General features: G+C 59.8%; 88 protein-coding genes and 3 pseudogenes (1 of these 91 running past the window's edge). 45 read left to right on the top strand and 46 right to left on the bottom strand.

The genetic code is table 11. The features are described 5' to 3' along the window. A protein-coding gene (locus PFEN_RS21980) for a lactate dehydrogenase (protein ID WP_191488819.1) crosses the window boundary here: on the top strand, positions 1-976 show its 3' portion. Its footprint begins 608 nt before the window's first position; only the last 976 of its 1584 coding nucleotides appear in the window; its start codon lies off the left edge, out of view; it ends in the stop codon at positions 974-976. Between the two features lie 151 nt (positions 977-1127). Here PFEN_RS21980 and PFEN_RS21975 read toward each other — a convergent pair whose 3' ends face one another. Next, positions 1128-1280 (bottom strand): hypothetical protein, encoded by a 153-nt coding sequence (locus PFEN_RS21975; RefSeq protein WP_191488818.1) that lies wholly within the window; start codon positions 1278-1280, stop codon positions 1128-1130. A gap of 385 nt (positions 1281-1665) precedes the next feature. On the opposite strand from PFEN_RS21975, the gene PFEN_RS21970 reads away from it, so the two are divergent. The 4 genes from PFEN_RS21970 (at position 1666) to PFEN_RS21955 (ending at position 3570) form a co-directional block, all read left to right on the top strand. Then, the gene (locus PFEN_RS21970) at positions 1666-1827 is read left to right on the top strand and encodes a hypothetical protein (RefSeq protein WP_191488817.1); all 162 of its coding nucleotides are present in this window, start codon (positions 1666-1668) and stop codon (positions 1825-1827) included. 191 nt (positions 1828-2018) lie between these two features. Beyond that, complete coding sequence (locus PFEN_RS21965; RefSeq protein WP_191488816.1) at positions 2019-2504, top strand: Spy/CpxP family protein refolding chaperone; 486 nt, start codon at positions 2019-2021, stop codon at positions 2502-2504. Between the two features lie 167 nt (positions 2505-2671). After that, complete coding sequence (locus tag PFEN_RS21960; RefSeq protein ID WP_191488815.1) at positions 2672-3232, top strand: YSC84-related protein; 561 nt, start codon at positions 2672-2674, stop codon at positions 3230-3232. Positions 3233-3411: 179 nt separating this feature from the next. Next, positions 3412-3570, top strand: coding sequence for a DUF3309 family protein (locus PFEN_RS21955; RefSeq protein ID WP_191488814.1), 159 nt, complete (start codon positions 3412-3414; stop codon positions 3568-3570). Between the two features lie 77 nt (positions 3571-3647). On the opposite strand, the gene PFEN_RS21950 is transcribed toward PFEN_RS21955, so the two are convergent. After that, positions 3648-4373 carry a Crp/Fnr family transcriptional regulator gene (locus PFEN_RS21950; protein ID WP_191488813.1) on the bottom strand — a complete coding sequence of 242 codons (726 nt, stop codon included), beginning with the start codon at positions 4371-4373 and terminating at the stop codon, positions 3648-3650. 231 nt (positions 4374-4604) lie between these two features. On the opposite strand from PFEN_RS21950, the gene PFEN_RS21945 reads away from it, so the two are divergent. From PFEN_RS21945 to PFEN_RS21935, 3 genes are all read left to right on the top strand, one after another. After that, positions 4605-6137: an efflux transporter outer membrane subunit gene (locus tag PFEN_RS21945; protein ID WP_191488812.1), complete on the top strand. Its 1533-nt coding sequence runs from the start codon at positions 4605-4607 to the stop codon at positions 6135-6137. Between the two features lie 101 nt (positions 6138-6238). After that, on the top strand, positions 6239-7348 hold the full coding sequence (locus PFEN_RS21940; RefSeq protein WP_224771044.1) for an efflux RND transporter periplasmic adaptor subunit: 1110 nt from the start codon (positions 6239-6241) through the stop codon (positions 7346-7348). 12 nt (positions 7349-7360) lie between these two features. Then, complete coding sequence (locus PFEN_RS21935; RefSeq protein ID WP_191488810.1) at positions 7361-10438, top strand: efflux RND transporter permease subunit; 3078 nt, start codon at positions 7361-7363, stop codon at positions 10436-10438. A 3-nt stretch (positions 10439-10441) separates the two neighbouring features. On the opposite strand, the gene PFEN_RS21930 is transcribed toward PFEN_RS21935, so the two are convergent. From PFEN_RS21930 to PFEN_RS21920, 3 genes are all read right to left on the bottom strand, one after another. Beyond that, complete coding sequence (locus tag PFEN_RS21930) at positions 10442-11317, bottom strand: DNA/RNA non-specific endonuclease (RefSeq protein ID WP_191488809.1); 876 nt, start codon at positions 11315-11317, stop codon at positions 10442-10444. Between the two features lie 79 nt (positions 11318-11396). Continuing rightward, entirely contained in the window at positions 11397-11954 is a 558-nt protein-coding gene (locus tag PFEN_RS21925) for a DUF4123 domain-containing protein (RefSeq protein WP_191488808.1), read from the bottom strand. Beyond that, entirely contained in the window at positions 11951-12514 is a 564-nt protein-coding gene (locus PFEN_RS21920) for a hypothetical protein (protein WP_191488807.1), read from the bottom strand. The genes PFEN_RS21925 and PFEN_RS21920 overlap by 4 nt, the downstream gene beginning before the upstream one ends. A 174-nt stretch (positions 12515-12688) precedes the next feature. Here PFEN_RS21920 and PFEN_RS21915 point away from each other — a divergent pair, with 174 nt between their 5' ends. Further along, positions 12689-13990, top strand: coding sequence for an NRAMP family divalent metal transporter (locus PFEN_RS21915; protein ID WP_191488806.1), 1302 nt, complete (start codon positions 12689-12691; stop codon positions 13988-13990). A 9-nt stretch (positions 13991-13999) separates the two neighbouring features. On the opposite strand, the gene PFEN_RS21910 is transcribed toward PFEN_RS21915, so the two are convergent. After that, positions 14000-15568, bottom strand: a complete 1569-nt coding sequence (locus tag PFEN_RS21910; RefSeq protein ID WP_191488805.1) for a sensor domain-containing diguanylate cyclase — start codon at positions 15566-15568, stop codon at positions 14000-14002. A 153-nt stretch (positions 15569-15721) separates the two neighbouring features. Between PFEN_RS21910 and PFEN_RS21905 the strand changes: the two genes are divergently transcribed. Both PFEN_RS21905 and PFEN_RS21900 read left to right on the top strand, forming a co-directional pair. Next, on the top strand, positions 15722-16678 hold the full coding sequence (locus PFEN_RS21905; protein ID WP_191488804.1) for a helix-turn-helix domain-containing GNAT family N-acetyltransferase: 957 nt from the start codon (positions 15722-15724) through the stop codon (positions 16676-16678). A gap of 78 nt (positions 16679-16756) precedes the next feature. Then, positions 16757-18472 carry an amidase gene (locus PFEN_RS21900; protein WP_191488803.1) on the top strand — a complete coding sequence of 572 codons (1716 nt, stop codon included), beginning with the start codon at positions 16757-16759 and terminating at the stop codon, positions 18470-18472. Between the two features lie 61 nt (positions 18473-18533). Here PFEN_RS21900 and PFEN_RS21895 read toward each other — a convergent pair whose 3' ends face one another. From PFEN_RS21895 to PFEN_RS21870, 6 genes and pseudogenes are all read right to left on the bottom strand, one after another. Continuing rightward, on the bottom strand, positions 18534-19439 hold the full coding sequence (locus tag PFEN_RS21895; protein WP_191488802.1) for an HlyD family secretion protein: 906 nt from the start codon (positions 19437-19439) through the stop codon (positions 18534-18536). Continuing rightward, entirely contained in the window at positions 19436-20188 is a 753-nt protein-coding gene (locus PFEN_RS21890) for an ABC transporter ATP-binding protein (protein ID WP_224771041.1), read from the bottom strand. Before PFEN_RS21890 ends, PFEN_RS21895 begins: the two co-directional genes overlap by 4 nt. 9 nt (positions 20189-20197) lie before the next feature. Further along, a complete protein-coding gene (locus PFEN_RS21885) occupies positions 20198-21331 on the bottom strand; it encodes an ABC transporter permease (protein WP_191488801.1) in 1134 nt (377 codons plus the stop codon). Then, on the bottom strand, positions 21331-22842 hold the full coding sequence (locus tag PFEN_RS21880; RefSeq protein WP_224771040.1) for a TolC family protein: 1512 nt from the start codon (positions 22840-22842) through the stop codon (positions 21331-21333). The genes PFEN_RS21885 and PFEN_RS21880 overlap by 1 nt, the downstream gene beginning before the upstream one ends. Before the next feature lie 392 nt (positions 22843-23234). Further along, positions 23235-23493: pseudogene (locus PFEN_RS21875) on the bottom strand (IS630 family transposase); the annotation flags it as partial. 63 nt (positions 23494-23556) lie between these two features. Beyond that, entirely contained in the window at positions 23557-25077 is a 1521-nt protein-coding gene (locus PFEN_RS21870) for an aldehyde dehydrogenase family protein (RefSeq protein ID WP_191488800.1), read from the bottom strand. A 343-nt stretch (positions 25078-25420) separates the two neighbouring features. On the opposite strand from PFEN_RS21870, the gene PFEN_RS21865 reads away from it, so the two are divergent. Continuing rightward, the gene (locus tag PFEN_RS21865) at positions 25421-26086 is read left to right on the top strand and encodes a response regulator transcription factor (protein ID WP_191488799.1); all 666 of its coding nucleotides are present in this window, start codon (positions 25421-25423) and stop codon (positions 26084-26086) included. 17 nt (positions 26087-26103) lie between these two features. Here the strand turns inward: PFEN_RS21865 and nahK are convergent, their stop codons facing one another. Then, the gene (gene nahK, locus PFEN_RS21860) at positions 26104-28734 is read right to left on the bottom strand and encodes a hybrid sensor histidine kinase/response regulator NahK/ErcS' (protein WP_191488798.1); all 2631 of its coding nucleotides are present in this window, start codon (positions 28732-28734) and stop codon (positions 26104-26106) included. Then, positions 28664-29827, bottom strand: coding sequence for a nitric oxide-sensing protein NosP (gene nosP / locus PFEN_RS21855; protein ID WP_191488797.1), 1164 nt, complete (start codon positions 29825-29827; stop codon positions 28664-28666). The genes nahK and nosP overlap by 71 nt, the downstream gene beginning before the upstream one ends. A gap of 247 nt (positions 29828-30074) precedes the next feature. Here nosP and yiaY point away from each other — a divergent pair, with 247 nt between their 5' ends. Then, positions 30075-31223 (top strand): L-threonine dehydrogenase, encoded by a 1149-nt coding sequence (yiaY, locus tag PFEN_RS21850; RefSeq protein ID WP_191488796.1) that lies wholly within the window; start codon positions 30075-30077, stop codon positions 31221-31223. A gap of 51 nt (positions 31224-31274) precedes the next feature. On the opposite strand, the gene PFEN_RS21845 is transcribed toward yiaY, so the two are convergent. Further along, on the bottom strand, positions 31275-32159 hold the full coding sequence (locus PFEN_RS21845; protein ID WP_191488795.1) for a homocysteine S-methyltransferase family protein: 885 nt from the start codon (positions 32157-32159) through the stop codon (positions 31275-31277). 118 nt (positions 32160-32277) lie between these two features. Here PFEN_RS21845 and PFEN_RS21840 point away from each other — a divergent pair, with 118 nt between their 5' ends. The 3 genes from PFEN_RS21840 (at position 32278) to PFEN_RS21830 (ending at position 34783) form a co-directional block, all read left to right on the top strand. Further along, on the top strand, positions 32278-33099 hold the full coding sequence (locus PFEN_RS21840; protein ID WP_191488794.1) for an ABC transporter substrate-binding protein: 822 nt from the start codon (positions 32278-32280) through the stop codon (positions 33097-33099). Next, the gene (locus PFEN_RS21835) at positions 33096-33917 is read left to right on the top strand and encodes an amino acid ABC transporter permease (protein WP_191488793.1); all 822 of its coding nucleotides are present in this window, start codon (positions 33096-33098) and stop codon (positions 33915-33917) included. Before PFEN_RS21840 ends, PFEN_RS21835 begins: the two co-directional genes overlap by 4 nt. Positions 33918-34126: 209 nt before the next feature. Next, complete coding sequence (locus PFEN_RS21830) at positions 34127-34783, top strand: VOC family protein (protein WP_191488792.1); 657 nt, start codon at positions 34127-34129, stop codon at positions 34781-34783. Between the two features lie 48 nt (positions 34784-34831). On the opposite strand, the gene PFEN_RS21825 is transcribed toward PFEN_RS21830, so the two are convergent. Next, positions 34832-35500, bottom strand: coding sequence for a TIGR02466 family protein (locus PFEN_RS21825; protein ID WP_224771039.1), 669 nt, complete (start codon positions 35498-35500; stop codon positions 34832-34834). Between the two features lie 465 nt (positions 35501-35965). Between PFEN_RS21825 and PFEN_RS21820 the strand changes: the two genes are divergently transcribed. After that, a complete protein-coding gene (locus PFEN_RS21820; RefSeq protein ID WP_191488791.1) occupies positions 35966-37387 on the top strand; it encodes an amino acid permease in 1422 nt (473 codons plus the stop codon). Between the two features lie 87 nt (positions 37388-37474). Here PFEN_RS21820 and PFEN_RS21815 read toward each other — a convergent pair. Then, a pseudogene (locus PFEN_RS21815) lies at positions 37475-37891 on the bottom strand (MFS transporter); the annotation flags it as partial. Between the two features lie 108 nt (positions 37892-37999). Here PFEN_RS21815 and PFEN_RS21810 point away from each other — a divergent pair. Continuing rightward, positions 38000-38491 carry a GNAT family N-acetyltransferase gene (locus tag PFEN_RS21810; protein WP_191488790.1) on the top strand — a complete coding sequence of 164 codons (492 nt, stop codon included), beginning with the start codon at positions 38000-38002 and terminating at the stop codon, positions 38489-38491. Between the two features lie 38 nt (positions 38492-38529). Here the strand turns inward: PFEN_RS21810 and PFEN_RS21805 are convergent, their stop codons facing one another. Both PFEN_RS21805 and PFEN_RS21800 read right to left on the bottom strand, forming a co-directional pair. Then, positions 38530-39804: a glucarate dehydratase family protein gene (locus PFEN_RS21805; protein ID WP_191488789.1), complete on the bottom strand. Its 1275-nt coding sequence runs from the start codon at positions 39802-39804 to the stop codon at positions 38530-38532. Further along, positions 39801-41198 (bottom strand): MFS transporter, encoded by a 1398-nt coding sequence (locus PFEN_RS21800; protein ID WP_191488788.1) that lies wholly within the window; start codon positions 41196-41198, stop codon positions 39801-39803. Before PFEN_RS21800 ends, PFEN_RS21805 begins: the two co-directional genes overlap by 4 nt. A 105-nt stretch (positions 41199-41303) precedes the next feature. Between PFEN_RS21800 and PFEN_RS21795 the strand changes: the two genes are divergently transcribed. Continuing rightward, positions 41304-42206: a LysR substrate-binding domain-containing protein gene (locus tag PFEN_RS21795; protein WP_191488787.1), complete on the top strand. Its 903-nt coding sequence runs from the start codon at positions 41304-41306 to the stop codon at positions 42204-42206. An 84-nt stretch (positions 42207-42290) separates the two neighbouring features. Here PFEN_RS21795 and PFEN_RS21790 read toward each other — a convergent pair whose 3' ends face one another. Then, the gene (locus PFEN_RS21790; RefSeq protein WP_191488786.1) at positions 42291-42839 is read right to left on the bottom strand and encodes a cupin domain-containing protein; all 549 of its coding nucleotides are present in this window, start codon (positions 42837-42839) and stop codon (positions 42291-42293) included. Between the two features lie 388 nt (positions 42840-43227). Between PFEN_RS21790 and PFEN_RS21785 the strand changes: the two genes are divergently transcribed. From PFEN_RS21785 to PFEN_RS21775, 3 genes are all read left to right on the top strand, one after another. After that, positions 43228-44472 (top strand): glycosyltransferase, encoded by a 1245-nt coding sequence (locus PFEN_RS21785; RefSeq protein ID WP_191488785.1) that lies wholly within the window; start codon positions 43228-43230, stop codon positions 44470-44472. 94 nt (positions 44473-44566) lie between these two features. Beyond that, on the top strand, positions 44567-51889 hold the full coding sequence (locus tag PFEN_RS21780) for an amino acid adenylation domain-containing protein (protein WP_191488784.1): 7323 nt from the start codon (positions 44567-44569) through the stop codon (positions 51887-51889). A 94-nt stretch (positions 51890-51983) separates the two neighbouring features. Next, positions 51984-53144: an FAD-dependent monooxygenase gene (locus PFEN_RS21775; protein WP_191488783.1), complete on the top strand. Its 1161-nt coding sequence runs from the start codon at positions 51984-51986 to the stop codon at positions 53142-53144. Between the two features lie 28 nt (positions 53145-53172). On the opposite strand, the gene PFEN_RS21770 is transcribed toward PFEN_RS21775, so the two are convergent. The 5 genes from PFEN_RS21770 to PFEN_RS21750 form a co-directional block, all read right to left on the bottom strand. After that, positions 53173-56268, bottom strand: coding sequence for an efflux RND transporter permease subunit (locus PFEN_RS21770; RefSeq protein ID WP_191488782.1), 3096 nt, complete (start codon positions 56266-56268; stop codon positions 53173-53175). Next, on the bottom strand, positions 56265-57281 hold the full coding sequence (locus PFEN_RS21765) for an efflux RND transporter periplasmic adaptor subunit (protein ID WP_224771038.1): 1017 nt from the start codon (positions 57279-57281) through the stop codon (positions 56265-56267). The genes PFEN_RS21770 and PFEN_RS21765 overlap by 4 nt, the downstream gene beginning before the upstream one ends. Before the next feature lie 124 nt (positions 57282-57405). Beyond that, entirely contained in the window at positions 57406-58911 is a 1506-nt protein-coding gene (locus PFEN_RS21760; RefSeq protein WP_191488780.1) for an efflux transporter outer membrane subunit, read from the bottom strand. A 115-nt stretch (positions 58912-59026) separates the two neighbouring features. Beyond that, positions 59027-59242 carry a hypothetical protein gene (locus PFEN_RS21755; protein WP_191488779.1) on the bottom strand — a complete coding sequence of 72 codons (216 nt, stop codon included), beginning with the start codon at positions 59240-59242 and terminating at the stop codon, positions 59027-59029. Between the two features lie 141 nt (positions 59243-59383). Next, the gene (locus tag PFEN_RS21750; RefSeq protein ID WP_191488778.1) at positions 59384-62278 is read right to left on the bottom strand and encodes an AAA family ATPase; all 2895 of its coding nucleotides are present in this window, start codon (positions 62276-62278) and stop codon (positions 59384-59386) included. 180 nt (positions 62279-62458) lie between these two features. Here PFEN_RS21750 and PFEN_RS21745 point away from each other — a divergent pair, with 180 nt between their 5' ends. From PFEN_RS21745 to PFEN_RS21715, 7 genes are all read left to right on the top strand, one after another. After that, positions 62459-64114, top strand: coding sequence for a bifunctional 3-(3-hydroxy-phenyl)propionate/3-hydroxycinnamic acid hydroxylase (locus tag PFEN_RS21745; protein ID WP_191488777.1), 1656 nt, complete (start codon positions 62459-62461; stop codon positions 64112-64114). Between the two features lie 2 nt (positions 64115-64116). Next, on the top strand, positions 64117-64803 hold the full coding sequence (locus tag PFEN_RS21740; protein WP_191488776.1) for a TetR/AcrR family transcriptional regulator: 687 nt from the start codon (positions 64117-64119) through the stop codon (positions 64801-64803). A gap of 194 nt (positions 64804-64997) precedes the next feature. Next, positions 64998-65612, top strand: coding sequence for a TetR/AcrR family transcriptional regulator (locus PFEN_RS21735; protein ID WP_191488775.1), 615 nt, complete (start codon positions 64998-65000; stop codon positions 65610-65612). An 87-nt stretch (positions 65613-65699) separates the two neighbouring features. Beyond that, positions 65700-66791 carry a VOC family protein gene (locus PFEN_RS21730; RefSeq protein ID WP_191488774.1) on the top strand — a complete coding sequence of 364 codons (1092 nt, stop codon included), beginning with the start codon at positions 65700-65702 and terminating at the stop codon, positions 66789-66791. Positions 66792-66946: 155 nt separating this feature from the next. After that, positions 66947-67903 (top strand): fumarylacetoacetate hydrolase family protein, encoded by a 957-nt coding sequence (locus PFEN_RS21725; RefSeq protein ID WP_191488773.1) that lies wholly within the window; start codon positions 66947-66949, stop codon positions 67901-67903. Beyond that, positions 67903-69804 carry an acyl-CoA synthetase gene (locus PFEN_RS21720; RefSeq protein ID WP_191488772.1) on the top strand — a complete coding sequence of 634 codons (1902 nt, stop codon included), beginning with the start codon at positions 67903-67905 and terminating at the stop codon, positions 69802-69804. The genes PFEN_RS21725 and PFEN_RS21720 overlap by 1 nt, the downstream gene beginning before the upstream one ends. A gap of 170 nt (positions 69805-69974) precedes the next feature. Next, entirely contained in the window at positions 69975-71294 is a 1320-nt protein-coding gene (locus PFEN_RS21715; protein WP_191488771.1) for an OmpP1/FadL family transporter, read from the top strand. Here PFEN_RS21715 and PFEN_RS21710 read toward each other — a convergent pair. From PFEN_RS21710 to PFEN_RS21685, 6 genes are all read right to left on the bottom strand, one after another. Then, positions 71288-72199, bottom strand: coding sequence for a DUF808 domain-containing protein (locus tag PFEN_RS21710; protein ID WP_191488770.1), 912 nt, complete (start codon positions 72197-72199; stop codon positions 71288-71290). The two genes, PFEN_RS21715 and PFEN_RS21710, sit on opposite strands and share 7 nt — an antisense overlap. A 100-nt stretch (positions 72200-72299) precedes the next feature. Next, positions 72300-73646, bottom strand: a complete 1347-nt coding sequence (locus tag PFEN_RS21705) for an MFS transporter (protein ID WP_191488769.1) — start codon at positions 73644-73646, stop codon at positions 72300-72302. Between the two features lie 60 nt (positions 73647-73706). Continuing rightward, on the bottom strand, positions 73707-74648 hold the full coding sequence (locus PFEN_RS21700; protein WP_191488768.1) for a hydroxymethylglutaryl-CoA lyase: 942 nt from the start codon (positions 74646-74648) through the stop codon (positions 73707-73709). After that, complete coding sequence (locus PFEN_RS21695) at positions 74645-75838, bottom strand: CaiB/BaiF CoA transferase family protein (RefSeq protein WP_191488767.1); 1194 nt, start codon at positions 75836-75838, stop codon at positions 74645-74647. The genes PFEN_RS21700 and PFEN_RS21695 overlap by 4 nt, the downstream gene beginning before the upstream one ends. 123 nt (positions 75839-75961) lie before the next feature. Continuing rightward, positions 75962-76870, bottom strand: coding sequence for a LysR family transcriptional regulator (locus PFEN_RS21690; protein ID WP_191488766.1), 909 nt, complete (start codon positions 76868-76870; stop codon positions 75962-75964). 72 nt (positions 76871-76942) lie between these two features. After that, positions 76943-78130, bottom strand: a complete 1188-nt coding sequence (locus PFEN_RS21685) for a XylR family transcriptional regulator (protein ID WP_191488765.1) — start codon at positions 78128-78130, stop codon at positions 76943-76945. Between the two features lie 154 nt (positions 78131-78284). Between PFEN_RS21685 and xylA the strand changes: the two genes are divergently transcribed. The 4 genes from xylA (at position 78285) to PFEN_RS21665 (ending at position 83560) form a co-directional block, all read left to right on the top strand. After that, positions 78285-79601 carry a xylose isomerase gene (gene xylA, locus PFEN_RS21680; RefSeq protein WP_191488764.1) on the top strand — a complete coding sequence of 439 codons (1317 nt, stop codon included), beginning with the start codon at positions 78285-78287 and terminating at the stop codon, positions 79599-79601. A gap of 141 nt (positions 79602-79742) precedes the next feature. Then, positions 79743-80744 carry a D-xylose ABC transporter substrate-binding protein gene (gene xylF, locus PFEN_RS21675; RefSeq protein WP_191488763.1) on the top strand — a complete coding sequence of 334 codons (1002 nt, stop codon included), beginning with the start codon at positions 79743-79745 and terminating at the stop codon, positions 80742-80744. A gap of 128 nt (positions 80745-80872) precedes the next feature. Next, positions 80873-82423, top strand: coding sequence for a D-xylose ABC transporter ATP-binding protein (gene xylG, locus PFEN_RS21670; RefSeq protein WP_191488762.1), 1551 nt, complete (start codon positions 80873-80875; stop codon positions 82421-82423). Continuing rightward, positions 82424-83560 (top strand): sugar ABC transporter permease, encoded by a 1137-nt coding sequence (locus PFEN_RS21665; RefSeq protein ID WP_191488761.1) that lies wholly within the window; start codon positions 82424-82426, stop codon positions 83558-83560. It abuts the gene before it with no gap. Between the two features lie 134 nt (positions 83561-83694). On the opposite strand, the gene PFEN_RS21660 is transcribed toward PFEN_RS21665, so the two are convergent. Next, complete coding sequence (locus PFEN_RS21660; RefSeq protein WP_191488760.1) at positions 83695-85080, bottom strand: MFS transporter; 1386 nt, start codon at positions 85078-85080, stop codon at positions 83695-83697. A gap of 307 nt (positions 85081-85387) precedes the next feature. Continuing rightward, positions 85388-86338 carry a LysR family transcriptional regulator gene (locus tag PFEN_RS21655; protein WP_191488759.1) on the bottom strand — a complete coding sequence of 317 codons (951 nt, stop codon included), beginning with the start codon at positions 86336-86338 and terminating at the stop codon, positions 85388-85390. Positions 86339-86452: 114 nt separating this feature from the next. On the opposite strand from PFEN_RS21655, the gene PFEN_RS21650 reads away from it, so the two are divergent. Next, entirely contained in the window at positions 86453-87634 is a 1182-nt protein-coding gene (locus tag PFEN_RS21650) for a fumarylacetoacetate hydrolase family protein (protein WP_191488758.1), read from the top strand. Positions 87635-87682: 48 nt separating this feature from the next. Further along, the gene (locus tag PFEN_RS21645; protein ID WP_191488757.1) at positions 87683-89467 is read left to right on the top strand and encodes an IlvD/Edd family dehydratase; all 1785 of its coding nucleotides are present in this window, start codon (positions 87683-87685) and stop codon (positions 89465-89467) included. Positions 89468-89538: 71 nt separating this feature from the next. Here the strand turns inward: PFEN_RS21645 and PFEN_RS21640 are convergent, their stop codons facing one another. The 7 genes from PFEN_RS21640 to PFEN_RS21610 all read right to left on the bottom strand — a co-directional run bounded on the left by PFEN_RS21640 (position 89539) and on the right by PFEN_RS21610 (position 95494). Continuing rightward, a complete protein-coding gene (locus tag PFEN_RS21640; protein WP_191488756.1) occupies positions 89539-90840 on the bottom strand; it encodes an MSMEG_0569 family flavin-dependent oxidoreductase in 1302 nt (433 codons plus the stop codon). Between the two features lie 52 nt (positions 90841-90892). After that, a complete protein-coding gene (locus PFEN_RS21635; protein ID WP_191488755.1) occupies positions 90893-91228 on the bottom strand; it encodes an MSMEG_0570 family nitrogen starvation response protein in 336 nt (111 codons plus the stop codon). Position 91229: 1 nt separating this feature from the next. Further along, on the bottom strand, positions 91230-92261 hold the full coding sequence (locus PFEN_RS21630; protein WP_191488754.1) for a sll0787 family AIR synthase-like protein: 1032 nt from the start codon (positions 92259-92261) through the stop codon (positions 91230-91232). Then, complete coding sequence (locus PFEN_RS21625; RefSeq protein WP_191488753.1) at positions 92254-92814, bottom strand: MSMEG_0567/Sll0786 family nitrogen starvation N-acetyltransferase; 561 nt, start codon at positions 92812-92814, stop codon at positions 92254-92256. The genes PFEN_RS21630 and PFEN_RS21625 overlap by 8 nt, the downstream gene beginning before the upstream one ends. A gap of 14 nt (positions 92815-92828) precedes the next feature. Next, complete coding sequence (locus PFEN_RS21620; protein WP_191488752.1) at positions 92829-93911, bottom strand: MSMEG_0568 family radical SAM protein; 1083 nt, start codon at positions 93909-93911, stop codon at positions 92829-92831. Beyond that, complete coding sequence (locus PFEN_RS21615; protein ID WP_191488751.1) at positions 93898-94875, bottom strand: Nit6803 family nitrilase; 978 nt, start codon at positions 94873-94875, stop codon at positions 93898-93900. Before PFEN_RS21615 ends, PFEN_RS21620 begins: the two co-directional genes overlap by 14 nt. Before the next feature lie 136 nt (positions 94876-95011). Beyond that, the gene (locus PFEN_RS21610) at positions 95012-95494 is read right to left on the bottom strand and encodes an MSMEG_0572/Sll0783 family nitrogen starvation response protein (protein WP_191488750.1); all 483 of its coding nucleotides are present in this window, start codon (positions 95492-95494) and stop codon (positions 95012-95014) included. Between the two features lie 242 nt (positions 95495-95736). Here PFEN_RS21610 and PFEN_RS21605 point away from each other — a divergent pair, with 242 nt between their 5' ends. From PFEN_RS21605 to PFEN_RS21575, 7 genes are all read left to right on the top strand, one after another. Beyond that, complete coding sequence (locus tag PFEN_RS21605; RefSeq protein WP_191488749.1) at positions 95737-97674, top strand: sigma 54-interacting transcriptional regulator; 1938 nt, start codon at positions 95737-95739, stop codon at positions 97672-97674. A gap of 182 nt (positions 97675-97856) precedes the next feature. Beyond that, positions 97857-98492: a 4Fe-4S dicluster domain-containing protein gene (locus PFEN_RS21600; RefSeq protein ID WP_191488748.1), complete on the top strand. Its 636-nt coding sequence runs from the start codon at positions 97857-97859 to the stop codon at positions 98490-98492. A 10-nt stretch (positions 98493-98502) separates the two neighbouring features. After that, positions 98503-100161 (top strand): FAD-binding protein, encoded by a 1659-nt coding sequence (locus PFEN_RS21595; protein ID WP_191488747.1) that lies wholly within the window; start codon positions 98503-98505, stop codon positions 100159-100161. Positions 100162-100171: 10 nt separating this feature from the next. Then, on the top strand, positions 100172-101422 hold the full coding sequence (locus PFEN_RS21590) for an NADH-quinone oxidoreductase subunit F (RefSeq protein ID WP_191488746.1): 1251 nt from the start codon (positions 100172-100174) through the stop codon (positions 101420-101422). A gap of 57 nt (positions 101423-101479) precedes the next feature. Then, the gene (locus tag PFEN_RS21585) at positions 101480-102931 is read left to right on the top strand and encodes an anion permease (protein ID WP_191488745.1); all 1452 of its coding nucleotides are present in this window, start codon (positions 101480-101482) and stop codon (positions 102929-102931) included. A gap of 194 nt (positions 102932-103125) precedes the next feature. After that, a complete protein-coding gene (locus tag PFEN_RS21580; RefSeq protein ID WP_191488744.1) occupies positions 103126-106092 on the top strand; it encodes an MHYT domain-containing protein in 2967 nt (988 codons plus the stop codon). A gap of 7 nt (positions 106093-106099) precedes the next feature. Further along, complete coding sequence (locus PFEN_RS21575; protein ID WP_191488743.1) at positions 106100-107101, top strand: HD domain-containing phosphohydrolase; 1002 nt, start codon at positions 106100-106102, stop codon at positions 107099-107101. 170 nt (positions 107102-107271) lie between these two features. Here the strand turns inward: PFEN_RS21575 and PFEN_RS21570 are convergent, their stop codons facing one another. The 3 genes from PFEN_RS21570 to PFEN_RS21560 form a co-directional block, all read right to left on the bottom strand. After that, positions 107272-107601, bottom strand: coding sequence for a DUF6388 family protein (locus PFEN_RS21570; protein ID WP_191488742.1), 330 nt, complete (start codon positions 107599-107601; stop codon positions 107272-107274). A gap of 49 nt (positions 107602-107650) precedes the next feature. Further along, positions 107651-108874, bottom strand: a complete 1224-nt coding sequence (locus PFEN_RS21565) for an HD-GYP domain-containing protein (RefSeq protein WP_191488741.1) — start codon at positions 108872-108874, stop codon at positions 107651-107653. A 224-nt stretch (positions 108875-109098) separates the two neighbouring features. Then, positions 109099-110031 (bottom strand): chemotaxis protein CheV, encoded by a 933-nt coding sequence (locus PFEN_RS21560; RefSeq protein WP_191488740.1) that lies wholly within the window; start codon positions 110029-110031, stop codon positions 109099-109101. Positions 110032-110632: 601 nt separating this feature from the next. Between PFEN_RS21560 and PFEN_RS21555 the strand changes: the two genes are divergently transcribed. Beyond that, on the top strand, positions 110633-111175 hold the full coding sequence (locus PFEN_RS21555; protein WP_191488739.1) for a flavin reductase family protein: 543 nt from the start codon (positions 110633-110635) through the stop codon (positions 111173-111175). A 49-nt stretch (positions 111176-111224) separates the two neighbouring features. On the opposite strand, the gene PFEN_RS21550 is transcribed toward PFEN_RS21555, so the two are convergent. Then, positions 111225-112235: an MBL fold metallo-hydrolase gene (locus PFEN_RS21550; protein WP_191488738.1), complete on the bottom strand. Its 1011-nt coding sequence runs from the start codon at positions 112233-112235 to the stop codon at positions 111225-111227. Positions 112236-112355: 120 nt separating this feature from the next. Between PFEN_RS21550 and PFEN_RS21545 the strand changes: the two genes are divergently transcribed. Continuing rightward, a complete protein-coding gene (locus tag PFEN_RS21545; protein ID WP_224771037.1) occupies positions 112356-113300 on the top strand; it encodes a LysR family transcriptional regulator in 945 nt (314 codons plus the stop codon). 205 nt (positions 113301-113505) lie between these two features. Here the strand turns inward: PFEN_RS21545 and PFEN_RS21540 are convergent, their stop codons facing one another. Continuing rightward, positions 113506-113889 carry a c-type cytochrome gene (locus tag PFEN_RS21540; protein ID WP_191488737.1) on the bottom strand — a complete coding sequence of 128 codons (384 nt, stop codon included), beginning with the start codon at positions 113887-113889 and terminating at the stop codon, positions 113506-113508. Between the two features lie 218 nt (positions 113890-114107). Further along, positions 114108-114419: pseudogene (locus tag PFEN_RS21535) on the bottom strand (integrase core domain-containing protein); the annotation flags it as partial. Between the two features lie 131 nt (positions 114420-114550). Between PFEN_RS21535 and PFEN_RS21530 the strand changes: the two are divergent. Further along, positions 114551-115343: alkene reductase (locus PFEN_RS21530; protein WP_191488736.1), on the top strand; the 793-nt coding region annotated here is incomplete at its 3' end.

Here is a 115343-nt window from a genome sequence, read left to right as displayed (position 1 = left end):
CGCCGAGCCGCCGCAACTGAAGCTGGATGCCCTGACCCAGTACGACTCGAAGGTATTTTCGGCGGTCGACCTGAGTGCCAAGCTCAAGCTGGATGAAAAGAACACCCAGACCCTGAGTTTCCATGCCGACAGCCAGCAACGCTCGGTGCAAATGAGCGGACCTTCAGGTGATCTGCAACTGTCCGTGGACCTGAAAAACCAGGCCATTCTCGGCAACGCCAAGCAACAGCTCAAGGCGCTCCAGAGCTACCTGAAGCAGATCGATGCCGCCACCGCCCGGGGGCACGCCGACAAGCCGCTGATGTCGATGTTCAGGGATGCGTTTTCCGCCCTTAACAGCAACTATCCCGCTACCCGCACGGCCACCACGGCACAAACCGTCGACGCCCTTGCGCCAACCGATACCGACCGGCACCTGCTGACCGGTCTGGCCGACTTCTCCGCGTCGGTGAAACAAACCGCCCAGGCGAGCAATCCGATGCGTCCCCTCGAGCAGGATACCTTTGCCTATGACGTGTCCCAGTCCACTCGACTCAAGGGCCGCGATTCGCTCAATCGCTCCATCGAGCAGGACCAGCAATCAAGCCTGGCCGCCAGCTATCATCAGGCCCTGTACCCGGGCCAGAAGCTGAAGCTGACCAGCGATGCGGAGTCGCAGAACTACCTGTTCTACCGGATCGACGACAAAGCCAGCAGCCAGACCCATATCGGTTATGAAAAGGGTGAGCTGATCACGGCCTCGGTGAGCCAGTCGGCCAGCCAGTCCACGCGCGTTGCCAAATACGTGATGGGGCATCTGATGGAGCAGACAACAGTGCCCGTCAGCTCATCGAAAACCCAGAGTTTTCTGGACGTGCTGGAACAGGCGTTGCACCCGGACAAGACGCCATCGGGCGCCGCGCGCTTGAAAAAAATCCTGGACAGTCTCCAGGACAAGGTGCTGCTGGAGGCGTACCCGGCAAAACTCAACGGCTGACCCTGGCGGTCAGCTATACCCTACTGCCCCGCCCGTTCGGTTCGAGTCGAAGATTTTTCGCCAACCGTCAGCCACTACCTGAATCAACACAGACACGAGTGGCTTGAAATAGGCTCAAGGGCGGTGGCTGTACCGCCCTTGAGCCGTGGACTCAGCGGTGATATTCCTGGCTTCCTCCTCGATCTTCACCGAAGTAGCGGCCATGCTCACGCCCGCCACGCCCCTCATCGTGCCAATAAGGCCAACAGCCCGCCAGCAGCAGGGCACCAGAAAAAACCAGGATCCATAGGGTCGTGCGTTTCATTTGATCGTTCTCCAATGCAATGGATTAGCGGCTGCTCTCATTGCCATGGGCAAGTTTCGTTGGCACAGCAAAATCCCTGAATGCCGGAAAGAGAACGATGACAGGCCATCCACAATTTGTCGGTTCGCTGCCGCGCATAGCGGCCTCAAGCGCTTACGGTTCGGGCACGGGCCCCAGAGTGCGCCACCGAACAGACTCGCTCCGATGACTGAGTCAACCTGACGTCAGGCAGATCACTGCCAACTGATGATTGAAGAGGTATGACTCATGACTTACCTATCGCAAATGTCTGTATGCCGTCGGCTGGCAGTCATGGTCGGCGCTATTGCAGTGGCCGTCTCCGCGCTTGCGGCACAGGCGCAGAATGACCATTACCGTGGAGACCATGGGCGGCCGGTCTACCAGCGGGACTATCGCGGGGGTCATGGCGACTATCGCCGAGGTGGTGGTGACTATCGCGGTGGTGGTGACGATCTGGGCGGGATCATCGCTGGCGCGCTGCTCGGCGCCGCGGTTGCCGGTGCCCTGCGGCCGCCGCCAGCCGTGATTTACCGGGAGGCGCCACCTCCACCACCGCCCGGGGTCAGGTACTACTATCCTCGCAGGTACGACTCCTCTGGCTATCCGCCACCCGGCTATTGAGCGCCATGCGCACATGCTCCCGGGCGACCAACCGAATTCACCGAGATATCCCATGCCATTGCTATCAATTCGCCCCCTTGATCAGGATATAAAGACATGAACAGTTTCGTATTCAAAGCGGCCATGCCAGCGGTGTTGATGCTGGCCTTCCTCGGCACTTCCTTCTCGGCCCAAACGATAGCGGCGAACAGCTCCGACGCCGTCGCGCAGACGGCCGCCCGTCACGCCAAGAAACACGCGGACTTTGTCGAAAAGAGAATCAACGAACTGCACGCCAAATTGAAAATCACCGACAAACAGTCCCCGCAATGGGAGGCCTATGCGAAAACCATGCGGGATAATGCCGATGGCACCGATAAAGCCTTTCTGGATCGCGCACAGAAACTCTCGTCGTTAAATGCCGATGACGCGATGCAGTCCTATGCCAAATTGGCTCAAATGCATGCCGAAAACATGCAGAGGCTTGCCACTTCGTTTAGCGCACTCTATGGCGTACTTTCCGCGGATCAGAAAAAAACCGCGGATAAACTGTTCCGTAATGAACGCGAGGAACGCAGCGAAACAGCGAATAAAGCTCATTGATGTACCGTTTGTTGTGCGCTACCGAACAGACATCAATTGGTAGCGATGCCTAATCTGATCAACAGTCGGCCGCGACGGAATAATGATCGGATGATCGTAGATACGGCCATGAGCAGGGCCATCGCAATGGCCTTGTTCATCTCTATCACTGGCATTGGAGTACAACCATGACTACATCACTACGTTCACTTGTCTTTATCGCTGCAGCCACCCTGTCACTGATGTCAACAGGCCTGCTCAATAGTGCAAGTGCCGCCACGGCCGAGGATCTGGACAGAGACTCCCGGCAGTCCTTGCAAACACTCTACAAGGCTCATCCATTTGCCGAGACCATGTCGCACAAGGCCAAGGCCATACTGGTCTTTCCAAAAGTCGTCAAAGCCGGCCTGGTATTTGGTGGCAGTTATGGTGAAGGGGTCATGTTCAGTGGTTCGAAAGTCGACGGTTACTATAACTCCGTGACCGGTTCATGGGGACTGCAAGCCGGTGCCCAGTCCTATGCCTACACGGTGTTCCTGATGACTGACAAAGCGGTTAACTACGTCCGTGAAACCAAGGGCTGGGAAGTCGGTGTAGGCCCTACCGTAGTCCTGGTTGACCAAGGTCTGGCGAAAAATCTGTCGACCTCGACCTTGAAGGACGACGCCTATGCGTTTGTCTTCGACCAGCAGGGCCTGATGGCGGGCGTCAGTATCGAAGGCACGAAGATCTCGCTGATCAAACGTTGACCGCCGCCGATTCTCAGTTCCGTGTCTATTTGAGCGCACGCGACCAGCGCGGACAGCTTCATTTGGTCGGACATCGCGAGAGTGACGGCAGCCTGGTCTATAGCAATGCCGTGATGATCGACCAACTGGGTTAGCTTGCCGGCGCCCTCCACTCACTTGCAGACTCAAGGAGAAATATCATGGGCTTGGGAACCATACTGTTGATCGTACTTATTCTGTTGCTCTTTGGCGCAATTCCGACTTGGCCACACAGCCGAAGCTGGGGTTATGGACCGAGCGGTGTGCTGGGTGTAGTCGTCGTGGTGCTGCTCGTGTTGCTGCTGCTGGGAAGAATATGACGCACGTCATTGAACAACCTGGTACTCAAGCGATCAGGGTAATCGGCATGAACACTTGATCCGCCCAGAGGTTATCCTCAGGTCGGCCGCAAGGGCACATAGGGCAACAGGCGGTCGGTTTCCTTCTTGACCACGGCATAGCACTCGCAACTCAGTTGCTCGAGCTTGGCCCTGTCCAGCACCTTGATATGGCCGCGACTGTACTCGATGACGCCCTGGCGTTGCAGCTTTCCGGCGGCATCGGTCACGCCTTCTCGACGGACGCCGAGCATATTGGCGATCAACTCCTGGGTCATGGTCAGTTGATTGTCCTGCAGGCGGTCGAGAGACAGCAGCAACCAGCGGCACAGTTGCTGATCGATGGAGTGGTGTCGATTGCATACCGCGGTCTGGGCCATCTGCGTCATCAGTGCCTGGGTGTAGCGCAGCATCAGTTGAAGCATTTCGCCATGACGATTGAACTCGTCCTTGAGCCGCTGGCCAGGCAATCGGAAAGCGTGCCCGGCACTCTGGACAATCGCTCGACTGGGCGTGCTTTCGCCCCCCATGAAAACAGCGATGCCGATCAAGCCTTCATTACCCACCACGGAAATTTCCGCCGAAGCACCGCTTTCCATCACATACAGCAGGGAAATGATGGCGTCCGTGGGGAAATAGACATGGCGCAGGGCATCGCCGGACTCGTAAAGTACCTTGCCCAACGGCAGGGGGATCAGTTGAAGACAGGGCAGCAGGCGTTCCAGCGCGTCCACCGGCAAAGCGGCCAGGAGATGGTTCTGCTGTGGCCTGGGAACATCGAGCATATCCGCCACCGTTCAAGAAAGAGCGCCCCGAATACTATAGGTTAGGTCAAGGGATGATCAATTCCACTCAATACGCCGGGCAAAGTCTGACTACACTGGTCCTGCGGCCGATGTCTCATAACGGCCGGTTCAGGTGCGACGCCTGCCAAATGACGTTGTTGATTGTCGACAAGGTAAAGGGCATAGACTTGATCTATTCATAAACGAACTAATTGATCAATTAGAGAGCCCATGAAAGAACAAGAGCGACCCCAGCCGCAGGCAATCCCCCGCCTCCGGCAGACGCTCGTTCCCGCGACTGTGCTTTGCATTGCACTGCTCACGGGCTGCGCCGTAGGCCCGGACTTTGTTCGGCCCAGTGTCGCGAAAAATGCCGGCTATTGGCCAGAAAAGCTCGCGACAACGACGGCCTCGGCAGACGTGAGCACAGGGGGTTCCGCGCAAAAACTGGTCGAGGGTCTGGATATCCCTGGCCAATGGTGGACGCTGTTCCGCTCGCCGGCACTGAACGTACTGGTGGAAGAGGCGCTGAAGGCCAATTCGGATGTAGCCGCCGCTCAAGCAGCCCTCCGTCAGGCCAATGAACTGGCTTACGCCGAGCAGTCCTCGCTGTTTCCCTCCCTGAGTGCCGGCGCGTCTCATACGCGACAGTTGCCATCGACAAGCAGCACCTTTGGCCAGCCCGCGCGGATTCTCAGCGTCAATTCAGCATCGCTGAGCGTTTCTTACGACCCGGACGTTTTCGGCGGCGGCCGACGCCAGATTGAATCGTCGACGGCGCAGGCCGAGTATGAGCGCTACCAATTGGAGGCGACTTACCTGACGTTGACCGCGAATGTCGTCAATACCGCCGTGACCCTGGCCTCGCTGCGCGACCAGGTGACGGCCAGCCAGGAGATCATTCGACTCCAGAGCGACCAGCTCGAGCTTCTGCAGTCGCGGCGGCGGCTTGGGGCGATCGCCAATACCGACGTGCTCACACAGCAGGCGGCACTGGCGCAAACCCGCGCGACGTTGCCGCCCCTGCAAAAGCAGCTCGCGCAAACCCGCAACCAACTGATGGCCTATCTGGGCCGCTTCCCCAATCAGGACCAGGGTGAACATTTCGAGCTCGCCTCCCTCCATCTGCCGGAGCAGTTGCCGGTCAGCCTGCCCTCGGCCATCGTCGAGCAGCGCCCGGATGTGCGTTCCGCCGAGGCGCAACTGCATCAAGCCAGCGCCAATATCGGCGTGGCCGTCGCCAATCAACTGCCCCAATTCAGCATCACCGGCTCGCTGGGCTCCAGTGCGCTGGGGGGCACCCGGTTGTTTTCCTCGGGCACGGGGTTCTGGAGCCTGGCCGGATCGGTGAGCCAAACGATCTTTGACGCCGGCACGCTCAAGCATCGCAAGCAGGCTGCGGTGGCCGCGTATGACGAATCGGCGGCACGTTATCGCGGCACCGTGATCGCGGCCTTCGAGGATGTCGCCAACGCACTCAGAGCGCTGGAAGCGGATGCCGATACGCTCAACCAGCAAGTGGAAGCCGAACGCGCCGCCCACGAAAGCCTGACGCTGGCAGAGGCGCAGTTCCGACTTGGCGCCGTGGCCTATCTGAGTCTATTGACCGCGCAACAGACCTATCAGAACGCGGTACTCACCCGTGTCAAGGCGCAGAGCGCCCGTTATAGCGACACCACCGCCCTCTTCCAGGCACTGGGCGGTGGCTGGTGGAACCGAACCGATGTGGCCCCTGCTTCCATGGGCAGCCCCGACCGTTATTGAAACAGCGAGAAAAAACCATGGCCGATGCCAAGACCGCCGCTTCTACCTCTATCCCGCCGACTGGGCCTGGCGGTGCACGTAAACGCCGGTTGCTCAAGCCCATGCTCATCATGCTCGGGGTGGTCCTGGTCATCGTCGCGATCAGCGCCGGCGTGAAGTTCAGCCAGATCTCGAAGCTGATCGCACAATCCAAGCAGCCGCTGCCGCCCGCCGTGGTGACGGTCATGCGCGCCGAATTTGCCGATTGGCAGCCGAACGTTTCCGCCGTGGGCTCGATAAAGGCGGTACGCGGTGTCGATGTCACCACCGAGGTCGGCGGTATCGTGCGCACCCTCGGTTTCAAACCAGGCCAGCAGGTAGCCGCCGCCGACCTGCTGGTGCAGTTGAATGCGGACTCGGATATCGCCCAGTTGCACTCGCTCGAAGCCACCGCCAACCTGGCGGCCACGGTCCTCAAGCGCGACAAGGCCCAGCTCGCGGTGAACGCCGTGTCCCAAGCGCAAGTCGAGGCGGACGATGCCGACCTGAAAGCGAAAGTGGCGGCGGCGGAGCAGCAACGGGCGTTGCTGGCGAAGAAAAGCATTCGTGCGCCGTTTGCCGGCAAAATCGGCATCACCAGTGTCAATCCCGGCCAATTTCTCAACCCCGGCGACAAGATCGCGACCCTGCAAACGTTCAACCCCATCTACATCGACTTCAACGTACCGCAAGCACAGCTGGGGGCGATCGCCCTCGGTCAAGCCGTCTCGGTCACGGCAAGCGGCCTGCCCAAGCAAACCTTCAGCGGCAAGGTCACGGCCATCGACACGCGGTTCGATCCGACCACGCGTAATGTCACGGTTGAAGCCACCATCGACAATCCGCAGCAAAGCCTGGTGCCCGGCATGTTCGCCCAGGCCGTCGTGGAGTCCGGCGCCAAGCAACGCTACCTCACCGTTCCACAAACCGCCGTCACCTATAACCCTTACGGAGCGACGGTGTTTATCGCGCTACACAAAAGCGACCAGGGCAACGATGTGCTCACGGCACAGCAGACCTTCATCGAGACCGGAGCGACCCGCGGTGACCAGGTGGCCATCCTGTCCGGCGTCAAGGAAGGCGACCAGGTGATCACCAGCGGCCAGATGAAGCTCAAGAACGGTTCACCGGTGAAAATCGACAACCAGGGCGCGCCCTTGAACGACGCCTCCCCCAGGCCACAAGAACAGTAGGTCTCCTCGCCCATGAAACTCACCGATATCTTCATCAAGCGACCGGTCTGGGCGGTTGTCGTCTCGATGTTTATCCTGATACTGGGGCTGCGATCGATCTTCGGGCTGCCGGTCAACCAGTGGCCGCACACCGAGAACACGGTGGTCACCATCACCACCAGCTACTACGGGGCGGACGCGGCCACGGTGGCCGGCTTCACCACACAACCGCTGGAAGCGGCCATTGCCCAGGCACAGGGCATCGATTACCTGTCCTCCTCAAGTATCACCGGGCTCTCGACCATTACCGCGACCCTGCGGCTCAACTACGACTCCAGCAAGGCACTGACGGAGATCAACACCCAGATCAACTCGGTCAAGAACCAGCTGCCGCCGCAGGTGCAGGAGCCGGTGCTCTCGGTGGCGGTCGGACAGACCACGGACGCCATGTACCTGGGTTTCTACAGCGATGTACTGCCGACGAACAACATCACCGATTACCTGCTGCGGGTGGTCAAGCCGAAGCTCGACTCGATCGAAGGCGTACAGACGGCCGAGATCCTCGGTGGGCGCCAATTCGCCATGCGCGCCTGGCTGGACCCGAGCAAGCTGGCCGCCCACAACGTTTCGGCCCAGGACGTGTCCGTTGCCTTGTCGAACAACAACTACCTGTCCGCCCTCGGTTCGACAAAAGGCCAGATGGTCACGGTCGACCTGACCGCCGGCACCGACCTGCACACGGTGAATGAATTCAAACAGCTGGTGGTCAAACAGAATGGCGATGCCCTCGTGCACCTGGAAGATGTGGCCACGCTCACCCTGGGAGCGGAGAGCTATGACACCAGCGTCGCCTTCTCCGGCAAGCGCTCGGTGTTCATCGGTATCAAAGTGGCCCCGAATGCCAACATCCTGAGCGTCGCCGCCAACGTCAGAAAGGCCTTCCCCGACCTGCAATCGCAACTGCCGAACGGCGTCAGGGGCGAGATCGTCTATGACTCCACGGCGTTCATCAATACCTCGATCTACGAGGTGGTGAAGACGCTCGTCGAGGCCATGATCATCGTCGCGGTCGTCATCTACTTGTTCCTCGGCTCCTTTCGCGCGGTGATTGTGCCCCTGGTGGCGATACCACTGTCGCTGATCGGGACCTTCTTCATCATGTTGCTGCTGGGCTATTCGATCAATCTGCTGACCCTGTTGGCGCTGGTCCTGGCCATCGGCCTGGTGGTCGATGACGCGATTATCGTGGTCGAGAACGTCGACCGGCATATCAAGGAAGAAGGCAAAGGGGTACTGGAGGCCGCCATGGTCGCGGCCAGGGAACTCGGCGGCCCGATTGTCGCCATGACCGTGGTGTTGATTGCCGCGTATGTCCCCATCGGACTGCGCAGTGGCCTGACCGGGGCTCTGTTCAAGGAGTTCTGTTTCTCGTTGGCGGGCGCCGTGAGCGTGTCGGCCGTGGTGGCGCTGAGTCTCTCGCCGATGATGACCTCGCGATTATTCAAATCAGGGCAGGAAGAAGGTCGATTCGCGCGCCTGCTGGATCGCTATTTCGACCGCTTGCGCAAGCGCTATCACCGGGTGCTTTCAGCCGGGCTCGACAGTTGGCCGGTGCTGGTCACCTTCGGTTTTATCCTGTTCCTGCTGGTGGCCGCCAGCGGCATGACCGCCAAGAGCGAGCTCTCTCCCACCGAGGACCAGGGGCTGGTGTTCATGCAGATCAAGGGCGCCCCGACGGCCTCCCCGCAGCAAATGGAGCGGCTGGCCGACCAGGCCTTCCAGATCGCCAAAGCCGAGCCTGAATACGCGCAGATGTTCCAGCTCACCGGGGTGCCCTCGCTCAATTCGGGGCTCGGTGGCGTGCTGCTCAAGCCCTGGGAGCAGCGCGGTCGCTCGCAGGCGGAATTGGTACTGGAGCTGCAACGGAAGTGGAGCCAGGTGGCCGGCGCCAACATCGCGGCTTTTCCGCTACCGTCGCTGCCAGGCGCCCAAGGCTTGCCGGTGCAATTTGTGATTACCACCACGGAGTCTGTCGAGAACTTGAATGAAGTCGCTCAGGCGGTCATGGCCGAGGCGCAAAAACAGCAGTTGTTCTGGTTCTCGGATCTGGACCTGAAGATCGACAAGCCACAAGCCAAGCTGGTCGTCGAGCGTGACAAGATCGCCGCCCTCGGGATGACTCAGGCCGACGTCGGCGCGGCACTTTCGGCGGCGTTAGGGGGGAACTACGTGAACTATTTCTCCACCGCCGGGCGCTCGTACAAAGTCATTCCCCAGGTGCTGCAGGTCGATCGCCTCAACCCCGAGCAGATTCTCGGTTACTACATTCGCACACCGTCCGGCGCAATGATCCAGGCACGCACGGTGGCCCATATCGAGACATCGACGGAGCCGGAGTCGATCAACCATTTCCAGCAGCTCAACTCGGCTACCCTGTCAGGCGTGAGCGGATTGTCCCAAGGCGAATTGCTGACGAAACTGAACACGATCCTCAACAACGTCGCGCCTTCGGGCTACACCTCCGATGCGGCGGGCGAGTCGCGTCAGTTCATCCAGGAATCGGGCGGATTCGTCGGTCTCCTGCTGTTCTCCATTCTAATCGTCTACCTGGCGCTGGCCTTCCAGTTCGAGAGCTACCGCGATCCCGTGGTGATCCTGTTTTCGGTACCTCCGGCGCTCTTTGGCGCGCTGGCGTTCATCACGCTGGGGTTCGCCTCGATCAACGTCTACACCCAGGTGGGGCTGGTGACCCTGCTCGGACTCATCACCAAGCATGGGATTCTGATCGTGCAGTTTGCCAACGAACTGCAGCGCGCCGGGCGCGGCAAGCGCGAGGCCATCGAAGAAGCCGCGGCGGTACGTCTGCGGCCGATCCTGATGACCACCGCGGCCATGGTGTTGGGCGTGGTGCCGCTGGTCTGGGCGTCCGGGGCCGGCGCGGCCGGGCGCCACGACATGGGCCTGGTGATTTTTGCCGGCCTCTCGATCGGCACCCTGCTGACACTGTTCATGGTGCCCGCCATGTACCTGTTCATTGGCACCACACACCAGCAGGAGACGCCAGAACAGCCCAACGCGCTCACACCCACCGCACCCGAAGGCGCTCAATGAAACTCAGGAACGCGCCACCGAACCCGAGACCGGCAGCTTGTCCAGCAGGTTGAACCCGGTGGTTTTCACGAAGGTCTCATAATCCATCGGTTTTTCGATACGCGTCTCGGCGTTGGGGAGCACATAGGCCCAGGCCCGTTTCGACGATACGTCGTAGACCAGCTTGAACAGGCGTGTCGGTACCCAGACCTGATCGTCACCGATGGTCCCATGGCCCTGGTCAAAGATCGGGCCGGTAAAGACAAACACATCACCCTCGGCGCGCATCGCGAACTTGCGCACATCGGCCTCGACCTTGCTCCAGATCTTGCGGTTATTGGTGGGGTCCTGCGGCACCATGTTCGACAACGCGAAGGACTGCGCCATGGCATTCGAATTCGGCGCATCGGCCGCCGGGGCCTGATGGCCACGATCCATGGCCGGATGTTGAGCCCGGTAGTCGCTCAGCTCCGCGCGCGCGCCCTTGGGAATACGCGGATCGGGGTAGAACTGATTGGTGCGCTCCTCGCCCTTGGCATCCCGTAGCTGCGCCGCGCTCAGGCGTTCCACGACCACCAACGGCGTCTTGCTGGTTTGCGAGTACAGCACCGCAAAGCTGTCGGAACACAGGGCCAGCGGTTTCATCGTGGCCGGCACACTGGCCGTGCTGATCGGCCTGGCGCCGGGGAACAGGTCGGCGCAACCGTCAAATGAGGCCTGCTGCTGTTTGCTCGAATAGAGGTCAATCGCCGCGCTCTGGCTGATCGAGCCCGAACGGTGCCCTTGTTTCTCATGCTGGCTGGGTGGGTCGACGAGGTCCAGCAGGCTGCGCGCTTGTGCCGCGCCGGTTGAGAGCAACACAAGGGCTGACAGCCCCACTGCGATATTGCGTAGGTTCATGCTTGGATTCTTCGGATTGGAGTGCGGGATACGGATGACAAAGCCCTCCAGGCGAGGGCTCGGAGAGGCGTTTTACGCGCTATGTGGGAAAATTGCCAGGACGACACTCCCTATCGAATATTTTCCAGCGCGTACCTTCGTCCAACTCGACGAGCACGCGGTCCAGTGGCCCAAGGAATGTCATGAACTCCTCATCCGTGCAGGTGGGCAGGAAGACCGACAAGACCCGTGGATCGTAATAACGAAACATGAGCCGTCTCTTATCTTCGGTTCGGACGCGCAGAAACTTCTTCAGATGTAAACGCACGGCGAGCATCGGCAATGCCGCCGGTGCCAGGATGAAAATCCCCCAGGCGCGCCCCCAGCCACGCTCAAGCAACGCCCTGGTGGACCGCGCCTTGGGCATAAGCCGTACCAGGTAAGGCGCTGCCGCCTCAAGACCGGGTGTCAGCGGCCCCGAATACAGGCACGAGAAACTGAGCCCACTGAGTCGAATCGACTCAGTGATCTCGGGATCACGCGCCCCATCGAGCAGCCAATAGACACACTCGCCGGATGAATCATCCGTGCTCGGCCAGAGCTGCGTCATCAGTGCCTCGAGCGAAGTCGACTTCGTCTTGTCGCCGTCAATGTTCAAGTCTTGGCCTTATTGAGTTCACATATTTCACAGAAAGGTGTCGCGCTCCTGGCGGCTTCCACCAGTGTGGCCGCCTGAATATCTTGCGTGGCCTTGATGTTTTTCTGCCGCTCGGATTCGGCTTGAACGGGTGGTGGCGGGCTGGGCGCGGGAGTCTCCGCTTCGACAACGCGCTTGGTCGGCGGACGCCGAGTCGCGGGCTTTACCCTTGGAGTATCAACCCGGGCCAGCGCACCCGACGCCGGCACTCTTGTACGGGCCATCGGCATGTATGGATAAACGTAGGCACACAGCTGCCCATTCTGGAGGCGGCTGGACAATTGCCTCAGGACCTCCTCATCGGGCAAGCGGTAGTTATGGGAAAGCTGGCTGGAGAGCAAAGCGCGCAAACGATGCATCTCACCCGCGCCCTGAAAATACCGGCGAACGAAACGTTCCACCTGCCACGCCTCGCACAGGTCCATTTTGACCGCTCGCTGATCGTAGGTATTGCTGTCCGTCCGCGTAGCTGACAGGTTGAGAGCAAAGCCGGATTTGTCACCGATTTCAATGCGGTCCAACCCATCAAAAAAACATAACCGCATAGGCAGCAGCCCCTCGAACGGGATGATACGAGCATCAGTTGTAGCATACTCAATGGAGAGTGACAGATCGCCTTGACGCCTGGACTCATCATCGGTAGAAGGCGCTCTCGAACCGCACTCCTCCCGTCACCGCACTATCGAGGTCTATCAATGGGCGTCAAAAGCACTCCCCGCGCGCATGTTTTCCGGGTTCTGTGGGGACGCCTGAAAGAGCATCCACTGTCGAAACTGGGGCCTGGGCTCATCACCGGCGTGGCCGACGACGATCCCAGCGGCATTGCCACCTACTCACAGGCGGGGGCTCAATTCGGCCTGAACATGCTGTGGACGATGCCTCTGACCTTCCCGTTGATGGCCGCCGTTCAATTGATGTGCGCCAACCTCGGCAGAGTGACCGGCAAGGGACTGGCCGCCAACATCAAAACGGCATTTTCGCCAAACGTGCTGCGGGGTGTCGTCCTGCTGCTGCTTATCGCCAACACCCTGAATATTGCCGCCGACGTGGCCGCCATGGGCGAAGTGGCGGAGCTGGTCAGTGGCGTCAACCGACACTTCATGACCGCCGTCTTCGTGTTCGGGACGCTGGCGCTACAGATGTTCGTCCCTTACCACCGCTATGTCTTCTTCCTGAAGTGGCTGACGCTTTCACTGCTGGCCTACGCCGCCGTGCTGTTTACCGTGCATATCCCGTGGGAGCAGGTCGCCTTGCATACGGTCTGGCCGCAATTCACCGTGAATGCCAGCGCCGCGGCGGTCGTCGTGGCGCTTTTCGGCACGACCATCAGCCCTTATCTGTTTTTCTGGCAGACCTCCGAAGAGGTCGAGGACATGCAGAGCCCCCCCCACAGCGCCCCGCTCAATCAAGACTCAGGTAGTGCACTCAAGGAACTGCGACGCATCCGCTGGGACACCTGGAGCGGCATGCTCTACTCCAACCTCACCGCCTACTTCATCATTCTCGCCACGGCCGTGACCCTCAATGTCGCGGGCGTAACCGACATCAACACCGCGGCGCAAGCGGCCAGCGCATTGCGGCCACTGGCTGGCGACTTCGCCTACCTGCTCTTCGCCCTCGGCATACTCGGCGTGGGTATGATCGGCGTACCGGTGCTGGCGGGTTCTGGTGCCTATGCCCTGTCCGAAGCGTTGGGCTGGAACGAAGGCCTCGAGCGCAAAGTGCGCGACGCCCGAGGCTTTTACGGCATCATCGCCATCAGCGTGCTCGCCGCGCTCGCCATCCAGTACTCACCCATCAGCCCGATGAAAGCCTTGTTCTGGAGCGCTGTGATCAACGGGGTCGTTGCAGTACCGTTGATGGCCGTGATCATCATCCTGGTGTCAAAGAAATCGGTGATGGGTGATTTCACGGTGAGCCGGCCGTTGAGGGTCCTGGGCTGGATTGCCACGGCGGTGATGAGCGCGGCGGCAGTGGCGATGTTTGTACCGGGGTAGCCTATCCGTTCAAGCCGGCGCACCAGAGAAATGATTGGAAATAACCGTCCGATTTCTGCCGCTGTTTTTTGCGACATACAGTGCCTTGTCAGCGATATCGATCAAATCTTCAGGCGTGTCCATTTTCGAGCCTGACAAAGCACTGATACCGGCGCTGACAGTCACGATGTTGATCGGCGACTCGCTATGTTGAATTGAACGTCTCTCCACCTCGGTGCGAATTTTCTCGGCGATGATAAAGGCACCGACATAGTCCGTATCCAAGAGCACGATGGCAAATTCCTCGCCTCCGTACCTGGCGGCCAGGTCGCCCTCCCGAGTAATATATTTCCTGATGATTGCGCTGACCGTCCGTAAACACTCATCGCCCTGTACATGACCGTAACAATCGTTGTAGCTTTTAAAAAAATCCACGTCGATCATGATAAGGGCAACATCGCTGGACGTGCACTTTGCCTTGCTTATTTCTGTGCTCATGAACAGATCAAACTTGCGCCGATTAGGCAAACCGGTCATTCCATCTTCCAAAGCCAGTTGCCCGAGCGCTCTGTTTGCCTCGATATAATTTTCTTCAGAGCGTTGCAGGTCTTTTTGCGCTTGAATCTGCTGACTCATCAGCCTTATCAGTCGATAGCCAAGAAAACTGAGGATCAGCAGCAACACCGAGGCTATAAGAAAACCGGCAAAAGATTCGCTGCGCCAGTCCGCCAGTATTTCATTTTTATCAAAAGCGGCGATGACGACAAGTGGGTAACCATTCACCCGTTGGAAGCTGATGACTCGCTCGACCTTGTCAATAAATGACCTTATTGTCGCGATGCCCGAACTGGCGCCAGGAGTCAACAGGGCGAAGACTTCTCCTGTTGAAATGTCGGTACCGATGTCAGCCTCGCGAAAGGGCTTGCGAACCACGATATGGCCGGTCGCGGAGGTCAGATTGATAAGACCATTCTCCCCCATGTCAATGCCGTCATAGAGGCTGAGAAAATAGTCAAGATAGAGGGTGGCTACCACCACTCCAGCAAAACTGCCGTCCGGATGGTTGAGCCTGCGCGAGAGGGTCATGACCCAGTCGGAGGTTGAGCGGCTGCGTATGGAGGGGCCAATAAACAACGCGTTACTGGCATGCTCGCGGTGGTAGATAAAATAGTCGCGATCCGCGTTATTGGCATCCAGCGGAATCGCACCGTTTGAGTTGAACAACCAGCGCCCCTGTTCATCATAAATAAAAAATCCATGGACTTGCGGCAGGCTTTTTTGTTGGTTTCTCAGCATCCCCCCCAGTCTCTTCAAGGTTTCCGACCCGGCGCCTTCAATTTCCACTTGCCCCTGAATGCCCAATATCACGGTGTCGACTTGAGTGAGGGTCGCCGCGATACTGGATGACAAGGTCTTGGAAAGGTTTGACATCTCGATTTCCTTGTCATGCAGGTGATACTCCAACGAGTTGAAGACCCCCCAGATGCTGATCGCTATCAATGAGATACAAACCGCTGCAACAAAGAGCACCACATGACCAATCCTGAGCCTGGCATTCGCCCACTCGGCTTTGAGAAACAAGGTTGCTCTTGTGATCATGGAGTCCTTCCATGTGGTTGAAATGCTAGCGTGTAGCTTATGCGATTTTCACTGATGCCTCATTTTTTTGACGATGCGGGGCACTCCACGAGGCTGGACACGCCCTGAACGAATATGGTTGTATTATACAACCATATCTCAGGAGGCATCCACGTGACCGTCGATCCACCCCTAGTTGAAGAGATCCGCCGCGCATCACGCACGATGGTCCGTGAATTGGGCTTTATGCGCACCACCCTGGCCGCTACCGACTACTCGGCATCGGCGGTACACGCGTTGCTTGAGATCGCGTCTGCCGGAACGCTGACGGCGGCTCAACTGGTTCAACTGCTGGGCCTGGAAAAATCCAGCGTCAGTCGCATGATGGGCAAGTTGATCGACGCGGGTGAACTGGAGGAAGCCGCCCGTGACGAGGATGCGCGCGTCAAGCAATTGCGCCTGACCGACAAAGGCAAAGAGACCGTTGCGCACATCCATCGTTATGGCCAGGCGCAAGTCACCTCGGCGCTGGAGCACTTGAGCCGGTCAGAGCAGCAAGCCGTCGCCCAGGGCCTTGCGGCGTATGCCCGGGCACTAAGCGCGGTACGCACCAGCGTCAAGGCTGCAGGCAGCCCCATCACCGTCAGTTCGGGTTACAGACCGGGGCTGGTCGGACGGGTGACCGAAATGCACGCCGCGTTCTACTCCCGGCACGCCAACTTTGGGCAGTTCTTCGAAAGCCAGGTCGCCATGGGTCTTGCCGACTTTGCCGGGCGCCTGGAGCCCCCCTGCAACCGCGTGTGGGTTGCCACTCATGACGAGCGCATCGTCGGCTCGATCGTCATTGACGGGGAGGATCTTGGGAACAACCAGGCCCACTTGCGCTGGTTCATCCTGGACGACGGCTGCAGGGGCCGTGGGGTCGGCCGTCAGTTGCTCAGCGAAGCGCTGTGCTTTTGTGATCAATTCGGCTTCGCCGCCATCCAGCTTTGGACATTCAAAGGCCTGGATGCGGCACGACGGCTCTACGAAGCCTTCGGCTTTGAATTGACGAGCGAGGCCACAGGCCAGCAATGGGGAACCAGTGTCACTGAACAGCAGTTCACTCGTATACGGAACACGCCCATCTGATTCCAAAAGGCAGAGCGCCTGTATAAAATTATTGGATGCAAACACCCCGCGCATCCTCCACCAGCCGTCGGCGGTAACATGATCGAAGTCACCGAAATTTCCATTGCCCAACTGCGCGCCGCGCTCGAGTCCGGCCAGACCACGGCGGTTGAGCTGGTCCAGGCCTATCTCGCCAGGATCGAGGCCTACGACGGCGCCGACACGCCCACCGCCCTCAACGCGGTGGTGGTGCGCAACCCCGCGGCACTCGAGGAGGCGCGGGCCTCCGACGCACGGCGGGCCAAGGGCGAAACGCTGGGACCACTCGATGGCATTCCCTATACGGCCAAGGACAGTTATCTGGTCAAGGGGCTCACCGCCGCCTCCGGCAGCCCGGCCTTCGCCAACCTCATCGCCTATCGCGATGCCTTCACCATCGAACGGCTGCGCGCCGCGGGCGCGATCTGCCTGGGCAAGACCAATATGCCGCCCATGGCCAACGGTGGCATGCAGCGTGGGGTCTATGGTCGGGCGCAAAGCCCGTACAACGCCGACTACCTCACCGCGCCTTTTGCCTCGGGCTCATCGAATGGTGCCGGGACGGCAACCGCCGCCAGCTTCGCCGCCTTCGGCCTCGCGGAAGAAACCTGGTCGAGCGGACGCGGACCGGCCTCGAACAACGGCCTGTGTGCTTATACCCCGTCGCGTGGCGTGATCTCGGTACGCGGGAACTGGCCGCTGACCCCGACGATGGACGTGGTCGTGCCGTATGCCAGGACCATGGCCGACCTGCTTGAGGTGCTCGAGGTGGTGGTGGCCGAGGATCCCGATACCCGTGGCGATCTGTGGCGGATGCAACCCTGGGTAGCGATTCCGAGTGTGGCTTCGGTACGCCCCGCCTCCTATGGCGCGCTTGCCGTCGGTGCGGATGCGCTCGCTGGCAAGCGCTTCGGCGTGCCACGCATGTACATCAACGCGGATCCCGAGGCGGGCACCAGCGAGGCTCCCGGGATCGGCGGCCCGACCGGCCAGCGCATCAATACCCGTGCTTGCGTGATCGAGCTCTGGGAAGCCGCGCGCAAGGCGCTCGAAGCCGCGGGCGCCGAGGTGATCGAGGTCGATTTCCCACTGGTCTCGAACTGCGAAGGCGATCGTCCCGGGACGCCGACGGTGTTCACCCGCGGCCTGGTTTCCAAGGAGTTCCTGCACCATGAGTTGTGGGATCTGTCAGCCTGGGCCTTCGATGACTTCCTGCGGGCCAACGGCGATCCGGCGTTGAATCGCCTGGTGGATGTCGACGGAGCGAAGATTTTCCCGCACGACCCCGGCACCCTGCCCAACCGCGAAGGCGACCTGGCCGCCGGCATGGACGAGTACGTGCGGATGGCCGAGCGCGGCATCACCCCGTGGAACGAGATCAGCACGCTGCCCGACGGACTGCGCGGGCTCGAGCAGACACGACGCATCGACCTTGAAGAGTGGATGGATCGCCTGGGGCTCGATGCGGTAATTTTCCCGACGGTAGCCGACGTCGGGCCGGCGAATGCCGATGTCGATCCCAAGTCCGCGGATATCGCCTGGAGCAATGGTGTCTGGGTCGCCAACGGCAACCTTGCCATCCGTCACCTGGGCGTGCCCACGGTCACGGTGCCGATGGGCGTTATGGCGGATATCGGCATGCCCGTCGGCCTGACTTTCGCCGGCCGAGCCTATGATGATTCAACACTGCTGCGCCTGGCGGCGGCATTCGAGGCGACCGGGGCGAAACGCCTGATCCCACCGCGCACCCCGCCATTAGCGGGCGGTGATGCATAGCCGGGGTGGAACGGGGACCGCACGGACGCAACCAGAATGAGCGCGCGGCCTCATTCGACGGCTACTTGGGGCCGAAGCGCACAAGCATCCGCTGCCCCACACGCAATGAAGACGGTGGCGGCTCGTCGAATGCCAATACACATTCAACCGTGCGCGAATTGGCACGTACCAACGGATCCTCCTCAAGCATGCTGTTACCAAATACGGTACTTATGCGCAGCACATGGGCCGACAGAGGCGGTAGACCGCTGCCGCTGTCATCCGTGACTTCGGCCTTCATCCCTGGAACTACCGCGCTGGTAAAAGACTCGTTCAATTCGGCCCGGACGATGCGCGCCTCGTCCGGCAGCAACACAAAGGCTGGTCCCGATTGTGCTGAAACGGTGGCTCCAGGTTGGACCAGACGACGGACCACCTCGGCATCGACAGGCGCATGAAGGCTATGTTGCGCCAGTTCATAGCGCGCGACGGCGAGCTTTCGCGCCGCTACCGCGGCGTCTGTATGATTATTCTCAATTTCGCCGCGCAACTGTTGCGCGGCTTCGCGAGCTTCATCGGCACTCTGCCCGTCGCCAGCACCCAACGCCGAGGCATCGGCCAGTCGATTCGCCTTCAGTTCGGCAAATTTGATCCGTCTTTCCAACTGCTTCGCTTGAACCTGAACCTGTTGTTGCTCGGTCTGCGCCGCGCTCACTCCCAGGCGTGCCAGCTCACTGTCCAGTGAGGCGAGCAACTGACCTTTGCGGACGTGCTCGCCTTCACGCACTTTAATATCGGCAATCACGCCCTCGCGAGCCAGGCCAAGCTTGAGCAGGCCCCCTTCAACATCGATACGACCGCGCGCAACGGCCACATAGGCCGGGGTGGCAGAAATGCTCTTCGAAGGGGTATTGTCCTGCGGGCAACCCGTCAGCAAAAAAGTAGCGGCAAGCACAACGAACCATGAGCCAAACGAACGCGAGTTCATGCAAGATGTTCCTTGATACCGGCGACATCGGCCGGTCGGGATGACGGGATGTAATCATTCAATATGCGGCCGTCCTCTATGCTCAAAACCCGATCGACATGGCTAACCAGGCGCGGATCGTGGCTGACACACAGCACGGTGGTGCCGTGTTTACGCGCGATTCTGTGCAAGATATCGATGACGATCTGACCGTTGGCGGCGTCCAGGGCGCTGGTCGGCTCATCGGCGAACAGCAACTGAGGCTCTTTTGCCACCGCGCGAGCAATGGCCACGCGCTGCTTCTCACCACCGGACAACTCCGCCGGGCGCAGGTGCATGCGCGGACCCAGACCGACCTCCTCCAGCGCCTGTGCGGCACGCCTTTGCGCATCCTTTGCCGTCAGTCCGAGATAGCTCAGAGGCAGTTCGACCTGCTGCAGGGCGCTCAAGGCTGGAAACAGATTGAATCCTTGGAATACGAATCCCGTGTGTTGCAAGCGAAAACGTTCCAGCGCGTGCGTATCGAGCCCCTCCAGACTTTGCCCCAATGCGGTGACGCAGCCTTGGTCGGGTGCTTGCAAACCGCTGAGGATGGCAAGCAGCGTGCTTTTCCCACAACCGGAAGGCCCCGAGATCAGTGTCAGCTCGCCGGGCCGTATGTCCAGTGTGATGTCATGCAGCACGGTGCTGACGACGCGACCCGAGGTAAACGATTTACTTATGCCCCTGGCCTGAAGTGAGATCGGTGTGGTCATTGGTAGATTTGACATGTTCTATCTTTATCTCAACAGACTCGCCGGATCGGCGTGACGTAATGTGCGGATTGCGGCGAGACCGGATACCACCACCAGCCCCATGCTCAAGGCCAGGCAAGCAATGGCCACGGCAGGAGAGAGCGCCACTGGCACGTTGTAGTGCCCGGCAATGACAAAAAGAACACACGTCACCATTGTGCTGCCCAGCAAACCCAGAGCCCCGACCCAGCACGCCTGCTCCATCACGATTTTGCGCAAGGCCCCTACACCTACACCAAGCGCGTTCAATGTCGCGTATTCGCGGATTGAGCCAATGACGGCGGCAACCAGCGTTTGGCTGGTGATCACCGCCCCGACCAGGAACACGATCGCGGCCAGGAACAATACTCCGGCACCGGCACCGGTATCGAACATCCAATACATCTGCGAACGATGAGCGAAATCTTCCGCGGTCCACACGTCGTAGCGGCCGAACGCGGTGGCGCCGCGCAGACGGGCAGCAACCGCCGCCGCCTGACTCGGCTCGCGCACCTTGGCCACCAGATAGGTAATACGATCACCATTGGTTGCAGAGGCATCGAGTTGTCGAGCGGTCGACAACGAGGTCAGCACATTCACACCACCCAACGCCCGCAACCCGCTAGTGACGCCGACCACGCGCACGCGACGACCGTTGATAGCCGCTGTATCGCCTATGCTGACGCCCAGGTTGTCCAGGTCGGCCCGATCGACGATGACCGTATCCGCCTCGTTCAAACGTGCGCGTAACTCGGCAGGCAATACATGCTCAAACATCAGGCCCTGGGCCCCGGTATCGATACCGGAGACAAATACCGACACGCCACCGGTGTCGCCCGCACCACGCCAGTCGGCATCGACCCAGCGGAAAGGTTCCACCCGAACCACATCTGGATCCATGCGTAGGCGCATCTCCACCCCGGTATCGATCAACCGGCCGAGATTGACGCTTTGCGTGCCGGGATAACCGACCCAAAGATCGGCCGAGGAGCCGGTGATATAGACACTGGCACTGCTGAAGATGCCGAGTACCAGCGCGGCCTGGAGCAGTTGCAGCAAGCCGGCAAAGCCGACGGCAATAATCGCGGGCAGAAAGCGCCGCCACTCGTAGATCAGCGTTTGGCGGGCGAGCGCGACCATCAGTTGCTGTCCTTCATGGTTTCGCTCGGCAACGGCGCGCCCCCGAGTGCTTTGTACAGTGCGATGTAGGCAATGCTTCGATCGACACTCGCTTGGGTGACCTGCACCATGACCCGGTGCTTTTCAATCTGGCCACTCTCGAGGTCCAGCTTGCTCAGCAGCCCAAGTCGGGCTCGCTGCTGCAAGGCATCCAGGCGGGCTTGAACGGCAGCGCAAGCCTCCAGGGAGGATTGCTCGCGCAGGCGCGATTGCTCCAGGTCGCCCAAGGCGGTTTCAGCCTCGGCCACCCCCTGCAATACGGCCTGCCGATAAGCCAGGACAGCCGCTTGCAACTGGTGACTCTTGGCCTTTGCATTGGCCACGCGTTCGCCCCAATCGAACAAGGGAATACTGATCCCCGGGCCATACGAGAAGATGCTGTCACCGCTGCGAGCCCGTTTGCGATTGCTGGCAATGTTCAGCGACCACTGCAGTGAAGTTCCCAGGCTGATGTGCGGGTAAATATCGGCCTGGCTCATGCCAAGATCTCCTGCCGCGCGTATCACCTCTGCTTCGGCGCTGGCAATTTCCGGGCGCGTGCGCAACAGGTCCGTCGGTACGCTACTCAGTTGCCATTGGCCAAGGTTCAGTTGTGGCCTTGGGCGCAACCATCGCGGGTCCGGCTCATTCTGGCCCAACAGTACAGCCAACTGTTGCGCGTTACTGTTTATCGCCTGTCGCGGCTCAGCCAGAGCCATCTGCGCCTGAGCCAGTTCCGCTCGAGCGCCTGCAACGTCGGAGGCCGTCGCCAGCTTTAGTCGCTCGCGAACGAGCATCAACCTCAGTTTTTCACGCTGAGCCTCCTGGATGTCACCCAGAAAAACTTCCATTTGCTGCGCCGAGCGCAGCTCGATCCAACGCCGACTGACTTCCGCGACCAACGATACCTGCGCCAAGCGCAGGTCGGCCTTCACCCGCTCCTCGTCTCCCTGGGCGAGACGATCGGCACTTTGTTTCGCACCAAACAATGGAAGTTCCCATAGCGCATCGAAACCGATCAGAAAGTAGGAAGTACTGGTATCCGGGCTTACGGCGTCCCTGGTCTGGATACCCAGCGAGGGCAAATACGGGTCTTGGGCATGTTGACTCAGTAGCCTTGTCGCACGTAAGCGCTCCACCGCCTGAGCGACTTCCAGATTGTTTTGCAGTGCGCGATCAACCAGCGCATCCAACTCCGGGTCGCCAAAGGCGTGCCACCATTTATTCAGGTCTGGACGCAGAGGCAAAACACGGGCTGGCGCATTTCGCCAAATGTCGGGGGTCGGAGGTTTCAGCGGAGGTAACGGGGCCACCGAACAACCGGCAAGCACCATTAGCACGAGTGAGAGCGCACACAGAGTCGGACCAGAATCCAGCCGGCTAAAAAATTTAATAATTATCACCAAAAGTGCAGGTTTTACTACGTGAAATTTCTTCGAAACAGCCATCAAGATGTCGACCGAACACCTGCAGCGCTGAAGTTTCTGGAGCAATTTCTAGCCAGGCATGGCGAACCGCCTAAAATACCATGGAAAGTACTTGATTAAAAATCTTGTCCGTACATCCGATAATACCCCCGGCAAAAATACTGCCAGCAATGCTGTAAACGTGAGCCACAGCCACTCATCGCCCTGAAAATACTGACTGGCTTTACAAAAAAAATCAAACCACGCCCAGACACCGCGCCTGAAAGGTTTCTCCAGAGAGCGGAGCTTACCTGAGCAGGTTAAAGCCTCCCAATCATTAAATTGAAAGCTTGAGCCAGCAGCTACCTGGACTATGATAGAAGCCACGCCTCCATGACTGCGATGACATCTTCACACACGTCATTGCATGGCGCCGTATGAAAACTGTTCGTATTTTGTATAAAACTGTATTTGTTTGTAATGGCGTTACACGGTGGGTTCAGATAGAGCCCAACCACATCGACCAGTTGGTCGGCGAAATGGGCTCGTTGCTGATTTTAGAGGTCTTCAGGCGAGGAGGTTTGAGGTCGACGGCAGCCCAGATCCGAACCGGCCAGGCGCGGCCCCCGCGCGTACCTGGCCATCAAGTGAAGGCCCCAGTGAATGGCCTTTTTGCGGCACGCGCGGAGTGCTCGGCGTGAGGATTACATTGATTTTCTCGGGGCCAGGTTTGAGCGGCAGAGCTACGCCGCCCACGCTAACCTTCTTCGCCCTGAAGGGTGAGGTTTGCCACACTCCGGCTCAGAAAAAACCCAGCGGATTGATGTCATAGCTGACCAACAGGTTTTTGGTCTGCTGGTAGTGGTCGAGCATCATTTTGTGGTTTTCACGACCGACACCGGATTTTTTGTAGCCACCGAACGCGGCATGCGCCGGGTACAGGTGATAGCAGTTGGTCCACACGCGACCAGCCTTGATCGCCCGCCCCACGCGGTAAGCACGGTTGATGTCACGGGTCCAGAGACCAGCGCCCAGGCCAAACTCGCTGTCGTTGGCAATCGCCAGGGCTTCGGCTTCGTCTTTGAAGGTGGTCACGCCCACGACTGGGCCAAAGATCTCCTCCTGGAACACGCGCATTTTGTTGTGACCTTTGAGCAGCGTCGGCTGAATGTAGTAACCCGTGGACAGTTCGCCTTCCAGACGTTCCGCCGCGCCGCCGGTCAACAGTACCGCGCCCTCCTCCTGAGCAATCTTCAGGTACGAAAGGATCTTGTCGTATTGCTGCTCCGACGCCTGAGCGCCGACCATGGTCTCGGTGTCCAGCGGATCGCCACGTTTGATCTTGACGATCTTCTTCATCACTACGGCCATGAACTCGTCGTAGATCGATTCCTGGATCAAGGCACGCGATGGGCAGGTGCAGACTTCACCCTGGTTGAAAAACGCCAACACCAGGCCTTCAGCCGCCTTTTCAATAAACTGTGGTTCGGCCTGCATGATGTCTTCGAAGAAGATGTTCGGCGATTTGCCGCCCAGCTCCACGGTGGACGGGATGATGTTCTCAGCGGCACATTTCATGATGTGCGAACCGATCGGGGTGGAACCGGTAAAAGCGATCTTGGCGATACGCTTGCTGGTGGCCAGGGCCTCACCGGCTTCACGGCCAAAGCCCTGAACGATATTCAAGACACCCGGCGGCAGCAGGTCGTTGATCAGCTCAGCGAAGATCATGATCGACAGCGGGGTTTGTTCCGCCGGTTTGAGCACTACGCAGTTGCCTGCGGCCAGCGCCGGCGCCAGTTTCCAGGCGGCCATCAGCAGCGGGAAGTTCCACGGAATGATTTGCCCGACCACCCCCAGCGGCTCATGAAAATGGTAAGCCGCGGTCAGTTCGTTGATCTCCGCGGCGCCACCTTCCTGAGCACGAATGCAACCGGCGAAATAACGGAAGTGGTCGGCGGCCAGCGGAACGTCGGCATTCAGGGTTTCGCGCACGGCCTTGCCGTTATCCCACGTTTCGGCAACGGCCAGTACTTCAAGATTCTGTTCAATGCGGTCGGCAATGTTCAGCAGGACCCGCGAGCGATCCTGTGCCGAGGTCTTGCCCCAGGCATCGGCGGCGGCATGAGCGGCGTCCAGCGCGAGTTCGATATCCGCGGCGCTGGAGCGCGGGAACTCGGCAATCACTTCACCGTTGACTGGCGAGGTATTGGTGAAGTATTCGCCACTGACCGGCGCGATAAACTCACCGCCGATGTAATTGCCGTAGCGTGGTTTGAAAGAAACTACAGCGCCTGGGGTTCCGGGTTGTGCGTAAATCATGATTGAGGCCTCTTTGCGGGTCGTTGCCTGTTGATCGAGCACGCGATGAACAGATGTTAGACAACCTCCGCCGCCAAACGAATGCGCCGTTGGCAGGGGTAACCTTGTCATTTAGTCGTAATTTGGCTACACCCGAGAAACCGCAAACGCGCAACACCCAGTACTTTGGTACGGGTTTACCTGACTATCGTCGCATTCACAAAGCATGGGTAGTGGCATGTAATGCCTCTATGACCAGAAAAGCATTGCCCCTTACCCTGCACCGCGTACCCTGAGCCCTTTCCCTGCACAACAGATACGCCCCGCCGCCACACCGCAATCAACAATAAAGAGGTGAAAGGCCATGTACAAAATTCTAATTGCCGATGATCACCCGCTGTTTCGGGAAGCCATCGCCAATGTGATCAGCGATGGTTTTCCGGGCAGCGAGGTGATGGAAACCGCCGACCTGGAGAGCGCCCTGGCACTGACTCGGAGCCATGACGACCTCGACCTGATCCTGCTCGATCTGAACATGCCTGGCATGCACGGCCTCAATGGCCTGATCAATCTGCGCAACGAGGCGCCCACCATTCCGGTGGTGATTGTGTCCGCCGAGCAAGACAAACAGGTTGTGCTGCAAGCCATTATGTATGGTGCGGTGGGCTTCATCACCAAGTCTTCGCCACGCGCGCAGATGACTGAAGCCATTGAGCAGATCCTTAATGGCAATGTCTATCTGCCTTCGGACATCATCCACTCACAAAAGAACGACACCCGGCGCAGCATGAACAGCACACCAGGCTTTGCGCCTGAGTTACTGCAGTCCCTGACCCGCAAGCAATTGCTGGTCCTGGAACGGATGACCAAGGGCGAATCGAACAAGCAGATCGCCTACACCCTGGAAATCGCCGAGACCACCGTCAAGGCTCATGTCTCGGCAATCCTGCGCAAACTCAACGTGCATAACCGGGTCCAGGCGATTCTCAGCGCTGGGGATATCGATTTCAGCGCCTACCTGCGACGCTGAGTTGAGCCACCTGTCGACTATTGGCCTAACAGATGGCTGATCGCGGTTTTGAGTTTCATCGGCCGCACTGGCTTGTGCATCAAGGTGTGGCCCAGCTCACGCATTTGCAGCTTCAGCTCATTGCTGTAGTTGGCGGTGATCATCAGCGCCGGCAAGGGTGAGCCGCGTCGGGCGTTGATCGTTGCCACCGCATCGACACCGTTCTGCTCATTGTCCAGGTGATAATCGGCAATCAACAGGTCGGCGTCGCAACGATAGTTCTCCACCTGCCGCGCCAGGTCCTGCTCGGATAACGCGGTGACAACCTGACAGCCCCAGCTTTCCAGCAGCGTGCGCATCCCCGCGCAAATCGCCGCGTCATTGTCCAGCACCCAGATCCGTGCCCCACGCAACCTGTCGAGCATTGGCCCGGTCATGGATAACTGGATCTGTGGTTTGGGCGCGCTGAGAGTCAGCGGCACTTCGACAGCGAACATCGAACCCTTGCCGGGGGTCGAACGGACACTGATCTTATGCCCGAGTATTCCGGCGATTTTTTCGACAATGGCCAACCCGAGCCCCAACCCGCGATCCTGATGGGGCCGTTGCACGTCGCCACGTTTGAACTCCTGAAAAATCTCCTCCAGCTTGTTCTCGGCAATCCCGATCCCCGTATCCCAGACCTCGATGGACAGGCGATGGCGATGGCGACGACAACCGAGCAGCACACGGCCGCTGGTGGTGTATCGGATGGCATTGCTCAGCAGGTTGCGCAGAATCCGCGCGAGTAACTGGATATCGCTACGTACCAGCGCCGAGCATGGCACGAACTCCAGGCGCAAACCCTCGCTGGTGGCCACTTGCGCGAACTCGACCGCCAGGTTTTCCAGCAGTTCGCTCAAGGCGAACGGCGCGATATCGGCCTTGATCACCCCGGCATCCAGCTTGGAGATGTCGACCAGTGTCCCGAGCAAATTCTCCACGTCTTCCAGCGAATTACTGACATTACGCACCAGGATTGCGTTGGCCTGTGGCTCGCGTCGCTCCAACAAGGCGCTGGTGAACAGGCGTGCGGCGTTGAGTGGCTGAAGCAGATCATGGCTGACGGCGGCCAGAAACTTGGTTTTCGACAGGTTGGCCTGCTCGGCTTCGAGCTTGGCTTCACGCAGGCGCGACTCTACCCGACTGCGCTCGTCGATCTCGCGCAGCAGTTGGCTGTTCAGGGTGGTCAGCTCGGCCGTGCGTTCGCGGACGCGCAGTTCAAGGTTCTGATACGCCTGGTGCAACGCTTCGGCGGTACGGCGCCGTTCGGTGATATCGCGGATCAACACAAAAATGCCGATCACTTCACCATTGGCCAACCGATTGGGCACATAGGAGCGCAGCATGTAGCGCTCCTGATTGTTGATGTTGATTTCGGGACATTCGAAGGTCACGCTTTCCCCCGCAAGGGCGCGTTCGACATAGGTTTCCAGACGCTGGTAGTGCTCTTCGCTATGGACCTCGCGCAAGCTCTGGCCGAGCATCACGCCACGCGGCCAGCAGTACCACTCCTCATAGACCTTGTTGGTGAACTCATAGACCAGATCGGCGTTCAGGTAAGCAATGAGCGCAGGGACATGGTCGGTGATCAAGCGAATCCAGCGTTCGCTCTCGCTGAGGGCCTCAGCATGCTGGTAGCGTTCGGTGATGTCGGTGAAGGTGTTGACGAAACCGCCGGTAGGTAATGGATGCGTGCGAATTTCCAGCACCCGACCATCGTCCAGTCGCTGCTCGCGCTCATGGATCACTCGGCCGTTGGTGTCGCGACTGGCCGGCGTCAACAGCCCCAGTTCGCTGTCGGCGATCACCTCTGAAAAAAGCCTGTGCGCGGCAATCGGAGCCAGTCCGCTCAGCTCCAGAAAGCGACGATTCCACAGTTCCAGGATCCCCTCGGCGTTGACCATCGCGACCCCCTGGGACAGGTTGTCGACGGCCCGTTGCAGCAGGTGCGATTTCTGCGCAACTGCTTGCTCGCGGCGCATGGTTTCGCTGAGCTTGACCTCGGTGATGTCGGTAAACAGGATCACCCGACCACCCTCGCGAGTCGGCCGCTCGCTGACCTGCAACCAGCGGCCATCATTCAGACGATACAGCAGGTGTTCGTCGGCGTTGTGACGTGGCTCTTCAATAAACAGCCCGGTACTGACCATCAACCGCTTGACCTCAGTCAAGCGCATGCCGCTGATGATCCGGACCCGGCTGTTGACCCAGAACGCCTTGAAGCGGCTGTTGAACAGCACGATGCGCTGGTTCTCATCGAACAGCACGAATGCATCGGAAATACTTTCAATGGCGTCGACCAAATGTTGATGGGCCGTTTCCGCCCGTAGGCGCGCATCACTGAGCAGATTATTGCTGGCCTTGAGCTCGGCCATGGCATGGTTCAACGCATCGGTACGCTCCCTGACCTGCTCGGCCAGTACCACCGAGTACTGAAAGGCCGCATAGGAATCATTGCCACCCGCGGTACCGGACTCGACCCGTTCAATCAGCGCCGCGTTGATCCGCCGCAGCTTTTGATTATCCCGCTGCAGTTGTTCGATCTGCTCAAGCAACTCAGTTGGAGATGACTGCACGGTTCCGTCCAATGGCAACGCCGGTGAAAGTCTGGTTGATGTGCATGCCATTGAACTGTTCTCCGTAGGTGTTGAAACCTATCACCCGATGCTCACGCAGGAAGTCGCCGATCTGCTGGACACTGCCATCGTCTTCCAGCTCCAGGCGCCGCAGGAAACAGTCGCAACCGATGGTCAGCAACAACGAGCCCAGGCGCTCCTGCAAACCGTCGAACAGTGCTTGCAGGTTGGGCAGCAAGGGGCCAGGCGTCATGGCCGTGAGGACGATGCCGTTCTCGACCGCACAGTAAAAGCTCAAGCTCAAGTCATGATTGACCTGTTGAATGGCCCTGACGTAGTACTGATCGTTGATACGCACAGCCAACGGGTGAGCGGCAAAAATCTGGTGATTGAGCTCCGCCACCGGCACTCCGATAATCTGTGCGTATTCCTCGGCCGCCGGCTCCGCATTGAGTTCGTAAACCCGGCGCATGCCGCTGTCGGCGCGCGTGACCACCAGCTTTTCCGCACGCGGCAAAATGTGGTGCGTCGTGAACACTTCGAAGTCCAGCCAGGTATTGACCAACAGCACCACCGCCGCGCCGCTGTGGAATTCGCCGCCGAAGTACACATGGGTATGGGTCAGGTAGTTATCGTCTCCGGCAGAACCGCCAAAGTGAGGGATATCGCCCAAGGCCGCGCTCAGCGCGGCAAGGACCATTTCCTCGCGGCTGGACAGGCCGTCGAGTAGCGTCAGGGCAAAACTGTTGCCCTTGATCGGCGCCAAGGTGTTGCTGCGACAGTCGCCGACCAGCCTCTCGACCATTTGCTGGGCGTCGATCAGGCTGAAACGCTCCATTTCGTCGATCAACTCCGCGGCAATCGAGAAATGCCGATGATCAAAACCCACCGCGGTCACGCCACCACGACTATAGCCTTCAGGGGTGATTTCCCCGGCGCTGGTACAGCCCACCACGCGGATGCCGCCAAAGCTCTGCTGCAATGCGGTGCCCAAGGCCCGCAAATCGTATTCGACCGAACAAAAGAACAGCACGAAGCCCAAATGCGGGTGCAATAGCTTCCGCGCCAGTTCCTGTGCCACCTCTTGCGCCTCGGTTGCCATCGACATCGCGCTGACTACGCCATCGGTTTGGGCCTGTTGCATCGTCGCCTCCCGCAAAGTGCGCTGTCTGATTATCCAGTCTACGAAGACTGGACCTGGGTCCGTATCCTACTTGGGTAGGGGGTAACCACTCCAATAGGATGATAGCGCGAGCCACTACGACCAAAGACCCCCATTGCGCGGACTAAAGGACCATTTAACCGCTGCTCCATCGCTCCTAGGATGAGCCCATCTTGATGAGTGCACCACTGGCCGTTCGGGCCAATAATCACAATAATGAGGGCTAGTCATGAGCAGCACGTTCTTCATTCCATCCGTAAACATGATGGGCATCGGCAGTCTCGATGAGGCTATGGATGCCATTCGCAAATATGGCTTCCGTCACGCACTTATCGTCACCGACGCCGGGCTGGCCAAAGCCGGGGTCGCGGACAAGGTCGCCAAGCTGCTGGCGGCACAGGACATCCAGGCAACCGTATTTGATGGGGCCAAGCCGAATCCGACCGTGAGCAACGTCGAAAAGGGCCTGGAGCAACTCAAGCTCAGCGGCGCCGACTTCATCATCTCCCTGGGCGGCGGCTCTCCCCATGACTGCGCCAAGGGCATCGCCTTGTGCGCCGCCAATGGTGGGCATATCAGTGACTACGAGGGCGTCGATCAGTCTGCCAAGCCACAAATGGCACTGATTGCCATCAATACCACGGCGGGCACCGCCAGTGAGATGACCCGCTTCTGCATCATCACCGACGAAACCCGCCACGTAAAAATGGCCATCGTCGACCGTAACGTGACGCCACTGCTGTCGGTTAACGATCCCTCATTGATGGCCGCCATGCCCAAAGGCCTGACCGCCGCCACCGGCATGGACGCTTTGACCCACGCCATCGAAGCTTACGTTTCAACCGCGGCCACGCCGATCACCGATGCCTGCGCGCTCAAGGCCGTGGAATTGATCTCCGCCAACCTGCGCAACGCGGTCGCCAACGGCGGCGACATGCAGGCACGGGAAAATATGGCCTACGCGCAGTTTCTCGCCGGGATGGCGTTCAACAACGCCTCCCTTGGCCACGTGCACGCCATGGCACACCAGTTGGGGGGCTTCTATGACCTGCCGCACGGTGTCTGCAACGCGATATTGCTGCCTCACGTCGAGAGCTTCAATGCCAGCGTTTGCCCGGCTCGCCTGAAGGACGTCGCCAGCGCGATGGGCTTCGATACCCAACATCTTGACCACGAGCAAGGCGCGGCAGCGGCCATTGCCGGCATCCGTAAATTGTCTTCGGACGTAGGCATTCCGAGCGGTTTGGCTGAACTGGGCGTCAAGGTGGAGGATATTCCAACGCTGGCGGCCAATGCCATGAAAGACGCCTGCGGCTTCACCAACCCCCGGACTGCCGTACAGACACAAATCGAAGAGATTTTCCACGCAGCGATGTGATGACAACGCGATGAGCGGGAAGCGAGACTTCCCGTTCATAACGCTAGCGTTTCATCCCAGGTCACGCTTGAGCTCAGCAATATGTCCAGGGCCGATTCCACAGCAACCGCCGAGCAGGCTCGCGCCCCTCTGGCGCCAGTCCCTGGCCCATGCCAGATAGCCTGAAGGACCGAGGTCCTCGCGTAACTCATCCAGACCATCGTTGGCAGTGGCTTCTTTCGGCTGGGGCGGGAACGCATTGGCGTAGGCCCCGATAGCGATGTCCGCGCCCAGACGCTCGATGGTCGATCGGGCCACATCAATGGCGGCCCCCATGACCTCTGGCTGGCTGCAGTTGAACAACAACGCTTGAACACCCGTCTTCACCACCGCCGCGGTGGCGTCGGCCACTGTTTCTCCCGAGCGCAGACGCGGTACGTCGTCGAGCTCTTCGTCCTGCAGGGTGAAAGACACCCAAAACGGCTTACCGTCGGAAGGCAGGTGCGAATGTATGGCCTGCACCTCGGCGATCGCGCTCTGGGTTTCAGCCAGCCAGAGATCCACGTGGGGGGCAAGCCCCTGGAGCAGCGGCGTGAGCACCTCCGTGACCCGCTGCGGCTGGAACAGGTCGGGCCGATAGGAGCCGAACAACGGTGGCAGTGAGCCGGCTACCTGAACCGGTCGCGCACTGGCATCCGCTGCGGTACGTGCCAGTCTGCCGGCGGTCATCGCCAGCTCGAGCCCTTCACTGGCAAAGCGCTGCTCGCCAATATGGAAAGGGACAACGGCATAGCTGTTGCTGGTGATAACCTGGGCACCGGCCTCGATAAAGGCGCTGTGAACGGCAATGACCGCCTCCGGCGCTTCGGTCAACGCCAACGCCGACCACTCCGGCTGCCGGAACGGGGCGCCACGCCGTTGCAGCTCCCGCCCCATGCCACCATCAAGAATTACCATGGATCGCTCCTTCATATAACTTTCCTATATATGCTTATGAAAAAAATTCACTATGTGCTTTTCTTTTATAACTATTAAATATCATAAATCCATTATCGCTAACTTTTTAGGTACTTTCATGCGTTTTCCTTCCCTGCTGGGTCTGGGCCTCCTGGCACTCGGTGCCACCTCTCAAGCCTTCGCGGGCGCCACTCTGGAGCGCGTGGAGTCGCGCAAGGAACTGGTCAATGTGTTGATGGAGAGCTATCCGCCGTTCTCCTTCCTCAATGAACAAAACCAGCTCGACGGCTTCGATGTGGACGTCGCCAAAGCGGTGGCGGCAAAGCTCGGCGTGAAACTGCGCCTGGAGACACCGTCCTGGGATGTCATCGCCGCTGGCCGCTGGAGCGGTCGCTACGACATCTGCATCTGTTCGATGACCCCGAGCAAGGCCCGCGCCGAGGTATTTGACTTCCCCGTGGAGTACTACGCCTCCCCTGCGGTGATCGTGGTCAATGCCAAGGATGACCGCATCCACTCGGCCAAGGACCTCGAAGGGCGTAAGGTCGGTCTTACCAGCGCCTCCAGCTACGAGAGCTACTTGAACAAGAGTCTGGTGATCGAGGGCGCCGAGGACAAGAAGATCGAATACCCCTTCGACGTCGTCCAGGCCGCCCCCTATGACACCGACAACGTTGCCTTCCAGGATTTGGGCCTGGGCGCCGGCGTGCGTCTGGATGCGATCCTGACCAACCTGGTAACCGCGCAACCGCGTCTGGAACAGGACAAACGCTTCAAGTTGGCGGGAGCACCGCTGTATGAAGAACCCAACTCGGTGGCCATCGAGAAAGGCGATCCACAGTGGGACGCCAAGGTGCGCCAAGTGTTTACCGAGCTGAAGGCCGACGGTACGCTGGCCAGGCTATCGCAGAAGTGGATCGGCGCCGACATCAGTAAATGAGTGCCCATCAACCTGCTCCCAAACCCGTCGTCGCCGCGACGGGTTCGCGCCTGTTCGGCTTTCGCACCCGCCTGTACCTGACATGGCTCGTGTTGTTCCTGCTGTTCGTGGGCTTCTTTCTCAGCTTTGACCTGAAGTTTTCGATCATCATCGAGAAATTTCCCAACCTGGCAGGCTTCAAGCTCGGCCCCAACGGTTTCCTGCAAGGCGCCGCGCTGACCTTGTTCCTGTGTCTGTGCTCAATGCTGGCCTCAGTGTTGCTGGGCTTTGCCGCAGCGTTGGCGCGGCTGTCCAACAGCGCGGTGCTGTTTGGCGTAGCCAGTTTCTACACCTCGTTCTTCCGCGGCACTCCCCTGTTGATCCAGATCCTGCTGATCTACCTGGGCTTGCCACAGTTGGGCCTGGTGCCTGGCGCGATTGTGGCGGGGATCATCGCCCTGTCGCTCAACTACGGCGCCTACCTGAGCGAAATTTTCCGCGCCGGAATCATTGGCGTGGCCGCAGGCCAGCGCCAGGCGGCACTCGCGCTGGGCATGCGCGCGGGGACAATCTTCTGGCACATCAGCCTGCCCCAGGCCATGCGTACCATCATCCCGCCCTGCGCCAATCAGTTCATCTCAATGCTCAAGGACTCCTCGCTGATCTCGGTAATGGGCGTCTGGGAAGTCATGTTCCTGGCTCAGTCCTACGGCCGCTCCAGCTATCGATACCTGGAGATGCTGACCACCGCGGCTGTCATCTACTGGGTGCTGTCGATTTCTCTGGAGCTCGTGCAAGCGCGCCTGGAAAAGCATTTCGGCAAAGGTTATCAACGCTGATGTAGACACAGCCCTGACGTCTGCGGCGGAGACAGTGGCAATGATTAGCAAACGATTATTATCCGAGGAGTAGCGCCCGCTGAAAACGCAAGGTAGCGAGGGCCGATCAGCAGATCGTTTACCCTCTGCCGACGCAGCGGGCGAGTGAAGTTACTGAGCGCTTGCGGAATAATCGAGCAATCGAATATCGGGATTAAAGGGAATTAACGATGGAAATGGATCACCTTTTTATTTGTGTGCACGATGCAGGTCGAGGCGCTGACGCTCTGCAAACCCTCGGGCTTGTTGAAGGGACGCCAAACGCACACACCGGCCAAGGCACTGCCAATAGAAGGTTCTTCTTCCAGAACGCTTTCATTGAGCTTTTATATCTTACCGATGAGTTAGCAGCTCAAAGCCAGTTAACAGCGCCGACACAACTCTTTGACCGCCTCCAATGCGCGGATGGAGTCGCCGCGCCCTTTGGAGTTTGCTTCAGACCCTCCAGCGAAGGGGAAAAGCCGCCATTTCCGGCCTGGGAGTATCGACCTGTTTACTTACCCGCCGCCCTGAAAGTCGACGTGGGACATGCGCCTGTATCCGAACCGATGTGGTTTTTTCTTTCGTTTGCCAAGCGCCCCGATGAAGCTCCGATTGAGCGGGCACAGCCGTTTGAACATCCCAACGGCTTTCGCGAGATTACATCTGTGCGAGTGACCACGCCCAACAGTCACGCTTTTTCTACCCCTGCCAACTGTGCAAACCAGCTGAACGAATTTGAAATTGTTCATAGTCACGAGCATTTGGTCGTGTTGGAAATCGATCATGGCGCAAGCGGCCAGGCACACGATTTCCGTCCTGGGCTGCCGTTGATTATGAACTGGTGATTTTTATCCGAGGGATGCCCGGCTGCCAAGGGGGCAGGCCCCCGGTCATCAACCGCACAAATTGAACGCGATGGAGATCCGCGCGCGCGCGCCTTCATAGCGCCGTACCGCATGCATCAACCAGGAGGGGAACATCAGGAAGGTACCGGTGCGGGGAACAAAGCAGCTGCTATAGCCAGCATCCAGACAGCCGCCGATACGCATGCGCAGTGCCGGGGCGAGCATCGACGGGAGCATGCCCCTGGGGTCAATGAACTCCAGTTCGCCGCCAACTGGCGAACAGGTTTCGTCAGTGCCGTCATCGACCCAATAGACCCCAGACCAAAACGCACCGGGATGGCCGTGCAGTGCATTGGAGTGACCGTGGTGATTGACGTTCGCCCAAGCGCTCAGGGTCCACTGCAGATTAGGCTCTATCAACCCATGCTCAAGGCTGTTCACCGCGGATAGTTGGTTGGCCAATGTATTGGCGAAGGCAATCAGTCGAGCCCCCGCGTCACCGGACCATGCGGCGAAATCATCATCGGACTGCCAGCCACCTTCGTTGCTGTGAACCACACTGGGGGTTTCTGCGGCGCGCTGCAGTATTGTCGTCCGTAACTCATCGTTCAGCGCCGGAAAGTCCGGGTACTCCAGGCTGGCTAACGGCGTGCTGAACAGTCGAGTGATCTTGATCGACTGTTCAAGCTGTTCCGGGGTCATGGGGGAGATCGACATGGTGCAGTGCCTTTTAAAAAAATCGTGCGTGCCAGCAGTGCAATACGCAGCGCATCATAATTAGAAAAGGGCGATGAAAGATGTCGAAACTGTTTGTAAGTTGTAACGTATAGCCTACGTGGTAGATCGACCGAACCTTGTCCTCGCCAGGGCATACCACCTCATCCCGTACCCTTGCCGCGTAACATCCGGCATTATTTTTCGCTTGATAAAGCAGACAGCACCAGCTAAAGCACCTCCACTCAAGCGGTTTTTTCCGATATTTATCGCTTAAATTCGCAATTTATATAGTGAAATCCCCTACAACCAGCTTTTTATACTGCGCGTCCCGCTGATCTCGCAGGTTTTTGCCCTGCCAGACGGGCCGGCCCATAAGGTCGACCCGGTTGAGTAAGTACAGGCCATCCGCCGGTACCTGCCCTGCTCGGTGGTTCATATCCAATAACAAGATGAGGTTGTATCTCTATGCGCGCAGACAACCATCTGCCTCACGGCGAGACCGCTCAAGGCGGTCCACTCAAACGCGAACTGGGCGAACGGCATATTCGTTTGATGGCCCTCGGCGCCTGTATCGGTGTCGGGCTATTCCTCGGCTCGGCCAAGGCCATTCAAATGGCCGGTCCGGCCATCATGCTGTCCTATATCATCGGCGGCCTGGCGGTTCTGGTGATCATGCGCGCCCTTGGTGAAATGGCTGTTCATAACCCTGTCGCCGGCTCTTTCAGCCGCTATGCACAAGATTACCTGGGCCCATTGGCGGGCTTTCTGACCGGCTGGAACTACTGGTTCCTGTGGCTGGTGACCTGCGTGGCGGAAATCACCGCGGTGGCGGTGTACATGGGCGTCTGGTTCCCCGATGTACCGCGCTGGATCTGGGCCCTGGCCGCCCTGATAAGCATGGGCACGGTCAACCTGATCGCGGTGAAAGCCTTCGGCGAGTTCGAGTTCTGGTTCGCCCTGATCAAGATCGTCACCATCATCGCGATGGTGCTCGGTGGGATCGGTGTGATCGCTTTTGGTTTCGGCAACGATGGCGTGGCACTGGGGATCTCCAACCTGTGGAGCAATGGCGGCTTTATGCCGCACGGCGTCACTGGCGTGCTGATGTCGCTGCAAATGGTGATGTTCGCCTACCTCGGCGTGGAAATGATCGGCCTGACCGCCGGGGAAGCGCGCAACCCGGAGAAGACCATTCCCCATGCTATCGGCTCGGTGTTCTGGCGCATCCTGCTGTTCTATGTGGGGGCCTTGTTCGTCATCCTGTCGATCTATCCGTGGGGCGATATCGGTACCCAGGGCAGCCCGTTCGTCATGACCTTCGAGCGTCTTGGCATCAAGACCGCCGCCGGCATCATCAACTTCGTGGTGATCACCGCGGCCTTGTCGTCCTGCAACGGCGGCATCTTCAGCACCGGGCGCATGCTCTACAGCCTGGCACAGAACGGCCAGGCGCCGAAAACCTTCGCCAAGACCGCCAGCAACGGCGTGCCACGCAACGCCCTGCTGTTGTCCATCGCGGCTTTGCTGCTCGGCGTGCTGTTGAACTACCTGGTACCGGAAAAAGTGTTCGTCTGGGTCACCTCGATTGCCACCTTTGGCGCGATCTGGACCTGGGTCATGATCCTGCTGGCCCAGCTCAGGTTTCGCAAAGGCCTGAGCGCATCGGAACGAGCCGGCCTGAAATACCGCATGTGGCTGTACCCGATCAGCTCCTACCTGGCGTTGGCGTTCCTGGTGCTGGTGGCGGGCCTGATGGCCTACTTCCCGGAAACCCGCGTGGCGCTGTATATCGGGCCCGCGTTCCTGGTGTTGCTGACGGTGCTGTTCCATGTGTTCAAGCTACAACCGGTCAATGCCGCGCAAGGTGCGCACTCAATCTTGAACTGATCGTCTGAAATACGCGCCCCAGAGCCCGGCAGCACTGACCCTGGGGTGCCAATTCTGCTGAACGTCGTCGCACGTTAATACCTCTGACTAAGTGCCGCATGTCGTCGCTGGAACACGATATTCCCTTGGCATCAGCGCCAGCAGCAATCCCAGCACACCGCATGCCAGCAAGGTCAAGCCCAACGCCTGGGACCACGCAGCCAACAGCATCCCCACGCCCATCAGCAGGTAATACAACAAGCCGAACAGTGCGCCGGCGGTGCCCAATCGATCGCCATAGTTCGACAGGGCCGAGCCAAGGATATTCGGGATCGCCATGCCAAAAGCCAGCACCACCAGCAGCATCGCCAACACAAACAGCACACTGTCCTGCATCAGCCATACACCAATGCCTCCCAGCAAGCCTGACAGCGCGGCCACGCGAATTAACCGGGCGCAGGTAAATCCCCGGCGCAACAGGCGCTTGTTGAACCAGGTGCCAAGGCCCGCCCCCAGGGCCAGAATGGCGTTGAGCTGCGCACGGCAATCAAAGATCAGGAAAGCGCATTGAACAAAATGGGGGAGAAACCTGACAATGCTATCCAGCTATTCACCCTACAACCAGGAACTGCAATGTCCACACTCCGTTTTCGTCATGCCACTTTGTCAGACGCTTCGCGCTGCTATCAAATCGAGTCTTGCGCATACGAAGGTGACGAAGCCGCGACTCAGGAGAAGATTTCCACGCGCATCGCCCAGTACCCACAGGGTTTTCTGATTCTGGAGGACGATGCTGAAGTCATCGGGTTCATCAACAGTGGCTGCGCCCACCAGGTTGTGATGTCTGATGAAGCGTTCAAGGAACTGCTGGGGCATTCAGCCGAGGCGCCCAATGTCGTGATCATGTCCGTGGTGCTTGATCCGGCACAGCAGGGTAAAGGCTACTCCACGCAGATGATGCGCGAGTTCGTCCAGCGCATGAAGGCGCTGGACAAAAAAACCATTCACCTGATGTGCAAGGAGCGGCACGTGGCGCTGTATCAGCGAATGGGCTACCGATACGTGCAACCCTCGCCCTCCGAGCACGGTGGAATGGCCTGGCACGAGATGGTCATGGAGCTCTAACGCCTGTTTACCGAGCTCTGCGCTCGCCTCGGATGAAATCAGAACCGCGGCTTGAGCGCTTTCCAGTCCGGCTTGTAACGCCGCATCTGTTTCACGTCATCGCGCTGGCGGATACCGCAGCTCAAGTACTGCTCATGCAGCTTGCCCAGTTGCTCGTGATCCAACTCAAGCCCCAAGCCGGGGGCCCGGGTAATTTTCACGCAACCGTCGACAATCGGCAGCTTGCCACCCTTGATCACCTCTTCATCCGGCTCCTGCCAGGGGTAATGCGTGTCGCAGGCGTAATCGAGGTTGGGTACCGAGGCCGCGACATGAGCCATGGCCATCAGGCTGATCCCCAGGTGCGAGTTGGAATGCATCGACACCCCCAGGCCAAAGGTCTGGCACATCTTGGCCAGCGCCTGTGTGTCACGCAGGCCGCCCCAGTAATGGTGGTCGGCGAGCACGATCTGCACGCTGTCCAAGGCCACGCTGCGCCGGAACTCAGCAAAGTCGGTGACCACCATGTTGGTCGCCAGCGGCAACCCCGTGCGCTTGTGCAGTTCGGACATGCCCTCCAGGCCCGGGGTGGGATCCTCGTAATATTGCAGATCATCGCCCAGCAGCTCGGCCATGCGAATCGAGGTTTCCAGGGACCAGTTGCCGTTCGGGTCGATTCGCAGCGGATAACCCGGGAACGCTCTTTTCAACGCCTTGATACACGCGACCTCATGTTCCGGGTCCAGCGTGCCGGCCTTGAGCTTGATGCTCTTGAAACCATAGGCTTCGATCATGCGCCGCGCCTGGGCCACGATCTGTTCTTCGTTCAGCGCCTCTCCCCAACTGTCCGGCGGGTAGGGCGAGTCGACGTGCTCGGCGTACTTGAAAAACAGATAAGCACTGAACGGAATCTCGTCGCGGATCGCGCCGCCCAGTAAATCCACCAGCGGCACATTCAATGAGTGCGCCTGCAAGTCCAGGCAGGCCACTTCAAACGCCGAATAGGCATTGCTCACCGCCTTGCTGGCATGAGAACCCGGCGCCAGCTCCGCACCGGCGAGGCTGCTGGTCTTGTTCGCCGCCACCGTGGCCTGCACCAGGCTGCGCAACTGATTGAGATTGAACGGGTCGAGGCCAATCAACTGATCTTGCAGTTGCTGCTGGATCGCCAGCGCCGGGGCATCGCCATAGCTTTCGCCCAGGCCGATGTAACCATTGTCGCTCTCGATCTCGATGATCGAACGCAGCGCAAAGGGCTCGTGAATACCGCTGGCGTTAAGTAGTGGCGGATCGCGAAAAGCGATGGGAGTGACGGTGACGCGTTTGATTTTCAAGAGCAGGCTCCCTGTGGGCCGGAGTTCAAGGCTTGATGACTGATGGAGGTTTTCGACGCCAGCTTCTCGGCGGGTTTACCGCCCTCGGGACGGAAGGTGTCGCCACGCGGTGCCGTACGGGCGAAGAAAATCACCACGGCGGCCAGCAGTGAGGTGGCGGCCAAGCCATACAGCCCACCCTCGATGGAGCCGGTGGTCTGTTCCAGGAAGCCGAATGCGGTCGGCGCCACGAAACCGCCGAGGTTGCCGATGGAGTTGATCAGGGCGATCACCGCGGCCGCGATACGAGCGTCCAGATAGCCTTGCGGAATCGGCCAGAACAACGCCGAGGCGGCCTTGAAACCGATCGCGGCAAAACAGATGGCGACGAAAGCGAAGATCGGCCCCCCGGTAGTGGACATGAACATACCGAATGCGGCGATCACCAACGTCAAGGCCACCCAGGCCTGCTGATGCTTCCATTTACTGGCCAGGGCGGCAAAGCCGTACATCGCGATAATCGAAATGATCCACGGAATCGAGTTGAAGAGACCGACCTGGAAGTCACCGATATTGCCCATTTTCTTGATCATGCTCGGCAACCAGAACGTCGCACCGTAAATGGTCAAGGCAATGGAGAAGTAGATGAAGCAGAACAAGGCGATCTGCCGATCGGCAAGCAATTTGAACATCGACGGCTTGACCGTCAGCGCGGCTTCGCGAGCCTGCTGTTCGAGTGCGATAGCGCTGATCAGCGTGGCCTTTTCCTCTGCGCTCAACCATTTTGCTTCGCGCGGATGGGACTGCAGCCAGAACCAGACAAAGCCGCAGAGCACAATGGAGGCAAAACCTTCAATCAGGAACATCCACTGCCAACCATGCAGGCTGAATCCATTGACGTTCAACAACGCTCCGGACACCGGACCGGAAATCACCGAAGCAATGGCCGAGCCGCTGAGGAAGATCGCCATGGCCTTGCCCCGCTCGCTCGACGGTAGCCATTGGGTGAAGTAGTAAATGATCCCCGGGAAAAACCCCGCTTCGGCGGCACCCAGGATGAAACGCAACACGTAGAAGCTGGTTTCGCCGCGCACAAAGGCCATGGCCATGGCCGCCGCGCCCCAGGTGAACATGATCCGCGTCAGCCAGGCGCGAGCACCGTAGCGTTGCAGCAAGATATTGGAGGGGACTTCGAATATCGCGTAACCGATGAAAAACAGCCCGGCACCCAAGCCATAGGCCGCGGCGCCAATGCCCAGGTCGGTTTCCATGTGACTACGGACGAAACCGATGTTGACCCGGTCGATGTAGTTGACGATGAACATCACCACGAACAGCGGCAGCACATGGCGTTTCACCTTGGCCGCGGCCCGGCCCAGCACATTCGGATCCGGTGGACTCTGGAGGGTATTCAAGGGCGACTCCCGATCATTGTTTTTTTAGGGACCCACCGATCATGGACGCAACGATTGATCCCGTCTAATCTAACCTGGCATTCGATTGATACCTGGATTAGATCAATGTTCGAGCTGACACAACTGCGTTGCTTTACCACCGTGGCAACCGAGCTCAATTTCCGTCGGGCCGCCGAACGGCTGAACATGACGCAACCGCCCCTCAGTCGACAGATTCAACTGCTGGAGCACCACCTGGGCGTCGAGTTGTTTACCCGCACGACCCGCAGCGTCGCCCTGACCGCTGCCGGCCGCGCATTTTTCATCGAGGCCCAGAACCTGCTGGAGCGTGCCCAGCAAGCCGCGGTAAGCGCCCGGCGCTTCGCCGAAGGGGACATCGGTTCGGTCAACATCAGCTTCGTCGGCAGTGCGGTGTACGAGTTCCTGCCCAAGGTCATTGCTGAAGCGCGGCTCAAACAGCCGCAGGTCAAAATCGAGCTGTCGGAGATGAACACCTACCAACAGCACGAAGCCCTGCGCGCTCGCCGCATTGACCTGGGCATCGTCCGCGCGCCTTTACTGGAACCGGGCTATGCCACCGAATGCCTGGTGCGTGAGCCGTTCGTGCTGGCCATCCCCAACAGTCACCCGCTGGCCAGCGCTGAAACCGTGTCCGTCCAGGACCTCGATGCGCAACCCTTTCTCATGTACTCCCACTCGGCCTACCCGCCGTTCAATGAACTGCTGACCGGCATGCTCCGCTCGGCCCGCGTCGCCCCGCAATACGTGCAATGGCTCGGTTCTTCGTTGACCATCCTGGCTCTGGTCAACGCCGGAATGGGATTGGCCCTGGTCCCTCGCTGCGCTACCAGTGTCGTGTTCAAGAACGTAGTGTTTCGCACTATCGATTTGGGCGAAGGCGTACAAAGCGAGCTGCATTTGATCTGGCGCGAAAATAACGACAACCCGGCATTTGCGATGCTGTTGGAAGGGATTAGAAAAGCAGTACGCGGTGGTTGGGGAATCTGAAATCCGAGTCAAGTCGCGCCCACCGATGACGATAACAGACAACTGTACCGTCAACGCCACCGCCCAGGATGCCTCGGTCGGCGATCAGAAGTTCGCCGGCGTGTTGGCGCTGATGATCTCGGCTTCATCCTGGCCGATATTGCGAAAGCTATGTGGCAACGTCGTCGGGAAGTAATACCCGTCCCCCGCTGTCAGCACGCTGATCTGTCCGCCAACGGTCAGTTCAATGGTGCCACGCGTCACCAAACCGCATTCTTCTCCTTCTGTATGCACGATCGGTTCCGCCCCCGAGCCTGCCCCGGGAGCGTACTGCTCGCGCAACATTCGCATTTGCCGGCCAGATAACGGAGCGCCGACCAGCAGCAGCCTTAATCCATCACGCCCCAAATCAGGTTGCTCATTGGCGCGGAAGATATAGCGCTGCTCCCTCGGAGGCTGATCGAAAGAGAAGAAGTCCGCCAAGGTCATGGGAAACCCTTCGAGGAGTTTTTTCAACGAGCTGACAGATGGGCTGACACGATTCAATTCGATCAACGAAATTGTTCCGTTGGCGACACCGCTGCGCCTTGCCAGCTCCCGCTGAGAGATCTTGTAGCTTTCTCGTACAAGCTTGAGTCGTGAACCCGTATCCATGACAGCCCTATTTCAAGAATCTGAGGGTTGTGAGGGATGGCCTGCAGATGCCTTACGAAAATATTTTCGCGCCCTCAAATGTGTCGCCTGATTAGATCATGTTTGAAGGTGCCAAACCTAGCCAACCGCATGGCTCAATCAAGCAACCGCTATCGATCGCAGGCGATTGACCGGTGCTCGTTTTTCCACCTCGCACGTCCCTGTTTTCCCCTACAGACACCTATAAACCTGTGGGTTTAAATCATCCGCCAAAGTCAAATCGATCGAATGATGCGCTGAACAACAAGCTGTTCGGCAGGGAGACCAACAGCCTCGGAGGAAAACGGGCAGCCACGGTAAAGGATATATCGTAGCCCTGAAACCGCACGATCACTCAAGAAGGAGTCTTATGCACGTGATCATTACCGCCATCGGCTCAGCCGGTGACGTTCATCCCTTTGTCGGGATCGGCCGCACGCTCGCCGCACGCGGGCATCGGATAACATTTTGCGCCAGCGCGGCATTCGCCCCGCTGATCGAACGGTGTGGCTTCAAGTTCTTGCCATTGGGTACCCGTGAGGAATATGACACGGTCATGGCCGACCCGGCGTTATGGCACCCACGGACGGCGCTTCCCACCCTGTGGAAAACCGTCGCCAGCACGTTACGCGAACAGTATCGGCTGCTGGAACAGGCGTGTGACGATCAGACCGTGATGCTGGGCTCCTTGTGGGCCTTTGCCGCGCGCCTGCTACAGGAAAAACACGGTATTCCACTCATTACCGCGCAAGTCTCGCCGTTCGGTTTCTGGTCGGCGGCCGCGCCCTCCACCCATCCACCCGGCACGAATTTGCCGGCCTTTTTGCCTTATCCCGTAAAGCGCACGTTGCTGAGATTCATTGAGCGCGCCTTTCTTGATCGGATCATGGCGCCGGAACTCAACAGTTTTCGCAATGAATTGGGACTGCCACCGACCAAACGCATTATCAGCCAGTGGATCGCCTCTCCGGATCGAGTATTGGGCTTGTTTCCAGACTGGCTCGCCCCTGTGCAACATGACTGGCCCGCCCAGACAGTACTGACAGGATTCCCCCTCTTCGATGAATCCAGTTTCCAGGAGACGGATGCCGAACTCGCGGACTTCTTGAACGAGGCCTCACCGGTAGTGTTTACCCCGGGTTCGACCATGGTCGACAGTGAGCGGTATTTCGCCAACGCGGTGCAAGCACTCAAGTTGATCAACCGCCGTGGAGTGTTTTTGACCAGCCAACCGGTAGACCCGACGGTGGTCACCAAAGGAAAGGTTCTGGTACGGCGCTACGTGCCGATGAGCCGCATCCTGCCGCAGAGTTCGGCACTGGTGCATCACGGTGGCGTCGGGACAACCGCACTGGCGATGGCGGCCGGGGTGCCGCAAGTCGCCACGCCTTTTGCTCACGATCAGTTCGACAACGCCGCGCGAATGGAGCGGTTGGGCTGCGGCTTGCGGGTATTCCCTCCAGCCTCCGCCGAGTCGCTGGCGACAGCGCTGGACAAAGTGTTGAACAGCCAGGAGGTACGCACCCACTGCGACCGCTATCGCACGCTGATGCCCAGCGGTGAATCGGCGCGTGAAGCCGCAGCGCTGCAAGTTGAAGCACTCGCCTCGCGCTGACACATAGCGCAAAACCTCATCAGGGATGATCAGTGACAGAAAGTGAACGGCCAGCCCGTCCCCTTTCTGTCAACTTTCGAAAAGGACGACGAACATGCGCAACAACACAATGACTCTGGTCACGCCCTCTTCGAGTGGAGAGCCGCTGCCTTACCCGCTTACCGCGCCACAATTGGATATCTGGCTGGACCAGACGCTGCATGGCGACAGCCCTTTGTACAACATCGGTGGCTATGCCCGAATCAACGGCGCGGTCGATGCCGCACGGTTGCAACAGGCTATCGATCAGGTCGTCAGGCGCCACGACGCCCTACGTATCCAGTTGCAGCCCGGATCGCCCGAACATCCCCTACCGCGTCAACGCTTCCTGGAGTCGGTCAGCGTGCCGCTGGCCTTGCACGATGTGTCAGGGCATGAGGATCCAGAGGCCGCCGCGCTGGCCTTGATGCAAGAAAACTTGCAAACCCCGTTTTCCCTTGACGGCGGCGTGCTGTTTCGCATGGGCCTGCTCAAGGTTCGGGAAGGGCTTTATTACCACTTTGCCAATTGTCATCACCTGATTGCCGACGGCTGGGCCTTCGCCATGATCGGCCGGGCGGTCAGCGAGGCCTATACCGCGCTACAACACCCAGCGAAAAGCACGGCCGGCGCACCGACTTATCAGGCCTATGTCGAGCAGCAAAAGACCGACAAAGACTCGCCGTCCTTTCAGCGCCAACGTCAATACTGGCTGGATAAATATCGCACGCTGCCCGAGCCGCTGCTCGCGCCCCGCTATGAAAGCCGCTTCGGGCAGCGCCTGGCCCCCAGCCAGAACCATGCCTGGCGCCTGCCACGCGCGCTTTACAATCGCCTCGGCGAACTGGCGAAAGCCTCCAGTCAGGCGACGGTCTTCCATGTGATGCTAGGGGCGCTGTACAGCTATTTTACCCGCGTGAGCCAACGTGATGAGCTGGTGATCGGCCTGCCCATCCTCAATCGCGCCAACGCCGCGCACAAGGCCACGCTGGGTTTGTTCGTCGGCATGAGCCCGGCGCGTTTCAGCCTGGGGACCGACCTGGGCTTCAGCGAGCTGGTCAGAAAAATCGCCCTGACGCTCAAGCAGGACTACCGTTATCAGCGCTTTCCGTTGAGCGAGCTCAATCGTGAACTCGGCTTGCAGAACCTGGGTCGACGGCAGTTGTTCGACCTGGTGCTGTCCTACGAACTCGACCATGACACCCGGTACGGTCCGGCGCCCGCGCAGCCGGTCAAACTCAGCAATGGATACGAACAACAGCCACTGGCGCTACATGTGCGTGAGGCCGCGCCGGACGACGATGTGTGGATGCACTTCATCTACAACGAGGCCTATTTCGAAGCCGAGCAGATCGAGGCGCTGCAACAGCGCTTCATGAGCATCCTGCAGAGTGTCGTCGCTGATTTTGACGTATCGGTCAAAACCCTTGACCTTATGCCGGCCATTGAGCGCCAGCAAATGCTCGATGAGTGGAATCGCACCGAGGTCGACTACCCCAAGGAGCCGCTGCTTCATCAGTTGATCGAGCACCAGGCCGCCGCTCGCCCCGAAGCGATAGCCGTGCGCTTCGAGGAGCAAACGCTGAGCTATGGCGAACTGAACCGCCAGGCCAATCAGTTGGCCCACACCCTGATCGAAGCGGGTATCCGCCCGGACGCTCGAGTCGCCCTCTGCGTGGAGCGCAGCCTGGAAATGGTCGTGGCGCTGTTGGGCATTCTTAAAGCAGGCGCCGCCTACGTGCCAATGGACCCTGGTTATCCAGCCGAGCGGCTGCGCCACATGTTGAGCGACAGCGCGCCAGGCGTCCTGATCACCACCCATGCGTTACTGACGAAACTGCCCACGGTGACGGCGCCCGTGTTGTGCCTGGATACCGACCATGAGCGCCTGTCCCGGCAACCGCAACACAATCCAGATGCCACCGCGCTCGGACTGACGCCCCAGCACCTCGCTTATGTGATTTACACTTCCGGCTCCACCGGCTTGCCCAAAGGCGTCATGAACCAGCATGACGGCGTCGTCAACCGATTGCTCTGGGCCCGTGATACTTATGCGGTCGATGAACACAGCCGCATCCTGCAGAAAACCCCGTTCAGTTTCGATGTGTCCGTCTGGGAGTTTTTCCTGCCGCTGCTCAGCGGCGCGCAACTGGTGGTCGCCGCCCCGGGCGGGCATCAGGATCCGCGCTATTTGATGGATATCATGGCGAGCGCCGGCATTACGCTGTTGCATTTCGTCCCGTCGATGTTGCAGCTGTTTCTCGACCAGGCAGAGCCGCAACGCTTGCCCGATTTGACGCAGGTACTGTGCAGTGGCGAAGCCTTGCCTTACGCCTTGCAGCAACGGTTTTTCGAGCGCTTGCCGAAGGTGCGGCTGCACAACCTCTATGGTCCCACCGAAGCGGCTATCGACGTCACGTCCTGGCAGTGCCGCCCGGACCTGCACCAAGGCATCGTGCCAATCGGCAAGCCGATCGCCAATACTCAACTGCATATCCTCGACGCGAACCTGCAACTGCTTCCGCCAGGGCTCGCCGGGGAGCTGCACATCGGTGGCATCGGTGTCGCGCGCGGTTACTTGAATCGCCCGGAGCTGACAGCCGAGCGCTTTATCCGCGATCCCTTCCAGGCGGCCCCCCAGGCGCGGCTGTACAAGACCGGCGATCTGGGGCGCTGGTTGCCCGATGGCAGCATCGAGTACCTGGGTCGCAACGATTTCCAAGTAAAGATTCGTGGCCTGCGCATCGAACTCGGCGAGATCGAAGCGCGGCTGATCGCTTGCCCAGGCGTCAAGGACGCGGTGGTGATCGCTCGCCAGGCATCGACGGACGATACGTACCTCTGCGCCTATCTGGTGGGTGAACCGGGATGGGTACTCTCAGCACAGACGCTGCACGAAGCCTTGCGCCAGCAGGTACCCGACTACATGGTGCCCAGGCATCTGGTTCAGCTTGAGCAGTTGCCCTTGAACGTCAACGGCAAGCTGGATCGCAAGGCCCTGCCCGAGCCCGACGCGGCCCTCGCCAGTCGCGATGGAACAGCGCCGCGCACAGCCTTGGAACAGTCGCTGGCCGACCTCTGGCGGGATAACCTCAAGTGCGCCGCACTCGGCATCCACGACAACTATTTCATGCTCGGCGGCGACTCCCTCAAGGTCATTCACTTGCAGGTCAAGGCCCGTGAACAGGGGATCGCGCTGACGCTGGCACAGATTTACCAGCATCCGAGCATCGCTCAACTGGCCCAAAGCATACAGGCGCAAGAAGGTCCGTCGACGGGTCTGGCGCCCCTGGCACGCATGGCGCCTTTTGCGCAGGTGCCGGAAGCGATCCGTCTGGCCAGCGCGGGCGTGTTCGATGACGTGTTCGCGGCCTCGCAGCTGCAAGTCGGGATGATCTACCACGCGATGATGCACCCGGACTCGGCGATCTATCATGACATTTTCCGCTATCGCCTGCGCCTGCGTTGGGATGCCGCGGCCTGGGAGCGGGCTTGCCGCGCACTGATCCGGCGCCACCCGGCCTTGCGCATGTCGTTCGATGTCGGCCATGCCGAAGCTCCCATGGCCCGGGTGCACACGACGGTCGAGGCGCCCGTGCAGGTCATCGACGTCGTATCGCTCAGCCGCCACGAGCGCTCGAACGCTGTGGCCGCCTACGTGGATGAACGCAAGCGTTACCGCCAAGACTGGCAGCAGGCACCGCTGTATCAGTTCGGTGTGTTCGTCGCGGCGGATGAAATCGACCTGGTGTTCAGTTTCCAGCATGCGCTACTCGACGGTTGGAGCGTTGCCACGCTGATGCGTGACCTGATCACGCTGTACACCTCGGCACAGGGGGCCGACGCGTTGCCGGCCCTGACCACGACACCTGCCGACTTCATCAGCCTGGAACGGGAGGCCACGGCAAACGAAGCGCATGGTCGATTCTGGCGCGAATACCTGCACGAGGCCCCCGTCGCGTCCATGACCAGTTGGGTCCATGCGCTGGCCCCGGACCCAACGCCGCATCGCTCGGCCTATCGAGAAATGCCCGCGGCGGATGTGGCCCGGCTCGAGGCGTTCTGCCGTGAGCAGGACCTGCCGTTGCGCGCCGTATTACTGGCAGCTCATGGTTTCGCGCAAGCCATTCTGTCCAATCGGGAAGAGGTGCTGTGCGGCGTCATCAGTCATGGTCGGCCAGAGTTCGAGGATGCCGCCTCGGTCCTGGGCTTGTTCCTCAATACCCTGCCCGTGCGCTTCAGCACCCTGGGCCAGGATTGGCTCGAGCTGATCCGCGGGGCGATGGGCCAGGAGCAACAGCTGTTTCCCCATCGGCGCTATCCGTTCGCGCTGATTCACCGCGAAACCGCCGTCACCTTGAACGTGGTGTTCAACTATGTCGATTTTTATGTACTCAACGACATGGTCGCGCAAGGCAAGGAAATCCTCATCGACTGGGAAACCACGGAAGCCAGTAACTATGACTTGCTGACCACGATGGGCCGCCACCCCGCCAACGGTTCGCTGATGTTGAAAATGGACTACCGAACCGCACGCGTCGCGACCAGCCAGGTCGAGGCCTATGCCGATTACGTGCTACGCACGCTGCAATTGATGATCGCCGCGCCCCACGCCACGCCACGGATACCGGCCTGGCTGCCGAGCCTTGGGCGAAACACGCCAACGTCGACCAGCATGGCGCCCCGGCACAATCTTTCGACCTTGTTACTGGAGAGCTTCGCCCGCCATGGCGAGCAGATCGCGATCAGTTTCGAGCAGACCCGGCTGTCCTACCGCCAACTGGCCAACGCCAGCGCGCAACTGGTGAGTTGGCTGCGCCAGCACGGTATCGGTCAGGGCGATCGGGTCGCCATCATGATGCCGCGCTCGCCCGACCTGATCGTCGCGCTGCTTGGCGTGATCCAGGCCGGTGCCGCGTATGTACCGATTGACCTGAGCTACCCGGAGGACCGCATCCGGCTGATTCTCGAGGATTCGCAGCCGCGCCTGGTGCTGTTCGCCGATGCGTCCGCGAGCCTGGTGACGGCACTGGCCGACACGACGGACAAGCGTCACTGGGATAGCGTGGTCGCCGAGTTCGGCGACAACCTGCCGCGCAGTCATGATCTGGTCGCCGCGATTGCCGCCGAAGTGGTCGGCGAAGATAACGCGTACCTGCTCTATACCTCGGGTTCGTCCGGACGTCCTAAAGGCGTGGCAATGCCGCACCAGGCATTGACCAATATGATCCGTTGGCAGAACCGCCGGCAGGAAGCAGACGCCCGCCCGGCGGCGGCACTGAAGACGCTGCAGTACTCACCCATTTCATTCGACGTATCGTTCCAGGAAATTCTCTCTACCCTGACCTGCGGCGCGCAGTTGGTGATGATCGATGAAGGGCTGCGCTATGACTTCATTCGGCTATTGAAATTTATCTGCGCACAGGACATCAATCGCCTGTTCCTGCCCTACGTTGCCTTCCAGGGGTTGGCCGAAGTCGCCCAGCAGTTGGGTATCCGGCCGGTCTCGCTGCACCAGGTCAATGTGGCCGGCGAACAGCTGAAAATCACCGCCGAAATCCGCAAGCTGATTGATGGCCTCGACGACTGTCAGGTCGAGAACCACTATGGTCCGACCGAAGCCCACGTGGTCACCAGCCTGAGACTTGACGGTGCCACGGCGAGCTGGCCGAGCATGCCACCGATCGGCACGCCGATCGACGGGGTCCGCATGCATGTCCTGGATGCGACGGGTAACGCATGCCCGGTCGGGGTCATGGGTGACCTGTTCATTGAGGGCAAGTGCCTGGCGAACGGCTACTGGAATCAGCCCGAACTGAGCGCGGAACGATTCGTCCATCGTCAGTTGGAGGGCAGTACCCGGCGCGTGTACAAGACCGGAGACATCGGGTTTTACCTGCCCTCGGGCGACCTCGTCTATCAAGGCCGCAGCGATGCACAGGTCAAAATTCGCGGTTATCGCGTCGAACTGGGCGAGATCGAAGTGGCCATGCTCGGCTCCGCTCAGTTCGGTGCCGATATTCAGCAAGTGGCGGTTATCGACAAGCTCGCAGCCGATGGCAGTCGCTATCTGGTGGGCTTCGTCCAGGTCATGCCGGACCGTCAGCTGGACCTGGATCGACTCAAGGCCGAGATGCGTCTGACACTACCCGATTACATGCTACCGAACATGCTTGTCGACATCGCGCAAATACCACTGGGTCCCACCGGCAAGATCGATCGCCAGCGTTTGCAACAGGTCGAGGTGCAAAACACCTTGCTGCGCCCCTTTACCGCGCCCAGGAATACCGTGGAAACCTTGTTACAGGCCTATTGGCAAGAAACCCTGGACCTGGAAGAGATCAGCATTCATGACAACTTCTTCGAGCTCGGCGGCAACTCGCTCAAAGCGGTCCGGCTGATTGCCATGCTGGCCAGGAACCAGGACTTCGAAGCGTCCTTGTCCGACTTCATCCAGGCCCCGACGATTGCCGAGTTCGCCAACGTCTTGCAACGCAGCGCAACTGCTCCCGCTGAAACCGGCGCGCTGGTGGACTTCAACAATGCCACGCGGGCACCAACGCTGTTCCTGGTGCACCCCATTGGTGGGCATGTGCTGTGCTACGCCGCCCTGGCCCGCGTGCTCAAGAACCAGGTTCACCTGTACGCACTGCAAGCACCGGGCACCTGGGATAGCCGTGAACCGTTGCAATCGGTGCGGGCCCAGGCGGTGCATTACGCCGATGCCATTGAACAGGTCGCGCCTCAGGGCTCGCTGAATATTGGCGGCTGGTCGTATGGCGGTGTCGTGGCATATGAGCTGGCGAGTGAGTTGAAGCGCCGCGGACGGCGTCTGAGCAATGTGTTCTTGCTGGACACCATCGTGCGCGTCAAGCAGGGCGAGGTCTCAATAGAACGCAGCGAGTTCATGAACTGGTTCATGTGGGAGTTGCTCAGCGGCGATGGCCAGGAAGAGTACGACTATCACGCCCTGGACTTCTCTTCGCTGAGCGACACCGAGGCCTTCGAGGCGATCAAACAACATGGCATCGACCAGGGCATTTTCAACGCGAGCATCACCTTGGTGGCACTCGATCAACTGTACCGGGTCTTTCGGGCCAACTGGCAATCATTGCTGGACTACCGATTCCCGCCAGAGGATTTGCCGCTCACGCTGTTCGCCGCCGATGTCGAGTTACCCGATGTGCTGCGAGCCCCCCATGAACAGGTCGGTACCGCCTTTCGCGATCCGTACCGTGGCTGGCGCTCGATTGCGCCAGAGGTGGAACGAATCGCCGTGGAGGGCGACCATTTGAGCATGATGCGCGAGCCGCATATCGAACGGGTGGGCGCCTGCATCAAGTCACGTATTGATGCGGCGCGGGTTAGAAACGTTGAAGCCATGACAACGCCCGCGTAACCGTCACGGACGGTCGCAGTGACGCAGCAGGAGTAACGGCCCTGCTTGACCCAACGCCCGGTCGTTCCGGGCCCGATGATATAGGTGACGCAGCATGACAGAATCCAGGAAAGCCATCGTGGCAGGTGCCGGCATCGGCGGACTGACCGCCGCCCTGGCGCTGCAGCGGGCCGGCTGGCAGGTCAAGGTTTTCGAAGCGGCCCAGACGCTACGGACCAGTGGCACCGGCTTGTCGGTCATGGCCAATGCCATGGCGGCGCTGCACTCGATCAATGCCCATGTGCCAGTGGAACAGGCAGGCCAGGTGATCCGAGATTTTTTCTTCAAGAAGCAAAATGGCGCCCCCATCACCAGCATGCCCATCCACGCGATCGGCGAACAATTGGGGCACCCGAATATCAATATCCAACGCCCATTGCTGCTACGTGCCCTGGCACAACAGCTCGCTCCAGATACCCTGAGCACCGGACTGCGCTGCGTGGGTTATGCCCATGGCCCGGATGGGGTGAAGGTGTCGTTCGAAGATGGCAGCACGCACGAGGCTGATCTGCTGATTGGCGCGGACGGCTTGAACTCGGTGATTCGCCAACAGATGCTCGGCGAAACACCAACGCGCCCCTCCGGCTATGTCGCCTGGCTGGCGGTAACACCGCTCAGCCACCCGGTGATGAGCGAAGGCTATGTGGCGCATTATTGGGGACGCGGCAAGCGCTTTGGTCTCTGCGATGTCGGGAATGGCCAGGCGTACTGGTGGGGAACCTGCAACCACGACAGTGCCGCGGATGCGGCCTTGAGCATCAGTAAACAGGAAGTGCTCGACGCCTACGCCGGCTGGGCGCCGGAAGTCATCGCGGCCATCGAGGCCACGCCCGAGAATGCCATATTGAAAATGCATGCCCGGGATCGCGAGCCGGTGGAGCAATTCTGTGATGGCCATGTTGTGCTGTTGGGCGATGCGGCGCATCCGATGCTGCCCAGCCTGGGGCAAGGCGCCGCGCAGGCGATCGAGGATGCCGTGGTGCTGGCCGATCACCTGACGCGAACACCAGACCTTCGCAGCGCGCTGGCGCAGTACCAGGCGCGTCGACACCCGCGAGTCAATGGGATCGTCAATGCCGCGCGGTTCATGAGCGGCATCGAACAGGCCGAGTCGAGATTCGTCTGCTGGCTGCGCGAATGGTATTTCCGCCTGACCCCTCAGCGCAGTTTTCGCAAAAAGAACATCGACATATTGTCGTTCAAGCCCAGCGCATAAGCAGGCGAAGGTTCGCAGTCCTCGTCACTCAGTCCGCGCGCACGGCGTCGGTTGTCGGCTGCTGAACATTGGCAGCGGGCTGGCGGCGAATCCTGAACCATGCCGCATAGAGCGCCGGAACAAAGAAGATGGTCAGCAGCGTCGCCACGCTGAGGCCGCCCATGATTGCAATCGCCATGGGCCCCCAGAACACGCTGCGCGTCAGCGGGATCATCGCCAGCACCGTGGCCAGCGCCGTCAGTAGCACCGGACGGGTCCGGTGGATGGCGGCGTCCAGCACCGCATTCCACGGGTCGCGCCCTTCCTCGATCTCGATCCGCACCTGGTCAATCAGGATCACCGAGTTGCGCATGATCATGCCGCCCAGGGCGATGATACCCAGGATCGCGACGAAGCCCAGTGGCGCGTTGAACAATAGCAGCGCCGGCACTACGCCGATCAGACCCAGCGGTGCGGTCAATACCACCATCAACATGCGTGAAAAGTCCTGTAATTGCAGCATCAGCAGCAGCAGGATAGTGACCAGCATCAGTGGAGCCACCGCCAACAGCGCCTGGTTGGCCTTGTCGCTCTCCTCCACCGCGCCGCCCACATCGATACGATAGCCCGGGGGCAGCTTCGCCTCGATGTCCTTGAGCAGCGGCTGGATCTCCTGCGTCACCGACACCCCCTGCTCGCCATCCTTCACATCGGCGCGAACGGTAATCGCCATGTCGCGGTTACGCCGCCACAGCACCGGTTCTTCAAGCGTGTAGCGTACATGAGCGACCTCCGACAGCGGCACCACGGTCCCATTACGGGTGTACAGGTTGATATTCTTCAGCGTGTCAAGGTTCAGGCGCTCCTCGGGCACGGCGCGGGCGACGATGTCGATCAAGTCCTCGTGCTCGCGCAACTGCGACAGAGTTGCGCCATTCATCACGGTTTGGGTTGCCAGTGATACGTCAGCCGGTGTGAGACCTAACGCACGCGTCTTGTCCTGGTCCAACTCCACCTTCAGCGCCCGCACCGGATCGTTCCAGTCAAGCTGAACGTCACGCACCTTCGCATTCGAGGTCACTGCGTGCTCCACCTCGCGGGCGATCTTGCGCACCACCTGCGTATCAGGGCCCACGACGCGAAACTGCACCGGGAAGCCTACTGGCGGCCCCAACTCCAGGCGGGTGACGCGGACCCAGACCTGAGGGAACTGCTGATCGACCGAAGCCATCAAGCGTGAGCGCACTCGCTCCCGTGCGCCCAGGTCCTTGGTCATCACGACGAGCTGGGCAAAGCCCGGATTGGGCAGCTCGGGGTTGAGCGCCAGATAGAAACGAGGGGCGCCGGCACCGGTGTAGGCCGTGTAGAAACTGACGTCCTCATCCTTGGCAAGCAGCATTTCCATCTGTTTGACCTGCTCGATCGTCGCCGCGAAAGAGGAGCCCTCCTTCATCCGCAGGTCGACGACCAGTTCAGGCCGCGAGCTGCTGGGGAAGAACTGCTGCGGTACAAGCTTCAGCCCACCCAGCGCGAGCACCAGGGCAGCCAGCGTCACGCCGATGACCAGCCAGCGACGCTCAATGGCTTGGTCGATCATAACGCGCAGCTTGCGGAACAATCGAGTGTCATACGGGTCACCCGCATGTTGGTGCTTACCGAAGTCTTTGGGCAGCATCTTGACCGCAAGGTAGGGCGTGAAAATGCCCGAGCAGATCCACGAGAACACCACCGCCGCACCGACAATCCAGAAGATGCCACCGGCATACTCGCCCGTGGTCGATTTCGAGAGGCCGATCGGCATGAACCCGGCAACGGTGATCAGCGCACCGGTCAGGCGCGGCATGGCGGTGGACTGGTAGGAGAACGAGGCCGCTTTCACGCGGTCCCAGCCCGCCTCCATCTTCACCAGCATCATCTCGATCGCGATGATCGCATCATCGACCAGCAGACCCAGCGCGATAATCAGCGAACCCAGCGAGATACGCTCCAGGTTCCAGCCCATCGCCAGCATCAACATCGCCACAGCGCCCAACACCAGCGGCACCGAGGTCGCGACCACAAGGCCGGTACGCCAGCCCAGGCTTGCCAGGCTGACCGCAATTACGATGACCAGCGCCTCGACCAGCGAACGCCCGAAGTCCCAGACCGCCTCCTTCACAGTGGTGGGCTGGTCGGCAACCCGCTCCAGCTCCACGCCATGGGGCAGTTCGGACTGGATCTTCGCTACCGCCGCGTCCATCGCCTTGCCAAGCTCGACGATATTGCCGTCGTCGGTCATCGAGATGCCGAGCATCAGTACCGGTTGGCCGTTGTGGCGGACGGTGTAGGTCGGCGGATCCTCATAACCGCGCTTGATGGTGGTAAAGTCGCCCAGCTTGATCATCCGACCGCCGGCCGCAATCGGCACATTGCGAATGTCGTCCGCATTGGCAAACTGACCGCTTACACGCACGACAATGCGGTCCCCTTGCGTATCAATCTGTCCAGCAGGTTGCAAAGCGTTCTGCGCCCGCAAGCTTTCGGCGATTACCAGTGGCGTGATACCCAGTGCACCAAGACGCTCGTGCGAGAATTCGACGTAGACGCGCTTGGCCTGCTCGCCGATCAGATCCACCTTTTTGACCATCGGCACCTTCAGCAGGCCGCGCTTGATGTCCTCGGCGGCATTCGACAGGTCGGCGTGGTCGACGCCGTCGCCCTTGACGGCATACATCAGGCCGTACACGTCGCCATATTCGTCGTTGACGACCGGACCGGTCACACCTTCGGGCAGTTCCAGGCGCAAGTCATTGAGTTTCTTGCGTGCCTGATACCAGGCTTCGCGCTGGTCGGCCTTCGAGGTACCGCCGCGCACAGTCAGCGTCATGCCGCCATAGCCCTGTCGGGCAAAGGTCACGACCTTTTCAAAGTGGTCGATCTGCTCGAACTTCTTCTCCATGCGGTTCAGGACCTGATCCTGTATCTGCTGGGCGGTCGCGCCCGGCCAGACGATACCAGCGGTCATCGAGGGCACAGAGAAGTTCGGATCTTCGAGCTGGCCAAGCTTCGTGAAGCTGAACAGGCCGGCTACCGCGACAATGAGAATCAGAAAGAGCACGATAGCGCGGTGACGCAGCGCCCAATCGGTGAGGTTGAAGTTGTTCATCGCGCAGCCACTGCTTTGGATTCAGGTGGGGTAGCGCCTGGCAGCGCCACTTTCAGGCCCGGCGCCATCTTCTGTACACCGGCGGTGACGATAAGCGCGCCGGCCGGAGGACCGGAGACGAGCACCTCGTCATTGCGATAGCCCCACACCGCCACCTGCACCAGCTCAACGGTGCCGACCAGCGCCTTGTCCATCGGCGTGGCCACCCAAAGTGCCGGCTGACCGGCACTTTGGGTCAGCGCCGTGGCCGGCACCGCCGCCATCGTAAGCCCGGTCATCTTGCGCTCGACCTGCAACGTGGCGGTCGCGCCGAGCGGCAATGGCTGAGTGCTCAGGGGTTTCATACGCGCGCGGTAGGTACGCGTCTGCGGCGACGCTTGTGGCGCGAGTTCGCGCAATCCGACTTCAAAGGTCCGGCCCGGCGCGCTGGCCAGTGAAGCCTTGAAGCCTGACTGCTTGAAGGAGGCCAGGTCATCCTCCGGGACATCAACGACGATCTCGGCCAAACCAGGGTCAGCGATCGAAACCACCGTGGCTCCCGGCGTCACGACCTGCCCAACCTCGAACTGCACGGCCGTAACCACCCCGCTCCACGAGGCGCGCAGCACGGAGTAGTTGAGCCGGTTGCGCGCCAGCTCAAGCTTGCGGGCTTCGCCCTCGGCGTTCGCCCGGCTGGTCTCGACGCTGGTACGCGCACGCTCATCGTCAGCCGCACTGACCGAGCCATCGGTCTTCAGTGCCCCCAGGCGCTGGTGGTCCGAATCGGCCTGGCGGGCTTGCGCGACGGCGGCGGCCCACGACTGCCGCGCCGCTTCCACGGCCAACCGGTAGTCGCTGTCATCAAGGGTGGCGAGCACATCGCCCTCGTGCACGAATTGGCCGACCTCGACCTTGCGTTGGACGACCTTGCCGTCCACCCGGAAAGCCTGGTTCACCTCATGACGCGACTGCACGGTGCCGGCGTAGCGACTGGCTTCGCGAGCGCCTTCATAACGCAATTCGACGGTACGCACGGGCCGAGGCACCTGCACGGAGGGCTGTTGTGGACTGCACGCGCAGAGTAGCGCGGCGGCGGCAATGGCGCCGACTGCAGCAATTGGGTTGTTCAAGACAGTTCCTCGTTGTAGGCGACGGGATTCAGGAAAGTGGGCGGACGGCGCCGGCTGTTACGGTGACGGAGGTGGGCTCGAAGACCTGCCAGCCGCCGCCTAGCGCCTTGTAAAGCTGGACGCTGTCGAGCAGCAGGCGGGTATTGCTGTCGTTGGCATCCAGACGCTTCGTCAGGCGCACACGGTGTGCATCCAGTAACGGCAACAGGTCGATCTGCCCGCGCTCGTAGAGCGATTGAGCACGGCCCAGCGCGGAATCCGCAGCCACGACGGCCGACTGCAACAATGCCGATCGACTTCGCTCATGGGAAAGGCTGACCAGTGAGGTCTCCACGTCTTCGAGCGCATGCGCTATGCCATCCTCGGTACGCAACAGCGCTTCGCGCTGGCCGCTCTCGGCGACCTCGTTGATGGCCCGGGTGCGTCCGGCGTTGAAGAGCGGCATCGTCAACAGGCCCGCCACATTGGTATAGCGGGCAGCACCAAGCCCCACCCCATTCAGCTCCAACCCCTGGTTGCCGTAAGAGGCGCCGAGGAACAGGCGCGGGAACCATTCGGCGGCGGCCTGCTGGCGGCGAGCGTTGGCCGCATCCAGTTGCGCCATCAACTCCAGCACGTCGGGCCGACGCTGCAGCAGCGTGGCCGGCTGCCCGGGCTGCGGCTGAGGGACATGGATATCATCGCGCGAGGGCACGATGGCAGCGGCATTGAAGGCCTGGTCGCCGATCAACACGGCGATGCGATAACGTGACACCGCCGCCAGCGTTTCCAGCGGCGGAATCTGCGCGCGTGCGGATTCCGCGTCGGCCCGCGCACGTTCTACGTCGAAGACGGTTGCCAGCCCCACGCGCTGGCGCGCGGTGACCAGGCGCAACGTCTCATCCTGCATCGCCGACATGGCCCGCAGCGTATCGATCTGGCGCAACGCACCGACCAGAGTGAAGTAATGGCTGGCAACGTCGCTCATCACCAACAGGCGCACACCGCGCACGCCATACTCCGCGGCCAGTGCCTGCGCCTGGGTGGCGCTCGCGCCAGCCCGCAAGCGACCGCTCAGATCAAGCTCCCACGAAACATCCAGGCCCGCACCGCTACTCTTGGCGTCGGGGTAGCCAGCCTTCGTGGCCGCATCGTATCCGCTACTGTGATCGGCGGCGGAAGCGGAGCCGCTGACGCTCGGAAACAGCCATGAACGACTGATCGTCTCGCCAGCACGCGCGGCACACAGGCGCTCGGAGGCGATTTTAATGTCGCGGTTCTCGCGCATTGCACGGTGTACCAGATCAGTTAAAAGCGGATCGTTGAAAGCCTCCCACCATCTTGCCTCGGGCTCTATCTCAGAGGCTGCGGTCGCGGCGAACTTGGTCGGCAGGTCTATCGACGGCTTAACCACGGGTGTGGAGCAACCCGCCAAGGCCAGAGTGATCGACACCGCAAGCGCCGCCAAGGCGGAGCCGGCCAGGCAATCGGCAGAGCGGTGGGTCGCCTGCCCACCATGGCGGGTCAGCGAAAGAAAGGGGTGAAGTCGCGACATCGGATTGGACTCGTGTGAATTCGAGATGACGCCAGCATAGGGACCGCCGCGGGCAAAGTTGTCAGCCCGGCGTCGCGATTCGGTCGCCCTATCGAGCGCCTTCGCGGATGAGGCGTCACTCGCCGACAGCGTCCACCGCATGCTCGACGGCTATCGACGCAAGATCGTCAGCGATCGACGCCGACAGTTCTTCGATGCACGAAAACTCACACTGGCGTCCGCTCACCAGATTTTCGAGACGCCCCGCAAGGGCCCCCGGTGTGGCGTCGCCACGCAGCTTGAGCACATACGTGCGGCGGTTCGAGTACTTGGATTCAGGATTCAGGACCATTGCAGAGCACCGGATCAAAAAAGTTCGACGACAGCCTAATCCGGGCTACGGGGCGAGTGGTAAGCGAAGGGTCAAAGTCCGGTCGCGACAGGCCTCGCTGAAAATACCGTCACCGTCCGGGCCCGCCCCACGCCAGCGGAGTCAAGCCGGAATAGCAACCTGAAGCAGCGAGCACGCACGCGCCATCGGCTCGCTATCTTCGATTTCGGGCAATTGCTCGACCAGCGTCGCCATGGCCTGACGCTCCCTGTCCGTGGCATCGCATTGGGCGCATAGCTCGACGAGCGCGAGCAACTCCAGCCACGGCGCGCCCTGGGCACGCGCCTCGTGCACCGCACGGCGCACGGCGGCAGCGCTGGCCTCAGGACAACCCTGGGCCCGCGCTATCGCCGCTTCCAACAGCAACAGTTGCGGCAGATACACACGCTCCCCCAGTTCCCCCGACACCCGCAGCGCCTCCTCCAGCTCGGCTTTCGCGGCGGTACTGTCACCCGCTAACAGCAGCGCCTCGGCCGCGTAGCCAAGCACTTCGCTGGTACCGGAACGCATACCGAGCCCGGCATGTTCGTCGAGAGCCGAACGGATACGCTGGTAACCTTCATCCGGCGCACCGTTGCGAGCGTCGGCCCAACCACGCCACCAACGGCAGGCAGCGTGCCCTAGCGCGAGCGAGTGCTCATCGACCAGCGCGCGCATATCGTCGGCCAATGCCGCCACGCGCAGCGTGTTGCCCATCCGCACTTCGAACAGCACCTCCTGCCAACCAATAACCAGCCGGGTCATCGGTTGGCGCAGCATCTGCGCACGCAGACGTGCCCGCAGCAAGCAGGACCGACCCTGTACCAGCGAACCGGAACGCAGCAATTCAATGGCCAGCATGCCAAGCAGCGTAACCTGGGCATCCGCCGCGAAGATCTCGCTCGCCCGGATGTCTTCCTGCTCGGCGATCACCAGCGCGCGTTCGATCCACCGGCGGGCGACCTGTGTGCGCCCTTGAAGATGAAACACTTCGCCATAGACGACACAGGCGGCCAACATCAACAGCGAATCATTCGATCTGCACGACAGCGCTTCGGCGCGCTCGGCCACCGCCAACGCGTGCGCATAATCGCCACGCAGGCTCAGCAAATAACCGAACCCGTGCAACAGCCGCCCGCGCATTGGATGTTCAGGAACCGCAACCAGCAATGTATAAGCGCGCTCGAAGGCATCGGCGGCTTGGTGGCCGACACCGAGGGTTTGAAACGCCGCCACGCCTTGCAGCGTGCTCAAGGTGATTTCCAGCGCATCACGCTCCGGCCCGCCAGGCACGTACTGCATCAGGATCAACGCCTGCTGGGTCAGACCAATAGTCGAGGCCGGGCTGAAATGCGACAGCGCAGTTTCCGCCGCTTCAGCGTAATAGCGCAGTGCAATCATCGGCTGTCGGGCCCGCTCGAAGTGCATCGCCAGCTCAGACGCCGCGACCGGCATACCAAGCGACCGCTCGCGTTCGAGGGCGACGGCGACTTGATGATGGAGGCGGACGCGCAGTGAAAGTGGCGTACGGTCATACAGTACCTGGCGCAAGAGCGCATGCCGGAACGAATAAGGCAGTACCGACGCGTCTTCCCCGTCGGCGCCACGCGACCGCGTCAACCACATTCGCCCACGGACCAGTTCCTCGCAGTCGTGGGCCAACGAAACGAGGTCGCGCTCGAGGGCCAGCGCAAGGGTTTCCACCCGAAAATCACCTCGACATATCGCCGCAGCCGAGAGCAGCTCACGCGCTTGCCGACCGAGCTTGGCAATATAGTGGTCGATAATGGCCGCCAGATTCTCGGGAACCGCCTGGTTCGCCAACCGGGCCTCGACGGTGGCGTCATCATCCGAACCATCCATCACCTCGCTGAGCAGCGACGACACGAACAGTGGCACACCGTCGGTGCGATCATGCAGCGCGCGCACGAACGCTTCGTCGCGCGCCAGTGAGACTGAATGCGCCGCGACATAATCAGCGATCTCGCTCTCCGAAAACGGGTCGAGCAGCACCTCCTCGCATAATCGCTGCAAGCGAAGTTCATGACGCAACGAACTGAGCGGGTGCTCGAGTGCCACCACCTCGGCGACACGAAAGCTTGCCAGCCACATCAACCGGATGCGACCGCGTCGCCGGGCGATGTAGTCGATGAGTTGGAGGGTCGCCCTGTCGCTCCAATGCAGATCTTCGGTGACCAGCAACAAGGGGCGCTGCTCCGTGTAGCGCTCCAGCAACTCGCCCATTTCCCGCAGCATGCGCTCCGGGCCGACGCCCACGAGCTCGTGCCGCAACGCGTCGCGTTCCTGCGCGGTACTCAGCCACGGCAGCTGAAACAGCCAGGTCGGAGCCACGGTCCGCAACAGCGCCGGCAGCGCCGGGTCGACACGGCACAAACCGGCAATGGCCTCCAACACCGGCAGGTACGGCTCGCCCGTGCCGAAGTGTTCCACGCAATGACCGCGCGCGCAGGCGATGCCATCGAGCCCGGCAATGAAATGTTCGATCAACGTGGTCTTACCGATCCCCGGCTCACCGGCGAGCCAGAGCACCGCACGCTGCCCGCCTTGCGCCTGGACCCAAGTCCGTTGCAAACGCGCCAGCGAAGCGACACGACCGACGAACGATGAGGATGGCGTATCAATCTCCGGCACTATCGATGACAACATAGGCGTCAAAGGCATCGGGGACGACGTGGCAATGAAGCGATAGCCGCGCCGAGACACGGTCTCGATAAATCGCGGCTGTCGGGGCACGTCACCCAACGCCGCGCGCAGGTCGCTGATAGCCGTCTTCAGGACTGACTCGCTGACGAAGCGATGCCCCCAGACCGCATCGAGCAATGCATCCTTGCCAAGAAGCGCTCCCGGCTGGCGGGCAAGCTCGCACAACAACGAGAAAGGCGTGGGCGCCAGCGCCACGGCCTCGCCATCGCGCGACAAGCGGGCATTGGCTTCATCGAGCTCAAAACCGACAAAGCGGATCCGGAGTGGATTCGGATGACACTGCGCACGCACCACAGGCGACTCCTACAGTCTCGGATGAAGACAGTTATGCGTTCCATGCTGGCAAAAAAGCGACCTAACAATAATGACATATTATTCAATATTGAAACAAATGTCATTTTTGTATAACCTCTTGCTGCCTGAGGATGAAACTCCGCGTTTCACGGCCACCAACAACCACAACAAGGGCTCGGTATGAATAACAAGAACGCAGGCGAACTACCGCCAAGCGCGGTCGATGTACTGGTAGTGGGCTACGGCCCGGTAGGCGCGACGCTCGCGGCACTGCTGGGGCGCTACGGCATAACGACACTGGTTCTGGACAAGAGCCATGAAATCCTGCTGATGCCCCGCGCCATCGCCCTGGATAACGAGGCGCTGCGCATCCTGCAACTCGCCGGATTGAGCGAGGACGCCTTCGAGAAGATCGTGATCCCCGAAGTGCGGATGCGCTCCCCGGTCCTCGGCAATTTCGGTCGCGCCAATACCGCCGGGTGCATTGACGGCCACCCCAAGCTGGTGACCTTCTATCAGCCCGATCTTGAGCAGGCGATGCGAGAGCAGGTCTCGTGCTTCGAGTCAGTGACCAGCCTGGGTGGTTTCGAGCTCGAACGCCTGATTGAGGAGCCGGGCTATGTCCTCGCCTCCGTACGGGACCAGGAAGGTCGTGTCCACTCCATTCGCGCTCGATACCTGGTGGGTGCCGATGGTGCAAGCTCCAGGGTCAGAACCCTGATTGGCCAGGATTTCGGAGGAGAGACCTATGCCGAGGACTGGTTGATTGTCGATGCCGGTAATCGACACCAGTCAGCGATCGACCATATCGAATTCCTTTGCAATCCAAAACGCCCCACCCCACACATGCCCGCGCCAGGTGGAAGGGAGCGTTGGGAGTTCATGCTGCAACCGGGTGAAACGCGGGAGGAAATGGAAAATCCGGAAAACATCGCCAGACTGATCGCTCCGTGGGTGGATCTGCAAAAGCTGCAGATCGAGCGCAAGGCGGTGTATCGATTCCATGCCCGCTGCTGCAACCGCTTCAGCAAGGGCCGCGTCTTTCTGGCAGGCGATGCCGCTCACATCACTCCCCCTTTCGTCGGACAGGGCCTGGTCGCCGGACTTCGCGATGTCGCCAACCTTGCCTGGAAACTCGCCTGGGTCCTGCGCGGCCAGGCCTCGCCATCGGTGTTGAACTCTTATGACGAAGAGCGCCGGCCGCATGCAAAGGCAATGATCGACATGGCCAAGCTCATGGGACGCCTGGTCATGCCCAGGAACAAGCTGGCTGCGTTCTTCACCCATGGCCTGATGCGTATGCTCGCATTGACGCCGGCTACCCGGAAATACTTCGAGGAACTGGACATCAAACCGAAGAACATCTTCAGGAATGGTCTTTTCGCCCCCCATCGCCGTGGCGACAAACTGGTTCGTGGAGGACTCTTTCCCCAGGTCTGGGTGCGCAACGCCGAACAACGGGTTCACCTGAGTGACGATGCGCTCGGGGACCACCTCACCTTGATCGGATTCGGCGTTGACCCGTTGTCGCTGCTATCCCCTGATCAGGTCGGCGTCTGGAAAAAAGCCGGCGGCAACTTCTTGCACATCGGGCCATGCGGTCAACGCCCGGTGGGTGCTTGTGCCTTCATCGAGGATCTGAATCACAGCCTCCTGCCGCTGGCGGCCTGGGGCAGCCTGGTGACGGTACGTCCCGACCGCCTCATCATGCACCACGCTCCCGGCGCTGAAGCCAGCCAACTGGTTCAAGCTTGTATTGACTTGATGGCGAGCCATGACTCCACTGTCGATAACGTTTCCGTTACCATCAGCGAGCCCCCTCGATTACGAGCCTGAGAATGCCCGCCCCCACTCCTGCACCCGCATCAGTCGCGCCCCAACCTCTCACGCGCGGCCACAAAAAGCGTGAGCGTACCCGTCTCGGCCTGGTGGATGCGGCGCGACGCCTGATCGCGCGCAAGGAACTGGGGGAGATCGCCCTGCTCGAGGTCGCCGCGGAGGCGCAAGTCTCCAACGGCACCATCTACAACTATTTCCGCACTCGCGACGAAGTACTCGAGGCGGTGGGCATCGCCATGGCAACCGAGTTCTCCGATGCCATCTCGACCCTGAGCGCGGGGGTGCACAGCGGCGCCCAGCGGCTTTGCATCGGCGTACGCATGTTCATCGGCCGGGCGATCGACGACCCCACCTGGGCCAGCGCGCTTCTGCGCATCCTCCATTTCGGCCAAGCCATGCGCTCGCGCCTGGCCGCCCACGTGCTGGACGACCTGCGCGAAGGTCGTCGCGAGGGCACTTTCGCCTTCGAAGATGAAAGCATCGCCCTGGACCTGGTGTTGTCATGCACGACCGGGGCAATGCGTGCCGTTGTCGAGGGACGCAGGGTGGCTGGGCATGACGTCCTGGTCGCGGAAATGATCCTCAAGGCACTGGGCGTTGCGCCTGCGAAAGCCAGGAAAATAGCCAGTCTGCCGCTACCCGTCATAGCAGTGGTCGATCAGGGTCCTGGCACCCCTAGAGACTGAACATAGATGTTCAATTTCTATCTAAAAATAGGCCGTAAAAAATCCTAAAAAACTAAAAATATCGAAAATTTACTCTTTTTCTCGGCCAAAAACAAAGAAAACTCGACTTTAACCGTTCTCTAGCTCAAAAAAATCGTTGACCACAACTGAACACGAGTGTTCAATACAGTCTCAGACGAGCCTGGAGATAACGCGTGGAATCCCTGAATCCGGTACAGCGGCGCATTCATCAAGCCGCCCTTCGCCTTTTTGCCGAGCGCGGTGCCATTGACGTGAGTATCAGTGATCTTGCAGTCGAGGCCGGCGTGGCTCGCGGGACGATCTACAGCAACGTGAAAAGCATGGAGCAGCTGTTCGAAGCGGTGGCGGCCCATCTCAGCGCGGAAATGCACGAACGGGTCAATAAAAGTTTCGAAACCCTCGCCCATCCTGCCCACCGTCTTGCCAATGGCATCCGTTTCTTCATCCGGCGCACGCATGAAGAGCCGCAGTGGGGCACCTTCATTCATCGATTCGCGATGAGTAACGCCTCGCTACGCGAAATGTTCTCCAGCCAGGCCGCGAAGGACCTGCTGGAAGGTTCTGCCAGTGGCTGTTACAGCTTCCGACAAGATCAACTGCTCTCAGTCATCACGCTGATCTCCAGCACGACGCTGGGTGCGATGTTCCTGGTGCTCGAAGGCCATAGAACCTGGCGCGATGCCGGGACCGACGCAGCAGAGTTCGTACTCCGGGCACTGGGAGTGCCGGCACAGGAGGCTGGAAGATTGGCGACCGAGGAACTGCCTGCGCTCCCCGCGCTCGAGTAGTCCCGTCACTGCCGAGGTGGTTATCAACCCCGCTGTTCATGGGGCGAGGGGCGGCTTTGCCCGAAAAAAGTTCGGAGAATAAAAACAATGAATCAGAGTACCGCGGCACTTCGACTGAATACACCGCACCCCACTCGGCACCCGAGCCCGAGGGTCAAGGCCCAACGCCTGACCCACCTGATCTTCGAACGACCAGACCTGGATGAGGCGGCACGCTTTCTGAGCGACTTCGGCCTGAGTGTCAGCCACCAGGATGCCGATACACTTTATCTCCGGGCGGCCGACCCCACCCCCTACTGCTACCGTATTCATCGGGCTGCCCAGGCACGTTTCCTCGGCTTCGGACTGGAAGTGTGCAGCGAAGCCGATCTGGATCGCCTGGCCGAGGCCGAGGGAGCTTCCTCCGTCGAGCGAATCACGCATCCAGGCACAGGGAAGCAGGTCCGGCTACTTGATCCCTCTGGGTTCATTGTCGAAGCCATCCATGGACAGCTCGCCAGCAATCCCCTGCCGCACCGGTCCGCCCTGGCGCTCAATCTGGCGGACAAGCAGCCTCGCATCAACAGGACTCAGCGCCCCCCCGTCGCACCGCCAGAAGTGCTGCGCCTTGGCCACGTCGTCATCGAAGTCGCCGATTACCAAGCCACCTGCGCCTGGTATACGCAGTATTTCGGGCTGATTCCCAGCGATATACAGGTACTCCCGGACGGCACCCCCATCGTCACGTTCATGCGCCTGGACCGCGGCGAGATTCCGACGGATCACCATACCCTCGCCATTGCCCAGGGATTCGCCGCAACCTACAGCCACAGCGCCTACGAGCTGGTCGACGCCGATGCCCTGGGCATGGGACAGCGCGTCCTGCAGGAGCGTGGCTGGAAGCACTCATGGGGAATCGGCCGGCACATCCTGGGCAGCCAGATCTTCGATTACTGGCAGGACCCCTGGGGTGACAAGCACGAGCACTACTGTGACGGCGACATCTTCACCGCCACGCAGCCCACCGGCATTCATCCGGTCAGCCGCGCGGCCATGGCGCAATGGGGACAACGCATGCCCAAGAGCTTCACGCAGCCCAGGTTGACGCTGAGCAGTCTGCGCACGCTGATGCGCAATCTGCGACACAGCCCGGACTTGACCCTGAGCAAGCTCATGGCGCTTATCCGCCTGTTCGGATAAGCCCACCTGCTCAGTACAACCCGGTAAGTGTGCCGCGCATGACGCAGGCGCGCCGACGCCAGCTGCTTGCAGGGCGGTGACCTGCCCCACATAGGTCCAGAACAACAACCACGCCCGGCGAAAGCGGGGCGAACGATGCTTCAGGAGTGCCCTCGATGCCCGCTGTCCATATTGTCCGCTTCGAATATCAAAATACCGTCCACTGGGGTGTCATACGCCAGAACCTGATCACGCCGGTTCCCGGCACCTTTGCCACGACCGGCGAGTTCATCGTCCAGAACAGCATCGCCGATCTGCTTCAACTGCAGGGTGGCGAACTGGCCGAGAGCGAAGTCAAATTGCTGTCGCCAGTGACACGCAATCAGCAGTTCGTTTGCCAAGGTGCCAACTACCGCCAGCACATGATCGAGTCGGGCATGGACCCTGACGCGAAGAACTTCAACATGATCTTCACCAAAGCGACGAGCTGCCTGGTAGCGGCGGACAGCGACTTGATCAAGCCACGCAATGTGCGCTTCCTGGACTATGAGATCGAGCTGGGCCTGATAATGAAGGGCGCGATCAACGGCCCCGTGGCGGTCACCGACGACAACCTGCATGAGTTCATCGCCGGCGTCGTCATCGTCAACGACTACTCGGCCCGTGACATCCAGATTCCGCAGATGCAGTTCTACAAAGGCAAGAGCTTCCGCACCTTCGGCCCGGTCGGCCCGTACCTCTGTCTGTTGGCGCCCCAGGACATGCATTACCTGAAGACACTGCACTTGCGCCTGACGGTCAACGGCCAGGTACGCCAAAGCGACAGCACGGCCAACCTGGTCTACGGTCCCGCGGAAACCCTGACCGAGCTTTCGTCAGTCCAGGATCTTGCCCCAGGCGACCTGATTGCCACCGGCACGCCGGCTGGCTGCGCCTTGAGCATCCCGTCCCCGGGCAAGCAACGCATCGCCGCCCTGCTGCCGGAAGCCAGCAAGTGGAAACTGTTCCTCAAGGCCCAGGAGAAACGCACGCAGTATCTCAAGCCCGGCGACCAGGTCGAGGCACATATTCGTAGCGCCGACGGCCTGATCGATCTCGGCGTGCAGCGCAACCGGGTAGTGGGAGAAGCCTGATGACCGTGCAGAGCCTGGCAGACATCAGCAGCCTCGAACAAGTCCCGCTTTCGCAGCGAGGTTTACCGCCGAGCACCTATGACGCCTTGCGCCGCGTCGCCGAAGCTAATCCCTGGGCGCCAGCGCTGAGCTTCGTTCCTGATGCGATCGACTTCAAACGCACCTTCGAATGGAGCTACGCCCAGCTCTTCGCGCAGATCACCCGCGCGGCGAATGCCTTCCACGATCTGGGTATCATGCCAGGAGAAGTGCTCGCCTTTATCCTGCCCAATCTGCCAGAGACCCACTTCACGATCTGGGGCGGCGAAGCGGCGGGTATCGTCATGGCAATCAACCCGTTACTGGAAGCGAAGCAGATTGCCAACTTGCTGCACTCAGCCAAAGCCTCCGTGGTGGTGACGCTGGCGCCAACCCTGGATCACAACCTATGGGCCAAGTTGGCGGGGCCGTTGAACGATCTGCCCGGAATCAGGCACATCGTCTGGGTCAGCATGGCGCCCTATGTCAGCGAAGCCGAGCGCGACACACTCGCCAGCCTGGCGCGCAAGGCACGTGCGTTTCCCAGCAATGCCTTGATCCACGATCTGCATACGCTGCTGGAGGCCCAACCAGAAACCCACCTCAAGAGTGGTCGGCAAATCCGCCCTGAAGAACGCTCCTCGTACTTCTGTACCGGCGGTACCACCGGGCTCCCCAAGATTGCCGCGCGCACTCACGGCTCGGAAGTGTTCAATGCCTGGGCCATGGCCGCACATCTACAGCCGCGCAGCAGCGGCCAGGTCATTTTTTGTGGTCTGCCGCTGTTCCATGTCAACGGACAGCTGGTAACAGGACTGATGCCCTGGACCCAGGGCGATCATGTCATCCTTGGCACGGCACAAGGCTATCGCGACCCCGGCGTTATCCCGCACTTCTGGGCAATGGTCGAGCACTTCGGTATCAACTTCTTTTCCGGCGTGCCCACGGTCTACGCGGCCTTGCTCAGAAACGATTCGAGCCAGCATGACCTGTCCAGCCTTCGCTATGCATTGTGTGGCGCCGCGCCCATGCCGGTAGAACTGTTTCGCGAGTTCGAACGCCAGACCGGGGTCCACATCCTCGAAGGTTACGGACTGACGGAGGGCGCCTGCGTTTCCTGCGTCAATCCGCCCCACGGTGAGCGACGTATTGGCTCCATCGGGATCCGCCTCGCCTACCAGGACATGCGCGTGGTGGTGCTGAATGATTCCGGGGAATACGTGCGCGATGCCGACATCGATGAAGTCGGCCTGGTCACGATTGCCGGCCCCAACCTGTTCGACGGCTATCTGGAGGAGCACCACAACCAGGGCCTGTGGATCGATATCGGTGATCGACGTTGGCTGAATACCGGCGATCTGGGTCGCCAGGACGCACAAGGCTACCTGTGGCTGACCGGGCGCAAAAAAGAACTGATCATCCGTGGCGGTCACAATATCGACCCCAAACAAATCGAGGAAACGTTGCAGGCGCATCCCGCGATTGCACTGGCTGCCGCAATCGGTAGTCCTGATGCCCACGCCGGGGAGGTTCCCGTCGCCTATGTCCAGTTGAAGCCGGGACAATTGTGCACCAGCGAAGAATTGCTGGCGTTCGCCAATCTCAACATCAGCGAACGCGCCGCCATTCCCAGACGAATCGAAATACTCAAGGCGCTACCCCTGACAGCGATAGGCAAGATATTCAAACCGGCCCTGCAACAACGAGAAGTCGCCAACGTCGTGCAGCAGGAGATCGGACAGCTTGGGCTCTCCGGCATTGAAGTCGACGTCGTGCAAGATAATAACCGAGGACTTTTAGTTAGAATCCGAGCAGGCGCTTACCAGAAAACCCTGGCCCCTCTCCTGGGGTGTTACAGCTTTCAAGTTGACTGGATTGACTGATAACAAGTTTATCTCGGTAAACCTGAACAATACCCCCCTGACACTGACCTGCCAGGGATTATCAAGTAATAGCTATTAAACCCGTTGTTACCCAAAAGTGCACTGGAAGGCAAAGCCTTGCCTGCGATTTACCTGATGCAATCAACAAAAACAATAAAGAGGTAAACACCATGAATCAGAAGTGTCGCGTAACACCTTGTCTGGCCATTCAGCAAACTCCAACTCGTTGGATCAAGCTGATTTACACGGTTGCCCTGATAGGTGCTTCAACCACGGCGCTGGCCAATGGCATTGCACTCAATGAAGAAAGCACCAGCAGTGCCGGAACCGCCTATGCGGGACGCTCGTCATCCGCACTGGACGCCAGCACGATATACGGGAACCCCGCCGGATTGACCAAGTTGCCGCGCAGCGAAGTGACCGGCGGAATCGCGCTGCTCTCGATCAAGGACAATATCAGCGACGTCCAGAGCAATGCCACGGGAACGAGCAAAGGCAACTCCGTCCCCTTGGCCGCCATCCCCTTCGCCTATTTCTCAACCCCCCTTGACGAGCGTTTCTCGGCGGGCCTGGGGCTCTATGTTCCATTCGGGCTGATCAATAATTACGAGAGCACCTTCCAGGGCCGCTATTATGGCGCCTATAGCAAGACCCAGGCGATCACCCTGCAACCTACCCTCGCCTACCGAATCAATGATGACTTCTCTATTGGCGGCGGTCCGACCCTGAACCGCTTCGATGCCGAGATGCAGAACAATCTGGCCACCGGCAATTTGAACAACGGCAGAGAGACATTGGTCACCATCAAGGGCAATGACACGGCCATTGGTTATAATATTGGCGTCTTGTTCGACTTGAGCGATGCCACCCGCTGGGGAGTGACCTATCATTCAAAGGTCAGCTATCAGCTCAAGGGACATACCGAGGTTGCCGATGCTCCGGGCGTTCTGGCCTTGAACGGGAAATATGACGCCAGGATAGGTCTTGATACGCCCGAGTCACTGGATACCTCCATCACCCATCATTTCAATGATCGCTGGACCGGCTACCTGGGCACCGTCTGGACACGCTGGAGCCGCCTGGACAAATTCGAGGCCATCAACAGTGGTGTTTCCGCTGCCGGCCAAAGTCTCGGCCTGGACCGTGTCGGCGAGCCCCTGAACTGGCATGACACCTGGTCTACCGCGCTCGGGGCATCCTATCAACTTGACCGGCAGTGGTTGCTGCGCGCGGGTTACGCCTACGACCCCACGCCAGTGCGAAATGCCGATCGCAGCGTCCGAATCCCGGTCGGCAACCGCAACTCCATAGCCCTGGGCGCGGCCTTTTCGCCGAATGCCGAGATGACCATAGACCTTGCATACGGTTATATCTGGGACTCCAATACCTCGGTGAGGCAAACGAATAACTCCGGTCTGCAACCGGGCTATAGTGCCAAATACAATAACAGTGCCAATGAACTGTCGATGCAGTTGACCTATCGTTACTGATCGATAGCACGTCTGTTTCTTACTTGCCGGCAAAGAGGCTGGACAACTCCGACTGCAATCACCCCCGCGATCATGCCAACGGCTGCTTGCATAAAATAGCTCTCCAGCCAATGCTTGATCGCTGGTTTGACAATCCATTCAGGACCATCGTGTATCGCTTCCGCAATAAACGCTCCGCCGACAAAAAACATAGCGATGGTTCCTACCCACGACAATAGTTTCATCAACTTGGGCGCTGCCAATATCAGCCATCCGCCAATCCGGCGAAGCGCCGTCGCGAAATGGCCAGGCTTTGTCATTTTGCGCAGCCGCAGTCCGAGGTCATCAAGCCGGACGATTCCAGCCACCAGACCGTACACGCCAAACGTAACCAGCAGTGAAATCAGCACAAGCGTCGTCAGTTGCTGCACGAAGGGCGCCTCGGCCACCACGTTGAGCGTAATCACCACGATCTCGGCGCTCAGGATAAAGTCGGTGACTATGGCGCCTTTCACCTTCTTCGCCTCGTAGACCTTCGCCTCGACCTCAGTGAATGTCTTCAACTTTCGTGCGTCATCCTGGCGACCATGGGCTGTCAGCTTCTCAATGAGCGACTCGATGCCTTCATAGCAGAGGTAGATCCCTCCAATCACCAGCAGCCAATGTACCAGCGCAGGGGCCAGGTAATTGAGTCCCAGCGCCAATGGGATAAGAATGGCCTTGTTCACCAAGGAGCCTTTGCACACGGCCCACACAACCGGCAGCTCACGATCCGCCTTGAGTTCAACCACCTTCTCGGCGTTCACCGCGAGGTCATCCGTGAGCACACTGGCGGTTTTCTTCACGGCGACTTTGCTCATCACCGATATGTCGTCCAACAACGTTGCGATGTCATCGAACAACGCGAAAAAACTGCTACCTGCCATGGTTTCAACTCCTAGACTTGGCCTACCCGAACGGCGGGCCAAGTATAAGGTTCAGGTGCGTCATCATTCGCTTTTTCTTCAATGCCGCTTTGGGGGGTATTCACTCCACCTGATTTTTATCCAGCGTGCGCAGCTTCTGCGGCAACCCCCACAACAGCAGTGCGACAGCGATCAGCGCGGCGACGCCGATGACGTACAAGGCCGGGGTGGTGCTGCCGGTCAGGTCCTTGATCCGCCCGACCATGACCGGGCTGACGATTCCACCGAACTGGCCGAGGGTGTTGATCACCGCGATCCCGCCAGCCGCACCGGCGCCAGCACCGGCCAACAGTTTTGGCGGCAGGGTCCAGAAGCTGGGGATGGAAGCGATGACCCCGGCACCGAGCAAGCCCAGGGCGACAATCAGGAAGGTCGTGTGGTTGACAAAAATCCCGGCGCAGAAGAACCCCAGCGCCCCCATCGCAACCAGGCCCGCGACAAATTTGCGGCGTTCACCGGTGGCATCGGACAACCGCCCGATCACCACCATGCTGATGGCGCCGCAGATATAGGGAATGGCGGTCAGCAAGCCGATCATCACCGGACTCTCGGTACCAGCGCTACGGATCAGTTGCGGTGCCCAGAAATTCAAGCCGTAGGACGCCACCTGGATCAGGAAATAGATCAGCCCCAGGGTCAGAAACCCCGGAGTACGCAACGCCGCCAGTAGTGCACTGCCGCCTTTGTGGGGCTCGTGCTGGGCGATGCGGCTGGACAGTAGAGTCTTCTCGGTCGGGGTCAGCCAGTGAGCGTCTTCGATGCGGTCCTTGAGTAACTTCAACACCAGTATGCCCAGACCGATGCACGGCACGCCCCCGAGCAGGAACAACCAGTGCCAGCCACGGATCTGCAGCACCCCATCGAGATGTTCCAACACCAATCCAGAGAATGGCGCACCGACCAACCCGGCAAACGCCGACGCGAGAAACAGCATCGAGGTGATACGCCCACGGTAGTGCTGGGGAAACCACAGTGTCAGGTAATACAGCACGCCGGGGGCGAACCCCGCCTCCATGGCCCCGATGACAAAACGTAGTGCATAGAACTGCCATTCGCTGGTGACGAAAACCATGGCCGCCGTGGCCAGCCCCCAGGACATCATGATCCGGGCGATCCAGCGCCGGGCGCCGACTTTGTACAGCATCATATTGCTCGGCACTTCGAACAACACGTAGCCGACCACGAACAACCCGGCACCCAGGCCATAGGCGGTGTCGCTCAGACTCAGATCCGTCTGCAGCTGGAACTTGGCGAAACTGATATTGATGCGGTCGAAAAACGCGAACAGATAGCAGACCATAATCAGCGGCATCAGGCGCCAGGCGACTTTGCTGACCAGGGCTTTCTCGGCGTTGACAGGTGCGGACAAGCTTGCGCTCGCCTCCACCACATTAAGATTAAGGCTCATCGTCATTCTCCAGGCAGACTTCCCGTGGGAGTCCGATTGTTTTTGTTGTCTGGTTCGAGGTTACAGCGCGGCTACGTGGCCCGGCGTCGGGTGCAAATCGCAGTTGCGGCCAGCCTTGGCCACTTGCCCGGGTAATTCATGGCCGAGTAACGCCGGCAATTTTCGCGACATGGCCAACAGATGAGGCAGATCGATACCGGTCGCAATCCCCATTTCATCGCAGAGGTTGACCAAATCTTCCGTACAGATATTTCCCGAGGCCCCCGGTGCGAAGGGGCAGCCGCCGAGCCCGCCCAACGCCGCGTCGAACCGCCGGGCACCGGCCTCGTAGGCGGCCAGCACATTGCACAGGCCGAGGCCACGGGTGTTATGGAAATGCAGGGTCAAGTCCGCAGGCGAAACCCGCTGCACTACCCGGCGCACCAACCGCTCTACCTGCCGTGGATTGGCCATGCCGGTAGTGTCGGCCAGGGTGATGCCCTGAATGCCGAGCTCCTGATAGGCCTCGACGATTTGCAGTACCCGATCCTCATCGATCCTGCCCTCAAACGGGCAACCAAACGTGGTGGCAATGCTGCCGTTGAGGCGTACTTGCGCACCGCGAACGAACTCGACGACCTCGCCGAACGCCGTCAGGGATGCCTCGCAACGCATGCGCATGTTCGCCAGGTTGTGGGTCTGGCTGGCGGACAGCACCAGGTTCAATTCATCGGCGCCAGATTCCAATGCCCGTTGCGCACCTTTCAGGTTGGGGACCAACGCGACATAAATGACCCCGGGCTGCCGGGCAATGCCCTTGAATACCTGCTCGCCATCGCGCAAGGCGGGAATGGCTTTGGGCGACACGAACGAACCGGCTTCGATGCGACTGAACCCGGCCACCGACAGCTGATTGATCAGCGCAATCTTGTCGACGGTTTCAACCCAGGTCGGCTCGATTTGCAAGCCGTCGCGAGGCGAAACCTCCTGGACGATCAGGTTCTGGGAATAGTCAGTGATCATTGCACCACCCCATCGGCTTTCAGCCGTTCGATGTCTGAACCGGTCAGGCCAAGCTCGGCGAGGATGCCGTCGGTGTGCTGACCCAATTGCGGTCCGGACCAGTTGACGCCACCCGGGGTTTCGGAAAGTTTGGGGACGATGCCCGGCATCTTCACCGTGGCGCCGCCGGGCAGCTCGGCGTCGAGCAGCATGTCCCGCGCCTGGTAGTGCGGATCGGCGACGATGTCGGCCACTGAATAGATGCGTCCAGCCGGGACTTCGGCGGCTTCGAGGGCCGACAATACAGCGTTGATCGGCAAGCTGCTGGTCCAATGAGTAATCGCCGCATCGAGCACATTGCTTTGCAGGGCACGACCGTCGTTGTGGGCGAACGCCGGGGCGTCGGCCAGATCACTACGACCGATCACAGTCATCAAGCGCTTGTAGATCGGATCACTGTTGCCAGCGATCACCACATAGGCCCCATCAGCCGTCAGATAGGTATTGGACGGCGCAATGCCGGGTAGAGCACCGCCACTACGCTCGCGGATATGGCCCTGCATGTCGTATTCCGGCACCAGGCTTTCCATGACGTTGAACACGCTTTCGGCCAGTGACACATCCACCACCTGCCCGCCACCCTGGCCGGTCTTGACCCGCAGCAACGACATCAACGCACCGATCACCGCGTGCAACGACGCCAGGGAGTCGCCGAGGCTGACGCCGACCCGCGCGGGTGGTGAACCGGGGTTGCCGGTGGTATAGCGAATCCCGCCCATTGCCTCGCCGATGGCGCCGAAACCCGGACGATCGCGGTACGGGCCAGTCTGGCCATAGCCGGAAATACGCACCAGGGTCAGATCAGGGTTGAGGGCGTGCAGCACGTCCCAGCCCAGGCCAAGTTTTTCCAGGGCTCCAGGGCGCAGGTTTTCGATCAACACGTCAGCGCTGCTCGCCAGGTGCTTGACCAGCTCGATGCCTTCGGCGGATTTCAGGTTCAGCGCCAAGGATTTCTTGTTTCGCGATTGCAGGTACCACCATAGCGAAGTGCCTTGGTGCAGCTTGCGCCACTTGCGCAGGGGATCGCCCTGCCCCATGGCCTCGATCTTGATCACTTCGGCGCCGAATTCGGCGAGTATGCGAGCGGCGAACGGCGCGGCAATCAAGGTGCCGATCTCGATCACCTTGACCGCACTTAGGGGAGAAGTCATCGCGGGGTGCCTCTTGTTCTTGGAATATGGGCCAAGGCTAGAGGACAGAGGGGCAAGGAATCCAACCTTCAATTGGCAACGGCCGTTCGCAAAACGCGAACGCTCGGCGCAGACGCTCCCCAGTCAGGCCGTCCCGCGCAACTGCTCGAACAACAACCGGCTCACCGGCGACAGCGCCGCTTCTTCACGCATCACCAGAATCAACGCACGATCCGACCAGTCATCCGCCAGCGGGACGGCGCGCAACCCCAACGCCCAGCCAAACAGCTCATAGGCCCTGTGCGGCAGGATGCCGATGCCCATGTTGGCCTGGACCATTCGGCACATGGCATCAAAGCCCGGCACATGAATGCGTAGTCGCAGTACCTTGTCAGCCTGGCGAGCGGCGGCATGAGTGCGCATGTTGATGGAACTGGCGGCATGCAGACCAACATAATCACAGTCCAGCGTATCGACAAAAGCCAGGGTCGAACGGCTCGCCAGCGGATGATCGGCAGGCATCAGTACCACCAGTTTGTCCTGTCGGTAAAAAACACTGTGCAGGCCTTTGACGTCACTGTCGCCGGAGCAGATCCCGAGGTCTGCGACACCATCGAGTACGCCCTGGATCACCCCGCTGCTGGGACGCTCTTCGAGGTCGGTCTTGACCTGCGGATGGCGCGCGGAAAAGTCCCGCAGGTCTTCGGGCAGAAACTGAATGATCGCCGACAGATTGGCGAGCATCCGCACGTACCCTCTTACCCCATGACTGTGTTCGCCCAGCTCAAGGCCCATTTTCTCGACGTTGAACAGCATTTGCCGGGCATGGTGCAGCAAGGTTTCGCCCGCAGCGGTCAGGGTCATGCCGTTGGCCTTACGCACAAACAGGCTGATACCCAGCGCCTGCTCCAGCTCCATCAAGCGCTTGCTCGCCGCCGACACCGCAATCATCTCACGGGCGGCGGCGCGGGTCAGCGTGCCCTCCTCGTGGACGGCCACGAACAATTGCAGAGTGATCAGATCCAGACGACGTATCAGACTTTTGTGCAGCATCAAAGGCTCGGTGCGATGGGGTCAGTCGAAGAAACACAGAGTAACGCCAATTCAAGTGGCGCCGGCATGCGCTCAATGAATCGCGGCATTGGCGCCCTGCTGATATTCGCGCGGCGTGCAGCCAAACTCACGCCGGAACACCGTGTGCAGGTATTGCGCCGATTTGAAGCCGCAGTTTTGGGCAATGTCGGCAATCGCCGAATCGGTATTTTCCAGTCCGTTGGCCGCCGCCGCGAGTTTGAAACGCAGGATCTCGTCGTGCACGCTACAACCCCGCTCCTTGCGAAAGTGCGACTCCAGCGATGAACGCGATACCCCCACATAGCCCGCCACCTGCGCGGTCTTGATACCCTGGCAGGCGTATTGGCGGATGAACAGTAGCGCCTGCATGACGTAGGGATTGCCCAACGGTTGATGCAGGCTCGAGGCCTGCACATTGATCGCTTCAGGCGCTACCAGAATCTGCGTGCCCGTGGATGGCATGCCGTGCAGCATCTGATGGAGCAGGCGCGCGGCGGTCCGCCCCATGCTTTCGGTGCCTTGAATCACTGAACTCAGCGGCACCCTGGTCAAGGTCCGGGTCAGTGGATCGTTGTCAATGCCGATCAACGCCACCTGCTCCGGCACGGCGATCCCGGCGGTCAGGCAGGCCTGCAACAGTTGTCGGGCGCGGGCGTCACTGACGGCGATGATGCCGATGGGCTTGGGCAGGCTTTGCAGCCAGGCGATCTGCTGTTCGACGGCACTGTCCCAAAGCGGCGCGCTGGTGCCCATGCCGCGATAGACCTCGGCGTGCAAGCCATCGCGCCGCAGCAACCGGCAAAAGGCTTTCTCCCGCTCCTGCGCCCAGCGATTGGCTTGTGCTTCAGGCAGGCTGAAACAGGCAAAGCGCGTCAATCCGGCCGTGATCAAATGCTCGTAGGCCAGCTTCATCAATGCGTAATTGTCAGTAGCGACATAGGGAATACCCTTCGGATAGGCGCTCCCGTCCTGATAAGACCCGCCCACCGCCACTACTGGCAACTTGATCCCGGCCAGCGCCTCACCAATCAGCGGGTCGTCGAAGTCAGCAATGATCCCATCGCCCTGCCAGCGCTCAATCCCTTTCAAGCGGCAGAGGAAATCCTCTTCAAGGAACAAGTCCCAGGACGCGCGCGTGCTGCTCAAGTAGTTGCCGATACCGCTGATGATGCCACGATCGTAGATCTTGCTGCCATTGAACAACAGTGCAATACGGTGAACGGGCGGGACGGTTTTCATTGTTTTTACCCTGGGCCGATCGATACAGACTAGGCGTGCGAATGACGAATCTCAATACTCAAAATCGAACTGCGCGTTGGTGATTTTCATAATCAGCAGCCACCGGGCCGTTGTTAGTATCGGGATACCGCCAAGAACAACAAGGACATTGCAAATGCCGTTCTTCCCCGATGTCGACAAGATTCGCTACGAAGGCCCCACCAGCGACTCGCCGCTAGCCTTCCGCCACTACGACGCCGACAAGCTGGTCCTCGGCAAACCCATGCGCGAGCACCTGCGCATGGCCGTCTGCTACTGGCACACCTTCGTCTGGCCGGGAGCCGATATGTTCGGCGTCGGCACCTTCAAGCGCCCGTGGCAGCATGTCGGGGATCCGATGGAACTGGCCATCGGCAAGGCCGAGGCGGCCTTCGAGTTCTTCTCCAAGCTGGGTATCGACTACTACAGCTTCCACGACACCGATGTCGCTCCGGAAGGCAACTCGCTGAAGGAGTACCGCAACCACTTCGCACAGATGATCGACCACCTGGAACGCCATCAGGAACAAACCGGGATCAAGCTGCTGTGGGGCACCGCCAACTGCTTCAGCCACCCGCGCTTTGCCGCCGGCGCCGCCAGCAACCCGGATCCGGAGGTGTTCGCCTGCGCCGCCGCCCAGGTGTTCAGTGCCATGAACGCCACCCTGCGTCTCAAAGGGGCCAACTACGTACTGTGGGGCGGTCGTGAAGGTTACGAAACCCTGCTCAATACCGATCTGAAACGCGAACGTGAACAATTGGGCCGCTTCATGCGCATGGTGGTCGAGCACAAGCACAAGATCGGTTTCAAGGGCGACCTGCTGATCGAGCCCAAGCCACAGGAACCGACCAAGCATCAATACGATTATGACAGCGCCACGGTCTTCGGCTTCCTGCAGCAGTTCGGCCTGGAAAACGAGATCAAGGTCAACATCGAGGCCAACCACGCGACCCTGGCCGGGCACAGTTTCCATCACGAGATCGCTACGGCCGTCTCGTTGGGGATCTTCGGCAGCATCGACGCCAACCGCGGCGACCCACAGAACGGCTGGGACACCGACCAGTTCCCCAACAGCGTCGAGGAGATGACCCTGGCCACCTACGAAATCCTCAAGGCCGGTGGTTTCAAGCATGGCGGGTTCAACTTCGACGCCAAGGTCCGACGCCAGAGCGTGGACGAGGTCGATCTGTTCCACGGCCATGTCGCCGCCATGGACGTCCTCGCCCTGGCGCTGGAGCGCGCCGCGGCCATGGTGCAGAACGATCAACTCCAGCAATTCAAGGATCAACGCTACGCCGGCTGGCGGCAGCCGTTCGGTCAAGCGGTACTGGCGGGTGAGTTCAGCCTCGGAGCACTGGCCGAACATGCTTTCGCCAACGAACTGAATCCACAGGCCGTCAGCGGTCGGCAGGAGATGCTCGAAGGTGTGCTGAACCGGTTTATCTACCCCTGACAGCAGGCGAACCCTGGCGTCGCGGTGACATTCTCGCGACAAATCCATGCCCACGGCGCCCGACGACGCTCTAGAGTTCTACCGGCACCTTATTCATTGCCAGGCAGTGTCTTTCAAACAACAATAAAAGGACGCACCACCATGAACACACTCAAACGCACGCTGCTCGCCAGCGCCCTCGCCCTGCTCTCGCTGCCGGTCATGGCCGACGCCGCCCACCCGAAGATCGGTTTCTCCATCGATGACCTGCGTCTGGAGCGCTGGTCACGAGACCGTGATTACTTCGTCGCGGCGGCGGAGAAAATGGACGCCAAAGTCTTCGTGCAGTCGGCCGATGCCAACGAGCAGAAGCAGATTTCGCAGATCGAAAACCTCATTTCCCGCGGCGTCGATGTGATCGTCATCGTGCCGTTCAACGCCACCGTGCTGACCAACGCCGTCGCCGAAGCCAAGAAGGCCGGGATCAAGGTGGTGTCCTATGACCGGCTGATCCTGAACGCCGATATAGACGCCTATATTTCCTTCGATAACGAAAAGGTTGGCGAGATGCAGGCCAAGGGTGTGCTGCACGCGGCGCCCAAGGGCAATTACTTCCTGCTTGGTGGCGCCCCCACGGACAACAACGCCAAGGTCCTGCGCGAAGGGCAGATGAAAGTGCTGCAACCGGCCATCGACAAGGGTGATATCAAGATTGTCGGCCAGCAGTGGGTGAAGGAATGGAACCCCACCGAAGCCCTGAGCATTGTTGAAAATGCCCTGACCCGGAACAACAACAAGATCGATGGCATCGTCGCCTCCAATGATGCCACCGCCGGGGGTGCCATCCAGGCGCTGGCCGCGCAGCAAATGGCCGGAAAGGTGCCGATCTCGGGTCAGGACGCCGACCTGGCGGCGGTCAAGCGGGTGATCGATGGCACCCAGACGATGACCGTCTACAAGCCGCTGAAACTGATCGCCTCCGAAGCCGCCAAGCTCTCGGTGCAACTGGCGCGTAACGAGAAGCCCACTTACAGCTCGCAATACGACAATGGCAGCAAAAAAGTCGACACCATCCTGCTCACCCCGATCCCGTTGACCAAGGACAACATAGACCTGCTGGAAAAGGACGGGTTTTATACCAAGGCGCAGATTGCCGGACAGTGACCCATCGAGCTTTACCCACTCGATTGGAAGCCTGAGCGCAACCCCGTGGGACCCAGTGAAGCATGGTCCCATGGGGTTCTCGACAGGCCAGCCCTGTCGCCCCGCCTGTTGCGTGTGAGTACCTCGTCATGTCCGACTACCTGCTGCAAATGAACGGCATCGTCAAAACCTTCGGTGGCGTCAAAGCCCTGAATGGCATCGACCTCAAGGTCAAACCCGGTGAATGCGTCGGCCTGTGCGGCGAGAATGGCGCCGGCAAATCCACGCTGATGAAAGTCCTCTCGGCGGTCTACCCCTACGGTACCTGGGACGGAGAAATCCTCTGGGACGGACAGCCGCTCAGAGCGCAATCGATCAGCGAAACCGAAGCCGCCGGGATCGTCATCATTCACCAGGAGCTGACCCTGGTCCCCGATCTGTCGGTCGCCGAAAACATCTTCATGGGTCACGAGCTGACGCTGCCCGGCGGGCGCATGAACTACCCGGCGATGATCCACCGCGCCGAAAGCCTGATGCGTGAACTCAAAGTGCCGGACATGAACGTATCGCTACCGGTGTCACAGTACGGCGGTGGCTACCAGCAACTGGTGGAAATCGCCAAGGCGCTGAACAAGCAAGCGCGCCTGCTGATCCTCGATGAGCCCTCATCGGCGCTGACCCGTTCGGAAATCGAAGTGCTGCTGGACATCATTCGCGACCTCAAGGCCAAGGGCGTTGCCTGCGTCTATATCTCCCACAAACTCGATGAAGTGGCCGCCGTGTGCGACACCATTTCAGTGATCCGCGATGGCAAACACATCGCCACTACCGCCATGGCGAACATGGACATTCCGAGGATCATCACCCAGATGGTCGGACGGGAAATGAGCAATCTCTACCCCACCGAACCCCATGCCGTCGGCGAGGTGATTTTCGAGGCGCGTCATGTCACCTGCTACGACGTCGACAACCCCAAGCGCAAACGGGTCGACGATATTTCGTTCGTCCTCAAGCGCGGGGAAATCCTCGGCATCGCCGGGCTGGTCGGCGCCGGGCGCACGGAACTGGTGTCAGCGCTGTTCGGCGCCTACCCCGGGCGCCACGAAGGTGAGGTCTGGCTGGACGGCCAACCGATCGACACACGCACGCCCCTCAAGGCCATCCGCGCCGGCCTGTGCATGGTCCCGGAAGACCGCAAGCGCCAAGGCATCATTCCTGACCTGGGGGTCGGCCAGAACATCACCCTGGCCGTCCTGGACAACTACTCGAAAATGACCCGCATCGATGCTGAAGCCGAACTGGGCAGCATCGACCGGGAAATCTCGCGCATGCACCTCAAGACCGCGAGTCCGTTCCTGCCGATCACCAGCCTCTCCGGCGGCAATCAGCAAAAAGCCGTGCTGGCGAAGATGCTCATGACCAAACCCCGCGTACTGATTCTCGATGAACCCACCCGAGGCGTGGATGTCGGCGCCAAGTATGAGATCTACAAGCTGATGGGGGCGCTGGCGGCCGAAGGCGTGTCGATCATCATGGTGTCCTCGGAGCTGGCCGAAGTACTGGGGGTTTCCGACCGTGTCCTGGTGATCGGCGAAGGCCAGTTGCGCGGCGACTTCATCAACCATGAGCTCACCCAGGAACGGGTGCTCGCCGCCGCGCTCAGCCATGGCCATAACAATAATGATCGGAAAACCGCGTAGATGAATCAGCTCAAACTCATTTTCAGCCGCTACAAAATGCTCGCGCTGGTGATCGCCGTGGCGATCATCTGGCTGTTCTTCAGTTGGCAAACCGACGGCGGGTTTGTGACCCCGCGCAACCTCTCCAACCTGCTGCGGCAGATGTCCATCACCGGGATTCTCGCCTGCGGCATGGTGCTGGTGATCATCAGCGGCGAGATCGATTTGTCCGTGGGCTCATTGCTGGGCCTGCTGGGCGGCCTGGCGGCGATTCTCGACGTGATCCATCACTTGCCGCTGTTGGCGAATCTGGGCGTGGTCGCCCTGTGCGGGTTGGCGATTGGCTTGGGCAACGGTTTTATGACCGCCTACCTGCGCATCCCGTCGTTTATTGTAGGGCTGGGGGGCATGCTGGCGTTTCGCGGAATCCTGCTGGGGATTACCGGCGGTACCACCATTGCCCCGGTATCACCGCCGCTGGTCTACATCGGCCAGGGTTATTTGCCCCATACGCTAGGAATGGTTCTCGGCGTACTGCTGTTCGCCCTGACACTTTTCCTGACCTGGAAACAGCGACGCAACCGCGCCCTGCATGGCTTGGCGGCCCACTCACTGGTGCGTGACGTGTTGCGCGTGGTGTTGATCGGCGCGGTGCTGGCCGGGTTCGTCCAGACCCTCAACAGCTACGATGGCATCCCGGTTCCCGTGCTGCTTCTGCTGATGCTGCTTGGCGTGTTCAGCTACGTGACCAGCCAGACTGTGTTCGGACGACGCGTCTACTCGGTAGGCAGCAACATGGAAGCCACGCGCCTGTCTGGCATCAACGTACAGGCAGTGAAGCTGTGGATCTTCGGCATCATGGGCGTGATGTGCGCCCTCGCCGGCGTGGTCAACACCGCGCGCCTGGCCGCGGGCTCGCCCTCGGCCGGAAACATGGGCGAACTCGATGCCATCGCCGCCTGCTTCATCGGCGGCACCTCCATGCGCGGCGGCTCCGGCACCGTTTACGGCGCCCTCCTCGGCGCGCTGGTCATCACCAGCCTGGACAACGGCATGTCCATGCTCGACGTAGACAGTTACTGGCAGATGATTGTCAAAGGCAGCATTCTGGTGCTGGCCGTATGGGTCGATGTGAGTACCCGGAGCGGACGACGCTGATCTGAAAGGCCCAACAACCATCCCACGGATCAGGCTGCTTGCACCGTGACCCGATGCTATTCACCCAGTCCCGCGATACCCAGGCGCCGGGGCTGGACCGGTCGCCGTGAGCAGCACCCGCTTGCCCTGCGTGCTCATGCCGCTTCCAACCTGGCCGTGGCGGTGGCAGCCGTTTTCTGTGTCCTTCCCAGCATCGCGGCGGGAATCGTCAAGATCAGCCCGCCGCTGATAAACAGACACAGAGCCAGCACGTAGGTGCCGTTATTGATATTGCCGGTGAGGTTCTCGGCCACGGCGGTGATCATCGACCCAGTGAAGCCGGACAGGTTGCCGATGGCATTGATCATGCCGATACCCGCCGCGGCCGCGACACCCGACAGCACCGTCCCCGGAAGCGTCCAGAAAATCGGCATGAGGCTGAGGATCCCCGAAGCGGCAACACTGAGGAACAGCACGGACAAGACCAGGTTGTTGGCGAAAAAGGCACTCAGGATCAGCCCGACGCCACCAATGAAAGCGGGAATCGCCGCGTGCATGCGGCGTTCACCGGTGCGGTTGGAGTGTCGTGCATTGAGTAACATCGCAACCATGGCGATCGAATAGGGAATCGCGGTGAGGAGGCCGATATGCAAGTTGTTGGTGATGCCCGCGCTCTTGATGATCGACGGCATCCAAAACGCCAGGCCGTAAAAGCCGGTGTTGAAGCTCAGCAGGATCAGCACCAGCAACCACACCCGCGAATTGAAGAACACCTCGCTCAGGCGTGTCGCCTTACCCTGGTTATCGGTCTGCAGATTGGCCTTGAGCAAGGCTTTTTCCGCGGCTGAAAGCCATTTGGCCGAGTCGATGTTGTTGGCCAGGCAGACGATCACAATGAAGGCCATGATCACCGAGGGAATGCCCTCGGCGAGCAACATCCATTGCCAGCCGGACATTCCGCGCACGCCTTGCATGCTGTTCATCAGCCAACCGGAGAGTATCCCACCCAGGGTCAGGCTGACCGGCAGGGCCATCAGGAAACCGGACATCACCCGGCTTTGTCGATGGGTAGGAAACCAATAATTGAGGTACAGGATCACGCCCGGGAAAAAGCCGGCTTCACAGATGCCCAGCAGGAAACGCAGCACGTAGAACATCGTGCTCGATTCGATGTGAAAAAACGCCGCCAGCGGCACGGTGAAGGCCACGGCCATGGAAATCAGCGCCCAGCTCAACATGATGCGGGCGATCCAGAAGCGCGCGCCGAAGCGATGCAGCAACAGGTTGCTGGGGACTTCGAACAGGAAATAGCCCCAGAAGAACATACTGGCGCCCAGGGCGTAGACCGTGTTGCTGAAGTGCAGCTCGTTGAGCATGTCCAGCTTGGCAAAACCGATGTTGACGCGGTCCAGATAGGCCGCCATGTAGCACAGGAGCAGGACGGGAAGTGTTCGCCAGATGACCTTGCGGTAGATCTTGTCTTCAACATCGAGTTCGCCGGCTTGCGCCTGCGCGGGCAAATGTTCGGAGATCGTTTGCATAAAGGTAACCCCTTGGCATGTGGACATGCCTGATTGTTTTTATCGAATGGATCTGGCACCACGGTGGCCGGGCCAAAGACTCCCATGGCAGCAATTCGGCGGCGCGAGGATCGCCACGGCCAGCCGTTCCGTAGTGGCCATGTACTCGCTGTGAGCGGTTTGGCCGGACAGTTCGGGCGTGACTGTCTCCCGGCCCGGATTGGAATCTGCTCAGTACTCTACTGCCGCGGATCGATTCTTTCCCAATGGCATTTTTGGATTAACCGATAACGAATCGTTATCGAAAATCCCCAACAACTCTTCCATTTCAACCGGCCTGATCGCTTGCCAAGCGGGCGTTATCCTTCAGTATTTCGGCAAACTCCAGCGCCGCCCCCAGCAGATGTTCGCCCTTGCGCGTGAGGATGCCGTAGTCCTGTGGCACCAGGTGCAACGGCGTATCCAGGATTTTCAGCTGGCCGCTGTCGATCAGCGGATGGACCATGGCCTCCGGCAACATGCCGATCATTGGCCCACGCTGTAGAACCTGCAGGAAGGTTTGCATGGAAATGGTATCGACGGTGTTCCTCGGCATGGCCACCCCGGCCTCGGCGAATGCCAGCTCCATGCGCCCGCGAATCGGCGTGCCGACCGGATAGAGAATCCACGGCAAGTCCACCAACTGCTGCAACGAGGAAGGACCGGCAGCGGCCAGCGGATGACGGCTGTTGACCACGATGCAGAACGGCTCAGGGGCCAGGGGCTGGAAGTCATAGCGTTGCTGCTGGCCTTGATCGGTGAAACGGGCGACCGCCAGATCGAGTTTCTTCTCTTCGAGCATCTCCATCAGGTGATTGCTGGTCTGCTCCACCACTTCGATCGACAACAACGGCCAGCGTTGCTTGATCTGGAGAATGGCCTCGGGCAACGCGACCGCCGTGGCGGCGAAAATCCCACCGACCTTCAGATGACCATGGCCACCCTCGCGCAGGCTGCTGATCTGCTCGACGAACGAGCGTGCATCGTTCAAGGCAATCTGCGCATAGCGCAGCACATGCTCGCCCAGGTCCGTGGGTGGCATGCTCCGCGGTTGCCGTTCGAACAGGGCAAAGCCCAGCAAGCTTTCGATTTCCTTGAGCATCTTGCTGATGGCCGGTTGACTGAGGTTCATCTGCTGAGCCGCCAGATGCATGTTGCGCGTGCGCCCCAAGGTGTCGATCAACAGCAGATGCCTGAATTTAAGCCAGCCGCAGACGCTGGAGAATGACAGTTCCGACATAAGTGCTCCTCGGGACAACGATAACCAACCGTTATTGATTACTGAAAATATCTCATTGGAGTTTATCGACTGGGACCCCTAGCGTGAAGGCTTTACGAACCAGGAAGATGCGCCATGTCGATACTGCTTACTCCCGAAAACACACTGCCGGTCGATGGCGTGGCCGGCACGCTGATCGGCCGCGCCTGGGTTCCGGGCCGGATTGCCGGGCCTTCGCCGATCGTCCTGCGCAGCGATGGCGTGTTCGATCTGTCGGCCCGCTTCGCGACCCTGAGCGACTTGCTGGAATCCGAATCCCCACTGCAGGCCGTGCGGCAGACGCCCGGCACTTTCATTGCCAGTCTCGAAACCCTGCTGGCCAATACCGGCTCCAATCCCGATCCGTCCTTGCCCTACCTGTTGCCGCCCCTGGACTTGCAAGTGATCAAGGCCGCCGGGGTCACTTTCGCCGCCAGCATGATCGAGCGAGTGATCGAGGAACAGGCCGGTGGTGACGCCGCCAAAGCCGAAGCAGTACGGGCAACCGTGCAAGGCGTGATCGGTGACAACCTGCGCGCGATCGTTCCCGGCTCCAGCCAGGCCATGCAATTGAAAGCCTTGCTGATCGAACAGGGCCTGTGGTCCCAGTACCTGGAGGTGGGCATCGGCCCGGACGCGGAAATCTTCACCAAGGCACCGATCCTGGCCGCCGTGGGCAGCGGCAGCCAGATTGGCATTCATCCTGGCTCGCAGTGGAACAATCCGGAACCGGAAGTCGTTCTGGCCGTGAACAGCCGTGGCCGGATCCACGGCGCGACGCTGGGTAATGACGTCAACCTGCGCGACTTCGAAGGACGTAGCGCGTTGTTGCTGAGCAAAGCCAAGGACAATAATGCGTCCTGCGCCATCGGGCCCTTCGTTCGCCTGTTCGACGAGCATTTCAGCCTGGATGATGTTCGCGCTTGCGTGATCGACCTCCAGGTACAAGGCGAGGACGGTTACCGGATGCACGGTTCAAGCTCGATGAGTCAGATCAGCCGCGACCCACAGGACCTGGCCAGCCAGACCCTCAACGGCAATCACCAATACCCCGACGGCTTCCTGCTGTTTCTCGGTACGCTGTTCGCCCCGACCGAGGACCGCGATCATGTCGGCAGCGGTTTTACCCACAAACTGGGAGATCAGGTCAGGATCAGCAGCCCGCTGCTCGGCAGTCTGCACAACCAGGTCACCCACAGCTGCGACGCCGCCCCCTGGACCTTTGGCGTCGGTGCGTTGTTGCGCAATCTGGCGGCGCGCGATCTGCTCGCACGTTGAGACCGTCGCAGGTCATCGATTCAACCCACTACAAGAGAGAAATGAATCATGAGTGACACCCTCAAACGCCCTTTGCGCAGCGAACAATGGTTCAACGACCCTGCCCACGCCGATATGACCGCCCTGTATGTCGAACGCTATATGAACTACGGGATGACCCGCGACGAGTTGCAGTCGGGGCGCCCCATCATCGGCATTGCCCAGACCGGCAGCGACCTGACGCCCTGCAACCGTCACCACCTGGAACTCGCACAACGGGTCAAGGCCGGCATTCGGGATGCCGGAGGCATTCCCATGGAGTTCCCGGTGCATCCTATCGCCGAGCAGTCCCGCCGGCCGACCGCGGCACTCGACCGCAACCTGGCTTATTTGGGGCTGGTGGAGATCCTCCATGGCTACCCCCTGGACGGCGTGGTACTCACCACCGGTTGCGACAAGACCACCCCCGCCTGCCTGATGGCCGCCGCAACCACCAACCTGCCGGCCATTGTCCTGTCGGGCGGGCCGATGCTCGACGGTCACCACAAGGGTGAACTGATCGGCTCCGGCACCGTACTCTGGCACGCGCGCAAACTGATGGCCGCCGGGGAGATCAACTACGAAGGCTTCATGGAAATGACCACCGCCGCCTCGCCGTCGATCGGTCACTGCAACACCATGGGCACCGCTCTCTCGATGAACGCCCTCGCCGAAGCCCTGGGCATGTCGTTGCCCGGTTGCGCCAGCATTCCCGCGCCGTATCGCGAGCGCGGGCAGATGGCCTATGCCACGGGCAAGCGCATTTGCGAACTGGTCCGTCAAGACGTCAGGCCTTCGCAGATCATGACTCGCCAAGCCTTCGAAAACGCGATTGCCGTCGCCTCGGCCCTGGGCGCTTCGAGCAACTGCCCACCGCACCTGATTGCCATTGCCCGCCATATGGGCGTTGAACTGAGCCTGGACGACTGGCAGCGCATCGGCGTGGATGTGCCGCTATTGGTCAACTGCATGCCCGCCGGCAAATACCTCGGCGAAGGTTTCCACCGCGCCGGCGGGGTACCGGCCGTCATGCACGAACTGCAAAAGGCCGGACGCCTGCACGAACACTGTGCCACGGTCAGCGGCAAGAGCATTGGCGAGATTGTCACGGCCACCGCCAGCAGCAACACCGACGTCATCCTGCCCTACGACGCGCCACTCAAGCACAGCGCCGGTTTTATCGTGCTGAGCGGCAATTTCTTTGACAGCGCGATCATGAAAATGTCGGTGGTCGGTGAAGCCTTTCGCAAGACCTACCTGTCCGAACCCGGCGCGGAAAACAGCTTCGAAGCGCGGGCCATTGTCTTTGAAGGGCCGGAGGATTACCACGCACGCATCAACGACCCAGCCCTGGATATCGACGAGCGTTGCATCCTGGTGATTCGCGGCGCCGGCACCGTGGGCTACCCCGGCAGCGCCGAAGTCGTGAACATGGACCCACCCGCGGCGCTGATCAAACGCGGTATAGATTCCCTGCCTTGCCTGGGCGACGGCCGTCAGAGCGGCACGTCGGCAAGTCCGTCGATCCTCAACATGTCTCCGGAAGCGGCAGTCGGGGGTGGCCTGGCGTTGCTGAAAACCAACGACCGGCTGCGGGTTGACCTCAATGCCCGCTCGGTGAACCTGCTGGTGGACGAAGACGAAATGGCCCGTCGCCGAGCGGACTGGACGCCAAGCTTTCCGCCCTCGCAAACGCCCTGGCAGGAGCTGTATCGGCAACTGGTCGGGCAACTGTCCACGGGCGGCTGTCTGGAGCCCGCCACCCTGCATCTCAACGTCATCGCCCGTAGCGGTGAGCCACGCCACTCCCACTGACAACGGCAAGCCTTCGGCGAATTCTCAGGCAAGGCCTGCGGGCCTCTGGCATGGGCAGGCATGCCAGAGACCTAACCCGCGGCCGAACGCCGCTGCTGTGACGCACTCTCAAGCGCTCGCTCGGCAATGTACCGCACCAGATACTGCGCGTCTCGCGCCACGCCCGAGAAACGCCCCGAGCCCCACGTGTATAACCATGGCAATCCGAGGAAGTACAAGCCCGGCTGCGCTGTCACTCCCCGTTGATGACCCGGATGCCCGCGCCCGTTGAACACCGGCGCCTCGACCCAACTGAAATCCGGACTGAAGCCAATGCACCAGATGATGCTGGTGATACCTTCCTCCTTGAGAGCCAAATCGCCACGCTCCGGCCCAGGTGCCCAAACCGGCAGGTAAACTCCGCCCGGCGGAGCAACAATCGAATGTTCTTCGATATATTTGTCGATTGAGGCATTGATCCGGTTATAGACCGCATCCGCGCTGTCCAGGCTCTCGCTCAGGTTCTTGGCAAAGTGCAACCGATCACCTTGCAGCTCCTCAAGCCGCCCCAACAACTCCATCCCTTCACGCGCGAAGCTGCGCAGATCGATGTCACGTCCACCATCGCGCCCCGTGACGTAGTGGTTGGTATTATCGCGCACGCCTTCACGCAAAGGATGTGTGTCCACGCCGATCTCGTAGTAACCCATCTGCGCCAGCCAATCAACCACGTCCTTGCCGCGGTAGAACCGCGCGCAACGCGGCGCATCACCCACCGCCAGATAAACCTTGCGACCGGCCAAGTGCAGATCTTCGGCAATTTGCGCACCCGACTGCCCCGAACCGACCACCAGCACATTGCCGGCGGGCAAGGCTTGCGGATTGCGATACTGCTCGGAGTGAATCTGCTGAATGTCTGCCGGCAAGCGCTCGGCCAGGCGCGGGATGATCGGCGTGTGATAGCCACCGGAGGCGACGATCACCTGATCGGCGCTGAACTCGCCCTGGGAGGTGTGCACCTTGAAACCACCGGCGGCGCGCGGGACCACACGCTGCACCGTAACACCTTCGCGGACCGGGGCGTTGACCGACTGGACGAAGCCGGCGAGGTATTGGTTGATCTCGTCCTTTTTCATGAATCCGTGAGGATCGCTGCCCTTGAAATCATCTGTATAGGTGTAGCCCGGCAACGCGCACTGCCAGTTGGGCGTCACCAGGCTGAACGCATCCCAGCGCTGGTCGCGCCAGGTGTGGGTCAGGCTATGTTTTTCCAGGAGCAGATGATCGATACCTTGCTGCTGCAGGTAATAGCTGGCGGATAATCCGGCCTGCCCACCGCCGACGACGATCACGCTGTGATGGGGAGGTTTGATTGAGGTGAGTTGGCTGGTCATGGGATGCTCCGGTACTCGGTAACGAAAAGGGTTACATGAAAAAATCGATGAATCAGAATGAACTCCAGCCGGTTCCGAGCACCTGGCCGGCGCCCTCGATACGCATGCTGAGAATCTCCACCTGCCCGCTGGCGTGGGTTGGCTCGACGAAATAGCTGGCCTGGCCCTTGAGCGAGCTCAAGGTGTCCATGGCCGAACTGCAATAGAAGCCCTTGACCTGCTTGACCCGCTCCGAGGCATTGTTCAAGGCGTTTTCGATTCGCTGCAGAAAATCCGGCAATGAATAACTGACGCCCTCCTCCAGATATTGGTAAATCACGGTCGAAGGCGAATAGCCGGTCGCTTCCTTGCCATTGGGCCAACGAATTCTGAAATTGACGGCGGGCATGTCAGTGCTCCTGTTGCTTGAGATTCAAAGGGGTCAGGTCGATATCGGGGTAGCTGAAGCCGGTAAACGCCTGCTCATGCAGGTTCCAGAATTCTGCGCGTTGCTCGCCGACCCGCACGTTCAGCACGCCGCTGGAATCGACCCAGCCGAGGCGCTCGCAACGCACCCCTTCGAAGGCGAACGCGGTCTGTACTTGCGCCCAGTCACGCGCCTCCAGCGTCATCAAAAAGCCGTAGCTGGGGAACACCTGCAACCACCGAGCGAGGTCGGCATCCGGCGGGCACGGCAGCGCATTCAAATCGATCGTCGCACCGCAGCCGCGGGTTTCCAGCAGCATCAACAAGCTGCCGAGTACTCCGGCGTTGCTGATGTCTTTGGCTGCGTACAACAGTTCGGCTTCGGCCAGTCGCGGCAGCACTTCGAGTTTGCTGCGCAGGCGTTCAGCCGGTACGCCTTCGAAGGCTTTCCAGTAAGTGCTATCGGCATGCCAATACCCTTCAAGGTCCACCGCCATGGCAATGACCTGGCCGGGAGCGACATGCAAGGTCGAGAGTAATTTGTGGGCCGTGCCGGTAATCGCCACCGCCAGAACGGTCGGGTTACCCACCACGAGACTGGTATGCCCGCCGGCCAGCAACAAGCCATAGGCTTCGCAGGCCGCACGAATACCCGCCAACAGTTCGCGGGCGGCGCCGTTGTCGTGATGCCAGAAAGCATCGACCACCGCCGTGGCACGCCCGCCCATGGCGGTGATGTCGCTGACATTGGCCATGACCGCCGACCAGCCGGCAAACCATGGCGCCACCTCAACAAAGACCGGCAACATGCCTTCGATGGCCAGCAGCTGAAAATGATCGCCACAGGCAATGGCGGCGGTGTCATCGCCAGGCAAGGCATAAAGCTGCTCGCGGCTCAGCGATGGCTTTGCCCCTCCGATAACGGCGACAGGCTGCTGGATCGCTTGTTTCGAACGCATTGCCGGCGTACCGCGCAAGGTGTCGAGCAGCACCGTCAAATCCAGAATGTCATTCATGACGAGCCACCTTCAACGCACGCAATGAGACCTGACGCGGCATCAGCGGGTAGCTCGGTAAATCCGCCTGCATCAAACAATGCGGCTGCCCGAGCAACTCCAGTTGTTCGAGGGTTTGCCAGCGCAAGCCATGGAAATAGACTTCGTTCTGCGCCTGCACGGTCGCGCGAAAGACCTCGCAGCCCAGGTCCTTGGCCAGTGACACCGCCTCGTTGACCAAGGCCTTGCCGATCATACTGTGCCGCCGATACGCCGGTGCCACACACAACCGGCCACCAAACCACAGGCCCGGCTCGGGCTGATAAATGCGCACCGCGCCCACCACCTGATCGCAGATCCCGCAATTGCTGGCCAGGGCGACGATGGCGATTGCCTGGAAATCATGGCGGTCCTTGTCCTGCGCCAGCAGTTGCTGCTCATCGGAGAACACCGAACGCCGCAGGGCGAAATAGGCCTGTTTCTCCCAGTTCTCGCTGGCGGGTTTGACCACCAGTTCAGCGGCTCGAAACGGTTCGAAGGTGCTGTCGACCAAGGCAAAGGCGAGATTCGGCATGAGGATTCTCCGGCTTATTCATAGCTCTTCAGGGCCGAGCACGCGCCGCATTTGGCGCAACCGGCGTTGATCTGATCCGAGTGCAAACCGTGACGGCGCAAGCTCGCGCCGATCCGCGGATAGAGTCGGGCCATCATCGCGCTGTCGGGTTTCGGGTGATGGGCCAACGGCGTGCCGTCGATAGGCACGAACGGCACCACGAATGGGTACACGCCCAGCGCGCACAAACGCTCGCTCATCTCGCTGATCGCCGCTTCGCTGTCGCCCAGGCCAGCGAGGATGTAGGTGCTGACCTGACCGCGACCGAACACTTCGACCGCCGCGCCGAAGGCCTCGAAATACCGACTCAGCGGCACTTCGGCCTTGCCTGGCATGATCCGTTGGCGCACTTCATCGGTGACCGCCTCCAGGTGCATGCCCAACGACACCACGCCGCTGTCGGCCAGGCGTTGAAACCAGTGATCGTCATCCGGCGGCTCGCACTGCGCCTGAATCGGCAGATCGACAGCGGCGGTCACCGCCGCCGCGGACTCACACAGAATCGCCGCGCCCCGGTCCGGGGTTTGCGGGGTGCCGGTAGTCATCACCATGTGCTTGACGCCATCGAGCTCCACCGCGGCTTTCGCCACTTCCGCCAGTTGCTGTGGACGTTTACGGGCGATGGTCTTGCCCGCCGCCAGGGACTGGCCGATGGCGCAGAATTGGCAGGAACTGCCGCGATCATTGAAGCGGATGCAGTGTTGCAACACCGTGGTCGCGAGCACATCGCGGCTGTGCAGAGTGGCAATTTTCCAGTAGGGAATACCCTCGGCGGTGCTCAAACCGTAGAACTTCGGCACTCCGGGCATCTGAACCTGACCAACCTGGCGCCCCTCGCGAAAGATCAGCGCCTGGCTGCCATCGGCGCTGGGCTGTGCTTGATAGGGCGAGTCCCGAGAGGCCTGATTAAGGATCGGCACCATCATGGTCCGGCTACCGAAACTCAGTGCCTTGTGGTCGGACGGACCCGCGCCACCTTGTCGAGACAAGCCGTTCTGAGCAGCCGGCCAGCGCACGCCATGGCACTGCAACTCGGCCAACAATTCATTGACTTGCATGTTCGAGCTCCTCGACGGCAACCGCCGCAACATGCGCGGCTCGCTCATGTACATGCGCCGTTGGCGTGCGGTCGATCAGCAGGCTGAGCAGTTCCGGACGGCTGTAGTGCCCGACCGAATCCATCATCCGTTTACGCTTGTCGATCAAGGCCAGGTCGAGGTCGGCAATCACCACGCCTTCGCCGGACCGCAGCGGTTCACCGAGCAATTTGCCTTCAGGTGAAACGATCGCGGTGAAGCAGCCCCCCGAGATCGGGCCAGGGCCGCAACCGCTGTCCTGCATGATCTGGCCCTGCTGGTCGGCGTCCAGCCAGGCGGTGGCGTTGACCACGAAACAGCCGGATTCCAGGGCGTGATGACGAATAGTGACTTCGATCTGTTCGGCGAAAATATCGCCCACCAACGAGCCGGGAAACATCGCGGCATGGATCTGCTCGCCGTCCGCCATCAGGGCATAGCGGGCCAGCGGGTTGTAATGTTCCCAACACGCCAGCGAGCCGATGCGCCCGACCGCACTGTCGATGGCGCGCAGGCCGGAACCATCGCCCTGCCCCCAGACCATGCGCTCATGGTAGGTCGGGGTGATTTTGCGTCGATGCTGAATCAGGCGGCCGTCGGCATCGAACAGCAATTGCGCATTGTAGATCGTGCCGCCATCGCGTTCATTGACGCCGATGGACACGACCATCTCCGCTTGTTTGCAGGCCTCGCCAATCGCCAAGGTGGCGGCGGACGGGACGGTTACGGACTGATCGAGCAATTTGAGGTGTTGTGCGCCCATGGCAAATGCTGGCTGCACAAATGAAAAATACGGGTAGTAAGGCACCACCGTTTCCGGAAACACGGCGAACCGCACACCTTGTCGACCGAGGGCGATGATCTGTTGGCAGACCTTGTCCACGGTGCCTTCGCGGCTGTAAAGCACCGGGCTGATCTGTACGGCGGCTGCGCGAATAATGGCCATGATGATTCCTGAGGTCAGTGTGTTTTGTCAGTTGCACGGCGCCCCGTGGGAGCTGGCTTGCCTGCGATTCGGGCGAGACGCGGTGTCAGATTCACCCATCGCGAGCAAGCTCGCTCCCACAACGCGGGCTGTGCTGTCAGGCGGTCCAGGTATCGATGATCATCGCGCCTTCACGGCGCATCAGCAGGCGCAGGTCCATCACATCCAGCGGGTTGATCGGGCGGATGCCTTCGATCAGCGCTTTCTCGGTCTGGCCGTACAACGCTTGCAGGGCAAAACGGCAGGCATAGACCTCACCGCCCTCTTCCATGAACTGGACAAGTTGCTTGTTCACTGCCAAGTGACCGGGGAACGCTTCTGCCCCCAGGGTCGGAAAACCACGTTGCACCCCCAGTTGCACGCCTGGCCCGTACAGCAGGATTTTGGTTTCGAAGCCTTTGCGCAGCAGCCGCTTGGCCTGAAGCATGTTGACCAGGCCAATGGAGCCCTCGAAGGCGATGGTGTGGAAGGTGATCAGGACTTTTTCACCGGGTTCGGCTTTGATGTCCTCGAAGACCTTTTCTTCGTAATTGACCAGGAAGTCGCCGTCTTTGTAATGGGGGATATCCACGATAGGCATGGTGTTGCTCTCCAGTTTTTTGCTGTTTGAACGTCAGCCTGGACGGGCTGCCGGGTTACTGGAGAGAGAGCGAACGCCGTGCCAGGAAATAAAATTAATTTCCGTACATTTCTAAGTGCTTGATTAGGTTGAGAATGCCAATCTGATCCGGTTTTTCCGGGTGCATCTGATGCTATCGGCGATTCACGTATTCCCGTAGAAATACGAATATTCGTAGCGATAAATCACGAGATTTCGTACCCATGAACGAAACTGACGCGCTCAACGGCTGGGCCGATCTGGCGTATTCGTCGCGGCACATGGTGTTCGAGCATTGCGCCGAAGCCATCGCGCTGCTCAATCCGTTTTCCGATCGATTGGGTGACTTGAACATCGCCACCTGCAAACTGCTCGGCTACCCGCGCCAAGAGCTGCTGGAGCTGCCGGTGAGCAAGCTGTTCGGCCACCAATTGGCGGACCTGATCGTGTTCACCCAGGCAGTGATGGACAAAGGTCACGGCTGGACCGAGGAGCTGAGTTGCAACTGCAAAAGCGGTGAACGCATCGAGCTGGAAATCTCCGCCACCACATTGCAGATCAAGGGCGAGCAACAACTGATTCTGGTGATACGCGAGCTGAGCCGTGAGAAATACCAGCGTGACCAGGCCCACACCGAGCGCACCATGCGCGGAGGGTTGATCGAGTGGCGCAACATTCTCAATCTGTTTCAGGAAAGCGAGCGCGATAACCAGCTGTTGCTCAGCTCGGTGGGCGATGGCATCTACAGCATCAACAGCGAGGGCCTGGCCACCTTTGTCAACCCGGCCGCCGCACGCATGCTGGGTTGGGAACCGCGGGACATGATCGGCAAGAACATCCATCGCATTCACCACCATACCCACGCGGACGGTAGCCATTACCCGGTCGAGGAGTGCCCGATTTACAAGGCCGTGCGCGACGGTGTGGTTCATGAGGGTCGACAGGAGGTGTTCTGGCGCCGTGACGGCAGCTGGTTTCCAGTGGAATTCACCAGCACCCCGGTCATTTCCGATGGCCAAATCGTCGGTGCCGTGGTGGTGTTTCGCGACATTACCGAGCGACGCAGCACTGAAAGCCAGCTACAAAACGCTCTTGCAGAACTCAAGGTACTCAAGGAGCGGCTCGAAGAACAAAACGCGTACTTGCAGGAAGAGATTCATATCGAACACAACTTCCGCGAGATCGTCGGCCAGAGCGAACCGATCATCAAAATCATCAAGCAGATCGATGTGGTCGCCCCCACCGATGCCAGCGTACTGATCAATGGCGAGTCGGGGACCGGCAAGGAGCTGATCGCCCGCGCGATCCACCAAGCCAGTCGCCGCAACGCCAGCCCACTGATCCGGGTCAATTGCGCGGCGATTCCCGCCGAACTGTTCGAAAGCGAGTTCTTCGGGCATATCCGTGGCGCCTTTACCGGCGCCGTGCGGGATCGGGTTGGACGCTTCGAGCTGGCCGATGGCGGTACGTTGTTTCTCGATGAAATCGGCGAGATCCCCCTGGAGCTGCAAAGCAAGTTGCTGCGGGTTTTGCAGGAAGGCCAGTTCGAACGTGTCGGTGAGGAGCGCACCCGTAAAGTCGATGTGCGGATCATTGCCGCGACGAACAGGGATCTTCGACAAGAAGTCGCCGCGAAGCACTTTCGTGAAGACTTGTATTTCCGGCTCAACGTTTTTCCTATCCAGTCTCCGGCGCTACGTGAACGTCCGATGGATATTGCCCCCCTGGCGGCGCACTTTCTCAAACAGACCGGAAAGCGTTTGAACATGCCAGGGCGGCGCCTGCGCAACAGCGACATCGAACGGCTGCAACGCTATTCGTGGCCGGGGAATATTCGCGAGTTGCAAAACGTCATCGAGCGCGCGTTGATTACCTCCGTTGGCGCGGATCTGAATCTGGACTTGCCCGACGAACCGAAAGTCGCCCAGCACACGCTCACGGCCGACTCCCCGCCTCCCACCATCCTGACGGATGCGCAGATCCGCGAGCTTGAACGCAGCAATATGATGGCGGCGCTGAAGGCGGCGGACGGCAAACTCTTTGGCAAGGGTGGCGCGGCTCAATTGCTGGGAATCAAACCGACGACATTGGCCTCCCGATTCAAACGACTGGAGATCAAACCGGGGGAAAGCCAGCCCAGTCCATGGCCCGAGCGACGTTAGTGCGAAGGGCCGCAAGATTACATGACCAAGGAAAATCCAGTGTGTACATGGCCGATGTCTTCGTCGACAAACCCGGCAGGAGCCGTGCTCGGTTTTTCTTGAGCCACATCAGATTCCCTCTAGCCATGATGCTCTAAGCTGCTCTTCAGCCCTTGCCGTTTGCGGGGCATTCAGGAGCTTTTATGCCAACATCCCCGGTTCAGGTCACCATCAATGGAGAACTGATCGAAACCAGTGCCCTGCGTTCGATCCTGGAAGCCGTTATCGACTCAGGACAGCCGCTCATCGACGACATCGGTTGCATGGGCCAAGGCGTCTGTGGCTCGTGCCGGGTGCTGATCCGGCGTGCCGGCGAACGCGAGGTCAGCACCGCCCTGGCCTGCGAAACCCAAGTCGAGCAGGGTTTACAGATCAGCTTCCTCGACCATCTGCCCATGAACCGGCACCACACCTACAACCTCCACGACTGGGACGACACCTGGAACATCTCGGAGCGCATTACCGCAACCTTTCCCGAAGCCAGTCATTGCCGGCACTGCGGCGGTTGCGACCGCGCCTGCCCCAAGGGCCTGGAGGTGCAGAAAGGCGTCAACCTGGCCGCCGTCGGTGATCTGTCAGCGAGCCGGGTATTCGACGAATGCATCATGTGCAACCTGTGCACCATTGCCTGCCCCGAGCATATTTCGCCGAACCATCTGGGCCTCTATATACGCCGGATGTCGGCTTCCGTCGGCTTTCGACCGGCGGACCTGATGCAGCGCCTGAGCCAGATCAACCGCGGCGTGATGAGCGTCGACCCCAACGTGACTCTGGAATAAGGAACACAACATGCCCGGTATTCCTTATCTGCAAGCACTGGCCCAACTGCGCGCCAGTGCTTGCGAGCCCGCCGCTGAAGCCTTCGATAAACAGGCACTGCTGCACGCCTTCCACCCGGACTATCAGGTTGGGGCCAATACGCCGCTGCGGGTGGGCGTCAATCGTGGGGACAATTGCCCGCGCGAACTGGCGGACCGCCTGCACAGCAATGCACAAATAGATGATGCGGCATTGGCCGGTGCCCCGGTGGTCAATACCGGTGTGCTGATTATCGGCGGCGGCGGTGCCGGTTGCGCGGCGGCGCTGACCGCCGTCGAGCACGGTGCCCATGTCATCCTCGCGACCAAGCTGCGCCTGGGCGACAGCAATACGGTGATGGCCGAGGGCGGTATACAGGCGGCCGTCGGCGAGGACGACAGCCCCCAGATTCACTTTGAAGACACCCTGCGCGCCGGCCAGCTCTGTGCCGACCGAACGCTGGCGGCGCGCCTCGCCCAGTCGGGGCCGGAGAGTATTCGTTGGCTGATCGAGCGTGGCATGCACTTCGATCTCGCCGAGGGCGGCATGATCGGTGGCAAGCTGCTGCGCAAGAAACCCGGCGGTGCCAGCCGTGCGCGCATCCTCTCGTTCAAGGACTACACGGGACTGGAGATGATGCGGGTGCTGCGCGAGGCGGTGGAACTGGAAGAGCGGGTGACCGTGTGGAACCGCTGTCCTTTGGTGGAACTGCTCTCCGACGAAAGCGGCACCTGCGTGGGCGGCGTACTGTACAACCTGGAGCGACACAGCTTCATCCTCGTACGCGCCAACCGCGTGATACTCGCCACGGGCGGCTCCGGGCGCCTGCACCTGAATGGTTTCCCCACGTCCAATCATTATGGCGCAACCGCCGACGGCTTGATCCTGGCCTATCGTCTTGGCGCACGCCTGCGCGAAATCGATTCCTTCCAGTATCACCCCACCGGATTGGCCTGGCCGTCGCATCGTGTCGGCGGGCTTATTTCCGAAGCCGCGCGCTCGGCCGGAGCCTACCTGGTGAACGGCCTGGGGCAGCGTTTCATCCCCGAACTGCAAACCCGCGATGTAGTGTCCGCCGCGATCCTCAAGGAGTGCGCCGAAGGTCGCGGCGTCGAGCGTGACGAGCAACTGGGCGTCTTGCTCGATACGCCAGGTCTGGAGCGCCGCCATCCGGGTATTCTCAAGGAGCGCCTGGTGAGCCTGGGGCATGTCGCGAGCCAGTGCGGTATTGATCCGGCCGTGGAGCCGCTGATCGTCCGGCCGACCCTGCATTATCAAAACGGTGGCGTGGCCATCAACGAGAACGGCGAAACCTCGGTACGCGGGCTGTACTGCGTCGGCGAAATCAGCGGTGGCATCCACGGACGCAATCGCATGATGGGCAACGCCCTGGCAGAGATCATCACCTTCGGACGCAGGGCGGGAGAACACGCGGCACACACCGTCGACCCCACGCCCGCGCCGAAGGTCGGCCTGTCACACGTGTACGACTGGCAACGCCAGCTGATCGCCGCCGGCTTGCCACTGGACGTCCACGGCCCCGAGCTGTTCCCCGGGTACGGCAACTTTGACCTGCGCCGGCACAGCGCCGTGCCCCACCGTGCAGCTGGCGCACTGCCAACCACTCACGCCGACTCGCTGCCTTATTGAGATGCCTGAGATGAAGACTCAACCCGTGTTACTCGCCCCTGCCGTACAAGTGGGCGCCGATCTCGATGCCTGGTTCGCCCAGGGCGGCGGTGAAGGCTTGCGCGCCGCGCTAAGCGATCCGAGCAGCATCCTCTCGACCCTGGCCGAAGCCAACCTGCGCGGTCTGGGTGGCGCCGGTTTCCCCACCCATCGCAAGTGGGCAGCCATGGCGGAGCAGCCCGCGGAGCTGGAAAAGTATGTCCTGTGCAACGGTAACGAGGATGAGCCAGGCACCTTCAAGGATCGCGAGCTACTGGAAAAATCGCCGCATCAGGTGATCGAGGGCGCGCTGATTGCCGCGCTGGCCACCCAGGCCAATCACGTTTATCTCTACGTCAACCCTCACCAGCACTGCGCAGTGGCCGTTGTGCGTCAGGCCATCGAGCAATGGCGGGGCTGCGCCCTCCTGGCCGAAGTCGCCCAGCAGCAGAATCGCCCGATCGACCTAGCAGTGGTGGAAAGCTCGGGCCTGTATATCGGTGGGGAAGAAACCGCGGTGATCGCCAGTGTCGAAGGTGGCTTCCCCTTCCCCCGGCAAAAGCCGCCCTATCCCGCGCAAAGTGGCGTGCATGGCCAACCGACGCTGATCAACAACATCGAAACCCTGGCCCATGTCACTCATATCCTGCGCCATGGCGCCGCCTGGTACCGAGACCTGGGCCTGGGTGACGCCTGTGGAACCAAGCTCTACTCACTCTCCGGGGACGTGCTCAGGCCAGGTCTGTACGAACTACCGATGGGCACCCCGTTGCGCACGCTGATTTTCGAGCACGGCGCTGGCATGTTGGGCGAACGCGCCTTCAAGGCGGTCTTCACCGGTGGTCCGTCCAATACCCTGCTGGGCGCGGATGATCTGGATGTGCCCCTGGACTTTGATGCGCTCAAGGCCCGTGGTTCAAGCCTGGGTACCGGGGCCATGATCGTGATCTCGGAGGGCACCAGCATCGTGCGCAAGGTGGCGGAGTACGTCGACTTCTTTGCGGCGGGCTCCTGCGGCCAGTGCCCCCCTTGTAAAGCCGGCACCTATCAACTCTCGCGCTTGCTGCGGCGAATCGATACCGGCACGGGTCTGCCCAATGACCTGCAGGCACTGGAGAGCCTCTGTCATTTGCTTCCGGGCAGTGGCCGCTGTGGCCTGATTGATGGCGCGGCAACGGTGGTACTCAGCTCCCTGAAGCAATTTCGCAACGAATACGCCGCTCAAGTCATTGCCGTGGGTTGAGGACATCCAATCCCCCTTCACTCACCTTCAGCCCTCGGTATTATTAGGAACTCGATAGTGCGTAATCTCTGGACATTTCTGCTGCCACCTTGCGTTGCGCTTGTGCTCGCACTCCTGCCGGCACCTGCCGGATTGGCCCCCCATGCCTGGTATTTTTTCGCCCTGTTCGCGGGTGTGGTCGTAGGCCTTATTTTCGAACCGCTGCCGGGCGCGGTGATTGGCCTGATCGGGGTCGCGGTCGCGGCGGTGCTGGCCCCCTGGGTGCTGTTCAGTCCAGAACAACTGGCCAGCGCAGGCTTCAAGGTGCCCACGGAGGCCTTGAAATGGGGCTTGTCGGGCTTCGCGAACAACACGGTCTGGCTGATCTTCAGCGCCTTCATGTTTGCCCTGGGCTATGAGAAGACCGGGCTGGGGCGGCGTATTGCGTTGCTGCTGGTCAAGCGCATGGGCCGCAAGACCCTGACGCTGGGCTATGCCGTCATGCTCGCGGACCTGGTACTGGCGCCCTTTACCCCATCCAACACCGCTCGCAGTGGTGGCACCATCTACCCGGTGATTCGCAACCTGCCCGGACTCTACGACTCCAAGCCGAACGACCCCAGCGCGCGACGCATCGGTTCCTATCTGATGTGGGTTGCCATCGCGTCTACCTGTGTCACCAGCTCGCTGTTCATGACCGCATTGGCGCCCAACCTGCTGGCAGCGGCCCTCATCGAAAAAACCGCCGGCGTGCATATCTCCTGGGGCCAGTGGTTTATCGCCGCGGCACCGGTCGGCCTGCTGTTACTGGCCGTGCTGCCATTGCTGGCGTACTGGCTGTATCCGCCGCTGATCAAGAGCAACGAAGAAGTGCCGGCCTGGGCTGCCCACGAACTGGCGGACATGGGTCCACTGTCGCGCAGCGAAAAGATCCTGTTGACGCTGGTGGCGAGTGCGCTCGGACTGTGGATATTCGCGGGGGCATGGCTCGACCCGGCCCTGGTGGGCATCCTCGTCATCGTGTTGATGCTGCTGACCAATGTCATTACTTGGGATGACGCACTGGGCAACAAGGCCGCCTGGAATACCTTCGCCTGGTTCGCCACGCTGGTGGCACTGGCCGACGGACTGACGCGCGTGGGCTTTGTGCCCTGGTTTGGTCAATTCGTCGCGGCCCACCTGAATGGATTTTCTCCAAACGTTGCCATGCTGCTGCTGGTAGTGGTGTTTTACCTGGCTCATTACCTGTTCGCCAGCTCCACCGCCCATACCACCGCGCTGCTGCCGGTGATGCTGGCGGCCGGGATGGGGGTGAGCGGCATCGATCTGCAAGCCTTCGCGCTGCTCCTGGGCACCTCGCTGGGGCTGATGGGCATCATTACGCCCTACGGCACGGGACCGAGCCCGGTCTACTACGGCAGTGGTTATCTGCCGAGTGCCGATTACTGGCGCCTGGGCTCTATCTTCGGCGGCTTGTTTCTCATTCTGCTGCTGGGCCTGGGCGCACCCTGGATCCTTGCGCTGTCCTAGGCTACAGCGCAGGACAGCGCGTCGCCCATTTTCAACCTGAGCCTTGCGGCTCGAAAAGCATTCAAGAACTCAAAGGGTTCGCCGACACAGGAAGCTGCTACCTGTGCCTCGAAAAAGGCGAATCCAATGAACGACTTCCTATGGACTCCTTCTCATGGAATCGATAACTATCCAGACAAGGAGATGAACGCCATATGGAAGGGATAAATAACTTTTTCATCGCCACTTCAGTCGATATGCCTTACGTGCATGGCAGCCACAATTCTGGCCTGGTGCTGCTGTCCATTCTGGTTTCGATCTTTTCGGCGACGATGTCGTTGCAAACCGCACAGATCGCACGCAAAGCTGAAAACGCCTGGTATCGACACGTCGCCATCAGCACGGGCGCAATCGCCTTGGGCGGCGGTATCTGGACCATGCACTTCATCGGCATGCTGTCATTCGAGCTCAACACTCACGTTCACTACGCCACCGCTCTGACCCTGCTCTCCCTGCTACCCGCCTGCGTGGCGTCCTGGTTCGCCTTGCTGATGCTGACAAAGCGGGAGGTGACGCTGCCGCACCTGGTCATGAGCGGCACCCTGGTGGGTTTAGGCATTGGCACGATGCATTACATCGGGATGGCCGCGATGCAAACGTCGTTGCAAATGCGCTATGACCCCCTCACCTTTGTCCTCTCTATCTTGCTGGCGATCGGCCTCGCGGTGTTTGCGCTGTGGGTGAGTTACGGGCTGCAACACACCGCGCTCAACTCAATCAGGCGGTTACTGATCAGTGGCACGTTCATGGGCTCGGCGATCGCCGGCATGCACTACACCGGCATGGCCGCCGTACGTTTCATCGGTACCCCGGACAACGCCACCGCCAGCGTCTTGATCAACGCGACCTTCGCCTCGTTTGCGCTTTCCACCTTCACCGTCACCGTCACCGTGCTGGTGTTTGCGCTCAACGGACTGATGCACTCACGCAAGCTGTACCGGACGATGGAGGAAAACAACCTCAAGATCGAGGAAAGCAAGTCGCGCATGCGGGCCATCCTCGACACCGCCGTCGACGGTATCATCACGATCGATAGCCATGGCTTGATCCAAAGCTTCAACCACTCGGCGGAGCGGCTGTTCGGCTGGACGGCGAGTGAAGTCTTCGGCCGTAACATCAAGATGCTGATGCCCGAACCCGACCAGTCTCGCCATGATGGTTACCTCCACAATTACCAGACATCCGGCACACCGAAGATCATCGGAATAGGTCGAGAAGTCATGGGCTTGCGCAAAGACGGTAGCCTGATGCCGATGCGCCTGGCCGTCGGTCGTGTTGATCTGCCCAACGAACTGCTGTTCGTCGGTTTCGTCACCGACATCACCGAGCGCCATACACTGGAGGCATCGCTACGCGAGACCGCCGAACGGGCCGAACGTGCGGCTACGGCCAAAAGTACCTTTCTGGCCAATATGAGCCACGAAATCCGCACACCGATGAACTCAATCATCGGCTTCACCGAACTCTTGTTGCAGGGGGATCTGACATCGATCCAACGCAACCACCTGAACACCGTAAGGCAATCATCAAGATCCCTGCTCGGGTTGATCAACGACATCCTCGACACCTCCAAGATGGAACATGGCAGCTTGACACTTGAAGCCATAGACTTCTCGCTCAAAGGCCTGGCATTGCAGATCGAGTCCTCCCTGCGACTGGGGGCACACGCCAAGCAGCTGAGCCTCTCCACGCACTACCCGAGCGACATGCATGAATACTTCCGTGGCGATCCACTGCGCATCCTGCAGATACTGACCAACTTGGTCGGCAATGCCATCAAGTTCACTGAACACGGCCGTGTCGACATTTCGTTCAGCCATGCGCACGACGGCGTGCATGTGAAGGTCAAGGACACGGGCATCGGTATGACGCCCCAGCAGGCCGAGTCGATTTTCGCGCCGTTTACTCAGGCCGATGCCTCCATCAGCCGTCGCTTCGGTGGCACAGGGTTAGGCACCACTATCGCGCGCCAGTTGGTCGAGCAGATGAGCGGCCGTATTGAGGTCGAAAGCACACTTGGATTCGGTAGCACCTTCCACGTACTGCTGCCACTGCCCATCGGACAGAAACCAGCGGCCCTTAAACCCGCCGCCTACCATCAGGCACTGCCACCCCTGAAGATCCTGATCGCCGACGACGTCGCCCAAAACCTGGAGCTCCTGACGCTGACACTGGGAGCCGGCGGACACACCATTGTGATGGCTCATGATGGGGACGAGGCGGTAGAGAAATTCGGGACTGAACACTTCGACCTGGTGCTGATGGACGTACACATGCCGCGCACCGACGGCCTGCAAGCCACTCGGCTGATCCGCCAGTACGAACGCGCCCACTCTCGTCCTCACACCCCCGTCATTGCGCTCACCGCCAGCGTGATGGCCGAGGACCGGAGAACCGCACGCCAGGCCGGAATGGACGGTTTTGCCGTAAAGCCGCTGGACGCGCCACGGTTATTCGATGAGATCGCGCAGGTGTTGAACCTCGAACGTCGCCCCTCGCCCTCCCACGAGCAACATCGAACCGCACCGCCACCCCAACTGATCGACTGGGTCTCTGGCACCTCGCTATGGGGGAGTAAAACGAGATTGGCCAAAGCGCTTGAGCAATTCCTGAGCGCAACGGCTGTCAACCATCCGCTCCCGGAGCAAGCAGACCACTCAGTTGATTGGGAGGCGACACTACTCAGTCTGCATAGCATTCACGGCGCCGCTGGTAATCTCGCCCTACCTGCCGTGACCGAGCTGGCCAGCACACTGGAGGACATGGTCAGGACCGGATGGCGCGAGGAAGCACGACCTCAAATCACAGAACTGCGCATCTTGCTGGAATCAGCCGCCAAGGAACTACATGCCAGTGACGCGCTCGTCGTCGATGATGAAGTACCTCAGCCGCCAATGCTGGAGCCCGAACTCCTCGCCCACATGCAGACTTTGCTGAGATGCTTTGAGCACAGTGAATTGAACGACGCGGCACTGGAGAGGGTTTGCACGGGCCTGGAAAGCCTGGGCCAGCGCGCGCATGTCCAGGCTTTGCGGACCGCGGTTGATACCTTTGAGCTGGACCACGCTCACACGCTGCTGCTGCAGCTCGTCACCCCCCATGCCACGGAACCTCAAGCATGAGCCGGCCATGAAGCGAATGACAGACCCACGCCCGACCCTGTTGCTGGTCGATGATGAGGCGATCAATCTTCAGGTTCTGCGTCACACGCTGCAGGATGACTACCGCCTGCTCTTCGCCAAAGACGGGTACAAGGCGCTGGAACTTGTGCGCACCGATCGTCCAGATCTGATTTTACTCGACATCATGATGCCAGGCCTTTCAGGCTACGACGTCTGCACAGCGCTCAAGCAAGATCCCTGCACGGCCGCCATCCCCGTGATCTTCGTCACCGCGCTGAGCGAGGCCGACAACGAGACACACGGCCTGGAGCTTGGCGCGGTTGATTACATAGGCAAGCCCTACCATCCCGGCATCGTCCAAGCACGCGTGCGCACCCACTTGTCGCTCGTGCAGGCACAGGAGCTGCGCGATACACGCTTGCAGATCATCCAGCGCCTGGGCACGGCGGCCGAGTTCAAGGACAACGAAACCGGCCTGCATGTCATACGCATGAGCCACTATGCGCAGACGCTGGCCCTGGCTGCGGGCTATAGCCGGTACGCGGCGGATGATTTATTGCATGCCGCGCCGATGCACGACGTCGGCAAGATCGGTATCCCCGACGCTATCCTGCAAAAACCTGGCAAACTCACCGAAGATGAGTGGCTGATCATGCGCCAGCACACCGTGATCGGCGCCAAAATCATCGGTGACCATCCTTCAGGGCTGCTGCACACGGCGCAAGTTATCGCGCAAAACCATCACGAGAAATGGGACGGCAGCGGCTACCCCAATGGACTCGCCGGTGAAGACATCCCCCATGTCGCCCGTGTGGTCGCCATAGCCGATGTGTTCGATGCCCTCACGAGTGAGCGACCCTATAAACACGCCTGGTCGATTGAGGACGCCGTAGGACTCATACGCCAGCAATGCAACCAGCACTTCGACCCTGAATTGGTAGAGATATTTCTGGACTGCCTACCTGAAATCCTCAAGATACGCGAACGCTGGGCCGATGCTAAATCCTGACCGGGTGAAGGGACTGATGGATCAAAGCTGATCGCCTCAGCGACATCTCCCGGCGATTCGCTGCCCGAACCTCCAGGACACCGACCAACTGCGCGGGAGGGTCGGTTTTCAACCGGTGTTGACAGATAACGGGCTACGACGCGTTGACGACATCGATGAGCGCCAAGAAATCACTTAAAATCCAAACCATTGAGTTGACAGTAGTCATGCCACTCCATATCGACCATTTCCGCCAGCTCCTGATGGGCCTTTATCTGCAACTCACGAAGATCAGACGGACTGTCTGACTCCAGTATCAGCATCAACTCCCAGGAGGCCATCCCGGCAGCGCTGGCTTCATCGTCGATCAACCGACTGATATGGAATACCTGATCGTCATCGAGAGCCGCCCTGGAATCCACCGGTCTCACCTTCAGCGCCTTAAGCTGTTGTACAATCCAGGGGCGCTGGGCGATAAATTTCAATAAAGCTTTTTGAGAGACGTTATTCGAACCGTACATGGTTTAGGCTCACTCTGATAACGCATCCTTTCGAACGGTAAAGAAAAAACTATCTGTCCAGCCACAGAGCAGTAAGGTCTTTAAACTTCCAGACATTATTAGACTCACGACCGACAATCCGGTCCGTACTTTGCTTACCCGCCAGATTCAGCACCTGTTGTTCAATTGGAATGTTGCTGTGCGTTGAGAAGAAAATTTTAACTTTGGGCGTCAAGAGTGATGCATCGTCCTGTTCCATCACCACGGCCAATCGACCGCTCTGCAGGCGCACGAGCGAGCCCACCGGATAGATCCCCACCGCCTTGATGAAAGCCTGGAAGATCAAGGGGTCGAAATGTCCTTCCCACTCGGCCATCTTGCGAATCGCCTCTGACGGCCCCCAAGCCAGCTTGTAAGGACGATCGGAGGTAATCGCGTCATAGACATCGCAAATGGCCCCCATCCGCCCCAACAGGCTGATCTGTTCACCCGCAAGTTTGTATGGGTAGCCGGAGCCGTCAAACTTCTCGTGATGATGCATACAGACATCCAGCACCAACGCGCTCACCTGATGACAGTCGCGCAGGATAAGGCCACCGTTCTCCGGGTGTTTGTAAACCTCGATAAACTCCTCGTCCGTGAGTTTTCCAGGCTTGTTCAGTATTTCCTGTGGGATCATCATCTTGCCGATATCATGCAGCAGCCCGGCCAACCCCGCTTCACGAACAAGCTCCGCGGATAGATCCAGCTGACGCGCCAGCGCAATCATCAGGGCACACACGGCCACGGAGTGCATATAGGTGTAGTCGTCGGCGCTCTTGAGGCGAGCCAAGCTGATCAATGCGTGGGGATGTCGACCTATCGACTCGGCAATATCATCGACTAGCTGCCCCACCGTCTCCACATCAACCGTCAGCCCTAAGCGCACCTGACCAAACATCTCTATCACCGCAGCTCTTGAGCGTATGCACAGCCGCTGTGCCGCGACTGCCTCTTCGGCCAATGAACTTCGCAAAGCGGGCTTTTCATGCCCCTCGGCTAAGGAAGCCAGCAATCTATCCGCGCGCGCCTCGACCTCGACAACAGTACTTGCTGCCGTGGAAATATCGACGTCACGCCCCTTGCTGGTATCAATCCAGACTTCCCGAATACGGGAGTCAAGCAGCCTCCGTAAATCACGATTGTTATCAAGCAGAAATCGCTCTTTCCAGAATGGGTGGTCGCTCCACGCACCACAAAACTCAAGCAGATACATGCCTAATCGTACGTCGACAACGGCAATGCGTTTTAACATGACATCTCCCGCATGTTCTTATTATTCAAACCAGCATCTTCGATCCGCCAGTTTCAATACAGCAAATTCGTTTCAGCCAGAATACACATCCCCTCACTGTGTGATTCTCATATCAATCAGCGAACTGCATGGCTCCTATGCTTAGCCAGAAAGATTGGAGGTGCTTCACCCAGGAGCCTACAGGCCCCTTTCACACTCGCCCATTGAAATCGCAGCTCATTGAGTCAGCCCCTTTCGACCGCTTGGATGCGAGCAACTACGCGACTGGCCAGGTCATCGGGACGAAACTTGGCCAAAAAATCATCAGCTCCGACTTTCTTGATCATCGCTTGATTGAACACGCCTGATAAAGACGTGTGCAAAACAATATGCAGTTTTTGCAGTCGAGGATCATTTCTAATCTCGGCCGTCAGGGTATAACCGTCCATTTCCGGCATTTCTATATCGGAGATCATCATCAGCAGATCGTCTTCCGGCGACTTTCCCTCATTGAGCATTTCATGGAGGTAGTCCAGGGCTTGGCGGCCATCGTTGAGTGCAATCACCTTCACTCCCACCGACTCCAGACAGCGACTGACCTGTTTACGCGCCACGACCGAGTCGTCCACCGTCAGCACAAGAAACTCGGGGGCCTGGGCATTGGTCTGGGCATCGACCACCCCCATGGAGATGACCTCGCTTGTGGGAGATACCTCAGCCAATACCTTCTCGACATCAATGATTTCCACCAACCGATTATCGACCCGTGTCACGGCGGTAAGGTAATGATCAGCACCACTGCCCTTGGGCGGAGGATGAATGTCCTCCCAGTTCAGGTTCACAATATGCTCAACCGCCGAGACCAGGAAACCCTGCGTCTTGGTGTTGTATTCGGTGATGATTACAAAGGCCGAGGCCATGTCCCGTACCCCGGGTAATCCCGTGGCGCGTGCCAGGTCCAGGATCGGAATGGAAGTACCTCGAATATTGGCCACGCCGCACACCACCGGGTGGGACTTGGGCATGATATGCAACGCGGGACAGGGCATGACCTCACGCACCTTGAACACGTTGATACCATAGAGTTGATGCTCGTCGAACCGGAACAACAGCAATTCGAGGCGATTCTGCCCGACTAGCTGGGTTCGACTGTTCACAGACTCCATTAGACCTGCCATCGCCATCCCCTTAAGTACTCGATTGCCGATCCCCACCAACATTGGTCTGGAATGATTCAATCTCGTTGATGCGTCGACTGCAAAGTCGCCCCCGAAAATCTGTTCCAGAGGTCACGCTCTAGCGACCACTCCCAGCTTGAACGCTTTCTCCGACATGCAGTAATGCAGGTTCCTTCGTTAGCGTGTCCGCGCGCCCCGGCATATCATGCTGAAAATATGACTGCCGTGAGGGCTGAGTGGCGTTAAAAGAATCATCGCCACCTGCGTACAACCTCACCATAGGAGCATCCCTATTCTTGGGTAAGGATGACGGAAACCGGAGTAGGAAAATCCCTAGGGCATTGAAATCAGTTTGACTGAACCCGCACATTTTTACTCAGATTTCTCCCACCAGGTCTCCCAGTCTTGATTTATATCAAGTCTGCGCGCAAACCAGAGATACCCACGGCGATGAGCAACCGCCCGTTGCACTATGATCAATCTATCGGTTCTCGACGGGAGATTACTATGTCGACGCGCCTGCTCAGCATCCAGCGCCGCGGCGAACCGCGTTGCGCAGCGGCTTGGCTGTCAACTGACGCACCATGAGGAGCGCTGGGTGATGAAGCAGATGAACATCAGCAAAGCATTCACACTGATGGAGTCAGGTCCAGTTGTCTTCGTCACCACCCATGAGGGTGAAAAAAACAACATAATGACCATCTCGTGGACCATGGTGATGGGCTTCACGCCGATATTCGCCATAACCACCGGCCCCTGGAATTACTCATACGCCGCGCTTAGCAATACCAGGGAATGCGTCATTTCAATCCCCACTGTGGATCTGATCGATCAAGTGGTTGGTGTCGGAACATGTTCCGGCGCCGATACCGACAAATTTGTAAAATTCGGACTGACGCCTGTGACGGGGAAACATGTCAGGTCCCCCTTGATCAAGGAATGCCTGGCCAATATCGAATGCAAAGTTATCGATATCATCGAGAAGCACAATATTGTTGTCCTCGAAGGCATCGCTGCGTACTTCGATAGCTCACGAAAAGAGACGCGAACTATTCATGCCGTGGGTGATGGCACCTTCATCGTCGACGGACGCAAATTGAACCGGAGAAAAATGATGGCATCGAAGCTTCCAGAGGGTGTCTAGGGGCTGCGCACCGCCGATGATCAAAAAGATGGTGTTTCGCAGATGAAATTCAGCGCCCATCACGATCATGATAGTCGACCGGCACAAACGTGAACCCACCGTCGCTTTCAGCCCGAATATGACCCAAACCCGGGAAAGGAAGATGAGCGCCCGCCACCAGTTCGCGCTGAGAAGCAGCAACGGCGAACTGTTTCTCTCGTTGGGCCGCCGCTTCCTTGGGTGATACATCGTAAACAATAGTGATCTTCGGTTTAGGAAACTGAACCGAGGCGACATGAACAATATCACCGATGAACTCGATCGACTCACCCTTACTCTCGAACTGATAGAAGCTATGGCCAGGCGTATGCCCAGGCGTTGGAATCGCCTTGATGCCCGGGAACAGTTGGGTCACGCCAGTGAACGCGACGACTTTGCCCGCTTTAACGTAGGGCTCGACAGTCTTCACCGCTTGCTCGAAGTACATCTTGTCATAGCCGTTGACGCCGTGAATGTTCGCCGGATCAAGGAACAGGTCCACATCAGGCTTGCCCACATGAACGGTTGCATTCGGGAAAACCAGTCGCCCCTCGTTCACCAGACCACCACTATGATCACTGTGAATGTGGGTGAGCAAGATGTCGTCAATCTGCTCAGGCGCATAGCCCGCCGATTTCAAACTACCGAGCAGCTTGCCGCCATTACCTGGACCGAAGAGTGCGCCGGAGCCGGTATCGACCAACACAAGTCTGTTGCCTGTATCGATCAGGAAGACATTGATCGACGCCTCAACCGGACTGGCCAGGAAGGCATGCTTGAGCAAACCGTCAGTTTCAGCCGGGGTTGTGTTGGTCAGCAGCGCATGCAGATCCTGTGGCACCGTACCATCGGACAGTGCGGTCACCTGAAAATCGCCGACGCGATAACGATAGACACCTGGAACTTGAGCGTGAACCTGTGCGACGGCCACCACGGACGTTGCCTGAGCAGCGGTAGCCGCGTTGACACCCGAAGAAAAAGTTCCAGCTAGCGCTATCGAAGCCGCCAGTGCACTCGAGATAAAAAAACTGTTCGCTCGCATAGGTTTCTCCTTGCCGAAATCGGTACAGTCCGGACTCTAAAGGTTCATCCTCGCGGCAGTGAGTTACCTTTCCCTATACGAGGTATATCGAATATGGATATCCGGCGGTCGGATCTCCCTTTGCTCATTTCCCTGGATGTACTCCTTGAAGAGCGAAACGTCACACGCGCAGCCAAACGACTGAACATCAGCCAGCCAGCGCTATCAACGCAGCTGGGTCGGTTAAGGGACATGTTTAATGATCCGCTGCTGGTCCCCTCGCAGGCGGGTCGGGGCATGGCCCCCACTGACCGCGCACTGGCGATTCAGTCGCGGCTGCATCAGGCATTGCTGGATCTTCAGGGCGCGGTGGTGTCGAGTGAAGATTTCCAGCCACTCACTGCCAGGCGCGATTTTGTCGTTGCCGTGAACGACAATGTCTTCACACTGGTGGGACTGCCCGTCGCGCAGTCGATTTTGGCGCATCAGGCGCCAGGCATCCGCCTGAGCTTTATTACGCCGATAGAAGCGAACCTGACATACAGGATGGAAAGAGGAGAGATTGATCTGTATGTCGGTCTTGCGCGACAAGTACCTGAGGCATTGAAATCCAGATTCTTGCTCAAAGACGAGTTTCGGTTGGCGCATCGCAAGGGACACCCCCGGGGCAGGGAAAAGCCTGGTCTCGAGGAGTACTGCAAGCTTGCTCATGTCATGGTTTCCCACGAGGGTAAATTCAAAAGCAGTGTCGACAACGCGTTGGAAGATTTGGGGCATCAACGCCACGTAGCGCTGACCGTCTCCGGCTACAACCAGATAGCCCTCGTATTGGGCGATACCGACTGCGTAGCAACGCTCCCCAGTCGACTGCTGCAACGTTATGCTGCCGGTCTGGATATTTTGCCCCTGCCTTTTCATCTACCCGCCTTTGACGTTGCCATGGCATGGCATCCCAGGTCGCATGAAGACCCGCGCATCAATGGCTTCGCGAGCACTTCATTCGTGCGGCTGAGCAACCTGCTGCAGTGCGAACCTTGGAGAACTAGTCTTTCGCGCTTTTTCTTTCCTCGCACTGACGCCTCCTAAGCGTGCACGAGAGCGGTTTCTCGACGATTTCGACGCGAACAGCACACGCCGTTTGGAGGTGTGTGCTGATCTGCTCGGTTTTGAAGAAAATTCAGCGAGAGCCACTGATCACATCTAATACCTCACCAGCTTTTCGCCGACTATTTTATTTGTAACCACCCCTGAAATGGCTCTTGGATTCCCGTGCCCACTGCTCATCTAAAAATCATCGTTTTTTTGAAATCACACCACTCATGTATTGATTTAAATCGCGCAGATCCTGAACCCTCCAAGCATACGGCGATAGCTTTACACCATTCTCTCGCAATGTTTTTGGAATCAAGTCTCCATTTGGACGAAGTATTACCGATGACACAATAACGCCCGGATAATCATTTAGTCGCTTTTTGAAAGCGTATGTTGTGAGGTCAGGTGCAGGAGGATTGCTTTTATTAGCTAATGGTCCTGTTCCTTTGAGATCCGCCCCGTGGCACATGACACATCTCTGCGAATAGAGATTTTTCCCATTGGCGTTATCCGCAAAGGTCAGTGATGTTTGAATGAGCGATAAAATGCCTAGCGAAGCGATGAATAATATTTTCACTTTCATTTTTCATATATCCTTATTGTACAAATCAGATCTGAATCTGAGCCCCCCCAGAGGGGCCACTGCAACACTCAACTCGTGATTGCCCATGTATTGAAAAGTCCCTTCGAACTTCATCGCGCGCATCCTTTCGGCACAAAGGTGGCGATTCTCCACAAGGAGCGCATAGGATTCAAATCATTTCACCTTACTGGCAAGGCGGCGGGTGTCTTCTGTAGTGGTCAACTAATTCCAGACACCTCGATAGGTAATTTTGACACCATCGTCCGCTCGTAAACGGTCGGTAGCAGATACCCCAGTCTCGAGTGCAGCCGTTCGTTGTTGTAAAACCCAACGATGTACTCGGTGATGTCACATATTTCCTCGCCATGGTTGGCGTAGTCACGGCGCCATACACGTTCCATTTTCAGGCTCAGGAAGAAACGCTGCATCACGGAGTTGTCCTGGTAATTTCCTTTGCGACTCATGCTCTGCCGCATGCCATTTCGTTCCAGCAGCGCTCTGTAGCTCGCGCTTGCATACTGACTCCCCCTAGCCGTCTCTTTATTCGAACCGGAGACTCAGCACAGCCCGAACTGACGGACGAGGACTATGGGGAACAATCACATAAACACATTCGAATGTGTTAATGTATATTTTTCCTACTGAAATCCGTGAGTGAAAAATGACTGATTTGAGCCTGTTTCAACCGCTGGCACTGGGTGGCCTGAAGCTTAGAAATCGGATTGCGCTGCCGCCTCTTACCCGCTCCAGAAGCTCTCAGCCAGGCAATGTGCCCAACGATTTGATGGCAACCTATTACACACAACGAGCCACAGCCGGCTTCATGGTCACTGAAGGAACCCAGATTGAACCGAGGGGACAGGGCTATGCCTGGACCCCAGGCATTCATAGCGAAGCGCAGGTAGAAGGTTGGCGTAAGGTCACGGAGGCGGTTCATGCGCAAGGCGGGGTCATCTTCTGCCAACTGTGGCATGTGGGTCGCGTCTCCCACACCAGCCTGCAACCGAACAACCAGCCACCCGTTGCGCCTTCTGCCATCCGCGCCAGTGCGGTCAAGGTTTCTATCGAAACGGGTCCGGAGACAGGAGCACTCGCAGACCCGAGTGAGCCGGTCGAGCTAACCACTCCACAGGTCAGGGAGCTGGTCGAGTTCTATCACCAAGCCGCAATAAACGCGAAGAAAGCCGGCTTCGATGGCGTCGAACTGCATTGCGCCAATGGTTATCTGGTGAATCAGTTCATTTCCGAACACACCAACCAACGTACCGATGAATACGGTGGATCGCTGGATAACCGCCTGAGGTTCCTGCGCGAAGTGTGCGAAGCCACCATCCGCGTATTCGGTGGCGAGCGTGTAGGCGTGCGTTTTGCGCCACTGTTCGAGTCGACGGACGAAGAACGGGTCTATTTGGGCCTGGTCGAACAGGATCCCCACCAGACCTATGTCCAGGCCG

This window comes from Pseudomonas sp. FEN, assembly GCF_904067045.1.
GTDB lineage: Bacteria > Pseudomonadota > Gammaproteobacteria > Pseudomonadales > Pseudomonadaceae > Aquipseudomonas.
This window is presented reverse-complemented; position numbering and strand designations above follow the sequence as displayed.

Excerpts from the sequence above, each read along its gene's own strand:
- PFEN_RS21845 (WP_191488795.1), bottom strand. The coding sequence starts at position 32,159 with ATGGTAATTCTTGATGGTGGCATGGGGCGGGAGCTGCAACGGCGTGGC.
- PFEN_RS21570 (WP_191488742.1), bottom strand. The coding sequence starts at position 107,601 with ATGTACGGTTCGAATAACGTCTCTCAAAAAGCTTTATTGAAATTTATC.
- PFEN_RS21620 (WP_191488752.1), bottom strand. The coding sequence starts at position 93,911 with ATGCAAGTCAATGAATTGTTGGCCGAGTTGCAGTGCCATGGCGTGCGC.
- PFEN_RS21685 (WP_191488765.1), bottom strand. The coding sequence starts at position 78,130 with ATGAAAACCGTCCCGCCCGTTCACCGTATTGCACTGTTGTTCAATGGC.
- PFEN_RS21775 (WP_191488783.1), top strand. The coding sequence starts at position 51,984 with ATGACAGAATCCAGGAAAGCCATCGTGGCAGGTGCCGGCATCGGCGGA.
- PFEN_RS21730 (WP_191488774.1), top strand. The coding sequence starts at position 65,700 with ATGAATCAGAGTACCGCGGCACTTCGACTGAATACACCGCACCCCACT.
- nahK (WP_191488798.1), bottom strand. The coding sequence starts at position 28,734 with ATGGCATGCACATCAACCAGACTTTCACCGGCGTTGCCATTGGACGGA.
- PFEN_RS21870 (WP_191488800.1), bottom strand. The coding sequence starts at position 25,077 with ATGATTTACGCACAACCCGGAACCCCAGGCGCTGTAGTTTCTTTCAAA.
- PFEN_RS21665 (WP_191488761.1), top strand. The coding sequence starts at position 82,424 with ATGAATCAGCTCAAACTCATTTTCAGCCGCTACAAAATGCTCGCGCTG.
- PFEN_RS21690 (WP_191488766.1), bottom strand. The coding sequence starts at position 76,870 with ATGCTGCACAAAAGTCTGATACGTCGTCTGGATCTGATCACTCTGCAA.
- PFEN_RS21575 (WP_191488743.1), top strand. The coding sequence starts at position 106,100 with ATGAAGCGAATGACAGACCCACGCCCGACCCTGTTGCTGGTCGATGAT.
- PFEN_RS21835 (WP_191488793.1), top strand. The coding sequence starts at position 33,096 with ATGAGTGCCCATCAACCTGCTCCCAAACCCGTCGTCGCCGCGACGGGT.
- PFEN_RS21795 (WP_191488787.1), top strand. The coding sequence starts at position 41,304 with ATGTTCGAGCTGACACAACTGCGTTGCTTTACCACCGTGGCAACCGAG.
- PFEN_RS21705 (WP_191488769.1), bottom strand. The coding sequence starts at position 73,646 with ATGAGCCTTAATCTTAATGTGGTGGAGGCGAGCGCAAGCTTGTCCGCA.
- PFEN_RS21565 (WP_191488741.1), bottom strand. The coding sequence starts at position 108,874 with ATGTTAAAACGCATTGCCGTTGTCGACGTACGATTAGGCATGTATCTG.
- PFEN_RS21955 (WP_191488814.1), top strand. The coding sequence starts at position 3,412 with ATGGGCTTGGGAACCATACTGTTGATCGTACTTATTCTGTTGCTCTTT.
- PFEN_RS21610 (WP_191488750.1), bottom strand. The coding sequence starts at position 95,494 with ATGCCTATCGTGGATATCCCCCATTACAAAGACGGCGACTTCCTGGTC.
- PFEN_RS21745 (WP_191488777.1), top strand. The coding sequence starts at position 62,459 with ATGAATAACAAGAACGCAGGCGAACTACCGCCAAGCGCGGTCGATGTA.
- xylG (WP_191488762.1), top strand. The coding sequence starts at position 80,873 with ATGTCCGACTACCTGCTGCAAATGAACGGCATCGTCAAAACCTTCGGT.
- PFEN_RS21810 (WP_191488790.1), top strand. The coding sequence starts at position 38,000 with ATGTCCACACTCCGTTTTCGTCATGCCACTTTGTCAGACGCTTCGCGC.
- PFEN_RS21720 (WP_191488772.1), top strand. The coding sequence starts at position 67,903 with ATGACCGTGCAGAGCCTGGCAGACATCAGCAGCCTCGAACAAGTCCCG.
- PFEN_RS21660 (WP_191488760.1), bottom strand. The coding sequence starts at position 85,080 with ATGCAAACGATCTCCGAACATTTGCCCGCGCAGGCGCAAGCCGGCGAA.
- PFEN_RS21975 (WP_191488818.1), bottom strand. The coding sequence starts at position 1,280 with ATGAAACGCACGACCCTATGGATCCTGGTTTTTTCTGGTGCCCTGCTG.
- PFEN_RS21645 (WP_191488757.1), top strand. The coding sequence starts at position 87,683 with ATGAGTGACACCCTCAAACGCCCTTTGCGCAGCGAACAATGGTTCAAC.
- PFEN_RS21605 (WP_191488749.1), top strand. The coding sequence starts at position 95,737 with ATGAACGAAACTGACGCGCTCAACGGCTGGGCCGATCTGGCGTATTCG.
- PFEN_RS21910 (WP_191488805.1), bottom strand. The coding sequence starts at position 15,568 with ATGATCACAAGAGCAACCTTGTTTCTCAAAGCCGAGTGGGCGAATGCC.
- PFEN_RS21840 (WP_191488794.1), top strand. The coding sequence starts at position 32,278 with ATGCGTTTTCCTTCCCTGCTGGGTCTGGGCCTCCTGGCACTCGGTGCC.
- PFEN_RS21635 (WP_191488755.1), bottom strand. The coding sequence starts at position 91,228 with ATGCCCGCCGTCAATTTCAGAATTCGTTGGCCCAATGGCAAGGAAGCG.
- PFEN_RS21940 (WP_224771044.1), top strand. The coding sequence starts at position 6,239 with ATGCTCATCATGCTCGGGGTGGTCCTGGTCATCGTCGCGATCAGCGCC.
- PFEN_RS21600 (WP_191488748.1), top strand. The coding sequence starts at position 97,857 with ATGCCAACATCCCCGGTTCAGGTCACCATCAATGGAGAACTGATCGAA.
- PFEN_RS21790 (WP_191488786.1), bottom strand. The coding sequence starts at position 42,839 with ATGGATACGGGTTCACGACTCAAGCTTGTACGAGAAAGCTACAAGATC.
- PFEN_RS21540 (WP_191488737.1), bottom strand. The coding sequence starts at position 113,889 with ATGAAAGTGAAAATATTATTCATCGCTTCGCTAGGCATTTTATCGCTC.
- PFEN_RS21960 (WP_191488815.1), top strand. The coding sequence starts at position 2,672 with ATGACTACATCACTACGTTCACTTGTCTTTATCGCTGCAGCCACCCTG.
- PFEN_RS21710 (WP_191488770.1), bottom strand. The coding sequence starts at position 72,199 with ATGGCAGGTAGCAGTTTTTTCGCGTTGTTCGATGACATCGCAACGTTG.
- PFEN_RS21885 (WP_191488801.1), bottom strand. The coding sequence starts at position 21,331 with ATGGTCGCGCTCGCCCGCCAAACGCTGATCTACGAGTGGCGGCGCTTT.
- PFEN_RS21760 (WP_191488780.1), bottom strand. The coding sequence starts at position 58,911 with ATGTCGCGACTTCACCCCTTTCTTTCGCTGACCCGCCATGGTGGGCAG.
- PFEN_RS21740 (WP_191488776.1), top strand. The coding sequence starts at position 64,117 with ATGCCCGCCCCCACTCCTGCACCCGCATCAGTCGCGCCCCAACCTCTC.
- PFEN_RS21650 (WP_191488758.1), top strand. The coding sequence starts at position 86,453 with ATGTCGATACTGCTTACTCCCGAAAACACACTGCCGGTCGATGGCGTG.
- PFEN_RS21590 (WP_191488746.1), top strand. The coding sequence starts at position 100,172 with ATGAAGACTCAACCCGTGTTACTCGCCCCTGCCGTACAAGTGGGCGCC.
- PFEN_RS21785 (WP_191488785.1), top strand. The coding sequence starts at position 43,228 with ATGCACGTGATCATTACCGCCATCGGCTCAGCCGGTGACGTTCATCCC.
- PFEN_RS21595 (WP_191488747.1), top strand. The coding sequence starts at position 98,503 with ATGCCCGGTATTCCTTATCTGCAAGCACTGGCCCAACTGCGCGCCAGT.
- xylA (WP_191488764.1), top strand. The coding sequence starts at position 78,285 with ATGCCGTTCTTCCCCGATGTCGACAAGATTCGCTACGAAGGCCCCACC.
- PFEN_RS21550 (WP_191488738.1), bottom strand. The coding sequence starts at position 112,235 with ATGCGAGCGAACAGTTTTTTTATCTCGAGTGCACTGGCGGCTTCGATA.
- PFEN_RS21780 (WP_191488784.1), top strand. The coding sequence starts at position 44,567 with ATGCGCAACAACACAATGACTCTGGTCACGCCCTCTTCGAGTGGAGAG.
- PFEN_RS21615 (WP_191488751.1), bottom strand. The coding sequence starts at position 94,875 with ATGGCCATTATTCGCGCAGCCGCCGTACAGATCAGCCCGGTGCTTTAC.
- PFEN_RS21950 (WP_191488813.1), bottom strand. The coding sequence starts at position 4,373 with ATGCTCGATGTTCCCAGGCCACAGCAGAACCATCTCCTGGCCGCTTTG.
- PFEN_RS21625 (WP_191488753.1), bottom strand. The coding sequence starts at position 92,814 with ATGCCGAATCTCGCCTTTGCCTTGGTCGACAGCACCTTCGAACCGTTT.
- PFEN_RS21890 (WP_224771041.1), bottom strand. The coding sequence starts at position 20,188 with ATGTCAAATCTACCAATGACCACACCGATCTCACTTCAGGCCAGGGGC.
- PFEN_RS21630 (WP_191488754.1), bottom strand. The coding sequence starts at position 92,261 with ATGAATGACATTCTGGATTTGACGGTGCTGCTCGACACCTTGCGCGGT.
- PFEN_RS21560 (WP_191488740.1), bottom strand. The coding sequence starts at position 110,031 with ATGGCAGGTCTAATGGAGTCTGTGAACAGTCGAACCCAGCTAGTCGGG.
- nosP (WP_191488797.1), bottom strand. The coding sequence starts at position 29,827 with ATGCAACAGGCCCAAACCGATGGCGTAGTCAGCGCGATGTCGATGGCA.
- xylF (WP_191488763.1), top strand. The coding sequence starts at position 79,743 with ATGAACACACTCAAACGCACGCTGCTCGCCAGCGCCCTCGCCCTGCTC.
- PFEN_RS21915 (WP_191488806.1), top strand. The coding sequence starts at position 12,689 with ATGGGCGTCAAAAGCACTCCCCGCGCGCATGTTTTCCGGGTTCTGTGG.
- PFEN_RS21725 (WP_191488773.1), top strand. The coding sequence starts at position 66,947 with ATGCCCGCTGTCCATATTGTCCGCTTCGAATATCAAAATACCGTCCAC.
- PFEN_RS21820 (WP_191488791.1), top strand. The coding sequence starts at position 35,966 with ATGCGCGCAGACAACCATCTGCCTCACGGCGAGACCGCTCAAGGCGGT.
- PFEN_RS21930 (WP_191488809.1), bottom strand. The coding sequence starts at position 11,317 with ATGAACCTACGCAATATCGCAGTGGGGCTGTCAGCCCTTGTGTTGCTC.
- PFEN_RS21830 (WP_191488792.1), top strand. The coding sequence starts at position 34,127 with ATGGAAATGGATCACCTTTTTATTTGTGTGCACGATGCAGGTCGAGGC.
- PFEN_RS21655 (WP_191488759.1), bottom strand. The coding sequence starts at position 86,338 with ATGTCGGAACTGTCATTCTCCAGCGTCTGCGGCTGGCTTAAATTCAGG.
- PFEN_RS21935 (WP_191488810.1), top strand. The coding sequence starts at position 7,361 with ATGAAACTCACCGATATCTTCATCAAGCGACCGGTCTGGGCGGTTGTC.
- PFEN_RS21580 (WP_191488744.1), top strand. The coding sequence starts at position 103,126 with ATGGAAGGGATAAATAACTTTTTCATCGCCACTTCAGTCGATATGCCT.
- yiaY (WP_191488796.1), top strand. The coding sequence starts at position 30,075 with ATGAGCAGCACGTTCTTCATTCCATCCGTAAACATGATGGGCATCGGC.
- PFEN_RS21825 (WP_224771039.1), bottom strand. The coding sequence starts at position 35,500 with ATGTCGATCTCCCCCATGACCCCGGAACAGCTTGAACAGTCGATCAAG.
- PFEN_RS21715 (WP_191488771.1), top strand. The coding sequence starts at position 69,975 with ATGAATCAGAAGTGTCGCGTAACACCTTGTCTGGCCATTCAGCAAACT.
- PFEN_RS21555 (WP_191488739.1), top strand. The coding sequence starts at position 110,633 with ATGAAGCAGATGAACATCAGCAAAGCATTCACACTGATGGAGTCAGGT.
- PFEN_RS21695 (WP_191488767.1), bottom strand. The coding sequence starts at position 75,838 with ATGACTTCTCCCCTAAGTGCGGTCAAGGTGATCGAGATCGGCACCTTG.
- PFEN_RS21965 (WP_191488816.1), top strand. The coding sequence starts at position 2,019 with ATGAACAGTTTCGTATTCAAAGCGGCCATGCCAGCGGTGTTGATGCTG.
- PFEN_RS21770 (WP_191488782.1), bottom strand. The coding sequence starts at position 56,268 with ATGAACAACTTCAACCTCACCGATTGGGCGCTGCGTCACCGCGCTATC.
- PFEN_RS21755 (WP_191488779.1), bottom strand. The coding sequence starts at position 59,242 with ATGGTCCTGAATCCTGAATCCAAGTACTCGAACCGCCGCACGTATGTG.
- PFEN_RS21640 (WP_191488756.1), bottom strand. The coding sequence starts at position 90,840 with ATGACCAGCCAACTCACCTCAATCAAACCTCCCCATCACAGCGTGATC.
- PFEN_RS21945 (WP_191488812.1), top strand. The coding sequence starts at position 4,605 with ATGAAAGAACAAGAGCGACCCCAGCCGCAGGCAATCCCCCGCCTCCGG.
- PFEN_RS21865 (WP_191488799.1), top strand. The coding sequence starts at position 25,421 with ATGTACAAAATTCTAATTGCCGATGATCACCCGCTGTTTCGGGAAGCC.
- PFEN_RS21895 (WP_191488802.1), bottom strand. The coding sequence starts at position 19,439 with ATGAACTCGCGTTCGTTTGGCTCATGGTTCGTTGTGCTTGCCGCTACT.
- PFEN_RS21700 (WP_191488768.1), bottom strand. The coding sequence starts at position 74,648 with ATGATCACTGACTATTCCCAGAACCTGATCGTCCAGGAGGTTTCGCCT.
- PFEN_RS21970 (WP_191488817.1), top strand. The coding sequence starts at position 1,666 with ATGGGCGGCCGGTCTACCAGCGGGACTATCGCGGGGGTCATGGCGACT.
- PFEN_RS21900 (WP_191488803.1), top strand. The coding sequence starts at position 16,757 with ATGATCGAAGTCACCGAAATTTCCATTGCCCAACTGCGCGCCGCGCTC.